This is a genomic window from Stutzerimonas kunmingensis (assembly GCF_014764705.1).
Taxonomy (GTDB): domain Bacteria; phylum Pseudomonadota; class Gammaproteobacteria; order Pseudomonadales; family Pseudomonadaceae; genus Stutzerimonas.
In genome coordinates this window covers 1-85894 of sequence record NZ_JACXXG010000019.1, presented here as the reverse complement: position 1 = coordinate 85894, position 85894 = coordinate 1, and the positions used below count along the sequence as shown (strand labels likewise).

At 62.8% G+C, this 85894-nt stretch carries 86 protein-coding genes, 1 tRNA gene, 1 other RNA gene and 1 riboswitch; of the genes, 51 read left to right on the top strand and 37 right to left on the bottom strand.

Features of this window, described 5'->3' with window-relative positions; translation table 11 throughout:
- Window positions 1-138: 138 nt before the first annotated feature.
- Window positions 139-819 (bottom strand): energy-coupling factor ABC transporter permease, encoded by a 681-nt coding sequence (locus IEG05_RS15025; protein ID WP_042928463.1) that lies wholly within the window; start codon window positions 817-819, stop codon window positions 139-141.
- Window positions 820-881: 62 nt separating this feature from the next.
- Window positions 882-1919: an NADP(H)-dependent aldo-keto reductase gene (locus IEG05_RS15020; protein WP_191122335.1), complete on the bottom strand. Its 1038-nt coding sequence runs from the start codon at window positions 1917-1919 to the stop codon at window positions 882-884.
- 431 nt (window positions 1920-2350) lie between these two features.
- On the opposite strand from IEG05_RS15020, the gene rplM reads away from it, so the two are divergent.
- From rplM to IEG05_RS14985, 7 genes are all read left to right on the top strand, one after another.
- The gene (gene rplM, locus IEG05_RS15015) at window positions 2351-2779 is read left to right on the top strand and encodes a 50S ribosomal protein L13 (protein ID WP_014821355.1); all 429 of its coding nucleotides are present in this window, start codon (window positions 2351-2353) and stop codon (window positions 2777-2779) included.
- 14 nt (window positions 2780-2793) lie between these two features.
- Window positions 2794-3186 carry a 30S ribosomal protein S9 gene (gene rpsI, locus IEG05_RS15010; protein ID WP_003302797.1) on the top strand — a complete coding sequence of 131 codons (393 nt, stop codon included), beginning with the start codon at window positions 2794-2796 and terminating at the stop codon, window positions 3184-3186.
- Window positions 3187-3443: 257 nt separating this feature from the next.
- On the top strand, window positions 3444-4037 hold the full coding sequence (petA, locus tag IEG05_RS15005) for a ubiquinol-cytochrome c reductase iron-sulfur subunit (protein ID WP_014821354.1): 594 nt from the start codon (window positions 3444-3446) through the stop codon (window positions 4035-4037).
- Window positions 4037-5248: a cytochrome b gene (locus tag IEG05_RS15000; protein ID WP_042928466.1), complete on the top strand. Its 1212-nt coding sequence runs from the start codon at window positions 4037-4039 to the stop codon at window positions 5246-5248. Before petA ends, IEG05_RS15000 begins: the two co-directional genes overlap by 1 nt.
- A complete protein-coding gene (locus IEG05_RS14995; RefSeq protein WP_191122334.1) occupies window positions 5248-6027 on the top strand; it encodes a cytochrome c1 in 780 nt (259 codons plus the stop codon). Before IEG05_RS15000 ends, IEG05_RS14995 begins: the two co-directional genes overlap by 1 nt.
- 88 nt (window positions 6028-6115) lie before the next feature.
- A complete protein-coding gene (locus IEG05_RS14990) occupies window positions 6116-6733 on the top strand; it encodes a glutathione S-transferase N-terminal domain-containing protein (protein WP_191122333.1) in 618 nt (205 codons plus the stop codon).
- A gap of 12 nt (window positions 6734-6745) precedes the next feature.
- On the top strand, window positions 6746-7144 hold the full coding sequence (locus IEG05_RS14985) for a ClpXP protease specificity-enhancing factor (RefSeq protein ID WP_003302790.1): 399 nt from the start codon (window positions 6746-6748) through the stop codon (window positions 7142-7144).
- A 39-nt stretch (window positions 7145-7183) separates the two neighbouring features.
- Here IEG05_RS14985 and IEG05_RS14980 read toward each other — a convergent pair whose 3' ends face one another.
- From IEG05_RS14980 to IEG05_RS14965, 4 genes are all read right to left on the bottom strand, one after another.
- Entirely contained in the window at window positions 7184-7762 is a 579-nt protein-coding gene (locus tag IEG05_RS14980; RefSeq protein WP_014821351.1) for a BON domain-containing protein, read from the bottom strand.
- Window positions 7759-8352: a phosphoheptose isomerase gene (locus IEG05_RS14975; RefSeq protein ID WP_191122332.1), complete on the bottom strand. Its 594-nt coding sequence runs from the start codon at window positions 8350-8352 to the stop codon at window positions 7759-7761. Before IEG05_RS14975 ends, IEG05_RS14980 begins: the two co-directional genes overlap by 4 nt.
- Window positions 8353-8461: 109 nt before the next feature.
- A complete protein-coding gene (locus tag IEG05_RS14970; RefSeq protein ID WP_191122331.1) occupies window positions 8462-8824 on the bottom strand; it encodes a YraN family protein in 363 nt (120 codons plus the stop codon).
- A complete protein-coding gene (locus IEG05_RS14965; protein WP_191122330.1) occupies window positions 8824-10626 on the bottom strand; it encodes a penicillin-binding protein activator in 1803 nt (600 codons plus the stop codon). The genes IEG05_RS14970 and IEG05_RS14965 overlap by 1 nt, the downstream gene beginning before the upstream one ends.
- Window positions 10627-10750: 124 nt before the next feature.
- On the opposite strand from IEG05_RS14965, the gene rsmI reads away from it, so the two are divergent.
- The 18 genes from rsmI (at window position 10751) to lpxC (ending at window position 30072) form a co-directional block, all read left to right on the top strand.
- Window positions 10751-11614 (top strand): 16S rRNA (cytidine(1402)-2'-O)-methyltransferase, encoded by an 864-nt coding sequence (rsmI, locus tag IEG05_RS14960; protein WP_312724231.1) that lies wholly within the window; start codon window positions 10751-10753, stop codon window positions 11612-11614.
- 72 nt (window positions 11615-11686) lie between these two features.
- An RNA gene (gene rnpB / locus IEG05_RS14955) (RNase P RNA component class A) lies at window positions 11687-12045 on the top strand.
- A 294-nt stretch (window positions 12046-12339) separates the two neighbouring features.
- Entirely contained in the window at window positions 12340-12795 is a 456-nt protein-coding gene (gene mraZ, locus IEG05_RS14950; RefSeq protein WP_003302783.1) for a division/cell wall cluster transcriptional repressor MraZ, read from the top strand.
- Window positions 12792-13739: a 16S rRNA (cytosine(1402)-N(4))-methyltransferase RsmH gene (gene rsmH, locus IEG05_RS14945; protein ID WP_191122328.1), complete on the top strand. Its 948-nt coding sequence runs from the start codon at window positions 12792-12794 to the stop codon at window positions 13737-13739. The genes mraZ and rsmH overlap by 4 nt, the downstream gene beginning before the upstream one ends.
- Window positions 13740-13747: 8 nt before the next feature.
- The gene (gene ftsL, locus IEG05_RS14940) at window positions 13748-14026 is read left to right on the top strand and encodes a cell division protein FtsL (protein WP_218857949.1); all 279 of its coding nucleotides are present in this window, start codon (window positions 13748-13750) and stop codon (window positions 14024-14026) included.
- On the top strand, window positions 14023-15750 hold the full coding sequence (locus tag IEG05_RS14935; RefSeq protein ID WP_191122327.1) for a peptidoglycan D,D-transpeptidase FtsI family protein: 1728 nt from the start codon (window positions 14023-14025) through the stop codon (window positions 15748-15750). The genes ftsL and IEG05_RS14935 overlap by 4 nt, the downstream gene beginning before the upstream one ends.
- Window positions 15750-17213, top strand: a complete 1464-nt coding sequence (locus IEG05_RS14930) for a UDP-N-acetylmuramoyl-L-alanyl-D-glutamate--2,6-diaminopimelate ligase (RefSeq protein ID WP_191122326.1) — start codon at window positions 15750-15752, stop codon at window positions 17211-17213. Before IEG05_RS14935 ends, IEG05_RS14930 begins: the two co-directional genes overlap by 1 nt.
- The gene (locus IEG05_RS14925) at window positions 17206-18582 is read left to right on the top strand and encodes a UDP-N-acetylmuramoyl-tripeptide--D-alanyl-D-alanine ligase (RefSeq protein WP_191122325.1); all 1377 of its coding nucleotides are present in this window, start codon (window positions 17206-17208) and stop codon (window positions 18580-18582) included. Before IEG05_RS14930 ends, IEG05_RS14925 begins: the two co-directional genes overlap by 8 nt.
- Window positions 18582-19664 carry a phospho-N-acetylmuramoyl-pentapeptide-transferase gene (gene mraY / locus IEG05_RS14920; protein ID WP_023444292.1) on the top strand — a complete coding sequence of 361 codons (1083 nt, stop codon included), beginning with the start codon at window positions 18582-18584 and terminating at the stop codon, window positions 19662-19664. Before IEG05_RS14925 ends, mraY begins: the two co-directional genes overlap by 1 nt.
- A 6-nt stretch (window positions 19665-19670) precedes the next feature.
- A complete protein-coding gene (gene murD / locus IEG05_RS14915; protein ID WP_191122324.1) occupies window positions 19671-21014 on the top strand; it encodes a UDP-N-acetylmuramoyl-L-alanine--D-glutamate ligase in 1344 nt (447 codons plus the stop codon).
- Entirely contained in the window at window positions 21014-22237 is a 1224-nt protein-coding gene (gene ftsW, locus IEG05_RS14910) for a putative lipid II flippase FtsW (protein WP_125897766.1), read from the top strand. The genes murD and ftsW overlap by 1 nt, the downstream gene beginning before the upstream one ends.
- On the top strand, window positions 22227-23297 hold the full coding sequence (gene murG, locus IEG05_RS14905; RefSeq protein ID WP_045666674.1) for an undecaprenyldiphospho-muramoylpentapeptide beta-N-acetylglucosaminyltransferase: 1071 nt from the start codon (window positions 22227-22229) through the stop codon (window positions 23295-23297). The genes ftsW and murG overlap by 11 nt, the downstream gene beginning before the upstream one ends.
- Window positions 23290-24747 carry a UDP-N-acetylmuramate--L-alanine ligase gene (gene murC, locus IEG05_RS14900; RefSeq protein WP_191122323.1) on the top strand — a complete coding sequence of 486 codons (1458 nt, stop codon included), beginning with the start codon at window positions 23290-23292 and terminating at the stop codon, window positions 24745-24747. The genes murG and murC overlap by 8 nt, the downstream gene beginning before the upstream one ends.
- The gene (locus IEG05_RS14895) at window positions 24744-25688 is read left to right on the top strand and encodes a D-alanine--D-alanine ligase (protein ID WP_014821336.1); all 945 of its coding nucleotides are present in this window, start codon (window positions 24744-24746) and stop codon (window positions 25686-25688) included. The genes murC and IEG05_RS14895 overlap by 4 nt, the downstream gene beginning before the upstream one ends.
- A gap of 2 nt (window positions 25689-25690) precedes the next feature.
- Window positions 25691-26548, top strand: a complete 858-nt coding sequence (locus IEG05_RS14890) for a cell division protein FtsQ/DivIB (protein ID WP_191122322.1) — start codon at window positions 25691-25693, stop codon at window positions 26546-26548.
- Window positions 26549-26560: 12 nt separating this feature from the next.
- Window positions 26561-27808 carry a cell division protein FtsA gene (ftsA, locus tag IEG05_RS14885; protein WP_041014813.1) on the top strand — a complete coding sequence of 416 codons (1248 nt, stop codon included), beginning with the start codon at window positions 26561-26563 and terminating at the stop codon, window positions 27806-27808.
- Window positions 27809-27857: 49 nt separating this feature from the next.
- The gene (ftsZ, locus tag IEG05_RS14880) at window positions 27858-29045 is read left to right on the top strand and encodes a cell division protein FtsZ (RefSeq protein ID WP_125897763.1); all 1188 of its coding nucleotides are present in this window, start codon (window positions 27858-27860) and stop codon (window positions 29043-29045) included.
- A gap of 115 nt (window positions 29046-29160) precedes the next feature.
- Window positions 29161-30072, top strand: a complete 912-nt coding sequence (gene lpxC / locus IEG05_RS14875; RefSeq protein ID WP_003302766.1) for a UDP-3-O-acyl-N-acetylglucosamine deacetylase — start codon at window positions 29161-29163, stop codon at window positions 30070-30072.
- Window positions 30073-30191: 119 nt separating this feature from the next.
- Here lpxC and IEG05_RS14870 read toward each other — a convergent pair whose 3' ends face one another.
- From IEG05_RS14870 to IEG05_RS14830, 9 genes are all read right to left on the bottom strand, one after another.
- Window positions 30192-30725, bottom strand: a complete 534-nt coding sequence (locus IEG05_RS14870; protein WP_014821332.1) for a ferritin-like domain-containing protein — start codon at window positions 30723-30725, stop codon at window positions 30192-30194.
- Between the two features lie 221 nt (window positions 30726-30946).
- Window positions 30947-31345, bottom strand: a complete 399-nt coding sequence (locus tag IEG05_RS14865; RefSeq protein ID WP_191122321.1) for a Rho termination factor N-terminal domain-containing protein — start codon at window positions 31343-31345, stop codon at window positions 30947-30949.
- A gap of 67 nt (window positions 31346-31412) precedes the next feature.
- Entirely contained in the window at window positions 31413-31754 is a 342-nt protein-coding gene (osmE, locus tag IEG05_RS14860; RefSeq protein WP_042928487.1) for an osmotically-inducible lipoprotein OsmE, read from the bottom strand.
- Between the two features lie 82 nt (window positions 31755-31836).
- Window positions 31837-33150, bottom strand: a complete 1314-nt coding sequence (locus IEG05_RS14855; protein ID WP_191122320.1) for a PQQ-dependent sugar dehydrogenase — start codon at window positions 33148-33150, stop codon at window positions 31837-31839.
- A gap of 32 nt (window positions 33151-33182) precedes the next feature.
- Complete coding sequence (locus IEG05_RS14850) at window positions 33183-33701, bottom strand: MgtC/SapB family protein (protein ID WP_014821328.1); 519 nt, start codon at window positions 33699-33701, stop codon at window positions 33183-33185.
- Between the two features lie 57 nt (window positions 33702-33758).
- Window positions 33759-34781 carry a DUF5924 family protein gene (locus IEG05_RS14845; protein WP_191122319.1) on the bottom strand — a complete coding sequence of 341 codons (1023 nt, stop codon included), beginning with the start codon at window positions 34779-34781 and terminating at the stop codon, window positions 33759-33761.
- A gap of 164 nt (window positions 34782-34945) precedes the next feature.
- Window positions 34946-35431 carry an SgcJ/EcaC family oxidoreductase gene (locus IEG05_RS14840; protein WP_046617982.1) on the bottom strand — a complete coding sequence of 162 codons (486 nt, stop codon included), beginning with the start codon at window positions 35429-35431 and terminating at the stop codon, window positions 34946-34948.
- Between the two features lie 118 nt (window positions 35432-35549).
- On the bottom strand, window positions 35550-36026 hold the full coding sequence (locus tag IEG05_RS14835) for a DUF2726 domain-containing protein (RefSeq protein WP_191122318.1): 477 nt from the start codon (window positions 36024-36026) through the stop codon (window positions 35550-35552).
- Window positions 36027-36431: 405 nt separating this feature from the next.
- Complete coding sequence (locus IEG05_RS14830; RefSeq protein WP_041014805.1) at window positions 36432-37019, bottom strand: LOG family protein; 588 nt, start codon at window positions 37017-37019, stop codon at window positions 36432-36434.
- A gap of 694 nt (window positions 37020-37713) precedes the next feature.
- Between IEG05_RS14830 and IEG05_RS14825 the strand changes: the two genes are divergently transcribed.
- Window positions 37714-38625, top strand: coding sequence for an SDR family oxidoreductase (locus IEG05_RS14825; RefSeq protein ID WP_191122317.1), 912 nt, complete (start codon window positions 37714-37716; stop codon window positions 38623-38625).
- Between the two features lie 37 nt (window positions 38626-38662).
- Here IEG05_RS14825 and dauA read toward each other — a convergent pair whose 3' ends face one another.
- Window positions 38663-40393 carry a C4-dicarboxylic acid transporter DauA gene (gene dauA / locus IEG05_RS14820; protein ID WP_125897754.1) on the bottom strand — a complete coding sequence of 577 codons (1731 nt, stop codon included), beginning with the start codon at window positions 40391-40393 and terminating at the stop codon, window positions 38663-38665.
- Between the two features lie 192 nt (window positions 40394-40585).
- Here dauA and IEG05_RS14815 point away from each other — a divergent pair, with 192 nt between their 5' ends.
- Together IEG05_RS14815 and mqo are read left to right on the top strand one after the other, a co-directional pair.
- Window positions 40586-40873 (top strand): PA4642 family protein, encoded by a 288-nt coding sequence (locus tag IEG05_RS14815; RefSeq protein WP_191122316.1) that lies wholly within the window; start codon window positions 40586-40588, stop codon window positions 40871-40873.
- 322 nt (window positions 40874-41195) lie between these two features.
- Window positions 41196-42707 (top strand): malate dehydrogenase (quinone), encoded by a 1512-nt coding sequence (mqo, locus tag IEG05_RS14810; RefSeq protein WP_191122315.1) that lies wholly within the window; start codon window positions 41196-41198, stop codon window positions 42705-42707.
- Between the two features lie 86 nt (window positions 42708-42793).
- On the opposite strand, the gene IEG05_RS14805 is transcribed toward mqo, so the two are convergent.
- Window positions 42794-42985 (bottom strand): hypothetical protein, encoded by a 192-nt coding sequence (locus IEG05_RS14805; RefSeq protein ID WP_014821320.1) that lies wholly within the window; start codon window positions 42983-42985, stop codon window positions 42794-42796.
- 168 nt (window positions 42986-43153) lie between these two features.
- Between IEG05_RS14805 and IEG05_RS14800 the strand changes: the two genes are divergently transcribed.
- Window positions 43154-43738: a YajG family lipoprotein gene (locus IEG05_RS14800; RefSeq protein WP_014821319.1), complete on the top strand. Its 585-nt coding sequence runs from the start codon at window positions 43154-43156 to the stop codon at window positions 43736-43738.
- 141 nt (window positions 43739-43879) lie between these two features.
- On the opposite strand, the gene IEG05_RS14795 is transcribed toward IEG05_RS14800, so the two are convergent.
- A complete protein-coding gene (locus IEG05_RS14795) occupies window positions 43880-45229 on the bottom strand; it encodes a DUF1329 domain-containing protein (RefSeq protein ID WP_191122314.1) in 1350 nt (449 codons plus the stop codon).
- Window positions 45230-45617: 388 nt separating this feature from the next.
- Between IEG05_RS14795 and IEG05_RS14790 the strand changes: the two genes are divergently transcribed.
- Window positions 45618-45890 carry a hypothetical protein gene (locus IEG05_RS14790; protein WP_125862207.1) on the top strand — a complete coding sequence of 91 codons (273 nt, stop codon included), beginning with the start codon at window positions 45618-45620 and terminating at the stop codon, window positions 45888-45890.
- Between the two features lie 56 nt (window positions 45891-45946).
- Here the strand turns inward: IEG05_RS14790 and IEG05_RS14785 are convergent, their stop codons facing one another.
- On the bottom strand, window positions 45947-47113 hold the full coding sequence (locus IEG05_RS14785; RefSeq protein ID WP_191122313.1) for a 1-acyl-sn-glycerol-3-phosphate acyltransferase: 1167 nt from the start codon (window positions 47111-47113) through the stop codon (window positions 45947-45949).
- A gap of 238 nt (window positions 47114-47351) precedes the next feature.
- On the opposite strand from IEG05_RS14785, the gene IEG05_RS14780 reads away from it, so the two are divergent.
- From IEG05_RS14780 to IEG05_RS14770, 3 genes are read left to right on the top strand one after another with little or no spacing between them, the layout of a single operon-like run.
- On the top strand, window positions 47352-47534 hold the full coding sequence (locus tag IEG05_RS14780; RefSeq protein WP_003302744.1) for a CPXCG motif-containing cysteine-rich protein: 183 nt from the start codon (window positions 47352-47354) through the stop codon (window positions 47532-47534).
- A complete protein-coding gene (locus IEG05_RS14775; protein WP_014821315.1) occupies window positions 47534-47794 on the top strand; it encodes a putative signal transducing protein in 261 nt (86 codons plus the stop codon). The genes IEG05_RS14780 and IEG05_RS14775 overlap by 1 nt, the downstream gene beginning before the upstream one ends.
- Window positions 47795-47805: 11 nt before the next feature.
- A complete protein-coding gene (locus IEG05_RS14770; RefSeq protein ID WP_014821314.1) occupies window positions 47806-48423 on the top strand; it encodes an SOS response-associated peptidase in 618 nt (205 codons plus the stop codon).
- 21 nt (window positions 48424-48444) lie between these two features.
- Here IEG05_RS14770 and IEG05_RS14765 read toward each other — a convergent pair whose 3' ends face one another.
- Entirely contained in the window at window positions 48445-50574 is a 2130-nt protein-coding gene (locus IEG05_RS14765; RefSeq protein ID WP_179484701.1) for a methyl-accepting chemotaxis protein, read from the bottom strand.
- A 322-nt stretch (window positions 50575-50896) separates the two neighbouring features.
- Between IEG05_RS14765 and IEG05_RS14760 the strand changes: the two genes are divergently transcribed.
- Window positions 50897-51715: a M48 family metallopeptidase gene (locus IEG05_RS14760; RefSeq protein WP_104098474.1), complete on the top strand. Its 819-nt coding sequence runs from the start codon at window positions 50897-50899 to the stop codon at window positions 51713-51715.
- Window positions 51716-51737: 22 nt separating this feature from the next.
- On the opposite strand, the gene IEG05_RS14755 is transcribed toward IEG05_RS14760, so the two are convergent.
- The 4 genes from IEG05_RS14755 to IEG05_RS14740 form a co-directional block, all read right to left on the bottom strand.
- Entirely contained in the window at window positions 51738-52181 is a 444-nt protein-coding gene (locus IEG05_RS14755; RefSeq protein WP_125862211.1) for an ester cyclase, read from the bottom strand.
- Window positions 52182-52265: 84 nt separating this feature from the next.
- Window positions 52266-52853 carry a TMEM165/GDT1 family protein gene (locus tag IEG05_RS14750; RefSeq protein WP_014821310.1) on the bottom strand — a complete coding sequence of 196 codons (588 nt, stop codon included), beginning with the start codon at window positions 52851-52853 and terminating at the stop codon, window positions 52266-52268.
- Between the two features lie 90 nt (window positions 52854-52943).
- Window positions 52944-53060: riboswitch (yybP-ykoY riboswitch) on the bottom strand.
- A gap of 54 nt (window positions 53061-53114) precedes the next feature.
- Window positions 53115-54113, bottom strand: a complete 999-nt coding sequence (locus tag IEG05_RS14745; RefSeq protein ID WP_125862212.1) for a class I SAM-dependent methyltransferase — start codon at window positions 54111-54113, stop codon at window positions 53115-53117.
- Window positions 54114-54197: 84 nt separating this feature from the next.
- On the bottom strand, window positions 54198-55157 hold the full coding sequence (locus tag IEG05_RS14740) for a 2-hydroxyacid dehydrogenase (protein ID WP_191122312.1): 960 nt from the start codon (window positions 55155-55157) through the stop codon (window positions 54198-54200).
- Between the two features lie 68 nt (window positions 55158-55225).
- Between IEG05_RS14740 and IEG05_RS14735 the strand changes: the two genes are divergently transcribed.
- The 6 genes from IEG05_RS14735 (at window position 55226) to IEG05_RS14710 (ending at window position 65407) form a co-directional block, all read left to right on the top strand.
- Window positions 55226-55855 (top strand): LysE family translocator, encoded by a 630-nt coding sequence (locus IEG05_RS14735; RefSeq protein ID WP_031297223.1) that lies wholly within the window; start codon window positions 55226-55228, stop codon window positions 55853-55855.
- 106 nt (window positions 55856-55961) lie between these two features.
- Window positions 55962-57647 (top strand): fatty acid--CoA ligase, encoded by a 1686-nt coding sequence (locus IEG05_RS14730; protein WP_191122311.1) that lies wholly within the window; start codon window positions 55962-55964, stop codon window positions 57645-57647.
- A gap of 214 nt (window positions 57648-57861) precedes the next feature.
- Window positions 57862-58506 carry an MBL fold metallo-hydrolase gene (locus IEG05_RS14725; protein WP_191122310.1) on the top strand — a complete coding sequence of 215 codons (645 nt, stop codon included), beginning with the start codon at window positions 57862-57864 and terminating at the stop codon, window positions 58504-58506.
- A 138-nt stretch (window positions 58507-58644) separates the two neighbouring features.
- Window positions 58645-59298: a YiaD family glycine zipper/OmpA-like lipoprotein gene (locus tag IEG05_RS14720; RefSeq protein ID WP_003302724.1), complete on the top strand. Its 654-nt coding sequence runs from the start codon at window positions 58645-58647 to the stop codon at window positions 59296-59298.
- Between the two features lie 148 nt (window positions 59299-59446).
- Complete coding sequence (locus IEG05_RS14715; protein WP_191122309.1) at window positions 59447-63163, top strand: CHASE domain-containing protein; 3717 nt, start codon at window positions 59447-59449, stop codon at window positions 63161-63163.
- A gap of 120 nt (window positions 63164-63283) precedes the next feature.
- Window positions 63284-65407 carry a putative bifunctional diguanylate cyclase/phosphodiesterase gene (locus tag IEG05_RS14710; RefSeq protein WP_191122308.1) on the top strand — a complete coding sequence of 708 codons (2124 nt, stop codon included), beginning with the start codon at window positions 63284-63286 and terminating at the stop codon, window positions 65405-65407.
- A gap of 9 nt (window positions 65408-65416) precedes the next feature.
- On the opposite strand, the gene IEG05_RS14705 is transcribed toward IEG05_RS14710, so the two are convergent.
- The 3 genes from IEG05_RS14705 to IEG05_RS14695 form a co-directional block, all read right to left on the bottom strand.
- Window positions 65417-66325 (bottom strand): acyltransferase, encoded by a 909-nt coding sequence (locus IEG05_RS14705; protein WP_191122307.1) that lies wholly within the window; start codon window positions 66323-66325, stop codon window positions 65417-65419.
- A 131-nt stretch (window positions 66326-66456) separates the two neighbouring features.
- Entirely contained in the window at window positions 66457-68553 is a 2097-nt protein-coding gene (pta, locus tag IEG05_RS14700; protein WP_023444186.1) for a phosphate acetyltransferase, read from the bottom strand.
- A gap of 164 nt (window positions 68554-68717) precedes the next feature.
- Window positions 68718-69905, bottom strand: coding sequence for an acetate kinase (locus IEG05_RS14695; protein ID WP_191122306.1), 1188 nt, complete (start codon window positions 69903-69905; stop codon window positions 68718-68720).
- A gap of 238 nt (window positions 69906-70143) precedes the next feature.
- Here IEG05_RS14695 and IEG05_RS14690 point away from each other — a divergent pair, with 238 nt between their 5' ends.
- The 4 genes from IEG05_RS14690 (at window position 70144) to IEG05_RS14675 (ending at window position 73133) form a co-directional block, all read left to right on the top strand.
- Window positions 70144-70629, top strand: coding sequence for an FKBP-type peptidyl-prolyl cis-trans isomerase (locus tag IEG05_RS14690; protein ID WP_014821299.1), 486 nt, complete (start codon window positions 70144-70146; stop codon window positions 70627-70629).
- 114 nt (window positions 70630-70743) lie between these two features.
- On the top strand, window positions 70744-71226 hold the full coding sequence (locus IEG05_RS14685) for a glutathione peroxidase (RefSeq protein WP_003302715.1): 483 nt from the start codon (window positions 70744-70746) through the stop codon (window positions 71224-71226).
- A 141-nt stretch (window positions 71227-71367) separates the two neighbouring features.
- A complete protein-coding gene (locus IEG05_RS14680) occupies window positions 71368-72027 on the top strand; it encodes a TetR/AcrR family transcriptional regulator (RefSeq protein ID WP_014821298.1) in 660 nt (219 codons plus the stop codon).
- Complete coding sequence (locus tag IEG05_RS14675) at window positions 72024-73133, top strand: NADH:flavin oxidoreductase (protein WP_191122305.1); 1110 nt, start codon at window positions 72024-72026, stop codon at window positions 73131-73133. Before IEG05_RS14680 ends, IEG05_RS14675 begins: the two co-directional genes overlap by 4 nt.
- Before the next feature lie 98 nt (window positions 73134-73231).
- Here the strand turns inward: IEG05_RS14675 and IEG05_RS14670 are convergent.
- The 7 genes from IEG05_RS14670 to IEG05_RS14640 form a co-directional block, all read right to left on the bottom strand.
- Window positions 73232-73342, bottom strand: a tRNA-OTHER gene (locus IEG05_RS14670).
- Window positions 73308-74063, bottom strand: coding sequence for a sulfate transporter CysZ (cysZ, locus tag IEG05_RS14665; protein ID WP_191122304.1), 756 nt, complete (start codon window positions 74061-74063; stop codon window positions 73308-73310). The genes IEG05_RS14670 and cysZ overlap by 35 nt, the downstream gene beginning before the upstream one ends.
- A gap of 236 nt (window positions 74064-74299) precedes the next feature.
- Window positions 74300-74638, bottom strand: coding sequence for a HopJ type III effector protein (locus IEG05_RS14660; RefSeq protein WP_023446836.1), 339 nt, complete (start codon window positions 74636-74638; stop codon window positions 74300-74302).
- Window positions 74635-74928: a DUF1244 domain-containing protein gene (locus IEG05_RS14655; protein WP_046618043.1), complete on the bottom strand. Its 294-nt coding sequence runs from the start codon at window positions 74926-74928 to the stop codon at window positions 74635-74637. Before IEG05_RS14655 ends, IEG05_RS14660 begins: the two co-directional genes overlap by 4 nt.
- A gap of 76 nt (window positions 74929-75004) precedes the next feature.
- Window positions 75005-75379, bottom strand: coding sequence for a dihydroneopterin triphosphate 2'-epimerase (folX, locus tag IEG05_RS14650; RefSeq protein ID WP_003285881.1), 375 nt, complete (start codon window positions 75377-75379; stop codon window positions 75005-75007).
- Window positions 75380-75397: 18 nt separating this feature from the next.
- Complete coding sequence (gene folM / locus IEG05_RS14645) at window positions 75398-76102, bottom strand: dihydromonapterin reductase (RefSeq protein ID WP_014821294.1); 705 nt, start codon at window positions 76100-76102, stop codon at window positions 75398-75400.
- A 66-nt stretch (window positions 76103-76168) separates the two neighbouring features.
- A complete protein-coding gene (locus IEG05_RS14640) occupies window positions 76169-76795 on the bottom strand; it encodes a PilZ domain-containing protein (RefSeq protein WP_046618031.1) in 627 nt (208 codons plus the stop codon).
- A gap of 233 nt (window positions 76796-77028) precedes the next feature.
- Here IEG05_RS14640 and IEG05_RS14635 point away from each other — a divergent pair, with 233 nt between their 5' ends.
- Together IEG05_RS14635 and IEG05_RS14630 are read left to right on the top strand one after the other, a co-directional pair.
- A complete protein-coding gene (locus IEG05_RS14635; protein ID WP_102831959.1) occupies window positions 77029-77481 on the top strand; it encodes a flavodoxin in 453 nt (150 codons plus the stop codon).
- A 104-nt stretch (window positions 77482-77585) separates the two neighbouring features.
- Complete coding sequence (locus tag IEG05_RS14630; RefSeq protein ID WP_044315541.1) at window positions 77586-78362, top strand: class II aldolase/adducin family protein; 777 nt, start codon at window positions 77586-77588, stop codon at window positions 78360-78362.
- A 15-nt stretch (window positions 78363-78377) separates the two neighbouring features.
- Here IEG05_RS14630 and IEG05_RS14625 read toward each other — a convergent pair whose 3' ends face one another.
- From IEG05_RS14625 to olsB, 3 genes are read right to left on the bottom strand one after another with little or no spacing between them, the layout of a single operon-like run.
- On the bottom strand, window positions 78378-78950 hold the full coding sequence (locus IEG05_RS14625; RefSeq protein WP_003285887.1) for an acyl carrier protein phosphodiesterase: 573 nt from the start codon (window positions 78948-78950) through the stop codon (window positions 78378-78380).
- A gap of 33 nt (window positions 78951-78983) precedes the next feature.
- On the bottom strand, window positions 78984-79757 hold the full coding sequence (locus IEG05_RS14620) for a lysophospholipid acyltransferase family protein (RefSeq protein WP_191122303.1): 774 nt from the start codon (window positions 79755-79757) through the stop codon (window positions 78984-78986).
- On the bottom strand, window positions 79758-80504 hold the full coding sequence (gene olsB / locus IEG05_RS14615) for an L-ornithine N(alpha)-acyltransferase (RefSeq protein WP_046618036.1): 747 nt from the start codon (window positions 80502-80504) through the stop codon (window positions 79758-79760).
- Between the two features lie 187 nt (window positions 80505-80691).
- Between olsB and IEG05_RS14610 the strand changes: the two genes are divergently transcribed.
- The 5 genes from IEG05_RS14610 to IEG05_RS14590 all read left to right on the top strand — a co-directional run bounded on the left by IEG05_RS14610 (window position 80692) and on the right by IEG05_RS14590 (window position 85723).
- Window positions 80692-81600: an acyl-CoA dehydrogenase middle domain-containing protein gene (locus tag IEG05_RS14610; RefSeq protein WP_046618037.1), complete on the top strand. Its 909-nt coding sequence runs from the start codon at window positions 80692-80694 to the stop codon at window positions 81598-81600.
- Window positions 81601-81898: 298 nt separating this feature from the next.
- The gene (locus IEG05_RS14605) at window positions 81899-83056 is read left to right on the top strand and encodes a phospholipase D-like domain-containing protein (protein ID WP_046618045.1); all 1158 of its coding nucleotides are present in this window, start codon (window positions 81899-81901) and stop codon (window positions 83054-83056) included.
- Window positions 83057-83108: 52 nt separating this feature from the next.
- On the top strand, window positions 83109-83690 hold the full coding sequence (locus tag IEG05_RS14600; RefSeq protein WP_046618038.1) for a DJ-1/PfpI family protein: 582 nt from the start codon (window positions 83109-83111) through the stop codon (window positions 83688-83690).
- An 89-nt stretch (window positions 83691-83779) separates the two neighbouring features.
- The gene (locus IEG05_RS14595) at window positions 83780-84001 is read left to right on the top strand and encodes a VF530 family protein (RefSeq protein ID WP_036992249.1); all 222 of its coding nucleotides are present in this window, start codon (window positions 83780-83782) and stop codon (window positions 83999-84001) included.
- 156 nt (window positions 84002-84157) lie between these two features.
- Window positions 84158-85723, top strand: coding sequence for a methyl-accepting chemotaxis protein (locus IEG05_RS14590; protein ID WP_046618041.1), 1566 nt, complete (start codon window positions 84158-84160; stop codon window positions 85721-85723).
- Window positions 85724-85894: the final 171 nt, after the last annotated feature.

Genomic DNA, 85894 nt, shown 5'->3' with positions numbered 1-85894 from the left:
TATAACTGAACAGCTCGTTTTGTTTGAGGTCGAGTCCACGCATCGGCTTGGGCTGGCTTCGGCAGAAGAGGATGGCCGCCATTTTGCCAGAGCCACGCGGGCTCTGGCTTTTTTCAACGGCCTGCTAGCGCTTTGACGCTACTTGTCTTCTTTCCATGGCGCCTGCAGATAGCGGCTTTGATTGAAACTTTCCATCCAGTCCGGGTAGAAAACCACCAGGGCGGTAATCGCTGTGCCGTTGATGAAGGCTTCGGGGAACATGACCAGCCATAGGTAGCCGGCAAAATCCGCCAGCCAAGGCGGCATCGGGTAGCGACCATCTAGTAGCAGTACGCCGAGCGATGCCAGGATGCACGCCAATGCTGCGAGCGCCGCTGGAAAGAATCCAGCGAAGAAAATGAAGACGAACAGGTTGCGGGGTTGGGCGCGTTCTACGAGTCGCGCGCATACAACCGTGACCAGCACTGGGATCAGTACCAGCAGGATGCCGTTCATGCCCAGGGCTGCAACTTGTTGATGACCTGTCAGTGTCAGGCCGACCTGGGCGATGAGGGCGGCGATGATTGCCAGTGGCCAGTCCAGTAGCAAGGTGACGGCTGTCAGCCCGATGAAGTGGAATGAAAGGCCCGAATCGAAGTCCCTTCGCACCAGCCAGAGCAGAAAGATCGAAAGCATTGCGCCGAACAGCAAGTGCTGACGGCGAGTATCACTGAAGAGCTCGACCCAGGGAGCTCGCCAGGTCGCCCATAACAGTGCGATCACATAGATTATCCAGCCTGCCAGCAGGCTGGATGGAGCAAGCAGGTGGGCGGCGATCATGCTAGTGATTCCTTTGTGCTCGTTGTTGCCGGTGCGCAGTAGTCGGTGCTTCGTGAAGGGGCTTAGGGGGCTGGATTCGGCTGTTCTGTGTGGATCGCTTCAATTGCGGCTAGCACTTCACTCGAGAGCGTAATTTCGGCGCTACGGATATTCGACTCAAGTTGCTCTAGTGATGTCGCGCCGATGATATTGCTGGTGACGAAGGGTTGCGCTGTGACATACGCAAGCGCCATCTGTGCTGGATCCAGTCCATGCTCGCGAGCCAGTTTAACGTACCGAGAGCATGCGGCTTTGGCCTGGGGGTTGTTATAACGTGCGAAGCGTTCAAAGAGCGTGAGGCGCGCGCTGGCAGGGCGAGCACCGTTCTCGTATTTGCCGCTGAGCATGCCGAATGCCAGTGGCGAGTACGCGAGTAGGCCGCATTGTTCGCGGATGCTGATTTCCGCCAGGCCAACCTCGAAACTGCGATTGAGCAGGTTATAAGGGTTCTGTATCGAAACCGAACGCGGCAAGCCGCGAGCTTCGGCTAATTGCAGGTATTTCATCGCGCCCCAAGGTGTTTCGTTGGACAGGCCGATGTGGCGGATTTTGCCCGCTTTGACTTCGGCATCGAGCGCTTCGAGAGTTTCTTCCAGTGGAGTGAAGTCGCCATCTTGATGTCGGTAGCCCAGCTGCCCGAAAAAGTTGGTGCTGCGTTCCGGCCAATGTAGCTGGTACAGGTCGATCCAGTCGGTTTGCAGGCGCCGAAGGCTGTTATCGAGCGCGGTGCGGATCTGTTCGCGATTGAATTTGGGTTGACCGTCGCGAATGTGGGTAATGCCGTTGCCGGGTCCCGCGATCTTCGTGGCTATGATCCAGTCGGCTCTGTCGCCCCGGCTCTGGAAGTAATTTCCTATGTATTGCTCAGTGGTTGCGTAGGTTTCCGGGCGCGGCGGCACCGGGTACATCTCGGCCGTATCTATGAAGTTGATGCCGGCAGTCTTCGCCCGGTCGATCTGGGCGAATGCCTGGGCCTGGTCGTTCTGTTCTCCCCATGTCATGGTGCCGAGGCAAAGTGAACTGACTTTCAGATTTGTGCGGCCGAGTGAGCGATATTCCATGCAATACCTCGCGTGATCTGAGACTGAGTGCCGAAGAGCTTAACGAAGACGGGACGGCTTGTGCTCATGAGAGCGTTCGACGTATCCGAAATGCCCTGGATGTCACGCTGGCAGATCTAGGGAGTGAGGCTCCCTGTTTGGTGGGCTGTGCCTGCTTGAGAGCGGGTGTAGCGGAATTCGATAAATATAAATGTCGGTTGCTATTTTGCTGGTAATCAGGATAATTCCGCAGCCTGTCGCCGGGGATGCCTAGCCTGTCGACGCAAGCCAAAGGTAGGGGATGTCTAGCCTACCGAACCACTGCCGTGGCGGACGCGCTGACCCGAGCCCCCGATAGCGTCTGTTTCCGGCTGCCCTGGCCTTGCCAGGGCGAGCACCATTCAGTAAGATTCGCCGTCTTATTTTCAGGGCGGCCCCTGAGGCTATAACGAATGAAGACATTTACTGCTAAACCGGAAACCGTCAAGCGCGACTGGTTCGTCGTCGACGCTGCCGGCCAGACCCTGGGTCGTCTGGCAACCGAAATCGCTAGCCGCCTGCGTGGCAAGCACAAGCCGGAATACACCCCTCACGTGGATACTGGCGATTACATCGTCGTGATCAACGCTGAGCAAGTGCGTGTGACTGGTGCCAAGACCACAGACAAGGTGTACTACTCTCACTCCGGTTTCCCGGGTGGCATCAAGTCGATCAGCTTCGAGAAGCTGATCGCCAAGGCGCCCGAGCGTGTGATCGAGACCGCGGTCAAAGGCATGCTGCCGAAGAACCCGCTGGGTCGCGACATGTATCGTAAGCTGAAGGTGTACAAGGGTGCCAGCCACCCGCACACCGCTCAGCAGCCCCAAGAACTGAAGATTTAACGGAATAGTTCATTATGTCGGCGACTCAAAATTACGGCACTGGCCGTCGCAAGACTGCAACCGCGCGCGTCTTTCTGCGCCCGGGTACTGGCAAGATCTCCATCAACAACCGTGAGCTGGATAACTTCTTCGGTCGCGAAACTGCCCGCATGGTCGTTCGTCAGCCGCTGGAGCTGACTGAGACTGTCGAGAAGTTCGATATCTACGTCACCGTTCTCGGTGGTGGTGTCAGCGGTCAAGCCGGTGCCATTCGTCACGGTATCACTCGTGCTCTGATCTCGTATGACGAAACTCTGCGCAGCCCGCTGCGTAAGGCTGGCTTCGTCACTCGCGACGCTCGTGAAGTGGAACGTAAGAAGGTCGGTCTGCGCAAAGCGCGCAAGCGTCCGCAGTACTCCAAGCGCTAATTCGCGCTTTCAAAAGAAACGCCCAGTTTCGTTCGGAGCTGGGCGTTTTTTTTTGGGGGTGCGTTTTTATATGGCGGTGCGACAGTGTGTCGCGCGCTGGAAAGCCTGAAGGCCGGGCATTAGGGCTTATGTGACAGGCTATTACCTTGTCAGAAGAAGGCCTTTTCTTTACCATTTGGCGAATTTTTCGCGGCCCAATTTTACGTGGTACATGCCTGCGTCAAGCAGGCCATAAGAAGCTGATGGGAGACGACTGAATGAGCAATGACGGCGTGAATGCAGGCCGGCGTCGCTTCCTTGTGGCCGCCACTTCGGTGGTGGGCGCTGCAGGAGCGGTGGGTGCTGCGGTCCCGTTTGTGGGATCGTGGTTCCCGAGTGCCAAGGCCAAGGCGGCCGGTGCGCCGGTAAGGGTAAATATCAGCAAGATCGAGCCGGGGCAGCAGATGGTCGCCGAGTGGCGCGGTCAGCCGGTATTTATCGTGCGTCGGACCGACGAGGTCCTCGGAAATCTGGAGAAGGTTGCCGGCCAGGTAGCCGATCCTGAGTCCAAGGCTTCCGAGCAGCCTGCTTATGTCGATCCGAAGAACCGGTCGATCAAGCCCGAGTTGCTCGTGGTGGTCGGTCTGTGTACTCACCTCGGCTGTGCGCCGTCCTTCCGTCCTGAGGTGGCTGCGGCCGATCTCGGTGCCGATTGGCTTGGTGGGTATTTCTGTCCTTGCCATGGTTCCAAATACGATATGGCCGGTCGCGTCTATAAGTCGCAGCCAGCTCCCTTGAACCTGCCGGTGCCCCCGCACTCGTACGAGACCGATAATGTAATCATCATCGGTGTGGACCAGGAGAACGCCTGATGAGCAAGTTCATGGAATGGGTCGACGCCCGCTTCCCCGCGACCAAGATGTGGGAAGACCATCTTTCGAAGTACTACGCCCCCAAGAACTTCAACTTCCTGTATTTCTTCGGTTCGCTGGCGCTGCTCGTACTGGTCAATCAGATACTTACCGGTATCTGGCTGACCATGAGCTTCGAGCCTTCGGCTGAGGGCGCCTTCGCCTCCGTCGAATACATCATGCGCGACGTTGAGTACGGCTGGATCATCCGTTACCTGCACTCCACGGGCGCGTCTGCGTTCTTCGTGGTGGTCTATCTGCATATGTTTCGTGGGATCCTCTACGGCTCCTATCAGAAGCCGCGCGAGCTGGTGTGGATCTTCGGCATGATGATCTATCTGGCGCTCATGGCTGAGGCCTTCATGGGCTATCTGCTGCCTTGGGGACAGATGTCCTACTGGGGTGCCCAGGTAATCATCTCGCTGTTTGGTGCCATTCCGGTCATCGGTGGTGACCTGACCCAGTGGATTCGCGGTGACTACCTCATCTCAGGCATCACGCTGAACCGCTTCTTCGCGCTGCACGTGATCGCGCTGCCAATCGTCATTCTTGGCCTGGTCGTTCTGCACATCCTGGCGCTGCACGAGGTTGGCTCGAACAACCCGATGGGTGTCGATATCAAGAAGACCAAGGATGAGAATGGCGTGCCGCTCGATGGCATCCCGTTCCACCCTTACTACACCGTTAAAGACATTGTCGGTGTCGTAGTATTCCTCTTCGTCTTCTGTGCGGTCGTGTTCTTCTTCCCTGAGATGGGCGGCTATTTCCTTGAGAAGCCGAACTTCGAAGTGGCGAACGCGTTCAAGACTCCGGCACACATTGCTCCTGTTTGGTACTTCACTCCGTTCTACGCGATTCTGCGCGCGGTGCCGGATAAGCTGCTTGGCGTTATTGCCATGGGGGCGGCGATCGCAGTGCTCTTCGTGTTGCCCTGGTTGGATCGAAGCCCGGTCAAATCCATGAAGTACAAGGGTTGGATGAGCAAAGTAACGCTGTTGGCGTTCTGTGTATCCTTCATCATTCTCGGCGTGCTTGGCGTACTTGCACCGACTCCCGAGCGCACTCTGCTCGCGCGGATATGTACTGCTATCTACTTCGGCTACTTCATCCTGATGCCGTTCTATACCAAGCTCGAGAAGACCAAAGTGGTTCCGCAAAGGGTGGCTGGCTGATGAAAAAGCAATTTGCTGCATTGATTCTTGCAATCCTGCCGGTCTTTGCCTCCGCTGCAGGGACCGAGGTGCACTTGGATAAGGTCGATATCGACCTGACTGACAAAGCGGCCATGCAGGACGGTCTGAAGACTTTCGCCAACTACTGCATGGGTTGTCATAGCGCGCAGTACCAGCGTTATGAGCGTGTTGCCACTGACCTCGGTATTCCCGAAGAGGTCATGATGGACAACATCGTCTTTGCTGATGCCAAGTTTGGCGATCACATGAAGATCGGCATGAAGGCTGATGACGCCAAAGTCTGGTTTGGTGCCGCTCCGCCGGACCTGACCCTGGTTGCTCGCGTTCGCGGCAACGACTGGCTGTACACCTACATGCGCAGTTTCTACGAAGATCCGGCCCGCCCTTATGGCGTCAACAACACGGTCTTCCCGAACGTGGGTATGCCGCACGTGCTGGCTCCGCTTCAGGGGCGTCGCGTCGTGGGCTGCAAGCAGGTGCAGGTGGTCGAAGACGGTCGCAAGCAGTTCGATCCTCTGACCGGCACACCGATCACCGAGGAGGCATGCGATCAGATGGTCGTCGAGCCTGGTACCGGCACACTCTCCGAGGCCGAGTACGACGAGAAGATCAAGAACCTGGTGACCTTCCTTGCCTATTCGGCAAACCCGGTCAAGCTGGAGAGCCAGCGTATCGGTACCTATGTGTTGCTGTTCCTGGCGGTGTTCTTCGTGTTCGCTTACCTGCTCAAGCGTGAGTACTGGAAAGACGTTCACTAAGCTGCAAGCCGCAACTGCTGTACCCTGCGCGCGCCCTCTGGGCGCGCGTGTTTTTTCTGCTTCAAGATAAAAGAGTGAGGAAGGACCTATGGCTGCAACCAATCGGTTGGGCTGCTACTCCGATCCCGCCGACCACTATTCCCATCGCGTTCGTCTCGTGCTCGCAGAGAAAGGCGTCAGTGTGGACATACTTGACGTCGAGGCGGGGCAGTGTCCCGCCAAGCTGGCCGAGGTGAACCCGTATGCCAGTGTTCCGACGCTGGTGGATCGCGATCTGGCACTGTATGAGCCGGGTGTGATTCTGGAATATCTGGAAGAGCGTTACCCCCATCCCCCTTTATTGCCGGTCTATCCGGTTGCGCGGGCGAATACTCGCCTGCTGGTTCATCGTATTCAGCGAGATTGGTGTTCGCTGGCCGACCGTATCCTTGACCAGCGTACCGCTGAGCCGGAACGCGCGCAGGCGCGCAAAGAGCTTCGTGAAAGCTTGACCGGCGTGTCGCCGATATTCGCGGAAAAGCCGTATTTCATGAGTGACGAGATCAGTCTCGTCGACTGCTGCCTGTTGCCTATCCTCTGGCGTTTGCCCAGACTCGGTATCGAGTTGCCTCGAGCTGCCAAGCCGTTGCTTGACTATATGGAGCGCAGTTTCGCCCGCGAGGCCTTTCAGGCCAGTCTTTCCGCCGTCGAGCGCAACATGCGCTGAGAGAGGGTTCCCATGAATTCAAGTCGCCCCTATCTAGTCAGGGCGCTCTACGAGTGGATCGTGGACAATGATTGCACGCCGCACTTGCTGGTCAACGTCGATTATCCCGGCGTGCAGGTCCCTGCCGGGTTCGCCAGTGACGGGCAGATCGTGCTGAACGTTGCGCCAAGCGCCATACGCCACCTGCACATGGATAATGAGGCGATCAGCTTCGAGGGGCGTTTCGGTGGCGTTGCTCACTCGTTGAACGTACCGTCCGCTGCTGTGATGGCCATCTATGCCAGGGAAAATGGGCAGGGCATGGTGTTCGAGATCGAGCCGACGCCGCCGGACGACGATGCGCCAAGCGAGAGCGGTGGTGATGATGCGCCGCGGCCGGGCGGACGTCCGAGTTTGAAGGTGGTCAAGTAGGCGAGCGCGGCGCCCGGGCCTATCGGGCGCCAAAGTCGGTCAGTCGATGTATTCGAACAGTTTGACGATACGCTGCACGCCACTGACGCTCTGAACGAGGTTGGTTGCGCGGTTGCCTTCCTGGCGGGTAACCAGGCCCAGCAAATAGACAATGCCGTTTTCGGTGATCACCTTGATCCGCGAGCCCGGCACGCTGTTATCTGCGAGCATCTGGGTCTTGATCTTGGTGGTCAGCCAAGAGTCGTTGCTACGTGCCAGTGCAGAGGAGGGCTGCAGGATCTGCAGTTCATTGTGGACGCGCTTGACGCGCTGCACGCTGCCTGCAGCTCGTTCGGCCGTTTCCTTGAGTTCTGCGCGCGGAGTCTGTCCGGCCAGCAGTACGACGCCGTTGTAGCTCGCTACGACTATGTGCGAGCCCTGATCAAGGTCGGGATGGGCCTTGGCGATATTGACCGCAGCCTTTGTCTCGATCAGCGAGTCGTCGATCTTGCTGCCGATGGTGCGGGTGCCGCGGTTATCGGCAATTGGATCGTCGCGGGTTGCGGTCAGTACCGAACTACAGCCGCTGACGGCTAGACACAGGCCTAGGGCGATAACAGGCAGGCGGGGCACGTTCATTCCTCAGTTCCGAACAATTGGTTGTCGATCAGGTCGCACAAGCAGTGGATAGCCAGCAGGTGCACCTCCTGGATGCGGGCGGTCACCTTGGCTGGTACGCGGATTTCGACGTCTTCTGGCAGCAGCAGAGACGCCATGCCGCCGCCGTCCCGTCCAGTCAGTGCCACTACCAGCATCTCCCGGTCATGAGCTGCCTGGATGGCCTGGATCACGTTGGCGGAATTGCCGCTTGTAGAGATCGCTAGCAATACGTCGCCTGGCTGACCCAGGGCGCGGATCTGCTTGGAGAATACTTCGTTGTAGCTGTAATCGTTGGCGATCGAGGTGATCGTCGAGCTGTCGGTGGTCAGAGCGATGGCGGGAAGGCTCGGCCGCTCACGCTCAAAGCGGTTGAGCAGTTCGGAGGAGAAATGCTGCGCGTCGCCAGCGGAGCCGCCGTTGCCACAGGTAAGAATCTTGCCTTCGCTAAGAAGGGCATTGACCATCGCCTGGCCGGCCTGCTCGATGCTCGGGGCCAGGACTTCCATGGCCTGCTGCTTGGTTTCGATGCTGGCCTGGAACAGTTGGCGGATTCGGGTTTGCATGTCCATTGTGTTCGACCTTAAAGGTTGCAAGCGCCACCGGCTATCGCTTCGGTATGCGCTTGCGGTTCGCTAGGGCTGGGCGGCATCGTGCAGCAGTCGCTGCGTAATGAATCGTTCAGCTATCAAATGCGTTGCGGATCCAGTTCAGATTCTCGGTCTGCCCGGCTGATGTGATCGCAACGACGTCGAAGCGACAAGGGCTCCGGGCCCATCGGCTTTCCTTCTGCAGGAAGAGCTGGGCAGCCTTGATCAGCTTCTGCTGCTTGCGCGCATCGATGCTTTCAAGGGCGCCACCCCAGGCGGCGTAGCGCCTGTAGCGGACCTCGACGAATACTACTGTATCGCCGTCGAGCATGACCAGATCAAGCTCGCCGCTGCGACAGGACCAGTTGCGCGTCAGCAGGCGCAGGCCCTGATCGCACAGGTGACGCAACGCGAGTGCTTCGGCAAAGCGCCCGCTGCTCTGGCTGTCGCTCATTACTGCATGTTGTCCAGGCGCTGGACCTCGCCGTCGCGGAACTCGGCCCATGGAAGCTGACGCTCGATGCGCTGCTGCGGGTTCAGGCTGAGCGTGCCGGAGAGGCCATCGAGTTGAGTATCCGGAAGTGCCAGCAGTTGATTCAGCCGCGGCGCGAGAAGGTAGGCGTCCGCACCCATTGCGTACAGTCGACCCAGACTGCCGCCCGCCTGCGGCCATTTCTGCTCGACTTCCTGGCGCAATGGAAGTTGGTCGTTCAATAGCCAAGGGGTTTCTGCGAAACGAATGCCTTCGAGGTCGAGGTACTGGGTGCGATCGTGGCTGGCCGCATGCAGGTGAGAGGTGGCGTATACCGGAAGGTCGCCCGCATATTGGAAGATCAGGGTGGGTCGGACTTGCTGGGCCTGCTGCGGAGTGGCTGCCAAGAACAGGAAGTCGACGTCCTGCCGGCGAGTGGGCTGGTTGCTCGTCGAGGCGTCAGTGATGCTGCTGACCCGTCCGCCACGACTCTCGCTATTGCGCAGTTGCAGCAGATCGGCGATCTGGTTGGCGAGTTGCACGGGCTCGGCCAATGGCTCGGCTGCAACCAGTGTTCCGCCGGCTTCTTCCCAGCTCTGGCGGAAGGCATCCAGAATCCGCCCGCCCCAGTCTCCGCGAGGAGCCAGTGCGATGGCGCGGCGATGGCCGTCCGCCCATGCACGGCGGGCGACCTCGCGGGCTTCGTCCTCGGCAGCCAGGCCGAACTGGAACAGCTGGGGCGGGGTGCTCTGACCGGCGTCACTGTAGTTCAGGGCGAGTGTCGTGATCGGCAGTTGATCCCTCTCGGCCAGTTGGCGCACCAGATCCTTTTCCAGCGGGCCCACGACCAGCTGTACGCCGGCAGCCTGGGCTTGTCGGTAGAACTCGTCGATGGAGGTCATGCGGGTGCTGTCATAAAGCTCGATGCGCAGCGCCTGGCCGGATTGCTGCGCGTGCAGGTGTGCCGCGAGGAAGCCGTCACGCAGGGCGCGAGCGACGCTTGCCAGCTGGCCGTCCATGGGGAGCAGCAGTGCAATGTTGTTCAGGGGCTGATCGGCCAGCTCACGAAGTTTCTGCAGCGGCTCAGGGAGCTGTTCTGCGGCAGGGTGCTGGGGGTTTTGTGCAATCCAGTCGTCAATGGCGCGCTGTTGCTGGGCAACGGTGCCGGCGCGTTTCAGTGACAGCGCCAGCGACTGCCAGCCGGCGAGATCGTCATCTGCCGCGCCTTGCAGTTGCTGCTCGGGAAGTGCGGATATGAGTTTCCAGATGGCTTCGTGGTTGGTTCTGGCTTGCTCGCCACTCAGGAGTGGAGCAGTGAAAACCCGTTCGCGCGCAGCGGCGAGGGGCTTGTCGGTCGCCTCCAGCGCTTCCGCCCGCGCCAGCTGGCTACGAACCTGCTGCGCCACTGGTAGCTCGCCCAGGCGTTCAAACGCAGGGTGCTGCAGTGCTTGCTCGGCTTGTTCCGGTTTGCCATCGGCTAGTGCGATTTCGGCCTGCAGTGTCAATGCGAAGATCTGCTGCGCTGGTTTCAGTGTATCCAGCTGAACCTTTTCCAGAATGCTGCGAGCCTGGGCATGGTTGCCCTGTTGGATGCTCTGGTCGGCGGCGGCCAGGCGCAACTGCACGGCTTGTTCGGGGTCGCTTTGGTCGGCTTTCTCCAGCAGTTGCTGGGTGGAAGCCTGTGGTGTGCGAGGCAGTTCGCCCAATGTCGAAGAGGGAGAGCTGGCGCAAGCCGCGAGCATGATTGCGACGCACAGGAGTAGAAGGGGGCGTAAGCAAGCCATTGTTTGATCGTTCCTGAAAGCACTGGCGAGTGTTGGGGGATTGTACCCAAGCGCTGAAGTGGCGGCGATGTTGCGGCGGTGAATCGGGCTACAATGCGCATTTCCGTGACAGAGGTAAGCCCTTGTGACTGCCAGCGGTGGTGCGAATTCCGGAATGGGGACGCTTTATGTCGTCGCCACGCCGATCGGCAATCTGGAGGACATCAGTGCCCGAGCGCTGCGGGTGCTGCGAGAGGTGTCGCTGATAGCCGCGGAGGATACCCGTCACTCGTCTCGGTTGCTCGCGCACTTCGGTATTCAGACGCCGCTGGCAGCTTGCCACGAGCATAACGAGCGTGAAGAGGGGGGGCGATTCATCGGGCGGTTGCAAGGTGGAGAGAATGTCGCGCTGATCTCCGATGCGGGTACGCCGTTGATTTCCGATCCGGGATATCACCTGGTGCGCCAGGCGCGTGCCGCTGGGGTTGCAGTGGTGCCGGTGCCGGGTGCTTGTGCGCTGATCGCCGCACTGTCGGCGGCTGGGTTGCCCTCGGATCGATTCATCTTCGAAGGCTTTCTGCCTGCCAAGGCAGCTGCACGATGTGCACGGCTCGAAGCACTGAAAGAAGAGCCGCGTACGCTGATCTTCTACGAAGCTCCGCACCGCATACTGGAATCGCTTGGCGACTTTCGAGATGTGTTCGGTGGCGATCGAATTGCCGTGCTCGGCCGAGAGCTGACCAAGACGTTCGAAACGCTGAAAGGGCTGCCACTGAGCGAGTTGCACGCGTGGGTCGAGGCCGACAGCAATCAGCAGCGCGGCGAGTGCGTGGTGCTTGTAGAGGGTTGGCATGCTCCGCTAGACGAGAGCGCGGTGAGCGCAGAGGCGCTCCGGGTGCTCGATCTGCTGTTGGCAGAAATGCCGCTCAAGCGGGCGGCCGCAATCGCAGCCGATATTACCGGTGTGCGTAAGAATCTGTTGTACCAGGCGGCGCTGGAACGCAAATAGGAGCTGGGTCTGGGCCTCGTGCCACTTGGTGAGCTTGCAGGCAGCGCGTTGCGGCGATACTCTGGTGCCTGGAGAGTCGATCGGACAGTCGCTGTCTCTTTTTGTTCCGCAAAAAGGGAGGGAGGAAAGTCCGGGCTCCATAGGGCGAAGTGCCAGGTAACGCCTGGGAGGCGCGAGCCTACGGAAAGTGCCGCAGAAAATAACCGCCTAAGCACTTCGGTGCCGGTAAGGGTGAAAAGGTGCGGTAAGAGCGCACCGCGCGGCTGGCAACAGTCCGTGGCTAGGTAAACCCCACTTGGAGCAAGACCAAATAGGGATCCATCGGCGTGGCCCGCGCTGGATCCGGGTAGGTTGCTAGAGGCAGTCAGCGATGGCTGTCGTAGAGGAATGGCTGTCCTCGACAGAACCCGGCTTACAGATCGACTCTCCTCCTTTCTTCCTTCGTAATGCCCCGTTTTTAATTCCGAAACATTCTTGCTCTTAACAAAGTACTTTAACTTTGTTGAGCAACTCGCTGTTGTCTCTGAAGGTGCTTCCAGTCCTCTGCGCATTCTCCGCTCGAATTACCTCTCAACGTCGCTAAATTGCCGCTCCGTAAGGCTTTTTCCCGTCTGGCTCGCCTTGACGGTGGGGCGGCTGCGTTTCTATAGTGCACACAAGTGGTAGGAAGTGGCAGAAAGTGGGTAAATATGGGCATGGATAGCTAATTCAGGGGAAGCGCAGCCGTGTTTCGCGGAGCTAACGCCATCAGTCTCGACGCCAAAGGCCGGCTAGCCATGCCCAGCCGGTATCGCGACGAGCTGAATTCCCGTGGCGACGGCCAGCTGATCATCACGATCGACGCCGTGGACCGTTGTTTGTGCATTTACCCCCTGCCCGAGTGGGAGCTGATCGAAGCCAAGCTCCGCGAATTGCCCTCCTTGCGTGAAGAGGCCCGCCGCCTGCAACGCCTGCTGATTGGTAATGCTGTCGATCTGGAGATGGATGGCAGTGGGCGCGTCGTGGTGCCGCCGCGTCTTCGTGAGTACGCCCGGCTGGACAAGCGCGCGATGTTGGTAGGGCAACTGAACAAGTTTCAACTATGGAACGAGGACGACTGGAACGCGGTTTCTGACGCGGACCTAGCGGCCATCAAGCAACCCGGCGGTCTGCCGGAAGAACTACGTGACCTAATCCTGTGAACCAGATCAGCAGCTTGCGACATATCACCGTGTTGCTCGACGAAGCCGTCGCGGCGCTGAGCGTGCGCCCGGACGGACGCTATCTGGATGGCACCTTTGGGCGGGGTGGTCACAGCCGGCTATTGCTTCAGCAGCTTGGGCCTGATGGCCTATTGCTAGGATTCGACAAGGATCCGTTAGCCATCGCTACGGGGCAAGCACTGGCGGCCGAGGACGGCCGCTTTGTCGTTGTGCAGAGAAGTTTTGCCGAACTTGGCGAAGAGGTGGCGCAGCGCGGCTGGAGCGGAACCGTCAGTGGCGTTTTGCTGGATCTGGGCGTTTCGTCACCGCAGCTGGACGACCCCGAGCGCGGCTTCAGTTTTCTTAACGACGGTCCTCTGGACATGCGCATGGATCCTAGCCGAGGCGTCAGTGCGGCCGATTGGATAGCGCACGCCGACGAAGATGAGATCGCCCGGGTGTTCAAGGATTATGGCGAAGAGCGCTTCGCCAAGCGCATGGCTCGTGCGGTGGTGCAGCGCCGCGAAGCGGCGCCTTTCGAGCGTACCGCCGACCTCGCCAAGGTCCTGACTGAGGCCAACCCCGCTTGGGAGAAGGGCAAGAATCCGGCGACTCGTGCGTTTCAGGGACTGCGCATCTACATCAACAATGAGCTTGGCGACCTGGAGCATGGCCTTGATGCAGCCCTGGAGGCACTGGAAGTGGGCGGCCGGCTGGTGGTCATCAGCTTTCATTCGCTGGAAGATCGCATCGTCAAACAGTTCATGCGCCGCCACGCCAAGGGCGAGGCGGACAAGCTGCCGCGCGACCTGCCCATCATTCCAAAGGCATTCGAGCCGCGCCTTAAGCTGGTCGGCAAGCCGCAGTACGCGTCCGATGCGGAGGTCAAGGGCAACCCGCGTTCGCGCAGTGCGGTAATGCGCGTGGCGGAGAAGCTGCGGTGACCAAGGTAATGCGCTCCATGCCCAGCGGCAGCCTGTTGATGCTGGTGCTGTTCGTCAGCGTCCTGCTGTCGGCGATCGCAGTTGCCTACTCGGCGCATTGGAATCGTCAGTTGCTCAACGAGCTCTACGGTGAGCTTAGCGTCCGTGACAAGGCCCAGGCCGAGTGGGGGCGGTTGATCCTCGAGCAGAGCACCTGGACTGCGCACAGCCGCATCGAGACGCTGGCGACCGAGCAATTGCACATGCATATCCCCGAAGCGGCAGACGTCAGGCTGGTGAAGCCATGACCCTTCAAGGTGCGCTGTATCCGTGGCGGTTTCGTATCGTGCTCACGCTGCTGGCGCTGCTGGTCGGTGCGATTGTCTGGCGCATCGTCGATCTTCAGGTGATGGACCAGGGCTTCCTCAAGGGTCAGGGTGATGCGCGCAGCGTTCGGCATATCCCGATTCCTGCGCATCGTGGTCTGATCACGGATCGCAACGGCGAGCCGCTTGCGGTGAGCACGCCGGTTACCACGTTGTGGGGCAATCCCAAAGAGCTGCAGGCAGCAAAGTCGCGTTGGCCGGACTTGGCCAAGGCGCTGGGTCAGGATGCTGCCACGCTGAGCGAGCGTCTTAGGTCGCAGGCGTCGCGCGAGTTCATCTATCTGGTGCGCGGACTTACCCCGGAGCAGGGGCAGGAAGTCCTCGATCTGAAGATCCCCGGCGTTTATGCGCAAGAAGAGTTCCGTCGGTTCTATCCGGCTGGCGAAGTGGCTGCCCATGTGGTCGGCTTCACCGATATCGATGATCGTGGCCGTGAGGGCATGGAACTCGCGTATGACGAGTGGCTGGCTGGTGTGCCAGGCAAGCGTCAGGTGCTCAAGGATCGTCGCGGGCGGTTGATCAAGGACGTTCAGGTCGTAAAGAACGCCAAGGCTGGCAAGGCGATGGCATTGTCGATCGATCTGCGCCTGCAGTACCTCGCGCACAGCGAGCTGCGCAACGTCGTGCAGGAATACGGTGCCAAAGCCGCCAGCCTGGTGATGGTCGACGTCAAGACCGGCGAGATCCTCGCCATGGCCAACCAGCCTACCTATAACCCGAACAATCGGCGCAATCTGCAGCCCGCGGCAATGCGCAATCGCGCCATGATCGACGTCTTCGAGCCCGGTTCCACCGTCAAACCTTTCAGCATCGCGGCGGCGCTGGGTACCGGTAAATATCAGCCGGATTCGGTCGTCAATACCTTGCCCGGGTGGATGCGTATCGGCCGCTACACGATTCGTGATGTCTCCCGTGGCGGCATGCTGACGCTGACCGGGATTCTGATGAAGTCGAGCAACGTCGGCATCAGCAAGATCGCCCTGGATATCGGCGCCGAGCCAGTATACGCGGTGATGCAACAGGCCGGTTTCGGCCAGGATACCGGGCTGGGTTTCCCCGGCGAGCGCGTCGGCAATCTGCCCAATCATCGCAAGTGGCGAGACGCTGAGACGGCTTCGCTTGCCTACGGCTATGGCCTGTCGGTGACCGCCGTACAGTTGGCGCATGCGTATGCCGTGCTGGGTAACCAGGGCAGCAACGTGCCTCTCTCTCTGTTGCGTCTGGATCGCACCCAGGACGGCGTGCAGGTCATTGACAAAGAGATTTCCGGCATTGTTCTGCAGATGTTGCGCGCGGTCGTGGAAGAGGAGGGTGGCGGCGGCGCTCGTGCCAAGGTGCCGGGCTATCACGTCGGCGGCAAGAGCGGTACCGCGAAGAAGATTTCCGGCACCGGCGGCTACACCAAAGACGCCTATCGCTCGTTCTTCGCCGGGGTTGCGCCGCTTTCCAATCCGCGCATCGCTGCGGTGATCGTTGTGGACGAGCCGAGCAAAGGACAGTACTACGGCGGACTGGTCGCGGCACCGGTGTTCGGCAAGGTCATGGCGCGCGCCCTGCGGCTGATGAACGTCGCACCGGACAATCTGCCGCCGCCTGCCGAGCTGCAGACCGCCGAAACGGCAAAGGGCAAGGGAGGGCGTATCTGATGCCGATGCCATTGAATCACCTGCTGCCTCAGGCCGGCAGCGACGTGCTGATCCGTGAGCTGACACTCGACAGTCGCAAGGTTCGCGGCGGAGACCTGTTCCTCGCTGTACCGGGTCTGCAGTTCGATGGTCGCGATCACATACAGGATGCCGTCGCCCGTGGCGCGGCCGCGGTCGCTTATGAGGCAGAAGGCCTCGACCAGTCACTGACCGGCAACGCAGTCATGGTTCCGGTGCTGCATCTGGCAGAACAGCTGTCGGCGATTGCCGGCCGCTTCTACGGCGAGCCCAGCCGCAGCCTGCGTGTGGTCGGTGTGACCGGAACCAACGGCAAGACCAGTGTCAGCCAGCTGATTGCCCAGGCGCTCGATCGGCTCGGCGAACCCTGCGGAATCATCGGCACGCTTGGCACTGGATTCCACGGACAGCTGGAACTGGGACGCCATACCACGCCAGACGCCATCGGCGTGCAGGCGACACTGGCGAACCTCAAACAAGAGGGTGCTCGCGCGGTAGCGATGGAAGTGTCCTCGCATGGTCTCGATCAGGGGCGCGTCGCGGCCCTGGATTTCGATGTCGCCGTGTTCACCAATCTGTCGCGTGACCACCTCGATTACCACGGCAGCATGGATGCTTACGGTGCTGCCAAGGCGCGCCTGTTCGAGGTGCCCGGGCTGAGCTGTCGGGTAATCAACCTCGACGATGCCTTTGGCCGCGTGCTGGCCGGCGAGGAGCGCGAGTCGCGCCTGATCACTTACAGCCTGGAAGACCCCGCGGCCTACCTGTTCTGCGCTGAAGCGCGTCTCGACGACGACGGCATTCATGCTCGGCTGATCACGCCGCAGGGCGAGCGCTCGTTGCGCAGTCCGCTGCTCGGGCGTTTCAACGTCAGCAATGTATTGGCCGCCGTCGGCGCCCTGCTTGGCATGGACTATCCGCTGGACGAAATCCTGGCCGTGCTGCCTGAACTGCAAGGCCCCGCCGGCCGCATGCAGCGGCTGGGTGGCGGCGACCATCCGCTGATCGTGGTCGACTACGCACACACCCCCGATGCGCTGGAGAAAGTCCTCACCGCGCTGCGTCCACACGCGCGCGGCAGGCTGCTTTGTCTGTTCGGTTGCGGCGGTGATCGTGATACCGGCAAGCGCCCGCTGATGGCTGAAGTCGCGGAGCGGCTGGCCGACGGCGTCGTGGTCACCGATGACAATCCGCGCAATGAGGCGCCGGAACAGATTCTCGAGGGTATTCGTTCGGGGTTCAGCAATCCTGCGGCGGTCACTTTCAGCCATGGCCGCGCGCAGGCAATCGCCAGTCTGATCGCGGCCGCGCGAGCGGAAGATGTGGTCGTGCTGGCCGGCAAAGGTCACGAGGACTATCAGGAAGTTCGCGGCGAACGCTTGCCGTTCTCCGATCTCGAGGAAGCCTGCAGGGCGCTGTCCGTCTGGGAGAAGGCCAATGCTTGAGTCGATGCGCCTGAGCGAATTGCAGCTACCGCTGTCTGGCCGCCTGGTCGGAGCGGATGCCAGCTTCACTGCCGTCAGCACAGACAGCCGGGCCATCGAACCTGGCCAGCTGTTCATTGCGCTTACCGGGCCACGCTTCGATGGTCATGCCTATCTGGCGGACGTCGCCGCCAAAGGCGCCGTTGCAGCACTGGTCGAGCGTGAAGTTGCAGATGCAGGCCTGCCGCAGCTTGTCGTTGCCGATACCCGGTTGGCGCTTGGGCAGCTCGGCGCGCTCAATCGCGCCGCATTCAACGGTCCGGTCGCAGCGATCACCGGCTCCAGCGGCAAGACCAGCGTGAAGGAAATGCTCGCCAGCATTCTACGCAGCGCCCATGGCCAGAACGCCGTACTGGCCACTCGCGGCAACCTCAACAATGACTTGGGTGCGCCACTGACGCTGTTGGAGTTGAGCACCAGTCATCGCAGCGCCGTCATCGAACTCGGCGCTTCGCGGCCCGGCGATATTGCCTACACCGTCGATCTGGTGCGCCCGGATGTCAGCGTAATTACCAATGCGGGCACCGCCCACGTCGGAGAGTTCGGTGGCCCGGACAGGATCGTCGAGGCCAAGGGTGAGATTCTCGATGGCCTGAACGCATCCGGCACCGCCGTGCTCAACCGTGACGACAAGGCCTATTCGATCTGGGCCGAGCGCGCTGCGGGCAAACGCATCGTATCGTTCGGCCTGGATGACCCCCTTGTGGATTTCTCCGCCGGTTCGATCGCCTACGACCAGCGCGGTTGCCCCAATTTCGTGCTGACCGGCCCGCTGGGCAATCTCCGTATCCAGCTCAATCTGCTGGGCCGGCATAACGTGGCCAACGCCTTGGCGGCAGCCGCGGCAGCCTATGCGCTGGGTATCGGGGCCGAGGCCGTAGTGGCGGGGCTGGAAAGCCTACAACCGGTCAAAGGCCGAGCCGTGGCGCAAATGCTGGCCAACGGTGTGCGCCTGATCGACGACAGCTACAACGCCAATCCGGCATCGATCTGCGCCGCCATCGACGTGCTGGCCAGCTTTGCCGGTCGCACCATCCTTGTGCTTGGCGATATGGGCGAGCTGGGCGAGTGGGCCGAGCAGGGCCATCGTGACGTCGGCGCCTATGCCGCTGGCAAGATCGACACGCTTTATGCCGTCGGGCCTCTGATGGCCCACGCAATTCAGGCATTCGGTCCAGGCGCTCGGCACTTCGCTGACCAGGCCAGCCTTATCGACAGCCTGCGAGCCGAACAGGGCAGCGGTACCACCATTCTGATCAAGGGCTCACGCAGCGCGGCGATGGACAAAGTCGTCGATGTGCTCGCTGGGCCATCCATGGAGAAACACTGATGCTGCTGCTGCTCGCCGAGTATCTGCAACAGTTCCACAAAGGCTTCGCGGTCTTTCAGTACCTGTCGCTGCGTGGAATTCTCGGCGTCCTCACCGCGCTGGTGCTGTCGCTGTGGATGGGCCCTTGGCTGATCCGTACGTTGCAGATGCGCCAGATTGGCCAGTCCGTGCGTACCGACGGTCCGCAGTCGCACCTGTCCAAATCCGGCACGCCGACCATGGGTGGTGCGCTGATCCTCAGCGCCATCAGCATCAGCACCTTGCTCTGGGCCGATCTGTCCAATCGCTACGTCTGGGTGGTGCTGGCGGTGACCTTGCTGTTCGGCGCGATCGGCTGGGTCGATGACTATCGCAAGGTGATCGAGAAGAACTCCCGCGGCTTGCCAAGCCGTTGGAAGTATTTCTGGCAATCGGTCTTTGGCCTCGGCGCCGCGGTCTTCCTTTATATGACTGCGCAGACACCGGTCGAAACCACGCTGATTCTGCCGCTGCTGAAGCACATCGAGATCCCACTCGGGATTGGTTTTGTCGTGTTGAGCTACTTCGTCATCGTCGGCTCGAGCAACGCAGTCAACCTGACCGACGGCCTCGACGGTCTGGCGATCATGCCAACGGTCATGGTCGGCGGCGGTCTGGGCATCTTCTGCTACCTCTCCGGTAACGTGAATTTTGCCGAGTACCTGCTCATTCCTTACGTGCCGGGTGCGGGCGAGCTGATCGTCTTCTGCGGCGCGCTGATCGGTGCCGGCCTCGGCTTTCTCTGGTTCAACACCTATCCGGCTCAGGTGTTCATGGGCGATGTCGGCGCGCTGGCGCTCGGCGCGGCGCTGGGCACCATCGCCGTGATCGTTCGCCAGGAAGTGGTGCTGTTCATCATGGGCGGCGTGTTCGTGATGGAAACCCTCTCGGTGATGATCCAGGTGGCGAGCTTCAAGCTGACTGGCAAGCGCGTGTTTCGCATGGCGCCGATCCATCACCATTTCGAACTCAAGGGCTGGCCCGAACCCCGGGTGATCGTGCGCTTCTGGATCATCACTGTGATCCTGGTGCTCGTCGGCCTTGCCACCCTGAAACTGAGGTAATCAAGAGTGCTCATCGCTTCCGACCAGTTCCGCATCGTTGTCGGCCTCGGCAAGAGCGGCATGTCCCTGGTTCGCCATCTGGCGCGCCGGGGGCTGCCGTTTGCCGTCGCTGATACCCGTGTGAACCCGCCGGAGTTGGCGACGCTCAAGGCCGAGTATCCAGACGTGCAAGTGCGCTGTGGCGAGCTGGACGTCGAGTTTCTCTGCACCGCCAGCGAGCTGCTGGTAAGCCCGGGTCTGGCGATCAGTACGCCGGCGCTGCAGGAAGCGGCGGCGCGTGGGGTCAAGCTGTCCGGTGATATCGAGCTGTTCGCCCGGGAAGCCAAGGCGCCGATCATTGCGATCACCGGCTCCAACGCCAAGAGCACCGTGACCACGCTGGTCGGCGAGATGGCCGTGGCGGCAGGGCGCACCGTGGCGGTTGGTGGCAACCTGGGCACGCCGGCGCTCGATCTGCTGGCAGACGACGTCGAGCTTTATGTGCTGGAGCTGTCCAGCTTTCAGCTGGAGACCACCGAGCAGCTCAATGCCGAAGTGGCGACCTGCCTGAATATCAGCGAAGACCATATGGACCGCTACAGCGGCCTGCCAGCCTACCATCAGGCCAAACACCGAATTTTCCGCGGCGCGCGTCAGGTGGTGGTCAATCGCGATGACCGGCTCAGCCGTCCGCTGGTCGCGGATGACCTGCCGACTTGGACCTTTGGCCTCGGCAAGCCGGACTTCAAGGGCTTTGGGCTGTTCGAGGAAAAAGGCGAGAAGTACTTGGCGTTCCAGTTCGATTCGCTGATGCCGGTTCGCGAGCTGAAGATGCGTGGTGCGCACAATCAGTCCAATGCTCTGGCAGCGCTGGCGCTGGGGCACGCGGTGGGTCTGCCGTTCGAGCCGATGCTGGAGACGTTGCGCCAGTTCGTCGGTTTGCCGCATCGCTGCCAGTGGGTTGGCCAGCGTGGCGACGTCAGCTATTACGACGATTCCAAGGCCACCAATGTCGGTGCCGCGCTGGCCGCGATCGAAGGACTGGGTGCGGATATCGACGGCAAGCTGGTGCTGATCGCCGGTGGCGATGGCAAGGGCGCAGACTTCTCCGCGCTGCGCGCGCCGATTGCACGCTATTGCCGTGCCGTGGTGCTGCTCGGTCGTGATGCGCAACGCCTTGCGGATGCGCTGGCCGATGCCACCACCCTGGTTCATGTCGCAACACTGGGCGAAGCCGTGCAGCGCGCCGCCGAGTGTGCCGAAGCGGGCGATGCGGTATTGCTGTCGCCGGCCTGTGCCAGTCTGGACATGTTCAAGAATTTCGAAGAGCGCGGTCGCCTGTTCGCCGCTGCGGTGGAGGCGCTCGACTGATGCTCGCCTTCCTGCGCCATGCTCCTTCGCCCTTGTTCGGCCGCCGCGGTCTGGATCTTGACTTCCCCATGCTCGCCGGTTGTCTGGCTTTGCTTGGCCTGGGTCTGGTGATGATCACTTCGGCGTCGTCCGAAGTCGCGGCGGTCAATGCCGGCAATCCGCTGTATCACATGAGTCGCCATCTGGTTTATGTGGCGCTGGGCCTCGGCGCGGGAATTGCGATGCTGCTGGTACCGCTGTCGGTCTGGCAACGCCTGGACTGGATGCTGCTGCTGGCGGCGTTCGGCCTGCTGATCCTTGTCCTGCTGCCGGGAATCGGCCGGGAAGTGAACGGTTCGATGCGCTGGATCGGTTTCGGCGCCTTCAACGTGCAGCCGTCCGAGCTGGCGAAAGTCTTCGTGGTGATCTACCTGGCCGGCTATCTGGTGCGCCGGCAAGAGGAAGTTCGCGAAAGCATGTGGGGCTTTGCCAAACCCTTCCTGGTCTTGCTGCCCATGGCGTTCCTGCTGCTGCTGGAGCCCGATTTCGGTGCGACCGTGGTCATGATGGGCGCCGCAGTGGCGATGTTGTTCCTCGGTGGTGTTGGCATGATCCGCTTCAGTCTGCTGGTGATCGCCGCGGTGGGTGCCGTGGTGGTGTTGGTGCAGACCCAGGAATACCGCCTCCAGCGCCTGATCACTTTCACCGACCCTTGGGCTGATCAGTACGGCGCCGGCTACCAGCTGACCCAGGCGCTGATCGCCTTCGGCCGCGGGGAGTGGTTCGGCGTCGGCCTGGGTAATAGCGTGCAAAAGCAGTTCTACCTGCCCGAAGCGCATACCGACTTCGTATTCTCCGTACTGGCCGAAGAGCTGGGCATGGTCGGCGCACTGGTGACCATCGCGCTGTTTGCCTTCGTCGGTGTTCGCGCACTGTATATCGGTCTGTGGGCAGAGAAGGCCCGGCAGTTCTTCGCGGCGTATGTGGCCTGGGGGATGGCGTTCCTCTGGCTGGGACAGTTCCTGATCAACGTGGGAGTAAACGTAGGTCTGCTGCCAACCAAGGGCCTGACGCTGCCGTTCCTCAGTTATGGCGGCAGCTCGCTGGTGGTGACCTGCGCAAGCATGGCGCTGCTGCTGCGCATCGAATGGGAAAGCCGAACCGTGCTGGGCAGCGAGGACACCGAGTTCGACGAGGCCGATTTCGCCGAGCCGCCGGCCAAGGAGGTCGCCCATGGCCGCTAATGTACTGATCATGGCCGGCGGCACCGGTGGCCACGTTTTCCCGGCGCTCGCCTGTGCTCGTGAGTTCCAGGCCCGCGGCTACTCCGTGCACTGGCTCGGCACGCCGCGCGGTATCGAGAACGAGCTGGTACCCGCCGCTGGCCTGCCGCTGCATCTGATCCAGGTCAGCGGATTGCGCGGCAAGGGCATCGTTTCGCTGATCAAGGCTCCGCTGCAGTTGATTCGCTCGCTTTTCCAGGCGCGTCGCATCGTGCGCGAGCTGCAACCGGTCTGCGTGCTGGGGATGGGCGGCTACGTTACCGGTCCGGGCGGACTGGCTGCCAAGCTGGCCGGGGTGCCCCTGGTGATTCACGAACAGAACGCCGTCGCTGGGACCGCCAATCGTAGCCTCGCGCCGCTTTCCAGCCGCGTCTGCGAAGCCTTCCCGGAAACCTTCAAGGCCAGCGCCAAGCGCCGCACCACCGGCAATCCGGTGCGTGAGGAGCTGTTCCTTGAGACGCCCCGCGATGCCCTTGCGCATCGTCGCCCGCGCCTCCTGGTACTGGGCGGCAGTCTCGGTGCCGAACCGCTGAACAAACTGCTGCCCGCCGCGCTCGCCCAGGTACCGGCGGATGTGCGGCCGCAGGTGTTTCATCAGGCCGGCAAGCAGCACGCCGATATCACCACGCAGCGTTATGCCGAGGTCGGAGTCGAGGCGGAAGTCGCGCCCTTCATCAAGGACATGGCGCGGGCCTACGCCTGGGCCGATCTGGTCATCTGTCGTGCCGGAGCGCTCACCGTTTGCGAGCTGGCCGCAGCTGGGTTGCCATCTTTTCTGGTGCCGCTGCCCCATGCGATCGACGACCACCAGACACGCAATGCCGAATATCTGGCGAAGGAGGGCGCTGCCGTCCTTCTGCCGCAAGCCAAGACTGATGCGGCCGTGCTTGCCGCTCAGCTGACCGAGGTAATGATGCAGCCGGAAAAACTCAAGGCCATGGGCGCCATCGCGCGCCGTCTGGCCCGGCCCGACGCCACCCGCAGCGTGGTCGATATCTGTCTGGAGGTGGCCCGTGGCTAAATCTCCCGCCGCGGTAAAAGCCGAAGTCCGCCGTATGCGGCGCATTCGTCGCATTCACTTCGTCGGTATCGGCGGGGTCGGCATGTGCGGCATCGCCGAGGTGCTGCTCAATCTCGGCTACGAGGTGTCGGGCTCGGACCTCAAGGAGTCCGCCAGTACCGATCGCCTGCAGAGCTTCGGTGCGCAGATTTTCATCGGTCATCAGGCCGGCAATGTTGCCGGCGCCGACGTGCTGGTGGTGTCCAGCGCGGTCAATTCGGCCAACCCGGAAGTCGCCCTGGCGCTCGAACAACGTATTCCAGTGGTTCCACGTGCCGAGATGCTTGCCGAGCTGATGCGCTACCGGCACGGTATTGCTGTCGCCGGCACCCATGGCAAGACCACTACTACCAGTCTGCTGGCTTCGGTTTTTGCCGCCGGCGGGCTCGATCCGACTTTCGTCATCGGTGGCCGACTCACTGCGGCCGGTACCAACGCGCAGCTCGGCAGCAGCCGTTATCTGATCGCCGAGGCCGACGAAAGCGATGCCAGCTTCCTGCACCTGCAGCCGATGGTCGCGGTGGTCACCAATATCGATGCCGACCACATGAGCACCTATGGCGGCGACTTCGGCAAGCTGAAGAAAACCTTCGTCGAGTTCCTGCACAACCTGCCGTTCTACGGTCTGGCAGTGCTCTGCGTCGACGACCCGTTCGTTCGCGAGATCATTCCGCAGATCGGCCGGCCGATCACGACCTACGGTTTCAGCGATGACGCCGACGTGCGCGCCACCAATGTCCGTCAGGAAGGCATGCGTACCTTCTTCACGGTGCTGCGCGATGGCTGTGAGCCGCTGGATGTGTCAGTGAACATGCCGGGCAACCACAACGTGCTGAACGCCCTGGCCACCATCGCCATTGCTACCGATGAAGGTATCGACGACGAAGCCATCGTCCAGGGCCTCGCGGAGTTCGCAGGCGTCGGCCGCCGCTTTCAGGTCTATGGCGATCTACCGGTCGAGGACGGCAGCGTGATGCTGGTCGACGACTACGGTCATCACCCGCGCGAAGTCGCCGCAGTGATCAAGGCAGTCCGCGGTGGCTGGCCGGAGCGGCGCCTGGTCATGGTCTATCAGCCCCATCGCTACAGCCGCACCCGCGACCTCTACGACGACTTCGTGCAGGTGCTCGGCGAGTCCAACGTGTTGCTGCTGATGGAAGTCTATCCGGCCGGCGAAGAGCCGATACCCGGCGCCGACAGCCGCCAGTTGTGCCACAGCATCCGCCAGCGCGGCCAGCTGGACCCGATCTACGTCGAGCGTGGCGTCGACCTCGCTCCGTTGGTCAAGCCGCTGCTGCGTGCCGGCGACATTCTGCTTTGCCAAGGAGCCGGTGACATCGGTGGCCTGGCGCCGCAACTGCTCAAGAGTCCGCTGTTCGGTGGCGATGGCGCCGCGAGGAAATCCAAATGACGACCCTGCATTCGACTCGCGACCCCAAGGCGTTTGGTCGTGTCGCCGTGCTCTTCGGTGGCAAGAGTGCCGAACGCGAAGTGTCCCTGAAATCCGGCGCGGCGGTCCTCGCCGCGTTGCAGGAGGCCGGTGTGGATGCGTTCGGCATCGATGCCGGCGATGACCTGCTGCAACGCCTGAGCAACGAGCGCATCGATCGTGCCTTCATCGTCCTGCATGGTCGTGGTGGCGAAGACGGCAGCATGCAGGGACTATTGGAATGCGCCGGTATCCCTTACACCGGCAGCGGCATTCTGGCTTCGGCCCTGGCCATGGACAAACTGCGCACCAAGCAGGTGTGGCAGAGCCTTGGCTTGCCGACGCCGCAGCATGCCGTGCTGGCTACGGAGGCCGATTGCAAGGCTGCAGCGGAAACCCTGGGTTTTCCGCTGATCGTCAAACCGGCCCACGAAGGCTCTAGCATCGGCATGGCCAAGGTCGGCGGGCTCACCGAGCTGATCGAAGCCTGGCGTGCCGCCAGCAGCTATGACTCGCAAGTACTCGTCGAGCAGTGGATACAAGGCCCGGAATTCACCGTGGCGGTGCTGCACGGCCAGGTACTGCCACCGATTGGCCTGGGCACGCCGCACACCTTCTACGACTACGACGCCAAGTACCTGGCTTCCGATACCCAGTACCGCATTCCCTGTGGCCTCGACGCGGTGCGCGAACAGGAACTGAAGACGCTGTCGGCACGTGCCTGCGAAGCGGTGGGTATCCGCGGCTGGGCCCGGGTTGACGTGATGCAGGACGGTAACGGCGATTTCTGGCTGCTTGAAGTGAACACCGTGCCGGGAATGACCGATCACAGCCTGGTGCCCATGGCGGCGCGTGCTGCCGGTCTGGATTTCCAGCAACTGGTCCTGAGCATTCTCGATGACAGCCTCGAGGCGGGGAGCTAGCCATGATCGCCACGCTGCGCCATTCGCAACCCGGAAGCGGCCGCGCCTCGCGCAAGCCCGCGCAACGGGGAGCGAGCCGCCTGGTGCAACCGCAGCCGCTGTCGCAGCGCCTGCCGAAGCCGAGCCTCGCCGGGCTGAAGCGTTTCGTCTGGCCGGTGCTACTGGTCGGGTTGGCGGTCGGGCTTTACGAGCTGGGCGAGCGGCTGCTGCCCTATGCCGATCGGCCGATCGCCAAGGTCAGTGTGCAGGGCGAACTGGGCTATGTGAGTCGCGAGGCGGTCCAGCAGCGTATAGCGCCTTTCGTCGAGCAGAGCTTCTTCAAGGTTGATCTGAACGGCATGCGCCACCAACTGGAACAGATGCCGTGGATCGCCCATGTCGAAGTCCGCCGCGTCTGGCCGGACCAGGTGATGGTGCGGCTGGATGAGCAATTGCCGATTGCCCGCTGGGGGGGTGAAGCATTGCTTAACAATAAAGGGCAGGCTTTCTCGCCGGATGACCTGACCCGATATGAACACTTGCCACATTTATATGGTCCGAAGCGGGCCCAACAGCGTGTCATGCAGCAATACCAGATACTCAGCCAGATGCTGCGCCCGCTGGGATTCTCCATTTCCCGTCTGGAGCTGCGCGAGCGTGGAAGCTGGTTCCTGACCACCAACCAGGGCGTCGAGTTGCTGCTGGGGCGGGACCAGGTTGTAGAAAAAATGCGTCGCTTCACCGCCATCTATCAAAAGGCGCTGGAGCAGGAAAGCGAGAAGATCGCACGGATCGATCTGCGCTATGCGAACGGCCTGGCCGTCGCCTGGCATGAGCCGGTCCCGACTGTGACGGATACGACCGTCGCTGCGAAGAATTGAGGAATGAAACACATGTCGAGCGTGCAAAGCGGCAAGATGATCGTCGGCCTGGACATCGGCACCTCCAAGGTGGTGGCGCTGGTAGGTGAGGTGACCGCCGATGGTGAGCTGGAAATCGTGGGAATCGGTACCCATCCTTCGCGCGGGTTGAAGAAGGGCGTGGTGGTCAATATCGAATCCACCGTGCAGTCGGTTCAGCGCGCTATAGAAGAAGCTCAGCTGATGGCTGGCTGCCGCATCCATTCGGCCTTCGTCGGCCTGGCGGGCAACCACATTCGCAGCCTGAACTCCCATGGCATCGTTGCGATCCGCGACCGTGAAGTCAGCGCCGCGGACCTGGAGCGGGTACTTGACGCCGCCCAGGCTGTGGCAATCCCGGCGGACCAGCGCGTGCTGCACACGCTGCCGCAGGATTACGTGATCGACAACCAGGAAGGTGTGCGCGAACCGCTGGGCATGTCCGGCGTGCGCCTCGAGGCCAAGGTCCATGTGGTCACCTGCGCGGTGAATGCGGCGCAGAATGTCGAGAAGTGCGTGCGTCGCTGCGGCCTGGAAGTGGATGACATCATCCTGGAGCAACTGGCCTCTGCACACGCGGTACTGACCGACGATGAAAAGGAGCTGGGCGTCTGCCTGGTGGACATCGGCGGCGGCACCACCGACATCTGCATTTTCACCGAAGGCGCGATTCGTCATACCGCGGTCATCCCGATCGCCGGCGATCAGGTCACCAACGACATCGCCATGGCATTACGCACGCCGACCCAGTATGCCGAAGAGATCAAGATTCGTTATGCTTGCGCGTTGGCCAAGCTGGCCGGTGCAGGCGAGACCATCAAGGTTCCCAGCGTCGGCGATCGTCCACCGCGCGAACTCTCGCGGCAGGCTCTGGCAGAGGTGGTCGAGCCGCGCTATGACGAGCTGTTCACCCTGATCCAGGCCGAGCTGCGTCGTAGCGGATACGAGGATCTGATCCCGGCCGGGATCGTTCTCACAGGCGGTACAGCGAAGATGGAAGGAGCCGTCGACCTGGCCGAGGAAATCTTTCACATGCCGGTGCGCCTGGGCGTGCCGCATAGCGTCAAGGGACTGAGCGACGTAGTACGCAACCCCATCTATTCAACGGGCGTGGGCCTGTTGCTGTACGGACTGCAAAAGCAGGCCGACGGCATTCCCGTGTCTGGCATCGGCAGTTTCGCCGACGAACCAAAGACGTCTGTTCTGGACCGGCTCAAGGGCTGGATCCAGGGCAATTTTTAAGCAGTGCGCTGTAACAACCAAAACTAGAAAGCTGGAAGGAGAGAGGGAAATGTTCGAACTCGTAGATCATACCCCGCAAAGTGCAGTCATCAAGGTCATCGGTGTCGGTGGCGGTGGCGGCAATGCCGTGAACCACATGGTTCGCAATAACGTCGAAGGCGTCGAATTCATCTGCGCCAACACTGACGCCCAGGCGCTGAAGAAAGTTGAAGCACGCACCGTGCTGCAGCTCGGCTCGGCCATCACCAAAGGTCTGGGTGCCGGTACCAATCCGGACATCGGTCGCCAGGCGGCGATGGAAGATCGTGAGCGCATCGCCGAAGTACTGGAAGGTGCGGACATGGTGTTCATCACCACCGGCATGGGCGGCGGCACCGGTACCGGCGCTGCGCCGATCATCGCTTCGGTAGCCAAGGAAATGGGCATCCTTACCGTCGCCGTGGTCACCCGTCCGTTCCCCTTCGAGGGCCGTCGTCGCATGCAGGTGGCCGACGAAGGTATCCGTGCGCTGTCCGATTGCGTCGATTCGCTGATCACTATCCCCAACGAGAAGTTGCTGACCATCCTCGGCAAGGACGCCAGCCTGCTGGCCGCTTTCGCCAAGGCTGATGACGTACTGGCCGGTGCGGTCCGTGGCATCTCCGACATCATGCAGCGTCCGGGCCTGATGAACGTCGACTTCGCCGACGTCAAGACCGTTATGGGCGAGATGGGTATGGCGATGATGGGCACTGGTTGCGCCACCGGCCCGAACCGTGCTCGCGAAGCCACCGAGGCTGCCATTCGCAACCCGCTGCTGGAAGACGTCAACCTGCAGGGCGCACGTGGCATTCTGGTCAACATCACTGCTGGTCTGGACCTTTCGCTCGGCGAGTACGCTGCCGTGGGCGAAATCATCGAGGCCTTCGCGTCCGATGAGGCCACCGTCAAGGTTGGCGCCGTGATCGATCCGGACATGGCCGACGAGCTGCATGTCACCGTGGTCGCTACCGGGCTCGGTCCGCGCAATGAAAAGCCGGTCAAGGTCGTCGACAACACCGTGCAGACCTCTGTTGCCGCTTCCGCCGCTCCGGCACCGCGTCAGCATGAGCAGGTCGCGGTCAATTATCGTGACCTGGAGCGTCCGACCGTGATGCGTAATCAGGCGCATGCAGCTGCCACCGCAGCCAAGCTGAATCCGCAGGAAGATCTGGATTATCTGGACATTCCCGCGTTTCTGCGTCGTCAGGCCGATTGATTGAATTTATCAGGAGTATCGTTGTGATTGGTGTTCAGCAAAGTTGGCTTCTGCTATTATCGCCGCCAATTGTTGAAAACTATTCGCAACTAGCGCTAAAGCGAAGCAAAAGGCCATGATCAGACAACGCACCCTGAAGAACATCATTCGCGCCACCGGCGTCGGCTTGCATTCGGGAGAGAAGGTTTATCTCACCCTGAAACCGGCACCGGTGGATACCGGAATCGTGTTCTGTCGCACCGACCTCAACCCGCCTGTGGAGATTCCTGCGCGGGCCGAGAACGTTGGCGAAACCACCATGTCCACGACATTGGTCAACGGTGACGTCAAGGTCGACACAGTGGAGCATTTGCTGTCGGCAATGGCTGGCCTGGGGATCGACAACGCCTACGTCGAACTTTCAGCGTCGGAAGTGCCGATCATGGATGGTAGCGCTGGACCTTTCGTATTCCTGATTCAATCCGCCGGCCTGCAGGAGCAGGACGCCCACAAGAAGTTCATCCGCATCAAGCGTGAAGTGACAGTCGAGGAAGGTGACAAGCGCGCTACCTTCCTGCCTTTCGACGGCTTCAAGGTGAGTTTCGAGATCGATTTCGACCATCCGGTTTTCAAAGGCCGCACCCAGACTGCCAGTGTGGATTTCTCGAGCACTTCCTTCGTCAAGGAAGTCAGCCGTGCACGTACCTTCGGGTTCATGCGCGACATCGAGTTCCTGCGCTCGCACAACCTGGCGCTTGGCGGCAGCGTTGAGAACGCAATCGTGGTGGACGAAACCAGTGTGCTCAACGAAGACGGCCTGCGTTACGAGGACGAATTCGTGAAGCACAAGATTCTCGATGCCATTGGTGATCTGTACTTGCTGGGCACCAGTCTGATCGGCGAATTCCGCGGCTATAAATCCGGCCACGCGTTGAACAACCGTTTGCTGCGCACCCTGATGGAACAAAAGGATGCGTGGGAGCTGGTGACCTTCGATGACCCGCAGACCGCACCGATCTCCTACATGCGTCCGGTGGCAGCCGGCTAAGCTGTACCTCTCTTCCTATATTCAAGGCCACCCTAGGGTGGCCTTTTTTTAGGTTCGCTGAACGCTGGTGGAAACGTCGTATCGACGGATTCAGCGAGGCGCCGCTGGCGCGTGCTGGGCTAGTTCATGCCGTCCAGCAAGCCAGCCAGGTCGTCGGCATGCTCTTCCTCCTGGGCGAGGATGTCCTCGAAGATGCGGCGGGTGGTCGGATCCTTGTCGCCGATGTACTGGACGATTTCCCGATAACTGTCGATGGCGATGCGTTCGGCCACCAGGTTCTCGAAAACCATGTCGCGTAGGCCGTTGCCTTCGGCGTACTGCGCGTGGGCGCGTTCCGTCAGGCCGTCCGGGTTGAAGTCCGGTGCGCCACCCAGTTGTACGATGCGCTCGGCCAGCCGATCGGCGTGTTCCTGTTCCTCATTGGCATGCTCGAGAAACTCGTCCGCGGCGGCGCTGGATTTCAGCCCTGTGGCCATGTAGTAGTGGCGCTTGTAGCGCAGATAGCAAACCAGTTCGGTCGCCAGCGCTTCGTTCAGCAGGTTGATCACGACTTCTCGATCGGCCGAGTAACTCTCGGTGACGGCTCCATTCTCGACATGTTGACGAGCCCGCTCGCGCAGGCTCTGTTTATCGCTCAGTTGTACGTAGCTCATTGCCATCTCCTGGTCTGGTTCACCGCGGACGCGGTGATTCACGGTTCCCAGTTTGAGAACAGGATGCTGGCGAAAAGTTTAGCGGTGGGGCTCGTCCGGCGGTGCGGGCGCCGGCTCAGGCTCACCCGGCTCATCAATCGGCACAGGGTCGCCTGGGTCCTCGCGCTTAGGATTGCCCTCTTTCGGAGCGGTTTGGTCAATCATCGGCATGCCCTCAGTCCTCAGCTCAGCGCCCGTAGCAGTTCGTTCTTGCGCATCTTCGAACGGCCACGAATGTCCCGCTCGCGGGCCTTTTCCATGAGCTGGTCGCGGGTCATGTCGGCAAGCGCCGTGCTGGTCGACGTCGAGCTTCGTGCCGAACCCTTGTTTGGTGATCTGCCCTGGCGGGCATCGGCTGCGCGGTGGGCCGAGTCCTTGCGCTCAGCCCGCTTGGTGGTCTCGCTCTTGCTCCTGCCCGAGCCCCCTTTGCGTTCGCCGCCACCGGATTGCTTGTTGACCGTCGCCCATGCGCGCGCTTCGGCCTCGTCCTCAGGGACGCCACGCTTCTCGTAGCCTTCCTCAATGTGCTCGGCCTTGCGTTGCTGCTTGTCGGTGTACTTGGTTTTTTCTCCACGAGGCATGCTGGTCTCCTTCAAGGGGAGCGTTGAATGCACAGGCCCGAAGCGTGCTCGCGCCTGTGCCCGGCTGTCAGCGATGCAGTTTGCGCTGGTTTTCCTCAAGCTGATCGCAGGTCAGGAAGCCCTGGCCGTCCACGCGGCCGGAGCCATCGAAACTGACGTAATAAGGTTGCTGATGGCCATCGCGATTGAGGATGTAATCGTGGCAGATGCCAGGCACTACAGTGCGAGCTGCGGCCTTCGAGGGCTCCCCACCGATGGCCAGTACCTGCTCCTGAGACATGCCAGTCTCCACATCGCGTACCAGTGGCTCGTCACGGAAGGTGATGCGGTCTACCGGGTTCTGCACATTGCCGGAACAGCCGGCGAGCAGCACGACAGGGGCGAAGATGTAGATGGCGCGCTTGATCATGGGAGTGCCTCGTTGCGTATGGACGTTACCTTTATGGCCATACGGCGTCCGGCAAGGTTCAACGGATCAGCGGGCGACGGTATCAACGGTCATCAGGGGTGACGCGCCAGACCACGTTGCCGACATCGTCGGCCACCAGCACGGCCCCGGTCTTGTCCACGGCGACGCCTACAGGGCGACCCATTGCCTCTCCTGCCTCGTTGACGAAGCCGGTCAGCACATCCTCTGCCTGCCCAGCCGGCATGCCGTTGCGGAACGGGATGAAAACCACCTTGTAGCCACTGCGCGGCTTGCGGTTCCAGGAGCCGTGCTGACCAACGAACGCGCCATGGTGGTAGTGCTGCGGCAGCAGCGTGTCTTCGTAAAAGATCAGGCCGAGCGAGGCGGTATGCGCGCCCAGTGCATAGTCCGGGACAATGGCGCGCTCGACCAGATCCGGGCACTGGGGCTGCACGCGCTCATCGACGTGCTGGCCGAAGTAGCTGTAGGGCCACCCGTAGAATCCGCCGTCCTGTACCGACGTCATGTAGTCCGGCACCAGATCGCTGCCGATCTCGTCGCGCTCGTTGACGGTGGTCCATAGCGCTCCGCTGTCCGGTTGCCAGGCAAGGCCATTGGGGTTGCGCAGGCCTGAAGCGAACAGATGCATGCTCCTGGCTTGCGGATCCACCTCGAGAATCGCTGCGCGGTTCTCTTCGGCCTGCATGCCGTTCTCGGCCACATTGCTGTTGGAGCCGCTGGTGACATAGAGGCGGCTGCCGTCCTGGCTGGCAATGACGTTCTTGGTCCAGTGGTGATTGATCGGCCCAGCGGGTAGGTCCACGACCTTCTCGCCGTTCGCAGTGATACGGGTGGTGCCGGGCGTATAGGGAAAGCGCAGCAGCGCGTCCGTGTTGGCGACGTAGAAGTGGTTGCCTACCAACGCCATACCGAACGGGGAGTTGAGGTTTTCCAGAAACACCGTGCGCTGTTCCGCCACGCCATCGCCGTCACGATCGCGCAGCAGGGTGATGCGGTTTGCGCTGGGGCCTCCGGAGCCAGCGCGGGCCATGATCTTGCTGGCAATCCAGCCGCGCAGTCCCTGGCTCTGTTGCTTCGGCGGTGCGTCCGATTCCGCCACGAGCACATCGCCATTGGGCAGCACATGGAGCCAGCGGGGATGGTCCAGGTCACGGGCGAACGCCGCCACGCGCAGACCGGCCGCCGCCTGCGGCTTGCCATCTTGCGGCCAGCCTTTGGCGGGGGCGATGTGCACCGTGGGCAGGACTGTCTTTTTCGGCTCTGGCAGCGCTGGTGTCGGGCCGTATCCGAATTCCACTGGAAGCTTGGCCGTTTCGCTGCATCCTGCCAGAGCAGCCAGAACAGCGCCGGTCAGAAGAATACGGAAGTTGGACATGGCGAAATCCTTGGGCAGTGGAGTGGCGTTCGTTAGCGCGGCTGGTCCGGGTGGCGACGCTTGCGCGCGGCACGCAGGGCAGTATGCCGCTCCAGCCGTGGCATCAAAGCAAAGATCGCCAGCGCCAACAGCGTGCTCATTACGGCCGTTGCTTCATGCCCGAGGCCGACGGCGACACCGATCGCGGCCGTAAGCCAGATGCCCGCGGCGGTGGTCAGGCCCTTGACGTCTTCCGCGGAGTCGCCCTTGAGGATAGTCCCGGCTCCGAGAAAGCCAATACCGGTAACCAGGCCCTGAATCACCCGGGAAATGTCCTCGAGGCTCATGCCCGCCTGCACCGGCACCAGTACGAACAACGCTGCCCCAAGCGCAACCAGCATATGGGTGCGCAAGCCGGCGGCCTTGCGTCGGCGCTCGCGTTCATAGCCGAGCAGGCCGCCGAGAATCGACGCGATCAGCAGACGGCTACTGACGCGGGTCGCGTCCTCCAGGTCGGTGATGTCGGAGAACTCCGACGCGATGGTGTAGGAGATGCTCGCCCACCACTCCATGTCCTTCTCCAAGCCAGGCTGGTTCTGATTTGGATACGCGAGGCGGCGGGGGGTTCGCTAATCGGTGACCTGGAAACGCAGCATGCCGATCATCTGGCCTGCTTCGGTAACGACACGTACTCGCCAGCGGCCCGATGATTTCTCCGGGAAGTTGCGCTTGTGGGTCCAGGCGCGGTAACCGGCTTCGCGGCCGCCGCTGATCTCCAGGGCGATACGGTCGACGCGCCGGCCGTTGTGGTTCCACTCGTGGAAGATGCGCTCCTTCAGGCCGCGCGGTGCGTTGATGGCGGTATAGGCGTAGAGGCCATTTGCGTGCAGTTCTGCGCTGGTGATTTCGCGCAGCCCCTTACCGGGTTTGCGTTGCTGATCATCGAGGCTCATGGTCACGGCGACATCGGTCAGCCACAGGGTTGCCGGGGGCACCCAGGTCCGTCCCAGCCAACCAGCGCCACCCAGCGCCACTGCCAGCAACAGGATGCCGGGCCACGTGCGCCAGTTCGAGCGGGGAAACAGTCCGCTGAGGCTCGGCAGGGCCAGCACTACTGCGACGCCCAGCGCCAGCTGATAGCTCTGCGGGGTGGACAGATGAAGGATGATCGGCAACGCGGTCAGCAGGACGGCGAACAGCGTCAGCGCGTGAAACCCCAGGTAGACCCAGCGCCGCGGTGCCAGCCATTTGTAGTACAGCGGATCGATCAGCGAAACGAGCGCGGCGGCGCCAAGCAGGCTGGTGAACAGGGCTTGCCCACTGTTCCAGGTGGTGGTGATGGCAAAGAACGGAATGATGAAAAACAGGCTTTCCTGATGCACCATCTGGGTGGCATAGCGCAGCAGCGGTCTTGGCACCTGCCAGCCGAACCAGCGCTGCAGACTGCGCCGCAGGCTCGATTCCAGTACCAGCCAGAGCCAGCTCACCAGCATCACCAGGGCGACCACCTTGGCCAGGCCGGCGTGGCGTTCCACCAGAACGAAACTCGCCACCCCGGAAACGAAGCCGAACAGCGCAACCGTACCTGGATAGCGCCGAATCAGGCGGCTAGCCAGGTCGAACAGGCGTGATAACAGCGGCTTGAGTTGCATGATGGTTCGGGTCCGGATACGGCGTGCTTATCAGAAGTATCGAGCACAGGCGGGCTGGTGCAAGCCCGCGGTCGAGACCCTTCGCTTGTCGAGGGCGGATGGTACAGCGGGCGCGCCCCGCTGGTGTGGCCAGGCGCCCCTATTTGGCGTATTTCGCAGGACGATCAGTCGCTCTCTTCGATCACCTGCTGTACCGCCTCGGGCTGCTCTGGCATCGCCGATGAGTGGTGACTGGTGATCAGCCACTGTCCGGCGTCGGCGAACCACTTGTAGGTAAAGGTATAACGAGCCGGCACCGTCTTGCCGTCGCCCAGCTTGAAGCTGTAGAGCCCGGTATCGAGCGCGCTGTTGCAGTCGATCATGATCATTCGCGAGACAATTTCGCCCTTTGGTTTCAGCGCCAGAAAGTGCTCGAAGTAGTCGAGCTTGGCTTCCGCCGTCTGCCGCGGCGTGTTGGACACTGTAGGCAGCAGCATCGAGTCAGGTGCGTAGTTTTCCACCACGCGTTTCGGGTCTCCTGATTGCACATCGTCGTTCCAGCGATCGAAAAGCGCGGCGACCTGCGCTTCGTTGGTGCCATGACAGGTCGGGTCGTCCGCCAGCGCAGCCAGCGGGGCGAGGGAAAGGAGCAGGGGGAGGGCGTATTTCATAGTGTCACTCGTAGCCGGTGGTCGATTGCGGATGTCTCCGCAGCGGTACTGCACAGCTTGGATACGTCATGCAGACTTGTGACCGTCCGCTGCTGCGCTCATTCCCGCCAGCGGTCGATCAGGGCTGCAGTGCCGACTCGATGGCTTCCCGGACAACGCTATAGGAGCGCGCTGCATCCGCTGGCAGGCGGACCTGCGGTAACCCGATCGTCTCGCACAGTCGATCCATGAATTCCTCATCGGTGTCCGGGTCGTGCAGGTTGATGACGCAGACCGGCTGAAGATCGGCCCTGTCGCACAGCACGAAATCGAAGCGCGTGGCCGCGATGCGGTTGGTGGCGCGGTACCAGTACGCCCGTCGGGCGATGGCGGTGACTTCCACAACGTCGGCGACGCTTACCTTGGGGAAGATCAGATAGCGCTCGCCGACCGTGCGTTGCAGCATTTCCAGCAGCTCGCGTTCCGCTGGCGAGAATAGTGGCGCCTTGAGGCGATAGGGATACTGCAGCGCGGGATGGTTGAGCTGCCGGTTCTTGACGAAGAAGACCAGCACGAAGATGACGAACGCCACCAGTGTCAGGGCCAGCCAGCTCATGGACGTCTGCCCTGATGCAGCGATTGAAGCCTTGTTGATGCACCCATGGTGTAAGCCTAGGAATTAGACGAGCGATGCTTTTGTTGAGTCCAGCGCGTTCGATTCGTTCGGCTACCTTATCCACTACAGCTGTGGGCCGAGTTGTGGATAACCATTTAGCTGCTTGCTACAGCCCTAGCGGCACTAGCGATCGAGCCTATTGATCGAAAATTGTACGTTCGCAGGTTCAAGGCTTCTAAAACGTCGTATTGCCCGCACATGCGTAACACAACAGGTCGAAGCGAGCGCTTATCCACTTTTGCTGTGGATGCGCATGTGGATAACATGGGGAGGCAGAGCTGCGGCCCGCTTGATGCGTGGGCTACAGCTCGGAGAGTGAAATTTGATCAGCTGGATTCAGCCAGATCACAGCGGCGAATTTTTGGCCCAGCGACTATGAGTAGGCGGTTGCCAGGCATCCAGCAACTCTATGAGCGCCTGCGACTCGTCACTACGTTGCAACATCTCGCGGTGCTGGGAGCGGACGAATCCCTCTTCGACGAGGTGATCGAGGAAATGACTGAGCTTGCTGTAGAAGTGGTTGACGTCCAGCAACCCGAGCGGTTTGGGGTGATAGCCAAGCTGACCCCAGGTCCAGACCTCGAAAAGCTCCTCCAGCGTACCCAGTCCGCCAGGTAAAGCGATGAAGGCATCCGCGAGCTCTGCCATCCGCGCCTTGCGGGCGTGCATGCCGTCGACTACTTCCAGCCGAGTGAGGCCGGTGTGGCCGACCTCGGCATCTTTCAGGCTCTGCGGAATGATGCCGATCACCTCGCCGCCGGCAGCCATGGTGGCGTCTGCCACGACCCCCATCAGGCCGACGGCGCCGCCGCCGTAGATCAGCCGGATGCCGTTGGCCGCGAGGGTGCGGCCGAGATCCTGGGCTGCTTGTTCATAGATGGGGTTCGAACCACGGCTGGCGCCGCAGAAAACGCAAATGGAACGCAAGGTCATCGTTAACTCCGCTCTTAGGGCTGGCGGAAGGGTACGCGGGCATGGACGAACGGCCAAGCGTGCTGGGCGATGTCAGCGGCCGTTCAATGCACCTCCGCTGGCGCACGCGTAATTGGCAAACAGGCTCTCGAGCAGATTGCGACTGGACATGGACAATCTCTCCGTCGGTTGATGCGCTCATGCTAAGAACAGGGCGCTCCCGGCGCTCTTAGATTCTCGACATTGCCGTGATAGCACTTGCGCTATTTGCCGCTTCATTTATCCCCGATAGTTGTGTGCGGTTCTGTGGATAACCTTGGGAAGGTCTGCTCCAGGCGAAGCGGCGCGGGACTTCCAGCAGTATGTGCGTTTTTTGCTCAGTCCCGCTTGATGCGACCACAGGCCGCATAACAGAAGGCCTCGCACGTTCATAGGCAATGTGTGCGGTGCCGTTTCACGATGGTAGTGATCGCATCAGTTATCCACGATGGCTGTGGATAACGCTGTGAGTTGTTTGGGCAAATACGCCGCCGGGCCAGTGATGGCACGGCTGTCGGCGGTATGAATAAAAAACGTCCAGAACATTGGCGTCGGAGCAGCCCATCCTCGACTCTTATGCACTGGCATTCATTTCCGGGCGGTTGGTTGTCGGGTCCCGGCGCCTGATCGACACTCGGCGCTCCTGAATTCATCCAAGACCGCTGAGGGAGTACGCATGACTGATGCCATCCGCTTCGAAGACAAGGTAGTGATCGTGACCGGAGCCGGCGGCGGGCTCGGGCGGGCGCACGCGCTGCTGTTCGCCCGCCACGGTGCGAAGGTCGTGGTTAACGATCTGGGCGGCAGCACTCAGGGCGATGGAGCCAACAGCTCCGCCGCCGACCGAGTGGTGGAGGAAATTCGCCAGGCGGGCGGTACCGCTGTCGCCAATCATGATTCAGTAACCGATGGCGATCGCATCGTGCAACAGGCCCTCGATTCCTTCGGCCGCATCGATGTGGTGGTGAACAACGCCGGCATCCTGCGCGACAAGACCTTCCACAAGATGGAAGACGCCGACTGGGATCTGGTCTATCGGGTGCATGTCGAGGGCGCCTACAAGGTCACCCGTGCCGCCTGGCCGCACATGCGCGAACAGAACTACGGGAGGGTGATCTTCACCGCTTCGACCTCCGGCATCTATGGCAACTTCGGGCAGTCGAACTATGGCATGGCCAAGCTCGGTCTGTACGGCCTGACCCGCACGCTGGCGCTGGAAGGGCGCAAGAACAACGTGCTGGTCAACGCCATCGCGCCCACCGGCGGCACGCGGATGACCGAGGGGCTGATACCGCCGCAGGTGTTCGAGCAGCTCAAACCCGAACTGGTGAGTCCGTTGGTGGTGTATCTGGCTAGCGAGCAGTGCCAGGAAACCTCCGGCCTGTTCGAGGTGGGCGGCGGCTGGATGGGCAAGGTGCGCTGGGAACGCAGCCTTGGCGTCGGCTTCGATCCGAAGGCCGGTTTCGATGCCGAGGATGTCGCCGCGCAGTGGCAGCAGATCTGTAATTTCGAGAACGCGGCGCACCCGGCTGACAACATGGAAGCGTTGAAGGAGATGATGGCCAACCTGCAAAAATACGCAGGCTGACCTATGGCTTGCGCTGCCGGGCAATCCGGGAGCGCATTCAGATGGGGGCCTCGCCCGGCTCCGGGCGCAACAGGCGTAGTGCTTTCTCGCGGGCCTGACTCAGGTTGCGCACATACAGCAGATGCCCCTGCAGGCGGTGAATGCCGGCGCGGCGCAATTTCAGGCGGACTCGCGCATTGCTGCCGCTCAGGATCAGCGTTACCCCCAGTCGGCGGTAATCCACCAGCACGTTTTCCAGCGATGCCAGCGCGGTCATGTCCAGCATCGGCACTGCGCTGATGTCGACGATCACCACCTTCACCTCGGGATTGAAGCGCCGCAGGGCGCCCAGCGCCTTTTCCGCCGCGCCGAAGAACAGCGGCCCACGGATCGCGTAGGTCGCCACGTGCTCGGGCATGTCCTGGAGGATGCGCCGTTGCTCGCGCGAGAGAGTGGTGGTGTCGGTCAGCTCGCTCATGCGCTTTATGAACAGCCCGGCTGCCAGCAGCAGCCCGACCCCGACGGCCAGCACCATGTCGAACAGCACGGTGAGTGTCAGGCAGGTCAGCAGCACCAGCACATCGCTGCGCGGTGCGATGCGCAATACGTGCATCACGTGCGGTGCTTCGCTCATGTTCCAGGCCACCATCACCAGCAACGCCGCCAGTGCCGCCATGGGCAGGTAACTGAACAGCGGCGCCAGCCAGAGCACTGCGACCAGCACCACACCCGCATGAATCATTGCTGCCAGCGGCGAGAACGCCCCGGCCCGGACATTCGTGGCGCTGCGGGCGATCGCTGCGGTCGCCGTGATGCCGCCGAACAGCGGGGCGACCAGATTGCCCAGCCCCTGGCCGATCAGCTCGCCGTTGGGCTCGTGGTTGCTGCCGGTCATGCCGTCGGCGACCACGGCGCAAAGCAGCGACTCGATGGCGCCGAGCATGGCGATGGCAAACGCCGGCGCGAGCAATTCGCGGAACAGCTCGTAACTCAGCTGCAGCGGCTGGCCATCCGGACCGGGTAGCAGCCAGGGCCAGGCGAAATCTGGGAGAAACGGTGGAATACCCGGATGGGTGATGCCGTCCAGGGTGTAGCTGAACCGCTCGCCAAGGGTCGCCACGGACAATCCGGACGATTCCAGCAGCAAACCTGCCAGCGCACCGACGGTCAGTGCCACCAGGTGCCCGGGTACTTTCGGTACCCAGCGCGGCCAGATGATCAGCACCGCGAGACAGATCGCCGCCACCAGCGCGTCGCCGAGCCGGGCGCCCGGCAGCGAGCGCAGCAGCAGGCCGACCTGCTCGACGTAGTGCTGTGGCTGTTCGGTCAGCGTCAGGCCGAACAAGTCCTTGATCTGCAGAGTGGCGATGACGATGCCGATGCCCGCGGTGAATCCGAGGGTGACAGGGTAGGGGATGAATGCGATCAGGCGTCCAGCGCGCAGCAGGCCCAGCGCGATCAGGATCAGACCGGCGAGCATGGTGCACAGCAGCAGGCCGCCAAGGCCGAACTGCTGGGTGATCGGCAACAGGATCACCACGAAAGCCGCTGTCGGCCCGGAGACATTGAAGCGCGATCCCCCGGTCAGCGCGATCAGTGGCGCGGCGATCAGTACGGTGTAGAGGCCGTGCTGTGGCGCCACGCCAACGGCGATCGCCAGAGCCATGGCCAGCGGGATGGCGATGATGCCGACCGTCAGGCCGGCGCTGATATCGCCGCGCAGTGCGCGGGCACCGTAGCCCAGACGCAGGACCTGATGCCAGGCGGCAAACAGTGGGGGAAGCTTCATGCCTGGGACGCTCCTTGTAGGCGAAGGCGCCATTATAAGCGCGGGCAGCTCTTGTTATTTGTGCTGAAAGATCGCCCGGTATACCGAGGCGGCGATGTACGACCTTGGTCGCAAGCCGGCCTGGCGCGTTGAGTGCGTCGCCTGCGAGGAGTAAACTGCCGCCCCCGTGAGACCCCGTGGACCGGAGGCGGCATGCGTAAAGACAAGAAGCAGGTGATTGGCGACGAGATCGCGGATGAGTCGATCAAGCTGTTTCTTCAGCCTGAACCGGCTGACGATACCCCCCCTTCGCTGCACAAGCTGATCAAGGCCTATCGCGGCCTGCGCATTGATGATTTCGAGCGCTTTCTCGGCTTCTTCGTGGCCGCCGGCTACGACCTCGATGCCCGGGATAGCCAAGGGCAGAGCTTTATCGATCTGGTCGCCAAGCAGCGTCAGGCCAGGCCCTATATCGAACTGATCGAGGCCATGCGCGGCTGAACTGAGGGCCGCCGTTTCGTATCGAATGCATCGGCACAGTCCGCTGCCAGCGGCGAAGGTTGCGGCTGGCTTCGGCAACATGATTCGCAATCGTTTTCCTCGCAGCGTCCACCGTCGAGCACTGGGCCAGGCCCGCTCCGGATGGATCGCAGCGAGAGGAAGGAGGCCAAAAGCCGCCCTTCCGACAGCTGGCAGGCAGCCTCTGGCTTCCTGTTCTCGGGCACATGTTCCCGAGCAGCGGTCCAGGCACATGCTCCGTTCCTGACCGTCTGGCTGGTGGGTTTTACGGGGCCGCGTACTGCGGTCTCGACAGTTTAATGCTGTGATTCTGGAGAACGCGTTGATGACGCAACACGATAGCGAAGCAGTGGATATGGTGCTGGTGGGAGCCGGCATCATGAGTGCGACCCTCGCGGTACTGCTCAAGGAACTCGATCCCAATATCAAGCTGGAAATCGTCGAGCTGCAGGAATCCGGGGCCATCGAAAGCTCCAATCCGTGGAACAATGCCGGTACCGGTCACGCCGGGCTCTGCGAGCTGAACTACACGCCCGACAGCAAAGATGGCGCAATCGACATCAAGAAGGCCGTGCTGATCAACACCCAGTTCGAGGTCTCCAAGCAGTTCTGGGCCTACCTCGCTGACCGTGAAGGTTTCGGTTCCCCGCGTGATTTCATCAATGCTGTTCCGCATCTGAGCTTCGTGCGCGGCAGCAAGAACATCGACTATCTCAAGCGTCGCTTCGATGCGCTGAAGGCCCATCATGCCTTCGCTGACATGGAGTACAGCGAGGATCGCGCGACTCTGGCCGAGTGGATGCCGCTGATGATGCCGGGCCGCGCCGCCGACGAGCCTATCGCTGCAACTCGCGCCATGAACGGTACCGACGTCAATTTCGGTGCGGTTACCAGCCAACTGCTCGGCTATCTGTCGCGCAGTGCTGGGGTCAAGGTGTCCTACAACCAGAAGGTCACCGGTCTCGACCGTACAGCCAGCGGCTGGAAAGTCGACATCAAGAACACTCGCACCGGCGAATCGCGCCAGGTGCAATCCGGCTTCGTCTTCCTCGGCGCCGGTGGCGCTGCGCTGCCGCTGCTGCAGATGTCCGGTATCGACGAAGGCAAGGGCTTCGGCGGCTTCCCGGTCAGCGGTCAGTGGCTGCGCTGCGACAACCCGGAAATCGTCAAGCAGCACCAGGCCAAGGTCTACAGCCTGGCAGCGGTCGGCGCGCCGCCGATGTCCGTACCGCACCTGGACACCCGTGTCGTCGACGGCAAGAAGTCCCTGCTGTTCGGGCCCTACGCCGGCTTCACCACCAAGTTCCTCAAGCGCGGTTCGTTCATGGACCTGCCGCTGTCGATTCGGCCGAGCAACATCGGCCCGATGATGGCCGTGGCACGCGACAACATGGACCTGACCCGCTACCTGATCAAGGAAGTGATGCAGTCCATGGAGGATCGCCTGGAAACCCTGCGTGGTTTCTATCCCGAGGCCAAGGCCGAGGACTGGCGTCTGGAGATCGCCGGTCAGCGCGTACAGATCATCAAGAAGGACCCGAAGAAGGGTGGCATCCTGCAGTTCGGCACCGAACTAGTCGCGGCGAAAGACGGCACCATCGCCGCGCTGCTCGGCGCTTCGCCGGGTGCTTCGGTGACCGTTTCGATCATGCTCGACCTGCTCGAGCGCTGCTTCCCCGAGCAGTACCGTTCGCAGGCCTGGTCCAGCAAGCTGCAGGAAATGTTCCCGGCTCGCGAAACCACACTGCAGAACGACGCAGCAGCCTACCGCGAAATCAGCGAAATGGCCGACAAGCGCCTGGGCCTGGAGTACTGACCAGCAGGCCAGTCCCGGCTCGAACGAAAAGCCCCGTACGAACCTGCGGGGCTTTTTTGTGCCCTGAACAAAGCGCCTGTTGCCGCTCAGGCCGCGCGTTCGCAGTCGGTGGGAAGATGCTGGCCAATCCAGCTCAGACGCGCTTCCTCGACCTCCACCCAGTTCGCGCCATCGGGCCGGCCGGCACTGCTCAGCAGCATGCGGCAGCGCCCCTGTTCGTCGAGCAGGGCGAAATGACGGGGCTTGCGGCGGCGCAGCAGCGAAAGGATCTGGCGCATGGGTTTCACTCCTGGCGAAGAGATGCTCCCTTATCGCAGGGCTCTATGACAGCCGCATTAAATGAACGGCGCAGCACTGCCATCGGTCTGAATCGCATCACTGTCGGCGCGTCGCACCGCTGGGTATACTGCGCCGCACTCGTCGCCCCCTAACCTGGAGAAAACAGCATGCTGCAACGCCTGTTGTTCGGTTTTGTCACCGTTCTTGGAATGAGTCTCGTAGGCTGTGCCCACAGCCCGCAGCAGCTCGATCCGAACCCCAAACTCAATGGCACCATCAATCCTGTCGGCCAGGGCCAGCCGGTCGTCGTGCGCGTGGTCGATGCGCGCCCCTCGCCGACGCTTGGCACCCGCGGCGGCCTTTACCCGGAAACCAGCGCGGTGATCGTGCCAAGTGCCAAGGTCATACCCAAGCTGCAGGCTCAGACCGAAGCGGCGGTGCGCCTGCTCGGCTTCACCCCGTCGCCCAACGCCTACAACGCGCCGCAGCTGACCCTGACCCTCGCGGAGCTGAAGTACCAGTCGCCGAAAGAAGGCCTGTACGTGACCGAGGCCAATATTGGCGCGACGCTGAAGATCGAAGTGCAGAACGCCGGTAAACGCTACAACGGCCGCTATGGTGCCTCGCTGAACCAGCGTTTCGGCATGGCGCCGAACGAGCAGACCAACACCAAGCTGGTCACCGATGTGTTGAGCGATGCGCTGACCCGCGTCTTCCGCGACGACAACATCGGTCGCCTGCTAGCCGAGTAAGTCGCCAGCGATACGCACGACTCGCCGGTCCTGCCGATCCGAAACCCTGCCATGGCCCCGCCTGGCAGGGTTTCTTCGTTTTCACGGGGCGTAAACGAAAACGCCCCGCGATCAGCGGGGCGTCGAGTGCAGCCAGTCGAATCAGCGAACGCCGGAGTTGCGCAGCGCAGCCGGGGTGTACTGGTTGGAGTTGGCCTTGTAGTTGTAGGTGTAGGGGTTCTTCTCTTCGTTCTTCATGCCCATGACCAGATAGCGGCCAGAGATGAGGTCGTACAGGGTCTCCATCGAGTACAGCGGAACCTGCACGTTGTAGAAGTACAGACTGTGTGCCTCGGCTACTCGCCACAGCTGGTTGCGGCCGTCGTAATGGTCGATCACCGCAGCTTGCCAGGTGTCTTCGTCGATGAAGAAGTGGCGCTTGGCATAGATGTGGCGCTCACCCGACTTCAGCGTGGCTTCCACTTCCCATACGCGGTGCAGCTCGTAGCGGGTCAGGTCCTGATTGATATGGCCGGCCTTGACGATGTCTTCGTACTTCAGCTCGGGCGAATCCAGGCGGTAGGAGTTGTAGGGGATGTACACCTCTTTCTTGCCGATCAGCTTCCAGTCGTAGCGGTCCGGCGCACCGTTGAACATGTCCAGGTTGTCGGATGTGCGCAGACCGTCGGCTGCAGTGCCCGGGCCGTCATAGGCGACCTGCGGGGCGCGGCGTACACGCCGCTGGCCGGCGTTGTAGATCCACGCCATGCGCGGTTCCTTCACCTGGTCGAGGGTCTCGTGTACCAGCAGCACGTTGCCGGCCAGGCGGGACGGCTCGGTGACCTGCTGCTTGAAGTAGAACAGCACGTTGCCATGCTTATCGGGGTTGTAGTCGGTCAGGGTGTCGGTATAGACCACCTCGTCGACGAACTTAACCAGGCTGAAGCTGCCGTTCACCTGTGGCGTGGCCTGGGCGACGACGCGCCGCGCCGAGCCGCCGCGGTAGCGGGTGATGTGGTTCCAGGCGACTTCCAGGCCGTCCTTGGGAATCGGGAAGGCGACGGCCTTCTCGAAGTTTTCCAGGCCATTGCCGCCGCGGACCATGTTGGTCTGCGTGGCATTGCGCGCGGCGGCGTCATAGACATGCTGGGGCATGGCCGCGCTGCGGCGTGTCTCGTAGACCGGCAGGCGGTAGCTGTCCGGATAGCGCTTGAGCATGGCGATCTGCCCAGGCGTCAGGTTGTCCTTGTACTGCTCGTAGTTCTGCGCCGTGATGGTGAACTTCGGCTTGTCGCTGGCGTAAGGGTCGCCGACGAAACCGTCTGGCGTCACCGCCGCAGCGTCCTGAGCCAGTCCGCCGGTCCAGGCCGGAATGGTACCTGCAGCGTTGCCGGACTTCTCCGCGCCGATCGGCGTCAGTTCGTTGCCGAGGCGGGCCGCCTCGGTTTCGGACACCGCAGCCATGACGTTACTGGCCAGCAGTGAAAGCGTGAGCGCTCCGGTTGTGAACATTGTTATTTTCATTATCTCGTCCTGTCATTTCTGAATAGCTGATTCCCCGTGGCGCTCGCTGCTGCTGCGCCATGTGATTCGGCCTGAAGAGCTGTGCCTGCAGCGCCTGGGTTGCGGATAACCGCTCGATGGAAAGGGATGCTTGTCCATCGACCGTTATCGCATTTGGCTGCCGCCCCCGCACAGGCTCTATTTCGCCGTTTCGAGGTATGCCGAGGGTGACGGCGCGCCCGACCTTTAGTCAAGGCCGACCGGTGAAGAGCGCGTCATAAGCTGGCCTGATAATGGTGCAGAGCTGACATCGCTCCGTCGGGGAATTCGGAATCCTGGCGGGCGTCTGGATACACTATGCGGCTGCCTGGGCGACTTCGAAGAGAGGAAAATCTGGATGGTGTTACATGCGCAGTCGGGGCTGGTGATCGCCCCAGCATTGCTTCTCAACGGGCTGGCGCTGCTGTGCGCGCTATGCGGCGGCTGGTTGCTACTGGCGACGCATTGGCGAGAGACACGCGCCCTGCGGCGGCCGCTGGTCGCTTCCGCACTGGAAACGGCGTCGACGAGCGATGGCGCGACTCAGCGCGTCAATCAGCTGTTCAACAGGGTAGGCGGGGCTGGACTGCTGCTCGGCCTGGGGCTGTCGATGGCCTCACGGCTGCTCTGAACGTGTTTTCGATTCGCTGAAGGGCCCGCGGATCAGGTACTGCGGGCCTTTCGGGTTCAGGGTTCCAGACCGGCGTTGAGCCGGTACTGATTGCGCACCGGCATGGCGTACTGCTGAATCAGATAGGGCTGCTGCACGCTTGGGCAGGCGGCCAGACGCTTGCTCCATTCGGCTTCGGCGCGCTCCACTTCCTCGCGACTGAACAGCTCGGCGGCACTGGGCACCTGGATATCCGGATCACGGTCGTCCCAGAGCCGGTACGCGAGGTAGTGCACCGGGAACAGCCGATAGCTGCCGAGAATCTGCCGATCCAGCGCCAGGGCCATCTGCTTGGAATCTTCGGGCGCGCGCTCCATGGGCGTGCCGAAGGCGATGTGCACGCGTCCCTTGTAGCCGGTGATGCCCAGGGCAATGCTCGCGTCGTCCTCGCCCGGTGCCTTGGTATAGGTGCCGGTGGTGGCGCGGATGTATAGCTCGCGGGCCTTGGCCTGGTCGCATGGGTCGTATTCATAGCTGATCGCCACCGGCACCGGGCGCAGTGCCGCCAGTGCGTCCGCGAACGCCTCGTCCTTGCGGCTCATGTGCAGCATCTTGAGGATCGCCGAATCGGTGCGGTCGTCCCCATCCTTCGCGCGCCCTTCGGCCTGGGCGATCCACACCGACTCGCCATCGTTGCGGATCGAATGGTTGATGTACGCCGACAGCACCTGGTAAGCCGCCAGTTTCTCGCGCCGACCGCTGATGGAACGGCGCACGATGAAGCTCTTGTTCAGACGCATCAGGTCGCTGACGAAGGGGCGCTGCAGCAGGTTGTCGCCGATGGCGATGCGCGGGGTGCGGATGCCGGCCTGATAGACCGCATAGTTGACGAACGCCGGGTCCATGACGATGTCGCGGTGGTTGGCCAGGAACAGATAGGCTCGGCCCTGCTGAAGCTGCTCGAGCCCGGTAAAGGTGACGCCGTCGGTAGCACGTTCGATGGTGCGGTCGATGTAAGCTTCGATCTTGTGCTGCAGTGCATCCACCGTGCGGATACTGGCGAACTGTTTGCGCAACCGCCGCGAGATGACTGGCTTGATCAGCCAGCCCATGCTGTCGGCCAGCCGCGGAAAACGGAAGTGCGCCAGAATGTCGAGAAACTCGCGATCGGCGAACAGGCGCGCCATGACTAGCGGTACTTCGGCGTCGGCGTAGGGTCGGATGGCTTCGAATTCGTCCATCATGCTCTCTGTAAAGGAAACGAGGAACGGGCCTGCAGCGGTGGGCAGGCAATTCGCGGAACGGACCGGAGCCGGCTGGCTCATACTCATCGAGTAAACGGCCGTTTCGCCTCATGCCTGAGAAACCCTACTTGCGGCCCAGGGTGCCCAATTGCGGGACACACCGAGTCGGTCTTCTTAAAGGTTCGAATCAGCGACCTTTAAAGACGGCGATTATAGCGACAAGTCACGCGGAGGACCGATGCTGGAAACACAGCTCTTTCATTGCCCTTATTGTGGCGAGCCGGTCGAGGCCGTCCTCGATCTCAGTGCGGGCGATCAGCAGTACATCGAGGACTGCGCCGTGTGCTGCCGGCCGATCGTCTTTGATCTGCGTACGGACGGTGAACAGTGGCAGCTGGAAACCCGAGGGGAGGACGAATGATGCGGCGTATCTACGAGCCGCGCGATCTGCTGGAGGCGGAGATGCTCAGCGGCATGTTGATTGCCGAGGGCATCGAGGCATTCTTGGCGGGTAGTCATCTGATCGGCGCCATGGGCGAGCTGCCGGCGGCCGGGCTGCTCGGACTGATGGTTGCGGATGCGGATGCCGAGCGGGCACGTCAGCTGATCGCTGCGTACAATGGCGCCGAGCCGTTGCCGGGCGATGAACCGGAGAGTTACCCCGGCGAACTGATCTGCTGACGAGTCTTTTTATGTGCGGTCGCTATGCCCTTTTCCGCTGGAGCCAGGACTTCGCTGCCTTGCCCGGCTTCCCCTCCGATCAGCAACCGCACTGGAGCCTCGCGCCTGGCGCTTCGGTGCTGCTGTTGCGTCAGGTCGATGCGCAGTTGCAGCTCAGCCGCGTGCGCTGGGGGCTGACCCCGGCCTGGCTTACCGATCTGACGCGCACCCCTGCCCAGGCCCGGGCAGAAACCATCAGCGAACAGCCTATGTTTCGCGAGGCGTTTCGCCAGCGGCGCGGGTTGCTGCCGGCCAACGGCTTCTACGAGTGGCGTGGCTCGGCGCGCAAGCGCCCGTACTGGATGACCAGCGAAGGCTCGCTCGGCTATTTCGCCGCACTCTGGGAAGCCTATCCGGTACAGGGTCATACGTATCTGAGCGCCGCCGTGGTGACGCTGCCCGCGGCTACGCTGCGTCGGCCACTGATGCTTAATGAAGCCGGGCAGGCCGCCTGGCTCGATCCCGAAACGCCGCTCGAGACATTGCAGGCGCTGCTGGCCCAGCCTCAGCCGGCCTTGCGTGAGCGGCCACTGGCAACCGTGGTGAATGACCCGCGTATCGACGGGCCGGAGTGCCTCACGCCGGCGTGAACCGGCGCGGCTGCGTCGTCCTCACACCCTGAACTGGTTGATCAGGCGACGCTGCTGTTCGGCCAGGCGCGTCAACCCGGCACTGGCCTGGCTGGCTTCCTCGGCGCCACCGGCAACTTCCTGCGCGACCTGACCGATGTTGGTGACGTTGCGGTTGATGTCTTCGGCCACCGCGCTCTGCTCCTCGGCGGCACTGGCGATCTGGTTGTTCATGTCGTTGATCAGCGAGACCGCCTGGGTGATCGCCTGCAGCGCCTCGGCCGCGGCATCCGCCTGCTCGACGCTGCGCTGGGTGCGGCTCTGACTCTGCTCCATCACCTGCACCACATCCCGCGTGCCGTTCTGCAGCTGCTGGATCATCTGCTGGATCTCGCCGGTCGCCTGCTGCGTCTTCTGCGCCAGGTTACGGACCTCGTCGGCCACGACGGCGAAGCCGCGTCCCTGCTCGCCGGCGCGGGCGGCCTCGATTGCCGCGTTTAGGGCGAGCAGGTTGGTTTGCTCGGCAATGCTGCGAATGGTCACCAGGATGGCGTCGATGTTCTCGCTGTCGCGGGCCAGCGTCTGCACCACCTCCACCGCGCGGCCGATCTCGTCGGCCAGTTCCGTGATGGTCGAGCCGGTGTCCTGCACGATGTGCCGGCCCTGATTGGCCGCGCGATCGGCATTGTTGGCGGCTTCGGCGGCCTGGGTCGCGTTGCGCGCAACGTCCTGGGCGGTGGCGGTCATTTCGTGCACGGCAGTGGCCACCAGCTCGATTTCCGCCAGCTGGGTCTGCACGCCCTTGTCGGTACGGATGGCGATGTCGGCGGTGTGCTCGGAGGCATCACTGACCTTCTGCACCGAGCTGACGACCTCGCCGATCATGCCCTGCAGGCGGGCGAGGAAGGCGTTGAAACCGGCGGCGATCTGGCCTAGCTCGTTGCGACTGTCGATGTTCAGGCGCTGGGTCAGGTCGCCTTCGCCCTGGCCGATGTTGTCCAGCATGACCACCATTTCGCGCAGCGGGCGGGTGATGCGGCGGCTGATAAGCCAGATCGCCAGCAGACCGGCAAGGCCGATCAGCACACCGATGACGAGCATGGTGGCAAGGCTGCTGCGGCTTTCGTCGGCGAGGGCGACCATCAACTGGTCCAGCTCCTTCATCACCTCGGCGGTCGGCAGCTCCAGCATCAGCACCCAGCGGGCTTCGGTGCCGGCAAAGGAAAACGGCAGGAACAGCGCGACGCGGCCACGGGCCTGATCGATTCGATAGTGGGTCTGACCGGCCGGCAACTGCTTGACCAGTGCCTGCTCCTCGGCGTCGAGTATCTGTGCGGCGGGCTTGCCGATAAGGCTGGTGTCGCGGCTGTAGGCGGCAAGGCGGCCGTTGTTGGAGATCAGCGCGATCTGGCCGACGCCACCGTAGAGCTGGGTGTTGGCCTCGCTCAGCAGCTGTTGGATGAAGTCGACGCTGATGTCCGCGCCGACGATACCGTGGAACTTGCCCTCGATTATGATCGGCGCATTGAACGACGACAGCAGCGACGTCTTGCCATTCATCTCGTAGGGTGCTGGATCGCCTACGCAGGGCTTGAGCTGCTCGCGCGGGCAGAGGTAGTACTCGCCGGCGCGCACGCCGGTTTCCAGCAGGCGGGTGTCCTCGATGTCGGTGAGCTTGTCGACCACCATCTGGCCGCTGGCGTCGCGGTAGATCCAGCTGGCGAAGCGGCCGTCGACCATGCCCGGGGCGTCGCCGCGATACATGACGTCGTTGACGTCCACGCCGTTGGGCTCCCAGGCGATGTAGGTGCTGGTCAGATTGGGGTTCTCGAGCAGGGTCTGTCGCGCCAGATTGATCAGCTCTTCGCGCGTCAGGTTGGCCATCGGCATCCCTTCGTCATCGCTGAGGCCGGTCAGGGTGTGTACTCGAGCGAGGCCGGTGGCGATCTGCAGGGGGGCCTGGAGTTGTGCCTGGATGCGACTGACCTGGGTCTGGGCGAGGGCAGTGACGCGCTGCTCGACCATGCCGTCGATCAGCGAACGGGTCCGCTCCTCGACCAGCGCCTGGCTGCGCATTCCGGAAACCATCGCATACAGCAGAAGTGCGGCGATCACGGCCAGGGTGCAGGCGCCGGCCAATGCGGCGAAGGCGGTCTGGATGGATCTGAACATGTGCGGAACCCCAATTGCGCAGCGGATAAGGAGGCTATCGGCAGGATTTGCGACAACTGCAGCGGTACGTTCGGTTGCCTGACAGGTGGGTCCGCGATAGGGTCTGTTCCCGTTTCGTACGCGGCCGCGCCGCCCGGCCCTGCGGGTAGCGCGGCAAATGGCGCCATGCGGCGTTGCGGGACTTGGCAAGGGAGCCACCATTACCTGCGTCCCGCGCCTGCGGAACGCCGCCCGGCCATGGCGCCATTTGGCGCAGCAACGTGGCTTGCGACGAAACGGGAACAGACCCTAGGATACGGCGCAGGTTTTCCGGAGAGACTCGATGTTCAAACCGCACAGATTGTCGCTGTTGGTCGCCGCTGCCGTGCTGGCGGGCTGTCAGGCCGTCAACACCACCAGCGGCGGCGCCGTAGGCGTCGACCGCAAGCAGTACATGTTCAGCATGCTGTCGACCGAGCAGGTCAACCAGATGTACGCCCAGTCTTATCAAGAGACGCTCAGTGCGGCGTCAAGCAAGGGTGTGCTGGAGAAAAACAGCGCAATCACCAAGCGGGTCAACGGTATTGCCCAGCGGCTGATCGCCAAGGTCGGAGTATTCCGTCCCGATGCCACGCAATGGGACTGGCAGGTCAACGTCATCGACAGCCCGGAGCTTAACGCCAACTGCGGCCCGGGCGGCAAGATCATCTTCTACACCGGCCTGATCGAGAAGCTGAAGCTCACCGACGACGAGATCGCGGCCGTGATGGGCCACGAGATCGCCCACGCATTGCGCGAGCACGGTCGCGAAGCCATGTCCAAGGCCTATGGCGTGCAGATGGCGACGCAGCTGGGGTCGGCCATGGGCGTCGGTACCGGCGGCCTGCAGCTGGCGAACATGGGTGTGGAATATCTGATGACGCTGCCTAACAGCCGCGGCAACGAGAACGAAGCGGATCTGATCGGCCTGGAGCTCGCGGCGCGCGCGGGCTACAACCCGAATGCGGCGATCACGCTGTGGGAGAAGATGGCTTCGGCCGGTGGTTCGGCACCGCCCGAGTTCATGAGCACGCACCCGTCGTCCACCACCCGCACCGCAGCGTTGAAGACGAATATTCCGAAAGTGATGCCGCTCTACGAGCAGGCCCGCAGCGGCCGTTGAACGATGACCTGTCGCCGGCCGTTCAGGCCGGCGACAGCAGCGTCGAAAGGGGGGTCTCGATACCCAGTTGCTGATGCACGCCTTCGAGGTCGATGAGCGTGTGGATTTCCTCGATATCGCCAGCTGGGTTCAGCGTCCAGACGCTCATCACGGCGATCGCGAGAATCTTGTCGGCGACCGAGTAGCCGAGCAGCGGCGTCGCCAGCGTTCCCATCACAGTGGTTGAGGTGACCACCTTGTGGCCCTCGCAGATGCACTCATCCACCACCACTTCCAGATCCGGCACGGCTGTACGCACATTGCGCACGAGCTCGGCGAAACCTGCGCTGTTCAGCGGCTGGCCGATGAATGAGCCCTTGTAGGCGAAATACTTGCTCTGCATCTGTTCGGAAAGGGCCAGGCGGCCCTTGTTCCAGCTCAGATCGATATGGTTGCAGACTCGTTTCTTGCGTCCATCCGCTGACATGCAGCCTGATCTCCTCGGGGCGCTGATGTGCGCTGCGGTAGCGCACTCTATCAGCTCCCCGGTGGCGCAGATTTGCGCTGGGTATCAGCCTGAGACAATCGTGCTCATGGACAGCGCCTGATAGCCGGCGTACAGCGCGAGTGCGGCAAAGCCGGCCGCGGCGACCCGGCGGATCAGCGTCAACGGCAGGCGGTCGGCGGCGAAGTGGCTGATCAGCACCACCGGAACGTTGGCCAGCAGCATGCCGACCGTGGTGCCGAGGATGACCAGAATGAATTCCGGATACTGTGCGGCGAGCATCACCGTCGCGACCTGGGTCTTGTCGCCCATCTCGGCAATGAAGAAGGCGATCGTTGTCGCGACGAAGGGGCCGTAGGCGCGGCCCAGCTTGGCATCGTCGTCATCCAGTTTGTCCGGCACCAGCGTCCACAGCGCGACCGCGGCGAAGCTTGCCGCCAGTATCCAGCTCAGCGCCACCGGCGAAAGCAGGCTCGATACCCAGCTGCCGACCGCGCCGGCGGCGGCATGGTTGGCCAGCGTGGCGACGACGATGCCCCAGATGATCGGCCACGGTCGCCGATAACGCGCCGCCAGCAGCAGCGCGAGCAACTGCGTCTTGTCGCCGATTTCGGCGAGCGCAACGATCAGGGTGGGGACGAAAAACGATTCCAAGCGGCATTCCTTTAGGGCGGGTCTACAGATTCACCATGACATGCGCAGCCTGCCCGCCCGGGTCAGGTGTACATGTCATGGGTCTTGTCAAACCTGGCCTGGCGTATCGTTACGCGCTGGCCGGTCGCATGCGCCATGGTCTGCGGACCAAGTATGTTGACGCATGCCGGACGAGCAGGGCGCTCGTCGGAGACTACTCCCCCAAGGACGGCGGCGAGTTTGCCGCAACCGGCCGGTCGGTGCAACCGCCGGTCGCTGGCGTCAGGGGTGCACGGCGCGGTAGATACGGAAGCCGTCGCGCTCGGCAAGCGTGTGACAGGGGCCAAGATGCTGCTCAACCAGGGGGGGATACCTGAGGAACGCGTTGGCTACCAGGCGCAGCTCGCCACTGCTGACCAGGTGCTCGGCCGCGCGCTCGATCAGCGCCTCGCTGGCCCGGTAGCTGGTGTGCACGCCCTGGTGGAACGGCGGGTTACTGACGATCGCCGCCAGCTGTCGTGGCGCGGCGTCGATGCCATCCCCGGCAATCACTTCAGCTTCGAGTCCGTTCGCGGCGAGCGTCCTGCGGCTGCTCTCGATGGCGAAGGCGTCCACATCCAGCAGCAGCAGATTGCTTTGCGGATAGCGACGCTTGAGCGTGGCGCCGAGAATGCCGGCCCCACAGCCGAAGTCGAGCACGCGCCCACTTGGGAGGTCATCGAGATGCTCGAGCAGCAGGGCGCTGCCGACATCCAGGCGACCATGGCTGAACACGCCGGGCAGGCTGATGACCTGCAACGGGCCGTCCGCCAGCTCGAGGGTGAAATGGTGCGCCAGGGCGTCCAGTTCGGGAGCAGCAGGTGCCTGCTCGACCATTACCTGCCAGAGCTGGCAGTGGCGGGCGCTGTCGAGCTTGCGCGCGCGGCCGAACCCGGCCAGTTGCCTGGCGGCGCGCTCGACGCCGGCACGTTTCTCGCCGACCAGATACAGCGGCCGTCCGTTGAGGCGCGCCGCCAGCGTTTGCAGCAGATAGTCGGTGAGTTCGCGGGATTTCGGTAGGAACAGCACGGCGGCGTCGAACTCGCCCGGTACCGGTGCGACGCCAAAGCTGCAACGCCCGCCGAAGCGACGGTCCAGCAATTGCTGCTCGCCTGCATGCCAGCTCCAGCCAACCGCGGCGGGAAGCTGACCCAGCAGGTCGTCGGCGGGCGGCCCGGCCAGCAGCAGCCGGCCTTGAAACAGCTCGGCCTGACGCAGCAGCACTTCGCTTCGAGGGTCCATTGGCGTCTCCCGGAAAAAGTCGGGGAGCTTAGGGGCTATCGGCGTTTTCTCGCAAGCCGGGACGCCCAGCCCCTGGGCCGGTGCTCAGTTCACCTGCCGAATCGGTTTGCCGGCAAAGAACGCCGTTGCATTCTCGGCGAGCTGCCCGACGATGCGCTGGCGCGCCTCGCGGCTGCCCCAGGCGCTGTGTGGGGTGATGATCAGGCGTGGCAGGCTCGGGTCCAGCAGCGGGTTGTCGTCGCTCGGCGGCTCGCTGGTCAGAACGTCGGTGGCGGCACCACCCAGGTGACCGCGGCGCAGGGCATCGGCCAGTGCCTGTTCGTCGACCAGGCCACCACGAGCGGCGTTGATCAGGAAGGCGCTCGGCTTCATCAGTTGCAGCTCGCGCGCACCGATCAGATTGCGCGTCTGTTCTGTCAGCGGGCAATGCAGCGTCAATGCGTCCACCTGCGGCAGCAGTTCGTCCAGATCCAGGCGTTCCGGGCGCTTCGGCCGTCCCGGCAGGTTGCCGACCAGCACGCGCATACCAAGCGCCTCGGCCAATCGAGACACCGCGCTGCCGAGTTCGCCGTGGCCGAGCAGGCCGAGGGTCTTGCCTTCCAGCTCGACGATGGGAAAGTCCAGCAGGCAGAACTGACCGCTTTCCTGCCAGCGGCCGCGGGCGACGGCCGCCTGGTAGTCGGGGAGGCGCGTGGCCAGTGCCAGCAGCAACATCAGGGTGTGCTGGGCCACGGTCGGGGTGCCGTAGGCCTGGCAGTTGCAGACCACGATGCCGCGCTCGCCAGCGGCCTGCAGGTCGATGTTGTTGACTCCGGTGGCAGAGACCAGGATCAGCTTGAGATCGGGGCAGGCCGCCAGGGTGTCTGCACTCAGCGCGACCTTGTTGACGATGGCCACCTGCGCGCCGCGCAGACGCTCGACAATCTGATCCGTTGTGCTTTGCTCATGACACACGAGTTCGCTGAACGCGTCCTGCAGCGGGGTCAGATCGAGGTCGCCTTGTTCGAGTGGGGAAAGATCGAGGAAAACGGCGCGACTGGACATCAACTGTACCTTTCGAAGAAGCCGGGGCTGATCGACAATGAAGCCCGGCATTGCGTGGAGACTGGATTGTGTACTGGATGGAATTTATGACCGTGGCGCTGGTGCATCTGCTCGCGGTGGCCAGCCCGGGACCGGATTTCGCGGTGGTGGTCCGCGAAAGCGTGACCCAGGGTCGTCGTGTCGGAAGCTGGACGGCGCTGGGCGTCGGCTGCGGGATATTCGTCCACGTCGCCTATTCCCTGCTCGGTATCGGCCTGATCGTCTCGCAGTCGATTGTGCTGTTCAACCTCTTCAAGTGGCTGGCTGCAGGCTATCTGCTCTATCTCGGCTGGCGCGCGCTGCGTGCACGACCCATGAGCCTGGATACGGCAGACGAGGTCGACACCACGTCGGATCGCTCACCCTGGCAGGCGTTCGTCGTCGGCTTCGTCACCAATGGCCTGAATCCCAAGGCCACGCTGTTCTTCCTCTCGCTATTCACGGTCGTGATCAGCGCCGATACGCCACTGTGGGTGCAGGCCGGTTACGGCGTCTACCTCGCCGGTGCCACCGCGCTGTGGTTTCTGCTGGTGGCCTGGCTGTTCAGTCGAGGCCGCGTGCGTGCTGGCTTTGCGCGAATGGGCCACTGGTTCGACAGGCTGACCGGCGCCGTGCTGATCGGCCTTGGTGTACGTCTGGCGGTAAGCGAGATCGGTTAACACGCTGAAACGAGGTGCGCGGAAAATAATCCTTTGGACTGATTTTGCCTGGGGGCGGACGCTCTAGAGTGCTGTTTACAACTCCAACAAGAACAGGATGCCCCTCATGCTGCAGACCCGTGTCATCAAGCCCGCGGCGAACGCTTACCAGTACCCTCTGCTGATCAAGCGCCTGCTGTTGTCCGGCGTGCGCTACGAGCGCACCCGCGAGATCGTCTACCGTGACCAGCTGCGTTACGACTACCGCACCCTGAATCAACGTGTCGCGCGGTTGGCCAACGTGCTGACTGCAGCCGGCGTCAAGGCAGGTGACACCGTGGCGGTGATGGACTGGGACAGCCACCGCTATCTGGAATGCATGTTCGCCATCCCGATGATCGGCGCCGTGGTGCATACCATCAACGTGCGCCTCTCGCCGGACCAGATCCTCTACACCATGAACCACGCCGATGACCGCTTCGTGCTGGTCAACAGCGAGTTCGTGCCGCTGTACCAGGCGATTGCCGGGCAGCTGACCACCGTGCAGAAGACGCTGCTGCTCACCGATGGCGACGTGCACGACGCCGGCCTGCCGGATTGCGTCGGCGAGTACGAAAGCCTGCTGGCTGCCGCCGAGCCGAGCTACGACTTTCCCGATTTCGACGAGGACTCGGTCGCCACGACCTTCTACACCACCGGCACCACCGGAAACCCCAAGGGCGTCTACTTCACTCATCGCCAGCTGGTGCTGCACACCCTGGCTGCGGCAGTGACGGTCGGCTGCCGGGAGAATCCTCGGCTGCTGGGCTCGGACGACGTCTACATGCCGATCACGCCGATGTTCCATGTGCATGCCTGGGGTTTGCCCTACGTCGCCACCATGCTCGGCCTCAAGCAGGTCTATCCCGGGCGTTACGATCCCGAGTACCTGATCGACCTGTGGCGCCGTGAGCAGGTGACTTTCTCCCATTGCGTGCCGACCATCGTGCAGATGCTGCTCAACGCCAAGGCGGCGCAGGGCACCGATTTCAAGGGCTGGAAGATCACCATTGGCGGCAGTGCGCTGACCCGCGGCCTGTATGACCAGGCCAAGGCCCATGGCATGAACCTGATCGCTGCCTACGGCATGTCCGAGACCTGCCCGCTGATTTCCGGCGCGCACATCAACGACGAGCTACTCGAGGCCGACGAAGACACCCGCAGTACCTTCCACCTCAAGGCCGGCGTCCCGGTGGTGCTGGTCGATGCGGCGATTCAGGCGGCGGACGGCAGCTTCCTGCCGGCGGATGGAAGCTCCCAGGGCGAACTGGTACTGCGTGCGCCCTGGCTTACCCAGGGCTATTACAACGAGCCGGAGAAGAGCGAAGAGCTGTGGGCTGACGGCTGGCTGCACACTGGCGACGTCGCGGTGATCGACGAGATGGCCAATATCGAGATCCGCGACCGCATCAAGGATGTGATCAAGACCGGTGGTGAATGGCTGTCCTCCCTCACCCTTGAAGGGCTGATCAGCCGTCATGAGGCGGTGCGCGATGTCGCCGTGGTTGGTGTGCCGGACGAGCGCTGGGGTGAGCGACCCTTTGCCCTGGTGGTGCTGGGCGAAGGCCGCGAACTGAGCGCTGCCGACTTGCAGACCTTCCTTGAGCCGGCAGTGGCCGAGGGGCACATCAACAAGTGGGCGATCCCACAGCAGATCGCGGTGGTCAGCGAGATTCCAAAGACCAGCGTCGGCAAGCTGGACAAGAAGCGCATCCGCAGCGAAATCGCGCGTTGGCAGAAAGAGGGGAGCGCCGAGCAGACCTCGCTCAGCTGAAGCGAGGTCACGTATCGGTTCAACTCTCGGTAGGGTCCGTCCACGGATTTGCCGGGCGCCCTGATACCGGGTGATCACCGTCGTGATCGGCCTGACCATCGCGGCGGGCATTCATCGATGTCGATCCGGGCAGTTGCCTGAAGCCTGCCCACTCGGCAAGCTTCCCTCCCTGCGCGCCCGCGTAGCGAGAGATTGCCAAGCACCCGAGGACGTCATGGCTGCCACCCAACCGATGCTGATTCGCGAAACCTTCCCCGTCGGCCCTTTGCAGTGCAACTGCACGATCATTGGCGATCCTGTCAGCAAGAAAGCCATCTTGGTCGATCCGGGTGGCGATCCTGAACTGATCATGGCGCGACTCGACGCCCATGGCCTGAAGGTGGTGAGCATCATCCATACCCATGCGCACCTGGACCACTTCCTGGCATCCGGCTCGATGAAGGAGAAGACCGGCGCCACGCTCCATCTGCACAAGGCCGATCAGGTGCTCTGGGACAGCCTAGAGATGCAGTGCCGCATGTTCGGCGTGCCTTACCGTCCGGTGCCAGCGCCCGATCAATGGCTGAGCGACGATGAGGAGCTGGCCTGTGGCTGTGGCGTGGCATTGCACACGCCGGGGCATACGCCGGGATCCATGAGCTTCTGGTTCGCCGACGCCAAATTGCTGATCGCGGGCGACACCCTGTTTCGCCGCGGCATCGGGCGCACCGATCTGTGGGGTGGTGACTACGCCACCATCGAGCGCTCCATCAAGCAGCGGCTCTACTCGCTGGATGAAGACGCGACCGTGGTTACCGGCCACGGCCCGGATACGCGGCTGGGGGACGAAATGCGCGAGAATCCTTTCGTCCGGGCCTGACCCGGGGTGCCGTTGGCCGGGTTCTGCTGCACGGTTCCTATCCCAGGCGGTGACCGATGGTACTCTAGCGCCGCATTCAGGGCCGCGCTCGCAAGGGCTGGGGACTGCCCTGGTAACCGACGAGAGAAGGAAGTAACTATGAAAATGCTGAACATGACCGCCCTCGCAGCGAGCGTCGCTCTGCTGGTGGGATGCACCACCAATCCCTACACTGGCGAGCAGCAAGCCGGCAAGGCCGGCGTTTACGGTGGTATCGGCGCCGTCAGTGGCGCCGTCATCGGTGCGGCGACCTCGAGCAAGAAGGATCGCACCAAGGGCGCGTTGATCGGTGCAGCGGTCGGTGGTGCGGCTGCCGGTGGCTATGGCTACTACGTCGACACCCAGGAGGCAAAGCTGCGCCAGACGCTGCAGGGTACCGGTGTTCAGGTTCAGCGCAATGGTGACAACCTGACGCTGATCATGCCCGGCAACATCACCTTCGCCAGCAACTCGGCGGATATCTCCAGCAGCTTCTACCCGACCCTGAATTCCCTGGTGCAGGTGTTCAAGGAGTTCAACAAGAACGGCGTCGATATCGTCGGCCACACCGACAGCACCGGCTCCCTGCAGCTGAACCAGGACCTGTCCAACCGCCGCGCCCAGAGTGTTGCTTCCTACCTGGTCGGCAATGGTGTGGCCGCTTCGCGGATTTCTTCCTACGGTGCCGGCCCCAGCCAGCCGATCGCCAGCAACGATACAGCTGCCGGTCGCGCGCAGAACCGCCGCGTCGAGATCAACCTGCGTCCGTTGTAAGCATTCATAGGCCGCGAGGCTGCAACGGCCTCGCGGACGTCGAAATTCAGACGCCATAATTCCGTTTATCTCTGCTTCCATTGAACCTCTCTGCGCTATTCGTATCTGACATTCGATAGCACGCCAGTTGTGGCACAGAGGAGGTCGAATGGATGATCGTACCGCTCTCCATTCCCGCAGGTCCTGGTTGCCATTATTGGTCGCTCTGGCCCTGATGGCGGGCCTGGGTGGATGGATCGGCTGGCAGTGGCATGTCCAGGAACAGCGCAGCAAGGTCGAGCAGGAGCAGCGCTTCACCTTCGCTGTGGATGACATCGAACACACGCTACGCGAGCGGATGCGCGCCTACGAGATGGTCTTGCGCGGGCTTGCTGGCGTCGTTGCCGGCAGCGACGAGGTCCGCATCGATGATTGGGCGCGGGCCGTGGACCAGCTGCAGCTGCAGGACTTCTATCCGGGCATCCAGGCTGTCGCGCTGGCGCGGCATGCGACGCCGGAAACCCTCACCACCCTGATCGACCAGATCCGCGCCTCCGGCCGCGAGCGCTTTCGCATGTATCCGCCGGGCGACCGCGAAGAGTACGTGGTGACCGACTACATCCATCCGACCGACTGGCGCAATCGGCGGGTGCTCGGCTTCGATCTGTTCAGTGAGGCGACCCGCCGCGAGGCGATCATCAGTACGCGCAACAGTGGGAATCCGGTGCTCACGGGGCCGTTGCGCCTCAAGCAGGAAACCGAGCAGAACGTACAGGTGGGTGTTCTGTTGTTCTTTCCGATCTATGCGGCGACGGCGCCGGTTACCACCGAGGAGGAGCGTCAGCGCGCCTTTGTCGGCACCCTGCACGGCGCCTTCCGTCTGACCGACCTGATGGAAGGCATCCTCGGCTCGCGCAGCCGAATGCTGCAACTGCAGCTGTTCGATGCCGCTAATCCGGAGTCGCCACTGCTCACCGGACGTGCGCCGGTCAGTGCCGACGCCAAGTTCCAGCGCACTCGGAATATTTACATGTACGGCCGCAGCTGGCAGCTGCAGGTGGCCAGCACGCCGGAATACGAGGCGGTGCTGCGTGACAACAATCGGGCCTTCAGCCTCGCGGCGGCGCTTATGGCGGCGGCATTGTTCTCGTTGCTGGTGGGCGGCTATTTGTATCTGCGCGAACGTGCGCTGCGCAACAGTCAGGTATTGAGCCTGCAATTGCAGGAGCGCGAGGCGCGCTTCCGTCAGCTGATCGAACAATTGCCCGTGGCGACCCTGCTATGCAACGCCGGTGGGCGCATCGAACTGGCCAACCAGAGCGCCGGGCAGCTGTTCGGCAGCTCGACGGAGCTGCTGGCCGGTGAGCGTGTGAGTCGTTACGTACCTGGCGTGCTCGGCGAGCAGGTGCTCGGGCAACTGCGCGAAACCAGTCAGCTCGAACTGCAGGCGCAGCGCGAGGACGGCAAGGCGATCCCGGTTGCCGTCAGCCTGACCAGCTTCAGACATGACGATGTCTTGTATTACGTCCTGAATCTGCTCGATCTGCAGGCGCGCAAGCGCGACGAGGAGCGCTTCCGTAATGTCGTCGAGGCCTCGCCCAATGCCTTCGTGCTGGTGGATACCCGCGGCGACATCGTCATGGTCAATCGCCAGACCGAGCTGCTGTTCGGCTATGAGCGCCAGGAGCTGGTCGGGCAGCCCGTGGAACTGCTGTTGCCCGAAGCCTTGCGCGAAGCGCATCGCGGTCTGCGCCAGGGTTATGCCGAGAATCCGGAACCACGTCGCATGGGCGGCAATCGCGAGCTGTTCGGCCGCCACCGCGACGGCAGCGCGTTGCCTGTGGAAATCGGCCTGTCGCCCTTGCGCAGTGGCGACGAGCAGCTGGTGCAGGCGGTGATCATCGATATCAGTCACCGCAAGGCGGCCGAGCGTCGCTTGCGCGAGCAGGCCGACCAGCTGGCAGTAGCCAATCGCTACAAATCCGAGTTCCTCGCCAATATGTCCCACGAACTGCGCACGCCGCTCAACAGCATTCTCATCCTCAGCGATCAGCTGCGTCAGAACGGCTCGGGCAACCTCAACGACAAGCAGGTCCGGCATGCTGACATCATTCATCGCGCCGGTCATGAGCTGCTGCAGTTGATCAACGATGTGCTGGATCTCGCCAAGATCGAGTCCGGCCATATGCAACTCAAGCTGGAGCCGCTGAACCTGCGTGAGTTGCTGACCGAACTGGAAACCTCGCTGACGCCGATGGCCGAGCAGAAGGGCTTGGCGCTGAAGGTGGTGGTCGACGCGGACGTACCGCCTGCGCTGAATTCGGACCGGGCGCGGCTGCAGCAGATTCTGCGCAACCTGTTGACCAACGCCTTGAAGTTCACCGAGCAGGGGCAGGTGGAGTTGCTGGCGAGCTACCCGCCGGAGGACGCTGACGGACAAATCCTGCAGCTGCAGGTACGTGACAGTGGCATCGGTATCGCCAAGGACCAGCAGGAGCGGATCTTCCAGGCGTTCCAGCAGATCGATGGTTCGATCAGCCGTCACTACGGCGGCACCGGTCTGGGCCTGGCGATCACTCGCCAGTTGGTGGAGGTGCTCGGGGGGCACGTCACGGTTGATAGCGAACTCGGCAACGGCGCCACCTTCACTGTGCGATTGCCGGTGGAGTCGACGTCGGGCGCATCAGCGCAGCCGCTGTTGCCGCGCCAACCGCAGCGCCGTGGGCGTGGTCCGGGGCTGCTGATCATCGAGGACGATGCCGATTTCGCATCGGTAGTGGCGGAGGTCGGGCAGAGCCACGGCTTTACCAGCCTGATCTGCAGCACCGGCCAGCAGGGGCTGGAAGCCCTGCGGCGCGAGCACTTTGCCGCAGTGATCCTTGACATCCTGCTGCCGGACATCAGTGGTTGGCAGGTGCATCGGGAGTTGCGTGGCGACGAGCGTCATCAGGGCATGCCGGTGCTGATCATTTCCTGCGTGCCGCAGCCTCACGACTGGCATGACGATGGTTCGCGCTATCTGGTCAAGCCGGTAGCGCAGGCCGAACTCGAGCGCATCTTCATCGAACTGGCGCGCCACGAACAGAATTCGCTGCGCCTGCTGCTGGTCGAGACCGATCCCCGTCGCCGCGAACTGATCCGTGAGTACTTCGAGCGGCTCGGCTATAGCGTCACGCTGGCGGGGGGCGTCGAAGCGGCCCGGCTGGCGTATGCCGAACAGAATTTCACCGTGGTGGTGGTCGAGCAGGAACTGGCTGACGGCAGCGGGCTGGATCTGCTGGATGCGCTGGAGCGCCTGCGTTCGCTTCGCGGCGTCACGGTGTTGGTGAACAGTTGTGAAAAGCTGTCGGATACAGACCTGCAACACTTGCGCCGTTATTCGGCTTCAGCACTGTCCAAGGAGGATGATGTGAAACGTATGGGAGAACTGGTGCGCCGAGGGCCAACGGTGTCGTCGCCAAGCGCCGCGGCTTCGCTGCAGGTGGCGGCGTCGGGTCGGCGCGTGCTGCTGGTGGATGAGGATGTACGGCTGATCTATTCGCTGACGGCCCAGCTCGATGAGCTCGGGCTGCTGGTGGTCCCGGCCACAAGTGCCGACGAAGCGGTCGAGCGTTTCGATGAGGATGCCTTCGATCTGGTACTGCTGGACATGAGCCAGCCTGGGGCGGAAGGTCCTGATTTGGCGCAGCGGCTTAAGCAGGCACATGACTGTCAGGCCCCCATCGTTGCGCTGGTGACAACGACCGGTGGGGGTGAGCGCGAGCGTTGCATGGCGGCTGGTGTCGACGACGTTCTGCTCAAACCCGTCGAGGCCACGGCGCTGGCGGCACTGTTGCAGCAATGGCTGGGTCTGGAGAGCGGTGCGGCCGAGGCTGAAGAGGAGTAAGCAAGTCGTGCGTGTTGAACATGCCTGTGGTGATGCGTTGATCGATGACACCTGGTGCGCGAATTCCCCGTGGGACGATTTTTGTCGGCAGTTTGGCAACGGATTGCTCGGAGGTTGGCGATGACGCAGACGCAGCTCAAGGCCAAGCCACGCAGTCGTACGCTGCTGGTGGTGGACGACCGGGAAGCGAATCTGGTGGCCATGGAAGCCTTGTTGGGCGATGGTGACTGGCAGGTGCACACGGTCAACTCCGGCGAGGCTGCGCTGCGGGCATTGCTGGAGCTGGACGTCGAGCTGGTGTTGCTGGACGTGCAGATGCCCGGCATGGATGGCTTCGAGGTCGCCCGGCTGATGCGTGGCAGCCCGCATACCCGCTACACGCCGATCATCTTCGTTTCGGCCATCGCGCATACCCGCGACTCCGTGCTGCGCGGTTACGCCACCGGCGCGGTGGACTTCATCCTCAAGCCGTTCGATCCACAGGTGCTCAAACACAAAATCAACACCTTGCTGGCCCACGAACACAACCGCCGTGATCTGCAACTGCTCACGCAGCAACTGGACAGCGCCCGTGCATTCAATGCCTCGGTCCTGAGCAACGCGGCCGAGGGCATTCTGGTGGTCGCCCAGGACGGCTATATCAGCTTCGCCAATCCAGCGATCGCTGGCATGCTGCACACCCGCGTCGAGGACCTGCAGGGCACGCCGTTGCTCTCGCATCTGGCGGCGCCGGAGATGCCGGCCAACTGGCAGGAGTCGGACTTCTACCGTTACTGGCGCAGCGGCTCGACCTATCGTCTGCACGAGGCGCAGCTGCACACCGCCACCGGTACGCCGTTGCCCGTCGCGTTGTCCAGCTCGCCGCTGCCGCGCCAGCAGCGCTCCATGGTGGTCATCGCGTTGGACATGTCGGTGGTGCGCAACCTTCACGTTCAGCTGGAGACCCAGGCGGTCACCGACTCGCTGACCGGGTTGCTGAATCGGCGTGGCTTCCATCAGGCGCTGGAATCGTCGCTGGCGCGGGTCGATCGCAACGGCAAGCGCATGGCGATCCTTTATATCGATCTGGACGGCTTCAAGCGCATCAACGATTCGCTCGGCCACGATGCCGGCGACGAAATTCTGTGCAAGGTGGCGCGCCTGCTGGAGACCTGCATGCGTCCTTACGACATCATCGCGCGCATGGGCGGCGACGAGTTCACCGCGCTGCTGGATTCCCTCGATCACCCGGAGGATGCCGCACGGGTAGCGGAGAAGCTGATCGAGCTGATCTCGGTACGGCACAGGATCGACGGTACCGAGGTGACCCTTGGTGCCAGTATCGGCATCGCTCACTTTCCCGACTGCGGGGTCAGCGTCGATCAGCTGCTGCGCTCGGCAGACATGGCGATGTACGAGGCCAAGCGTGCCGGTCGCCGACAGTATCGCTTCTTCTCCAGCGACATGAACGAGCGTGCGCATGCGCGGCTGATGATGGAGGAGAACCTGCGCAGCGCCACCGAGCGCAACGACTTCGAACTGCTCTACCAGCCACAGGTGATGCTTGGCAGCGGCAAGCTCAGAGGGTTCGAGGGGCTGCTGCGCTGGCCCCAGGGCGATGCGGATGAAAACCAGCCGGGCAACTTCATCCCGCTGCTGGAAGAAACCCGACTGATCGAGCGCGTCGGCGACTGGGTGCTGCGCGAAGGCATGAACCAGTACCGCCAGTGGCTGCCGTCATTCGGCAGCGATCTGATTCTCAGCCTGAACGTCAGCCCGGTGCAGTTCAGCCGGGCTGGGCTGTTCGATTCGCTTCGCCGTCTGCTGGATGAATATCAGCTCCACCCTGCGCAACTCGAGCTGGAGGTCACCGAAGGCACGCTGATGCAAGATCTCGAGCAGAGCTGCGAGAAACTACGGCAATTGCGCAAGCTCGGCGTGCGCGTGGCCATCGACGATTTCGGTACCGGTTATTCGTCGCTGGCTTATCTGCGGCACTTCGAGCTGGATACGCTGAAGATCGACCGACTTTTCATCGCCAACATGCTGGATTCCCCCCGCGATGCGGCGGTGGTCAGTACCATCATTGATCTGGGCCGCAATCTCAACCTGGAGGTGGTGGCCGAGGGCGTGGAAACCCGGGCGCAGCGTGACTGGCTGGTGGAGAACGGCTGCGACGTCATGCAGGGCTTTCTCGTCTCACCGGCATTGAGCGCCGAGCAGGCGCGGGCCTTTCCCACTCAGGTCGCCTGGGACGCGCTCTGAGCGAGCTGGTCAGGGCTGCACCGGAAACTGCTGGTGCAGTTGCTCCAGTTGCAGATCCTTTTCACTCCAGAGCCCGTTGACCCACTGCTGGAATGCCAGCCGATACGACTCGTCCTGGTCGTAGTTGCGGCGGAGGAATTCGGCGGGTATCGGCTGTGCCTGGAGGCGCACGATTACCTGATGGATATTGCCGGCGAGCAGGTCCCAGAAACTCGGGCGCCCGTCGGGGTAATGGATGGTGATGTTGATCAGCGCGGTGAGTTGCTCGCCCATGGCATCGATGACGAAGGCGATGCCGCCAGCCCTTGGCTTGAGCAGATAGCGATAGGGTGAGGCCTGTTCGGTGTGCTTGTCCTCGGTGAAACGTGTGCCTTCGAGGAAGTTGAACACCGACACCGGATTGGTCCGATAGCGCTCGCAGGCTTTGCGTGTGGTCGCCAGGTCCTCGCCACGCTTCTCCGGGTACTTGGCCAGATACTCCTTGCTGAAGCGCTTCATGAAGGGAAACTCCAGCGCCCACCAGCACAGGCCGATCACCGGGACCCAGATCAGCTCCTGTTTGAGAAAGAACTTGAGGAACGGCATGCGCCGGTTGAGCTGGTACTGCAGCACGAGGATGTCCGCCCAGCTCTGATGGTTGCTGGTGACCAGGTAGGAGTGATGCATGTCAACCTGATCCAGACCCTGCACGTCCCAGCGGATCGGGCGAACCAGATCCATCCAGAAGCTGTTCATCGCGATCCAGGACTCGGCGATCCAGTGCATGCCGAAGCGCAGGCTGCGTTGTATCGAAGGGATTGGAAACAGCAGCTTGAGCAGCGAGAGCGCAAACAGCGGCCAGCACCAGAACAGGGTATTGAGCGCAAGCAGCAGGGCGGCGAGGCTGCCGCGCAGTGGAGCGGGGAGAAAGCTCAGCATGAAGTTCTCGTCGATACGGCTGATTCGAGGCGCCAAGAGTAGCGATTACGCGCTGAACTGCAACTATCGAGAGGGGTGAAGCACTGGCGCCGCCTGCCGGAGGGCGAGGCGGCTCCAGTCGGAAGCGGCCGTCAGGCCTTCTGGTTGGCAGCCTGCAGAGCGGTCAGGGCGATGGTGAAGACGATGTCATCCACCAGGGCGCCGCGGGACAGGTCGTTGACCGGCTTGGCCAGGCCTTGCAGCATCGGGCCGACGCTGAGGCAGTTGGCGTTGCGCTGAACCGCTTTGTAGGTGGTGTTGCCGGTGTTTAGGTCGGGGAAGATGAACACCGTGGCCTGGCCGGCGACCTTGCTGTTAGGGGCCTTCTGCTTGCCGACGCTGAGCACGGAGGCGGCGTCGTACTGCAGCGGGCCGTCGATCGGCAGCTCGGGCGCACGACCCTGGGCGATGCGAGTGGCTTCGGCGACCTTCTCGACTTCTGCACCGCTGCCGGAGCTGCCGGTGGAATAGCTGATCATCGCGACGCGCGGGTTGACGCCCAGGGCCACGGCGGACTCGGCGCTCTGCAGGGCGATCTCCGCCAGCTCGGTGGCGCTCGGATTCGGGTTGACCGCGCAATCGCCGTAGACCAGAACCTGATCCGGCAGCAGCATGAAGAACACCGAGGACACCAGGCTGTAGCCCGGTGCGGTCTTGATCAGCTGCAGGGCTGGGCGGATGGTATTGGCGGTGGTGTGCACTGCGCCGGAAACAAGGCCGTCCACTTCGTCCAGCGCCAGCATCATGGTGCCGAGGACCACGGTGTCCTTCAGCTGCTCGCGGGCATCGTCCGGGGTCAGGCCCTTGGCCTTGCGCATTTCGCACATCGGCTCGACGTAGCGGTTGGCGATGTTGTCCGGATCGAGAATCTCCAGGCTGGCGGGCAGGGTGATGCCTTGCTCGCGAGCGACCTGCTGGACTTCTTCCGGCTTGGCCAGCAGCACGCAGCGGGCGATGCCACGCTCCTGGCAGATGGCGGCGGCGCGGATGGTGCGTGGCTCGTTGCCTTCGGGCAGCACGATGCGCTTGTTGGCATCCTGCGCGCGCTTGACCAGCTGGTAGCGGAAGGCTGCCGGCGACATGCGCAGCTCGCCGCGCGGCACGCTGTAGCGGGTGTGCAGGAACTCGGGATGCAGGTGCTTGGCGATGAAATCGGTGACTCGTGTGGCACGTTCGATGTCGTCCGACGGGGTTTCCTTGTTCAGGCCGAACAGGTTGTTCGCCGTGTCGTAGGAGTTGGTTTCCACGGTCATCACCGGCAGGCCGCCGTCCAGTGCGGCCTTGCACAGCTCGAGGATGCGCGGGTCCGGGGCGAAGTCGCTGCACAGCAACAGGCCGGCGAGTTTTTCGCCGTTGAGCGAGGCCAGGCTGGCGGCCAGGATGATGTCGTCGCGGTCGCCTGGCGTCACTACCAGCACGCCGGACCGCAGCAGCTGTACGGTGTTCGGAACGGCGCGCGCGCACAGAACGATCTTGTTGACGCGACGCTGGTCGGCTTCACCGGCGTTCAGTACCTGAGCGCCGAGCAGCTCGGCGATGTCTCGGGTGCGCAGTGCGTTGAGCTCTTCGGAGAAGGGGATCGCGCCCAGCAGCTGGAAGTCGGCGCTGCCCAGCAGCGGCAGGTGCTGTTTGAGGCTGTCTACGAAAGCCGGCAGGCCTTCTTCGGTCTTGACCTTGTTGAGGATGACACCAAGCACCTTGGGGTCCTTCGCGCCGCCGTACAGCTGCGCCTGGATCTCGATGCGTTCGGCCAGGCGCTTGAGGCTGTCGCTGCCCTGGGCGCCGATCAGGATAACCTCGGCGTCCAGGCTCTTGGCCAGCTGGGTGTTGATGCGCTGGGTGTAGTTGGACTCGCGGGTGGGCACCATGCCTTCGACGATGACCACGTCCTTGCCGGCAGCGACTTCCTGGTAGCGGCTGATGACATCTTCGAGCAGCAGGTCGATCTCGCCATCGGCAAGCTGACGCTCTACCTGCTCTAGCGGCAGCGGCTCGGGCGAGGTCAGGTTAAGGGTGCGCTCGACCAGGATGCAGGAGCGCTCACGGCCCTGATCGACCGGAAAGGGCTGGGCGATCGGCTTGAAGAAACCGACCTTCAGCCCGGCGTTTTCCAGGGCGCGAATCAGGCCGAGGCTGATGGAATTGAGGCCGCCGCCGAAACCGGTGGGGGCTAGAAAGATTGTGTGCATGGCATCTCCTTGAGGGCAGGGTGCTCGGGGTAACGGTGCTGGGCGCCGGCAAGGCTAGGGCAGTTGCCTCGGGACGGAAACTGCCGGATTGCCGCGGCGCTGATGTGCAAAGACCCGACCGCCAGGGGCTGTCGGGTCTCGGAATCGCTGCATGCCTACTGCGCTCAGGCGTCCAGCATGGCCAGCGTATCGAGGGCAATCTGGCGCTCCTCGTTGGTCGGGACGACCATGACGCGCGGGCTGCCTTCAGCCTGGATTTCGCCGGCAACGCCGCGGGTGCAGCGGGCGTTGGCTTCGGCGTCGAGCTTGAAGCCGAACAGCTTGAGGTGTTCCAGTGTCCGCTCGCGCACTGCCGAGGAGTTCTCGCCGATACCACCGGTGAACACCAGGCCGTCCAGCTGCGGCAGGGCGCAGGACATGGCGGCCAGCGACTTGGCCAGGCGGTAGCAGAACACTTCGAAGGCCAGTACCGCACCCGGATGACCGGCGTTGCGGGCATCGGCCAGGGTGCGCATGTCGTTGGACAGGCCGGAGAGGCCCTTCAGGCCGCTTTCCTTGTTGAGCATGTTGTCGATCTTGGCCAGGTCCCAGCCCAGCGTCTTGCTCAGGAAGTTGTGCAGGCTCGGATCGACGTCACCGCTGCGGGTGCCCATCACCAGGCCTTCGAGCGGCGTCAGGCCCATGCTGGTGTCGCGGCTTTCACCGTTGACTACCGCGCAGGTGGAGCAGCCGTTGCCCAGGTGAGCGACCAGCCAGCTGCTGTTCTCGACCGGTACGCCGGCCAGTTCGGCGGCGCGCTTGCTGACGTAGCGGTGGCTGGTGCCATGGAAGCCGTAGCGGCGTACACCATGATCCTTGTACAGCACATCCGGCACGGCATAGCGGTAAGCGTGCTCGGGCATGGTCTGGTGGAAAGCGGTGTCGAACACGCCAACCTGCGGCAGCTCGGGGAAGAGGTTGATGGCAGCATGGATGCCGCTCAAGTTGGCTGGGTTGTGCAGCGGCGCCAGCTGAATGTTGGCTTCGATGCCGGCCAGGGTTTCATCGGTGAGCAGCGAGGAGGCAAAGAACTTTTCGCCGCCGTGTACCACGCGGTGGCCGATGCCATCCAGATGGCCGCCAGCGGCGTCTTCCACGCGCGGCAGGATCTGGGCCAGAGCAGCCTGATGATCGGCATTCGGCACCTTGACGCTTTCCTTGCCGGCTGCGCTCTCGAAGTGGATGACGGCTTCCGGGCTGCCGATGCATTCGGCCAGGCCTTGTAGCGGGAAGGTCGCTTGCGCTTCGTTGACCAAGGCGAACTTGATCGACGAGCTGCCACAGTTAATCACCAGGATGTTACGAGCCGACATCGGTGCTCCTTGGTTCTCTAATGTTATTGATATGGGTGCCAAAGATACTTTCCGCCGATTCTTGCACATCGGCCATGAAAGCGATGCCATCCAAAGGTTGTAGTCCCATGTTCAATGGCACTACATGCGGGGCGAGGGCGACGAACGGCATTGGCCCGTTCATCCAAGGTCGGTTCGCAATCGGCGCGGTGGATGGTTAAACTTCGACATCCATTCTCTAAAGCAAAGGTTCTGCCCCATGCTGATTGCCGCTAACAAGGCTGTCTCCATCGACTACACACTCACCAACGACGCCGGTGAGGTGATCGACAGCTCGGCCGGCGGCGCGCCGCTGGTCTACCTGCACGGCGCAGGCAACATCATTCCGGGCCTGGAAAAGGCCCTCGAGGGCAAGCAGGGCGGTGACCAGATCCAGGTCGCCATTGAGCCGCAGGACGCTTACGGCGAGTACAGCGCGGAGCTGGTCGCTACCCTCAATCGCGCCATGTTCGAAGGCGTCGACGAGCTGGAAGTGGGCATGCAGTTCCACGCTTCCGGTCCGGACGGCGGCATGCAGATCGTCACGATTCGTGACGTGGAAGGCGACGACGTGATCGTCGACGGCAACCACCCGCTGGCCGGCCAGCGCCTGAACTTCGACGTCAAGGTCGTCAGCGTGCGTGACGCCAGCGAAGAAGAAGTTGCCCACGGCCACGTCCACGGCGAAGGTGGTCACCACCACTGATCCTGGTCGCCGCATAGGCGTCCGCAGGCACGGCGGCAGGAACCGCTGTCGTGCGGATCGAAAAGAAGAGCGCTCCGGTCGTTGCCGGGGCGTTTTTTCGTTAGGAGAGATGAGATGAGCGCATTCCACCAATTGGTGTTGCCAGGCCTGGGCAGCGAGGAGCTGCCGTTGGCGCAGTTCGGCGATCGGATCACGCTGGTGGTCAACGTCGCTTCGCAGTGCGGGCTGACCCCGCAGTACGCCGGCCTGGAGCGGCTGCAGCAGCAATACGCTGCCCGCGGCTTCAGCGTGCTGGGCGTGCCATGCAATCAGTTCGCTGCGCAGGAGCCGGGCAGCGATGAGGAAATCCGCTCGTTCTGCACACTCAACTATGGTGTGAGCTTTCCTCTGAGCGGCAAGCTTGAGGTGAACGGTCCGCAGCGCCATCCGCTGTATCGTTTGCTGGCTGGCGAAGGTGCCGATTTTCCGGGGGACATCACCTGGAACTTCGAGAAGTTCCTGGTGGGCAAGGACGGCCGTGTGCTGGCCCGTTTCTCACCGCGCACCACGCCCGACGACCCCGCCCTGATCCAGGCGATCGAAACCGCTCTGGCCTGATCTGCAGTTCTGCGACCGTACGCGCGGTCGCGTTCTCTATCTTGAGTACTGGATATGCCGGCCATGCTTGCCATGGTTGCCGCTGAATAAGTGTCATGGATGATGCTGTGCCGGCGAGACGACCGGTCATATTCTCGCTGCATGACCAATCCAGCACGCAACGACAAGCGCGACCTGATCCTGTCCAAGGGGGCCCGGGTGATGACCCGCCGCGGCTATCACGGCACCGGTGTCCAGGAAATCGTCCAGGCGGCCGGTATTCCCAAGGGCTCGTTCTATCACTACTTCGCCAGCAAGGAAGACTTCGCCCTGCAGGCGCTGGACTATATCTATGCGCCCCGGCTGGAGCGCTATCAGGCGGCGCTGAGTAACTCAGCAGTCTCGCCCCGGCAGCGCATCCTCGACTACTACGCCGATCTCGTTGCGCACTTCGCCCGCCAGGAAAAGCCCGAATATCACTGCTTCATCGGCAGCTTGAGCTTCGAGATGGCTGAGCTGTGCCCGGCCATCGCCAAACGGCTCAGCGCGATACTGACGCAATCGGTCGAGTTGCTTACGGCCTGCCTCGAACAGGCGCGTGTCGCTGGAGAGATCGCGGCCGATTGCGATTGTGCAGTGCAGGCGGAATTCATAAGCAACGCCTGGGAAGGTGCGCTGCTGCGCATGAAAGTGAGCGGCAGCGTTGCGCCTTTGCAGGTGTTTTTCCAGCAGCTCGAACGCCTGTTGGCGCCGGCTGCAATAACTTCGCCGGGGCATGAGCGCCCGGCTGCCTTGACCAATGCCACAGGAGTCGATCGATGACCGCCAGCGTACAAGCCTTGTTTCAGCCCTTTGAGTTGGGTGCTCTCCGTTTGCCGACCCGTGTGGTCATGGCGCCGATGACCCGTTCGTTCTCGCCTAACGGCGTACCCACTGCCGATGTGGTCGAGTACTACCGCCGTCGTGCCGCCTCCGGGGTCGGGCTGATCATCACCGAGGGCACCACGGTCGGTCACGCCGCGGCGAACGGTTATCCCCATGTGCCGCGTTTCTACGGTGAAGATGCGCTGGCTGGCTGGAAGGCTGTGGTCGATGCGGTGCACACCGCTGGCGGCAAGATCGTCCCGCAGCTCTGGCACGTCGGTAACGTGCGCCGCAAGGGCACCGAGCCGGAGCCGGAGGTCGTCGGTTACGGCCCGATGGAGAAGCAGAAGGACGGCCAGGTCGTCGTTCATGGCATGACCAAGCAAGACATCCAGGATGTGATCGAAGCATTCGCTCAGGCTGCCCGCGATGCTCAGGCGATAGGCATGGACGGCGTGGAAATCCACGGTGCCCACGGCTACCTCATTGACCAGTTCTTCTGGGAAGGCAGCAATCAGCGCACCGATGAGTACGGCGGCAGCCTGGCCAACCGCTCGCGCTTCGCCATCGAGCTGGTGCAGGCCGTACGTGCAGCGGTCGGCCCTGATTTCCCGATCATCTTCCGCTTCTCGCAGTGGAAGCAGCAGGACTACACGGCGCGCCTGGTGCAGTCGCCCGAAGAGCTCGGCGACTTCCTGGCCCCGCTGTCGGCGGCCGGCGTGGACATCTTCCATTGCTCGACGCGCCGTTTCTGGGAACCGGAGTTCGAAGGCTCCGATCTCAATCTGGCCGGTTGGACCCGCCAACTGACCGGCAAGCCGACCATCACCGTCGGCAGTGTCGGCTTGGATGGCGAATTCCTGCAGTTCATGGTCAAGACCGACAAGGTGGCGCAGCCGGCCAACATCGAGGGATTGCTGGAGCGTCTGAACAAGCAGGAGTTCGATCTGGTGGCGGTGGGGCGTGCGCTGATCTGCGATCCGGATTGGGCGGTTAAGGTGCGTGAAGGGCGGATGGAAGAGATTCTGCCGTTCAGTCGTGAGGCGTTGAAGACGCTGGCGTGAGTGAGGGCGGCAGCCAGGGTGATCTGGCTGCCGATTTCCCCTTACCCGGCAGCATCCGATCTCGCCAGGCCTTCACGCTGAGCTGTCAGCATGTGACGTGGTGCGGACGGAGAGACTCGAACTCTCACACTTTGCGGCGCTAGAACCGCGACCGCGGAGTGCGACGCCTGACGTCTACGCAGGTCGGTCCAGCTGCCGATTCGGCCCGCCTTCTCTTACCCAGAACAGCGTCGCTCCCGCCACGGCCGCCGGCATGATCAGCAGGTTCAGGACCGGCACCAGCAACGCCGCATAAGTCACCGCACCAAAGCTCAGGCTCTGCCAGCGTCGCTGGCGCAACCAGGCCATCATGTCCGCCCAGCTCAGCTTGTTGTTGTCCGCCGGGTAGTCGATGTATTGCACTGCCATCATCCACACGCCGAACAGCAGCCATAAAGGCGCGGCAACAAGATTCAGCACGGGGATGAATGAAAGCACCAGCAACGCCAGCGCGCGCGGTGCGAAATAGCCCAGCTTGCGCAGCTCGCGGCCAATCGTGCGGGGCAGCATGGCCAGCAGCTCGGCCCAGCTGAAAGGCGGCGCGGCATCTTCGCCGCGCACCACCACCTCGACCTTTTCCGCCAGAAAGCCGTTGAACGGTGCGGCGATGATGTTGGCCAGCATGGTGAAGCTGAAGAACACCATCAGTACCACCAGCACGACGAACAGGGGCCAGAGGATGTATTCGAGAAAGGCGAGCCAGGTGGGCAGGTTGGGCATGAAGGTGTCGACCCAGCCGCTGAACTGGCCGACCGCGAACCAGATCAGGCCGAAGAACAGCAGCACGTTCACCGTCAGCGGCAGGATCACGAACAGACGCAGCCCTGGGCTGAGCACCAGGCGCAGGCCTTCGCGAAGGTATTGCGGGCCGGAGAGGGCGGATACGGGCATTGGCGTCTCCTGAAAAAGGGCAGGGTTTCGTCGAGAGGGGCGTAGCGCAGCGGGATAGTCGATGACTATGGGTTGTATGCAGAACCTGAATTATCCAAGGCCTCGGCGGATAGCTAAGGTGGCGCTCAACGGTTTTCGGGTCATCCGCTCCTTCAGCCTTCCCCAAGTGCTTGGGATGACCCTTTTTATTCCCATTGAGCCGGCATAGCCGGCTCGATCCGTCGAAAGGATGCGCGTTACTTGCGCTTGAGCGGTTGGGTGTCGAAACGCACGCCCGGCAGGCCGGTTTCCATGAGCGCGCGAATGTTGCGGTGGTCGCTGCCGTTCGGGTCGGCCAGGACCGCCTGATAGTGCTCGCCGAACGCAAGCAGCGCTTCTTCCGTCGTGAAGTCTTCAAGCAATGCGAGGCCCAGCGTCTTGCAGGAACCTTCGTTCTCGCCGGCAGCGTTCTCCAGTGTGCCGTTGACGAAGCGGCTCGGCTGGTAGTCGTAAGCGCCCTCGATGAAGGCAAGCGTTTCGCTGAATGCGTGGTTGCGATTGCGCAGGCTGGCGCGGAAATCCTTCAGGTCGTTCATTCTTTCTGGGCCTTGTCGAAAGCGGCCTGCTGCTCGGCAGACGCTTCCTTCTGATAGCGTTTTTTCCACTCGCTGTACGGCATTCCGTACACCTCTTCGCGGGCCTGGTCGATGCTGAGTTCGATGTCCAGATCGTCCGCGGCGGCCTTGTACCATTTCGACAGGCAGTTGCGACAGAAACCGGCGAGGTTCATCAGGTCGATGTTCTGGGCATCGGGACGGGTGCGCAGGTGCTGGACCAGGCGGCGGAAGGCTGCGGCTTCCAGTTCGGTGCGTTCTTGATCGTTCATCTCGTGGGTCTCGGCGTTGGCTGAGGTCGGCCGGATCATAACCTTGCGTCAGTGAGCCGGCCAGCCTTGCGCAGGGTCAATCCCGATGCGCAGCCAGGGTGATCGATACGGACTCGGCGAAGCGCAGCGCGTGGGGTTTGTCGACTTCCACTTCGGCGTAGCGCACCTGCGGGTAGCGCATGACCAGGTCGAGAATTTCCTGGGTCAGCCGCTCGAGCAGGGCGAAGCGGTTGTCTTCGACGTGCTGGATGATCGCCTTGGTGATGGTGCGGTAGTTCAGCGCCTGTTCGATGTCGTTCTCGCGCACCGCCTCCGCAGCGGGGTAGAGCATTGTCAGGTTGATCAGCACGTCCTGGCGATTGAGAATTTCCTCTTCCTTGATGCCGATGTAGGTGCGCAGCCGCAGGTCCTTGACGCGGATGCGGGCCATCGCGGGTTCCAGTCGGGGCATGGGGACTCCTTGCAGTCTTCAGATCAGGTGGCGGCCGCCGTTCACGGTCAGTGTGGTGCCGGTGACATAAGGGTTGTCGAACAGGTAGCGCAGGCTCTGGTAGATCACCTCGGCACCGGGTTCGATGCCCAGCGCGGATTTGGCCAGCGCCTTGCGGCGATATTCGGCGTCGTCGTCCGGGTTGAACTGGATCAGCGCCGGGGCGATGCCATTGACCTTGATCGCCGGCGCCAGGCTGGCGGCGAACGATAGTGTCAGGTTGTCCAGGCCCGCTTTGCTCGCAGCATAGGCGATGTGCTTCTTGCTGCCCTTGCGGGTCACGTCGTCGCCGATGTGCACGATGTCCGCCGGCCCGCCGCGGCGCAGCAGTTCGGCGCAGTGCAGGTTGATCAGGTAGGGCGCGAGCATATGCACCTGGAACAGCTGGCGGAACGCCTCGGCTTCCTGCCCGGGGGTATCCGGGCGCCATTCGGAGGCGTTGTGCACGATGGCCCGCAGGCAGTCGGTCTGCTGCTTGAGAGCGCTGATAAAGGTGGTGATGCCGGTTTCATCGCTGAAGTCCGCCTGCAGCGCCTGTGCGCCAAGGGCGCGAAGCCGGTCGATGCTGTCGCGTTCGCGGCGGTAGGTAAGGATGACCGGGAAGCCGTCTTCCAGCAGTCGCTCGGCACAATGCAGCCCGATCCGCTGGCTGGCTCCGGTGATGAGAATCGGGGCCTGATGCATGAAAATCCACTGCCTGTAATGGGCGGACCGCCCACAGGTTGAGGCGGTCGCTACAGGCGTGGCAGCTTACACCAGATCGGCCGGCAGCTCTGGCTGCAAATCTGGGTGCAGGCGCTGATGCTGGCGATAGAGGAAGGAGCGGATCCGCTCGGCGTCCTTTTCCTGGGTGAATTCGACTTCGTAGGCGGCCCGCCCGCCGGTCAGCTCGCGAACGCGATGGGCATCGATTTCCAGCGGGCCGTCGTCGGGCAGCGCCAGGCGCAGGTGGAAGTGCTTGGGTGGCTTGCGGTGTCCGCCGGCATCTACCAGCAGGCCGTGCGGAGACAGCTCGTGCACGCTGAGCGAACTTTCACCACCATCGTTTTCCAGCAGAGGCAGCGGCTGGTCCAGGTGCAGGCGCCAGGCACGCGTGGTTGGCCCGCGCTCGTAGATCACCGGAGGTGCCAGCTGCAGGTCGAGGCTGTGAAGTTCGTCTTCCCTGAGCTGCAGCGGGAAGGACATGCGGAAATCCTCGAATTCCGCCTGCAGCGACAGGTTGGCGCGAGCGGCCAGCTGCAGCAGCAATTCGTTGGATTGCGCGCCGCCGTCGATCCGAAAGCCTGTCGTGCGCTCAGCGCTGCTGCTGCCGTTGCGCTGCATCAACTTGCGGATGAAGGTCAGTTCGTCTTTGCTGAGAATCGTCTCTTCCGCCATGCGGATACCCTCGGAGGGACAGTGCCCTCCACGTTTGGCGTCGCGCGGTGGGGCCGCTACACGCCTGCAACCGGTATGGTCGCGGTGGGGCAATCGGCCCTATGACAAATGGGCTCGACAGTGGTTCCGCAGGCTGCACATGTTCTGGATGGACGGCTTCGCCTGAGCAGGGTGTGCCGACCAGACTTGGCGATTGCGGCATAATGCGCAGCTTTGATTGCCTCGGAGCGCACATGAAAGTCGCCATTCTTTCCGGGAGCGTCTACGGCACCGCCGAAGATGTCGCCCGTCACGCCGAACACCAGCTGAAAGCCGCCGGTTTCGAAACCTGGCACGATCCCCGCGCCCAGCTGCCACAGATTCTCGATTTCGCCCCCGAAGCGCTGCTGGTCGTGACCTCGACCACCGGCATGGGTGAGCTGCCGGACAGCTTCATTCCGTTGTACTCGACAATCCGTGATCAGTTTCCCGCGTGGAGTGGCCTGCCCGGAGGCGTCATCGCCCTTGGCGATGCCAGCTACGGCGACACCTTCTGTGCTGGCGGCGAGCTGATTCGCGAGCTCTATGCCGAACTGGGCGTGCGGGAAGTCGTGGAGATGCTGCGCCTCGATGCCAGCGAGACGGTCACGCCGGAAAGCGACGCCGAACCGTGGCTGGAAACCTTCGCGGCGGCCTTGCGTGCCTGAGTGGCTCGCCGGGTCAGCGGCCTGGCTGCAAGAGCAACTGCCGGGCCAGTAGCGGCTGGCTAGAATCCAGGGCATCTTCACGACAATAACAAGAGGTGCCCTCGATGACTGCGCTGCACGCTTTGCCTTCTTTAGAAACCCAAGTGAGCCCCGCCGAATGGCAGGCGCGGGTCGATCTGGCGGCCTGTTACCGACTGGTCGCGCTGCATGGCTGGGATGACCTGATCTTCACGCACATCTCGGCCAAGATTCCCGAAACCGATCACTTTCTGATCAACCCATACGGGCTGATGTTTCACGAAATCACCGCGTCCAGCCTGGTGAAAGTCGATCTGGCCGGCAACAAAGTGACGGACAGCCCGTACGAGATCAATCCCGCTGGGTACACCATTCACAGCGCCGTGCATGAGGTTCGCCACGACGTCGCCTGCGTCATGCACACACATACCGCCGCCGGGGTGGCGGTCTCGGCCCAGCGTCAGGGCGTGCTACCGATCAGCCAGCAGTCACTGTTCGTGCTGGCCAGCCTTTCGACGCACGGCTATGAGGGTGTGGCGCTGAATCACGACGAGAAAGCGCGTCTGCAGGCCGATCTTGGCGAAACCGCTTTCATGCTGCTGCACAACCACGGTCTGCTGACCTGCGGTAGCAGCATCGCCGATACCTTTCTGATGATGTTCATCTTCCAGCGCGCTTGTGAAATCCAGGTCATGGCGCAGGCCGGTGGCAGCGAGCTGATCGCCATTCCGGAGCAGATTCTAGCCGGTGCGAAGGCCATGGCAGCGGGCGTGACCCGCACTCGCTCGGGCATGGGCGGCGCGCTGGCATGGCCCGGTCTGTTGCGCAAGCTGGATGCGCAAAGCCCGGGCTATGCGCAGTAGTACGGGGCGTTCGCGCTACATCGCTGCCTTGGCGAACTGCTGCAGCTGCGGGTAGAAGTGGCGGAAGTCCTCGAGCAGCGGGTCGTACAGCTGCTCCAGCTCTTCCAGCCCGCCGGCCAGGCCATCCGGCCGGCTCAGGCGACGGCCCATGTTCGCCAGCACCCTGCCCAGTACCTCGAATTCACGGTAACTACCGAGCCAGTCGTGTGCCGCCATGTGCGGTGCGATCACGGCGAGCTTGCCAGGCAGCGCGGGCTCATCGGCCAGCGCTCGGTAGGCGCGCCGGGTGAACTGGTCCAGCGGCTCGCCGGAGTAGTCCGCCCAGTTCGCAGCCAGGCAATGATCGAAGAACAGGTCCAGCAGGATTCCGGCGTAGCGGCGACGCTCGCTGGGAAAGCGCGCTTTGGCCTGCAGCACCAGCGGATGGCTGTCGGTGAAGGCATCGATCTGCCGATGCAGACGGATGCCTGCTTCGATCTGCGCCGGCCAGCGACCTTGGAGTGGGCCTTTGACGAAGTCCCCGTAAAGACTGCCGAGCATGTCCGCGGGGCCGGGGCCGCCAAGATGAAGATGAGCGAGATAGTTCATGGGCGAAGCTTAGCGCGCCTCGACAGGAGGTCGCTATGCGGCCTCGCGCGCGGGCTCCTGCGCCTCCCCAGACAGTGCCCGTTCGATGGCCCGCTGTGCTTGCTCGGCAAGAGCCCTGCGACTGAGTGAGGCAACGGGTATCGGCGCCAGCAGCTGGATTTCTACTTCTGCCACGTCGCTGGCCAACAGCCTGCGCAGGTGCGCGGGCAGTTCGTCGTCGCCAATGAAGGGGGCGACGGTATCGGGCTTGTCGTTGCGCGTATAGCGGATCGCCACGGGTTGAACAGCGCAGCCGGCCTCTATCGCACAGGCTAACAGTCGGGGGTGGAAGGTGCGCACGCTGCTGCCGTCGGTCGAGGTGCCCTCAGGGAAAATCAGCAGGTGGCGGCCCTGGATGAGGTGGCTGGCCAGCTGTTGGTTGATCTGCGCGGCATCGCCGGCGCCGCGGCGGATGAACAGCGTGCCAGCCTGGCGTGCCAGCCAGCCCAGCACGGGCCATTGTGCGACCTCGGCCTTGGCCAGGAACGACAGCGGCCGCAGCATTCCCAGCAACGGGATATCGCACCAGGACACGTGGTTGGCGACCCACAGCATCGGCTGAGCTGGTAGCTGACCGATGATGTGTACGCGATAGGGCAGCGCGGAGGCCAGGCGGACCATGAACCAGCGGGTCAGCTGTTGTCTGAGTTGCAGCGATAGGCGTAGCGCGAGGCGGTCGCCGAGACCCAGCGCGGTCGCCAACAGCAACCCCAGCAGGATCACCGCGGCGACCCGCAGCAGGCGCCAGTACAGGCGCAACCGCGGCATCTATACCGCCGCCTTGAAGTGGCGAGCGTAGCGCGGGCACAGCTCCTCGCGCTTGAGCAGGATGAAGATATCGGCAACCTGGAAATCCGGGTCCCAGCAGGGTTCGCCACAGATCTTCGCGCCGAGGCGCATATAGGCCTTGAGCAGCGGCGGGAGCTGGGCAGTGACGTTGTCCGGCAGTTCCAGTTCGGGAAGTGGTGTTCGCGGCTCGGCGTGCAGCAGTTCAGTGCTCAGGTGGCTGTCGCGCAGTCGTTGCATGATCGCTCGGGCCTGGATGCCACCGTCGCGCATCGGGATGCTCGCGCACCCCATAAGGTAGCGATAGCCACCCTGGTTGAGTACCTCGGCCAGTTCGCTCCAAAGCACTGCGATGGTCGCACCATTGCGATAGGCCGGCGCCACGCAGGTACGGCCGATCTCCAGCACCGGTTCGTTGATGTCCGCCAGGCCGTGCAGGGCAAACTCTCCTTCGCTGTAGAAGCGCCCGAGCTGCTTGGCGGTGAGGTGGTCGAGGAGGCGGGTGGTGGCGACCAGCTCACCGGTCGCGAGATCGCGCACGCCGATATGCCGGCAGTGGATATCAAAGTCATCCATGTCCAGCCCGAGCTCGGCGCCATTGAGTTGGGCGTCGAACTCACTGCTGAACACCCGATAGCGCAAGGACTGGGCTTCGCGGAGGGCCCGTTCGCCTTCCAGGCGTTCGGCTCGAAGTTGACGCGTGCTGCGTGGATCGACGATGGCATTCATGCTCTGTCTCCTTGTCCGCCGGGGCAGTGGCGGGTTGGCGATGCAACGCGAGCGTCTGGTTGTTATCGTTGGGCTCGACGGGTTTGGCGTGATCAGGCTAGGAGCGGCGCATGTCGCCACTGTGACGTTCGGATGATGGTTGGATGACGGCGCGAGCCTGTGGCCAGTGATTGCAGAACCTTTGGAGATGAAGATGCCCTGGAAACGATTGATCGGTCCGCTACAGCCAGTTGCCGAGCCCTCCGGGCTGCGCGACTGGTATCGGGCCGTGTGTAACGGTGCTCCGAGTACGGACTCGTTCAGCCAAGCGGTCTACGGCGGCCGGCTGGCGACCACGCCGGGGCTGGCCTTTCTCGCGGGATACCAGGCAGCCCTGCGGGCGCTCTGGCCGGATGCGCCGCCCGGGCTTGGCGCGCTATGCACGACGGAGCGGCGCAAGTTGCGGCCGGCCGACATGGCGACGCGTTGCGAGAACGGCCAGCTCACTGGCAGCAAGGATTTCGTGACGGCGGGGGACGCGGCGCAATGGCTGCTCGTTTCGGCTCGGGAGGAGGGGGGCGGTGAGTCACCGCGCCTCGGCCTGTTCGTCGTCGAGCCGTCCGGTGCCGGCGTGTCACTGGTGGCCGGGCCGGATCTGCCGATCGTGCCGGATATCGCGCATGGCAGATTGAGCCTTGAGCAGGCTGCTGGGAAACGCTTGCCTGGTGACGGCTGGAGCGAGTACGTCAAGCCGTTCCGCAGCCACGAGGATCTACATGTGCTGGCGGCGCTGACTGCCTGGCTCTACGGTGTGGCGCTGCTTGAGCAGTGGCCGCGCGCGCTGGCACTGCGTCTGCTCGGCGTTCTTGCGGCTGCGGCAGAGGTTGCGCGGCGGCCAGCCCATGAGCCTGCCACTCATCTGCTGCTGGCCGCGTTGCTCGAGCAGTTCGCTGCGCTGCAACCTGAGGTGGATAGGGCGTTGGCGGATTCGCAGGGGCCCCGGGGCGCATTGTGGCGGCGTGATCGCGCAGTGCTGGGCTTGGCGCGCGATGCCCAGGCGCGCCGTCTGGAACAGGCGCTTGCCGCGCTCGGGCTCGAATCTTCAGTAGGCAGTTGAAAGGCAGGGCGCGCGCCGGCGAACAGCTGGGAACTCTGCCCAGGCGAGTCGGGCCTATAGAGGATCGTATTTCACGGCGGCACTTCCGCTGCGGCGGTCTGACCTGCTGCCTTGCCTTGCTCGAACGCCCGGGTAAGCTAGCCAACTGCTCGTTCAGCACCGCCAGTGCAGAGGGGCGGTATCGAGGCCGCAGCCCCTGGATGCCGTCCGGAAAAAGGGATTTCATGTCATTTCGTTGCTCATCCGCTTCGTCGCTGTGCCTGACGTCATCTGGCTTTACGCGGGGTGCCGCCCTGTGATGCTGGCTGGAGCGGTGTTCCCCTGGCGCAGCGACAATCAGTTCCGCCTCCTGATAGACGGGCCGGGGTTCTTTCCGCCCATGCTCGACGCCATCGAGCGCGCCGAGCGCCGGGTCGATCTCGAACTCTATCTGGTGGAGGACGGCGCTTGTCTCGACCGCCTGCTGGAGCCGCTGCTGCGTGCGGCGGCACGCGGCGTTCGGGTGCGCTGCCTGTTCGATGGTTTCGGCTGCCTGAAGATGAGCCAGGCCAATCGTGACCGGATGACCGCCGCCGGCGTCGAGCTGCGTCTCTATAACCCGCTTTCGCTCCGCCTGAGGCTGCGCAATCTGCATCGTGACCACCGCAAGCTGCTGCTGGTCGACGGCTGCATCGGTTACGTCGGCGGCACCGGTGTCACCGACGAATTCTGGCGTCCTGATCAGCCCGACGTGCATTGGCATGAGGTGATGGTCGAGATGACCGGCCCGCTGCTGCAGGACTGGCAGGACCTGTTCGACACCCAGTGGGTGCATTGCCTGAAGCGGCGCATCTGGCAGCTGCCCCTGCCCAGCGGTGCGCCGCGCATTCCAGTGCTGCCCAGTGGCTCGGGGCTAGGGCGCGTCGCCTATGCGGCGGCGCGTCAGCACCGCGACATACTGCACAGCCTGTTGCGCAACCTGCGGCGCGCGCAGACGCGCATCTGGCTGGCGACACCGTATTTCCTGCCTACCGGCAAGGTGCGCCGGGCACTGATCCGGGCGGCGCGTCGCGGGGTGGACGTACGCCTGCTGCTGACCAGTCGCAATACCGATCACCCGCCGGTGCGCTACGCCGGGCAGCGTTTCTATCCACGGCTGCTGCGTGCCGGCGTGCGAATCCATGAATATCAGCCACACTTTTCCCACCTGAAAATGGTGCTGGTGGACGACTGGGTCAGCGTCGGCTCTTGCAACTTCGATCACTGGAACCTGCGCTGGAATCTGGAAGCCAATCTTGAGGCCATCGACGCTGCGTTGAGTGCCCAGGTGCAGGCATGCTTCGAGCGCGATTTTCAGGACAGTATCGAAATCGACATTAAAAGCTGGTACGCCAGACCGCTGCACCTGCGCCTCTACCAGCGCATGTGGGGCTGGATGGACCGGCTGCTGGTTAACATCTTCAACCGCGGTGGCTGAAGCCGCCGCGTCACGGAGCAATGCTCCAAACCCGCGCGAAGAGGACGATCCAATGGCGGCGAAGAACATTTTGATGCTGGTGGGTGATTACGCCGAAGACTACGAAACCATGGTGCCTTTCCAGGCCCTGCAGATGGTTGGTCATCGCGTGCATGCCGTGTGCCCGGACAAGAAGGCCGGCGACAGCGTGCGCACCGCGATTCACGATTTCGAGGGCGACCAGACCTATAGCGAGAAGCCGGGGCACAACTTTGCGCTGAACTTCGACTTCGCCGACGTGCGGGCCGAAGACTACGATGCCCTGGTCATTCCCGGTGGCCGGGCGCCGGAATATCTGCGCCTGAACGAGCAGGTGCTGGCGCTGGTGCGTGCGTTCGATGAGGCCAAGAAGCCAATCGCCGCCGTTTGTCACGGCGCCCAGCTGCTGGCCGCCGCGGGCGTGCTCAAGGGGCGTGCCTGCAGTGCCTATCCCGCCTGTGCACCCGAGGTGAAGCTGGCCGGTGGCGAGTACGTGGACATTGCCGTGGATCAGGCGCATACCGATGGCAACCTGGTCAGCGCTCCGGCATGGCCCGCCCATCCGGCGTGGCTGGCGGCATTCCTCGAGGTGCTCGGAACTCGCATCAGCCTGTAAGATGCAGACCGTCACCCAAGCCCGCCCCGCATACCGCGCGGCGGGTTTTTTCATCCGTGAGGCTATGCCCTCGTGTTCGTGAGTGCCCCATGACTCAAGCAAAAGACCCCCTTCATGGCGTGACGCTGGAGGCCATCCTGGTCCAGCTGCATGCTCGCTTCGGCTGGGACGGCCTTGCCGAGCGCGTCGATGTCCGCTGTTTCAGCAATGAGCCGAGCATCAAGTCCAGCCTGAAATTCCTGCGCAAGACGCCCTGGGCCAGGGCGAAAGTCGAAGCGCTGTACATCGAAGAACAGAGCGCCGGTCGCTAGTCCGCTCACGAGCGGCGCCACCTGGTCATGCCGTTCGGCAAATACTTACCGTCCCCGCTCAAGTTCGCTTTGCGCTGTCCGACTCTTGTAACAGATTGATTCGTCGTGACTGATGAGTCGCTTTTTTCAGCAGGTCGCTGGCAGGGAGTTCAGGCGATGAGAAACAACGGGCCGGTAAGCAACACCGAACGAACCTTTCCGGCGCATCAGCGGCTGATTTCGGCAACGGATACCCAGGGCAAGATCCTTTATTGCAACGACGAATTCGTCGCCATCAGTGGCTACTCACGAGCCGAGCTGATCGGCAGCGACCACAACCTGGTCCGCCACCCGGACATGCCGCCGGCCGTGTTCGAGGTGATGTGGCGCTACTTGAAGGCCGGCAAAAGCTGGATGGGGGTGGTCAAGAACCGCTGCAAGAACGGCGATTCCTACTGGGTCAGCGCCTACGTCACGCCTGTTTTCGACGATGGCAAGCTGACCGGCTTCGAGTTGGTGCGGGTCAAGCCGACAGCCGAGCAGGTCGCCCAGGCGACGGCGCTGTACGAGCGTCTGCGTACCGGCCGGCCGGCGGTTTCGTTGAGCCGGCGCGCGCAGGGTTGGGCGCGTGCACTGGCGATGCCGATGGGCGCCGCGGTGCTGGCGGCCGGTGGAATCTTCTGGCTGCCGCCGGCAGTGGAAGCGCTCGTCGTGCTCGGTCTGTTCTTCGTGCTCGGGCTCAGCTGTCACTTCGCTGCGGAACGCCAGTTGCTGAGCATCCTGCAGCGCGTACCCGAAGCCTTCGCCGATCCGGTGGTCGCCCTGACCTACACCCGGCGGCATGGCAATGCGGCGCGGCTGGAGATGGCCCTGGTCAGTGAAGACGCGCGATTGCGTACGGCGTTGACGCGTCTGTCCGATCTGGCCGTGCAGCTCGCCGGTGCATCGGCGGAAACCTATTCGCTGGCCAGCCAGACCGAAAACGAGCTGCGCCAGCAGCGCGGCGAGACGGACATGACGGCCACCGCGGTGACGCAGATGACCGCATCGATCAGTGAGGTCGCCGGGCACGTGCAGCACACGGCAGAGGAGGCGAGGACGGCGAACGCGCTGGCAGACGACGGTGATCGGGTCGCAGCGAGTTCCCGCGAGGCGATGGAAATGCTGGCGGCGACCGTCACCAACATCGGCAACGTGGTCAACGAGCTGGCTGTCGAAACCCAGCAGATCGTATCCGCTGCCGGCATGATCCAGAGCATCGCCGACCAGACCAACCTGCTGGCGCTGAATGCTGCCATCGAGGCCGCACGTGCTGGCGAGCAGGGCAGGGGCTTTGCCGTGGTCGCCGACGAGGTGCGTGCGTTGGCGAGCAAGACGCGGGAGTCGACGCAGCAGATCCAGGCCATCATCCAGTCGCTCACCAGCAAGGCGGATGAGGCCGTGACAATCGCACAGCTGGGTGACAAGGAGGCGGCCCAGGGGTTGGCCCAGGTCGTCGAGGCGCAGCAGGCGTTGCAGGGCATTCGCGATGCGGTCGGGCGTATTGCCGGGATGAGCCAGCAGATGGCTGCCGCTGCCGAGGAGCAGGCGCATGTGGCCGAAGACATTGCTCGTCAGGTCACCCGTATTGCCGTCACGACTGACAGCAATGTCAGCAAGGCCGACCTGACCATGCAGCGCGGTCGCGACCTGGAATGCGCAGCGCACGGGCTGCGGGCACTGGTCGAACGCTTCAACCGCTGATTGCCGGGCAATAAAAAGCCCGGCATCGAGCTGGGCTTTTTATTGGTTCTTCGCGGAGTCTGGGGGAAGAGCGAGTTGACAGTCAGGGAAGCAGGTAAATTGGCAGTCGCCAAACACACCCTTCACCTGTCCCTGCTGTCGCCGTGCATCCTATTGATCTTGCCGCTTTCT

What these genes read in the sequence shown, in the direction of transcription:
- IEG05_RS15025 (WP_042928463.1), bottom strand. Translation starts at nt 819, where the DNA reads ATGATCGCCGCCCACCTGCTTGCTCCATCCAGCCTGCTGGCAGGCTGG.
- IEG05_RS15020 (WP_191122335.1), bottom strand. Translation starts at nt 1,919, where the DNA reads ATGGAATATCGCTCACTCGGCCGCACAAATCTGAAAGTCAGTTCACTT.
- rplM (WP_014821355.1), top strand. Translation starts at nt 2,351, where the DNA reads ATGAAGACATTTACTGCTAAACCGGAAACCGTCAAGCGCGACTGGTTC.
- rpsI (WP_003302797.1), top strand. Translation starts at nt 2,794, where the DNA reads ATGTCGGCGACTCAAAATTACGGCACTGGCCGTCGCAAGACTGCAACC.
- petA (WP_014821354.1), top strand. Translation starts at nt 3,444, where the DNA reads ATGAGCAATGACGGCGTGAATGCAGGCCGGCGTCGCTTCCTTGTGGCC.
- IEG05_RS15000 (WP_042928466.1), top strand. Translation starts at nt 4,037, where the DNA reads ATGAGCAAGTTCATGGAATGGGTCGACGCCCGCTTCCCCGCGACCAAG.
- IEG05_RS14995 (WP_191122334.1), top strand. Translation starts at nt 5,248, where the DNA reads ATGAAAAAGCAATTTGCTGCATTGATTCTTGCAATCCTGCCGGTCTTT.
- IEG05_RS14990 (WP_191122333.1), top strand. Translation starts at nt 6,116, where the DNA reads ATGGCTGCAACCAATCGGTTGGGCTGCTACTCCGATCCCGCCGACCAC.
- IEG05_RS14985 (WP_003302790.1), top strand. Translation starts at nt 6,746, where the DNA reads ATGAATTCAAGTCGCCCCTATCTAGTCAGGGCGCTCTACGAGTGGATC.
- IEG05_RS14980 (WP_014821351.1), bottom strand. Translation starts at nt 7,762, where the DNA reads ATGAACGTGCCCCGCCTGCCTGTTATCGCCCTAGGCCTGTGTCTAGCC.
- IEG05_RS14975 (WP_191122332.1), bottom strand. Translation starts at nt 8,352, where the DNA reads ATGGACATGCAAACCCGAATCCGCCAACTGTTCCAGGCCAGCATCGAA.
- IEG05_RS14970 (WP_191122331.1), bottom strand. Translation starts at nt 8,824, where the DNA reads ATGAGCGACAGCCAGAGCAGCGGGCGCTTTGCCGAAGCACTCGCGTTG.
- IEG05_RS14965 (WP_191122330.1), bottom strand. Translation starts at nt 10,626, where the DNA reads ATGGCTTGCTTACGCCCCCTTCTACTCCTGTGCGTCGCAATCATGCTC.
- ftsL (WP_218857949.1), top strand. Translation starts at nt 13,748, where the DNA reads ATGCGCTCCATGCCCAGCGGCAGCCTGTTGATGCTGGTGCTGTTCGTC.
- IEG05_RS14935 (WP_191122327.1), top strand. Translation starts at nt 14,023, where the DNA reads ATGACCCTTCAAGGTGCGCTGTATCCGTGGCGGTTTCGTATCGTGCTC.
- IEG05_RS14930 (WP_191122326.1), top strand. Translation starts at nt 15,750, where the DNA reads ATGCCGATGCCATTGAATCACCTGCTGCCTCAGGCCGGCAGCGACGTG.
- IEG05_RS14925 (WP_191122325.1), top strand. Translation starts at nt 17,206, where the DNA reads ATGCTTGAGTCGATGCGCCTGAGCGAATTGCAGCTACCGCTGTCTGGC.
- mraY (WP_023444292.1), top strand. Translation starts at nt 18,582, where the DNA reads ATGCTGCTGCTGCTCGCCGAGTATCTGCAACAGTTCCACAAAGGCTTC.
- ftsW (WP_125897766.1), top strand. Translation starts at nt 21,014, where the DNA reads ATGCTCGCCTTCCTGCGCCATGCTCCTTCGCCCTTGTTCGGCCGCCGC.
- murG (WP_045666674.1), top strand. Translation starts at nt 22,227, where the DNA reads ATGGCCGCTAATGTACTGATCATGGCCGGCGGCACCGGTGGCCACGTT.
- IEG05_RS14895 (WP_014821336.1), top strand. Translation starts at nt 24,744, where the DNA reads ATGACGACCCTGCATTCGACTCGCGACCCCAAGGCGTTTGGTCGTGTC.
- IEG05_RS14890 (WP_191122322.1), top strand. Translation starts at nt 25,691, where the DNA reads ATGATCGCCACGCTGCGCCATTCGCAACCCGGAAGCGGCCGCGCCTCG.
- ftsA (WP_041014813.1), top strand. Translation starts at nt 26,561, where the DNA reads ATGTCGAGCGTGCAAAGCGGCAAGATGATCGTCGGCCTGGACATCGGC.
- ftsZ (WP_125897763.1), top strand. Translation starts at nt 27,858, where the DNA reads ATGTTCGAACTCGTAGATCATACCCCGCAAAGTGCAGTCATCAAGGTC.
- lpxC (WP_003302766.1), top strand. Translation starts at nt 29,161, where the DNA reads ATGATCAGACAACGCACCCTGAAGAACATCATTCGCGCCACCGGCGTC.
- IEG05_RS14870 (WP_014821332.1), bottom strand. Translation starts at nt 30,725, where the DNA reads ATGAGCTACGTACAACTGAGCGATAAACAGAGCCTGCGCGAGCGGGCT.
- IEG05_RS14865 (WP_191122321.1), bottom strand. Translation starts at nt 31,345, where the DNA reads ATGCCTCGTGGAGAAAAAACCAAGTACACCGACAAGCAGCAACGCAAG.
- osmE (WP_042928487.1), bottom strand. Translation starts at nt 31,754, where the DNA reads ATGATCAAGCGCGCCATCTACATCTTCGCCCCTGTCGTGCTGCTCGCC.
- IEG05_RS14855 (WP_191122320.1), bottom strand. Translation starts at nt 33,150, where the DNA reads ATGTCCAACTTCCGTATTCTTCTGACCGGCGCTGTTCTGGCTGCTCTG.
- IEG05_RS14850 (WP_014821328.1), bottom strand. Translation starts at nt 33,701, where the DNA reads ATGGAGTGGTGGGCGAGCATCTCCTACACCATCGCGTCGGAGTTCTCC.
- IEG05_RS14845 (WP_191122319.1), bottom strand. Translation starts at nt 34,781, where the DNA reads ATGCAACTCAAGCCGCTGTTATCACGCCTGTTCGACCTGGCTAGCCGC.
- IEG05_RS14840 (WP_046617982.1), bottom strand. Translation starts at nt 35,431, where the DNA reads ATGAAATACGCCCTCCCCCTGCTCCTTTCCCTCGCCCCGCTGGCTGCG.
- IEG05_RS14835 (WP_191122318.1), bottom strand. Translation starts at nt 36,026, where the DNA reads ATGAGCTGGCTGGCCCTGACACTGGTGGCGTTCGTCATCTTCGTGCTG.
- IEG05_RS14830 (WP_041014805.1), bottom strand. Translation starts at nt 37,019, where the DNA reads ATGACCTTGCGTTCCATTTGCGTTTTCTGCGGCGCCAGCCGTGGTTCG.
- IEG05_RS14825 (WP_191122317.1), top strand. Translation starts at nt 37,714, where the DNA reads ATGACTGATGCCATCCGCTTCGAAGACAAGGTAGTGATCGTGACCGGA.
- dauA (WP_125897754.1), bottom strand. Translation starts at nt 40,393, where the DNA reads ATGAAGCTTCCCCCACTGTTTGCCGCCTGGCATCAGGTCCTGCGTCTG.
- IEG05_RS14815 (WP_191122316.1), top strand. Translation starts at nt 40,586, where the DNA reads ATGCGTAAAGACAAGAAGCAGGTGATTGGCGACGAGATCGCGGATGAG.
- IEG05_RS14805 (WP_014821320.1), bottom strand. Translation starts at nt 42,985, where the DNA reads ATGCGCCAGATCCTTTCGCTGCTGCGCCGCCGCAAGCCCCGTCATTTC.
- IEG05_RS14800 (WP_014821319.1), top strand. Translation starts at nt 43,154, where the DNA reads ATGCTGCAACGCCTGTTGTTCGGTTTTGTCACCGTTCTTGGAATGAGT.
- IEG05_RS14795 (WP_191122314.1), bottom strand. Translation starts at nt 45,229, where the DNA reads ATGTTCACAACCGGAGCGCTCACGCTTTCACTGCTGGCCAGTAACGTC.
- IEG05_RS14790 (WP_125862207.1), top strand. Translation starts at nt 45,618, where the DNA reads ATGGTGTTACATGCGCAGTCGGGGCTGGTGATCGCCCCAGCATTGCTT.
- IEG05_RS14785 (WP_191122313.1), bottom strand. Translation starts at nt 47,113, where the DNA reads ATGATGGACGAATTCGAAGCCATCCGACCCTACGCCGACGCCGAAGTA.
- IEG05_RS14780 (WP_003302744.1), top strand. Translation starts at nt 47,352, where the DNA reads ATGCTGGAAACACAGCTCTTTCATTGCCCTTATTGTGGCGAGCCGGTC.
- IEG05_RS14775 (WP_014821315.1), top strand. Translation starts at nt 47,534, where the DNA reads ATGCGGCGTATCTACGAGCCGCGCGATCTGCTGGAGGCGGAGATGCTC.
- IEG05_RS14770 (WP_014821314.1), top strand. Translation starts at nt 47,806, where the DNA reads ATGTGCGGTCGCTATGCCCTTTTCCGCTGGAGCCAGGACTTCGCTGCC.
- IEG05_RS14765 (WP_179484701.1), bottom strand. Translation starts at nt 50,574, where the DNA reads ATGTTCAGATCCATCCAGACCGCCTTCGCCGCATTGGCCGGCGCCTGC.
- IEG05_RS14760 (WP_104098474.1), top strand. Translation starts at nt 50,897, where the DNA reads ATGTTCAAACCGCACAGATTGTCGCTGTTGGTCGCCGCTGCCGTGCTG.
- IEG05_RS14755 (WP_125862211.1), bottom strand. Translation starts at nt 52,181, where the DNA reads ATGTCAGCGGATGGACGCAAGAAACGAGTCTGCAACCATATCGATCTG.
- IEG05_RS14745 (WP_125862212.1), bottom strand. Translation starts at nt 54,113, where the DNA reads ATGGACCCTCGAAGCGAAGTGCTGCTGCGTCAGGCCGAGCTGTTTCAA.
- IEG05_RS14740 (WP_191122312.1), bottom strand. Translation starts at nt 55,157, where the DNA reads ATGTCCAGTCGCGCCGTTTTCCTCGATCTTTCCCCACTCGAACAAGGC.
- IEG05_RS14730 (WP_191122311.1), top strand. Translation starts at nt 55,962, where the DNA reads ATGCTGCAGACCCGTGTCATCAAGCCCGCGGCGAACGCTTACCAGTAC.
- IEG05_RS14725 (WP_191122310.1), top strand. Translation starts at nt 57,862, where the DNA reads ATGGCTGCCACCCAACCGATGCTGATTCGCGAAACCTTCCCCGTCGGC.
- IEG05_RS14720 (WP_003302724.1), top strand. Translation starts at nt 58,645, where the DNA reads ATGAAAATGCTGAACATGACCGCCCTCGCAGCGAGCGTCGCTCTGCTG.
- IEG05_RS14715 (WP_191122309.1), top strand. Translation starts at nt 59,447, where the DNA reads ATGGATGATCGTACCGCTCTCCATTCCCGCAGGTCCTGGTTGCCATTA.
- IEG05_RS14710 (WP_191122308.1), top strand. Translation starts at nt 63,284, where the DNA reads ATGACGCAGACGCAGCTCAAGGCCAAGCCACGCAGTCGTACGCTGCTG.
- IEG05_RS14705 (WP_191122307.1), bottom strand. Translation starts at nt 66,325, where the DNA reads ATGCTGAGCTTTCTCCCCGCTCCACTGCGCGGCAGCCTCGCCGCCCTG.
- pta (WP_023444186.1), bottom strand. Translation starts at nt 68,553, where the DNA reads ATGCACACAATCTTTCTAGCCCCCACCGGTTTCGGCGGCGGCCTCAAT.
- IEG05_RS14695 (WP_191122306.1), bottom strand. Translation starts at nt 69,905, where the DNA reads ATGTCGGCTCGTAACATCCTGGTGATTAACTGTGGCAGCTCGTCGATC.
- IEG05_RS14690 (WP_014821299.1), top strand. Translation starts at nt 70,144, where the DNA reads ATGCTGATTGCCGCTAACAAGGCTGTCTCCATCGACTACACACTCACC.
- IEG05_RS14685 (WP_003302715.1), top strand. Translation starts at nt 70,744, where the DNA reads ATGAGCGCATTCCACCAATTGGTGTTGCCAGGCCTGGGCAGCGAGGAG.
- IEG05_RS14680 (WP_014821298.1), top strand. Translation starts at nt 71,368, where the DNA reads ATGACCAATCCAGCACGCAACGACAAGCGCGACCTGATCCTGTCCAAG.
- IEG05_RS14675 (WP_191122305.1), top strand. Translation starts at nt 72,024, where the DNA reads ATGACCGCCAGCGTACAAGCCTTGTTTCAGCCCTTTGAGTTGGGTGCT.
- cysZ (WP_191122304.1), bottom strand. Translation starts at nt 74,063, where the DNA reads ATGCCCGTATCCGCCCTCTCCGGCCCGCAATACCTTCGCGAAGGCCTG.
- IEG05_RS14660 (WP_023446836.1), bottom strand. Translation starts at nt 74,638, where the DNA reads ATGAACGACCTGAAGGATTTCCGCGCCAGCCTGCGCAATCGCAACCAC.
- IEG05_RS14655 (WP_046618043.1), bottom strand. Translation starts at nt 74,928, where the DNA reads ATGAACGATCAAGAACGCACCGAACTGGAAGCCGCAGCCTTCCGCCGC.
- folX (WP_003285881.1), bottom strand. Translation starts at nt 75,379, where the DNA reads ATGCCCCGACTGGAACCCGCGATGGCCCGCATCCGCGTCAAGGACCTG.
- folM (WP_014821294.1), bottom strand. Translation starts at nt 76,102, where the DNA reads ATGCATCAGGCCCCGATTCTCATCACCGGAGCCAGCCAGCGGATCGGG.
- IEG05_RS14640 (WP_046618031.1), bottom strand. Translation starts at nt 76,795, where the DNA reads ATGGCGGAAGAGACGATTCTCAGCAAAGACGAACTGACCTTCATCCGC.
- IEG05_RS14635 (WP_102831959.1), top strand. Translation starts at nt 77,029, where the DNA reads ATGAAAGTCGCCATTCTTTCCGGGAGCGTCTACGGCACCGCCGAAGAT.
- IEG05_RS14630 (WP_044315541.1), top strand. Translation starts at nt 77,586, where the DNA reads ATGACTGCGCTGCACGCTTTGCCTTCTTTAGAAACCCAAGTGAGCCCC.
- IEG05_RS14625 (WP_003285887.1), bottom strand. Translation starts at nt 78,950, where the DNA reads ATGAACTATCTCGCTCATCTTCATCTTGGCGGCCCCGGCCCCGCGGAC.
- IEG05_RS14620 (WP_191122303.1), bottom strand. Translation starts at nt 79,757, where the DNA reads ATGCCGCGGTTGCGCCTGTACTGGCGCCTGCTGCGGGTCGCCGCGGTG.
- olsB (WP_046618036.1), bottom strand. Translation starts at nt 80,504, where the DNA reads ATGAATGCCATCGTCGATCCACGCAGCACGCGTCAACTTCGAGCCGAA.
- IEG05_RS14610 (WP_046618037.1), top strand. Translation starts at nt 80,692, where the DNA reads ATGAAGATGCCCTGGAAACGATTGATCGGTCCGCTACAGCCAGTTGCC.
- IEG05_RS14605 (WP_046618045.1), top strand. Translation starts at nt 81,899, where the DNA reads ATGCTGGCTGGAGCGGTGTTCCCCTGGCGCAGCGACAATCAGTTCCGC.
- IEG05_RS14600 (WP_046618038.1), top strand. Translation starts at nt 83,109, where the DNA reads ATGGCGGCGAAGAACATTTTGATGCTGGTGGGTGATTACGCCGAAGAC.
- IEG05_RS14595 (WP_036992249.1), top strand. Translation starts at nt 83,780, where the DNA reads ATGACTCAAGCAAAAGACCCCCTTCATGGCGTGACGCTGGAGGCCATC.
- IEG05_RS14590 (WP_046618041.1), top strand. Translation starts at nt 84,158, where the DNA reads ATGAGAAACAACGGGCCGGTAAGCAACACCGAACGAACCTTTCCGGCG.